Source organism: Niabella agricola, assembly GCF_021538615.1.
Lineage (GTDB): Bacteria > Bacteroidota > Bacteroidia > Chitinophagales > Chitinophagaceae > Niabella > Niabella agricola.
In genome coordinates this window covers 4,267,016-4,382,358 of sequence record NZ_JAJHIZ010000003.1, presented here as the reverse complement: position 1 = coordinate 4,382,358, position 115,343 = coordinate 4,267,016, and the positions used below count along the sequence as shown (strand labels likewise).

The following is a 115,343-nucleotide window of genomic DNA, read 5'->3' as shown; positions in this document are numbered from 1 at the left end:
CTGCCATACCAGCAGAGGGCTATTTAAAAGGCCGTTAAACTATCGGCTGCCAGGGTTTTAAAGGTATCAATGGCTGTTGCCATGGGCAGGTAATAGGATTGGAGGGCAGGTTTCGAACCAGGCAGATAGGAGGATATGGTTACTGAATCCTGTTTGAACCGAACACTATCTAAAACTCCATCCTTTCTTGTATACCGGATTTGGGAAAAAATCTTTGTGGTATCTGTTTTAAGAAAATACAACCGTACAGAATCTGTTCCAAAAAATTTCCGGCTACTGAGCCTTTGATTGGTCAGCGATGAACGATAATAGGGACCAAATACCCTTACACCATTAATAGCCTGCCCAATGGACCGGTCACCCCTGTCATTCGTTGTTACCATTTTAAAACTTTGGACGTATTCCGGAAGCCCCGATACAATATACCGGTATACGCCGTCTGCATGAATGGCTGTTGCAGGTATGGTTGCCGAATCCCGGTTATTGTTCCAGTAAACTGTGTAAGACACTACTGTGGGATCAATACTTTTTTTCCATTCCATCTGAATACGCAAATTACCGCTTCGGGTACCAATTTCCTGCGCCAAACCGGCATAAACGATTTCACTATTCCCTATAAATTTCTTGTACGCATACTGATCTTTTTCGCAACCGGTAACCAGTATAAGGCTGAGAATAAAAACGCTGATAAAGAATTTCATTTTAAATAATTTATTTTTTGCGGCCGGCTTGCTCAAATTACCGGGCGCTCATTAAAATTGACAAACATGGGTCGTTGATTCATTAGCCGTTGCAACCTATCGGTCATCGCCAAAAAGATCTATTTCAGCCGCATGCGTAAAGTTTCCCGGCGTCCAGGTTTCGCTTACAACCAGCCGCAATACTTTAACCTTGGGGGCTGCAAACGGAACTTCAAATTCCGAACCTGCATTGAAAAAGGCCTTGTCCTGCGCTGTGGGCGCTGTAGGCGGTGCCCCTGAAGGTGGATCAGGCCAGGCATAGTTGCCAAGATTCACCCATCCGTTGATATTGGTTCCCTCTTCGGCAAACATGGGAACTATAAAATCGCCGGGATTATCCGATTCCGAACCCCAGAGACTGAAGATCCGCGGACAGCCATGCCGGAATTCATAGCCAGAATTTCTGGGAGTGAGTTTAAACCGGCTTAGTTTTACATAAGAACCCAGTTTAAATGTTCCGTACACCGGTAACTGCTGACTGGTGGCCTGTGTTGTATGCCAGAAATTGGAATAGTTTCCATCGAACAAATTTTTAAGCGGATAGGAACTGCTATAAATAGGCGTTTCGCTGGGCAGCGCGTATGCCGAAAATTTGGTTTTATCGAGCGTTTTTTCATACAACGGTTTAACCGTACTGAAGATGGTATCGGACCGGTTCCCCCATTTATCCGTAACATAGGAGGCATATACCCTTGGAAGCGTATCATACCCCCGTATTGCATAGGAAATATTTGGGAATGCTGTAAAGTTTTGCTGACGAATACTTAGCTTGCCAATGGCGTTATCGAGAAAAACGATTCCCACCGTTTTGCTATCCGCGTTCTGCGCCTGAACCCGCACGCCTTGAAAATCGGGTGTCATGGTTAGAGATTTTGCTACCAGCTGGTACACTGGTGTTTGGGGATGCACTTTAACAGTTATAGGATCCGATGCTACATTAGCCCTGCTTACCACAGTAAGTGTTACGTTGTATTCCTTAGCGGCCTCAAATCCTTCAACGATAAGGGTATCTGAAAAATAACTCGATCTTGTTTCCTGAGGCCTTGCAGTACCGCCGCTAAGATCATAGTTTGCTTTCACATACAGAATATTGTCCGCCTTGGGAAGATCATAAATGATATAAGATCCGCCATTAAAATCTACCACGGAGTATTGCTGTATGGGCGCAGGTTTAGTTTTATCCGTCGAAATCATTTCTACAAATTCATTCTTATGACTACAGGAAATCCAAGTTGCGGATAACAACATAACGGAAATCATAAACCCAATGTGTATATATTTAGTTCGCTTTATCTGTAACATGTTATACTTTTTTATTGCCGGCTTCAAATTAATTGGATTGCTCATTGTTATAAAACATCATCGCTCTACCAGTAAGGGTTTTGAACCAGGTTCTGATTCACCAATAATTCACTTGAAGAGATGGGCCATAGATAATCTTTTATTGAAAGCGATGGCACGTAAAATGTAGTCAGCTGGTAGTAACCGGCTGTGGTCGTCTGGCTTACCGTCCATCCCTGTATGGGGCGGGTAGCCACTTCCAGGTATTCCTTCCATCTTCTCAGATCCCAGCCCGCTTTGCCTTCCATACAAAGCTCTATACGGCGCTCCCGGTGAATGATCTGCCTTAAACCATCACGGGTTAAAGGCTTGCCGGGGTTGTTGGAATACCTGGCCCAGGATTCCACAATTCCTTTCAGGCCGGTACGGGCCCGTACCATGTCCAGGTAATGATACACTTCTTCTGAAGGACCGTTTGCTTCATTCAAACATTCTGCATACAGCAGGTACAGATCAGCCATACGGATCAGGGGCAACCGGTAATTAGATGCCGTGTACGAAGTGGCGTTATTCACCGTAAGATAATTGCATAATTTTTTGGGCCAGATTCCAAACACATTTCCCGATTCAGCATTTGAAACTCCCGAAATACTGCTGGCCCCTTTTCCCTGGATGCTTAACAGGCTCCCTGCCGGCGTATAAACGGCGTTACCGAACCAGATACCGCCATCGAACCCGAAGCTGGCATAATAACGCACCTCCCGGTCAAAATTATTTTTGATCGTTTCATACCCCTGCTTTATATAGAACTGCCGGCTTGCATCGCCGGTTGCTGCCGAAAACCGGTTGGCGTAATCCCAGGTATTGTCCTCCTCGATCGGGACGCCATTCCTGGTATAAAACAGATCGGTAACAGAAAACGGACAGGCAATGGTATTCTGTCCCCGGGCAACCACGGCTCCGGACACCAGCTTAGGAAACATCTGCTGCTGCCAGCCAAAACTGCCGTTCAGCGCCCACACAAGTTCTTTATTCTTATCCCAGGTTTCGGTGATCGCCGCCCTGAAATTCATTTCTTTTACTAAAGAATCCGAAAGATTGGCGGGGATATTGGGTGGCATGATATAAGTATACAAACCCAAGCCTACTGATTCTGCCAGATCGATGGCGTCTTTGCATGCCTGTGCTGCTTTTGCCCATAGGGCATTATTCGGTGTGGAAGAAAAAAGCGGCGAGCCATCTTTATTTTTAAAACCGGCATAGTCCGGGTTTCCGTTAAATAAAGGACTGGCCTGGGCAACCAGCACCTCCGCTTTTAACGACAGCGCAATTACCCTCGTAATACGGCCCAGTTCCTGGTCCGGGTTATCAATTTGTATGGGCAATCCATCCGCAGCCTCATCCAACAGTTGCACCACATAGCTAAGCACTGAATCTACGGGATCGCGTTTGGGGCGCGTTTCTTCCGTTGGCGCGGTTACCGGTGTATTGTTTTTCACCATGGGAATAGGGCCATACATTTTAGCCAGGAAAAAATGATAATAGGCTTTCAAAAATTTGGCTTCCGCGATCCAGCGTTCTTTCTCAAAAGACTGCAGATCAATCGGCTTATCTACATTCTCAAGAAAGGTATTGCAGCGTCTTATGGCATCGTAGTAACCCGGGGCCGACCCGCTTCCATCCCAATAATTCAACACCGGGTTGTCTTTGTTCTGCACACCTCCTTTTACAAGCTGGAGCCCGGGCGCCGTAAGATTGGTCTGCCCCAGGTATTCCTGTGGCAATACCAGCTCGCCTCCCGTTGCAAACCAGGGGTCGTTCACCATATTTGACCGCTGTTGCAAGGTGCTGTAACAGGTAAAAAGATATTTTTCGGCTTCGCTCCGGTTCCGGAATGCGTAGTCAAGCGTTCCAACATTCTGCGGAACAATATCCAGGTATTTTTTGCAGCCGGTCATGCCTACAAAAAGTATAAAGGCTCCTAAAATAATAGTGCTGTTCTTTTTCATGATTTCATCCTGGTTTTATAATTGAATGTTGATACCTAAATTATATTGCTTCAATATCGGGTAGTTGAAGGCACTGTTGGGATTATTAGTATTGGTATTAAAAGACAGCTCCGGCTCCCACAAATCAAAGCTGCTGAATCGTAACAGATTGATGCCGCTTAAATAAATCCGCGCATTTTTTAACGGAAGTCTTTTAAACAGTTTTTGCGGAAGCGTGTATCCTATTTCTGCAGATTTTAACCGCAGCAGACTGCCGCTTCTTAACCACCAGGTACTTACCTGTGTATTATTGGCAATCTGGTCGGCCGTTGTTCCCAGCCGGGGGTATAAGGCATAAAGATTTTGATTGCCCTCAGACCAGTGGTCTTCCGCAAAGGCCTGCAGTATTTGTGTGGGTGCACTACCGGTAGCGCTAACAAACGGGCTGATCACATTGGGATACATGTAAAGCGTGGCCCGCGCCTGGCCGGTAAACCGAAAGTTCAGGTCAACGTGTTTGTAGTTTAAACTGGTCCCAAAACCATAGGTAATCTGTGGACTGTTCGGTAATCCTATCGGCACCATATCGGCGTTGTTAATCACTCCATCCCCGTTTATATCACGGTATTTAATATCACCGCCCTGTGCTCCTCTTCCGGAAGTTCCAAATATCTGACGGGGAGAGGCCGCAGCTTCCTGGTCATCTACAAACAACCGCTCAGCTATATAGCCCATGCGTTGTCCTACATACTGACCGGTTTTGCGCCTCCAGTACTCCGCTCCGTAATCAGCTTCTTCATAATAATCATACTTCGCCTTTGAAAAGGTACTGTTCGACATTACAATCAGGCTCAGTCCGTTGGAAAACGCTTTTTTGTAATTCAATGTAAGATCCAACCCCTGGGAGCTGGCCTTACCCAGGTTACCACTCAAACCGGCTTCCAGCCCCATGCTATTGGGTATGAGCCTTGCCTGTAAAATATCTGTTGTTTTCCGGGTCCAGTATTCGCCGATAAAATCGAGCGCATTAAATAAGGTAAATTCCACTGCATAGTTACTGATTCTGCTGATTTCCCAGGAAATCTCAGGGTTGGGATAATTGATTATGGTTACCCCTGGCCTGCTATATCCATTATTGGTTCCAAAAACGGCCCCAGCACCGGCATTCTCAAGATTTACATTCGACAGATAGAAAAAGCGTTGGGAGCCGATATCGTCATTCCCGGCCTTACCATAACTGGCCCTTAATTTAAACATGGTTACAATGTCGGCCAGCTTACTATTTTTCCAGAAATTTTCCTTGCTTATATTCCATGCCCCCGATACGCTGGGGAAAAAACCGAAGCGATGGCCCGGATCGAAACGTTCCGATCCGTTGTATCCAAAATCAAATTGCAGGTTGTACTTATTCTGGTACCCGTAACGTGCACTCCCTGCATAAGTAAGATTCCGGGTAGGCAGGATCTTTGTATAATCGGTTGCATTTTCCGGATCCAGCTTTTGCTGGCGGTTGATTACCAGCGATCCGTTCAGACTGTGGTCACCAAAGCTTCTATCATAATTTAAAATACCCTGCATCTGGATGAAAGAACTGGAACCGCGATCTCCTGCTGATATGGCAAGATATTCAGTTGCCACTCCGTTGGACCCCGAACCGGCGTTTCCGTTGAAAGGCAGATCAGCCCTGTTATTGAGCCAAAACAACGTATATTGATTAGCCGCCCGGTCATACGTATTTACCGTATAATAAAAAGGATTATAGGTCATGGTATACTGTACCTGGGCGAACCGGTTCGTAGTAAAGAACCCGCTGAAGCTTAATCCCTTGGTGATCATATCCAGGTTCTGGCTTAAACGGGCAGTAGCAGTGATCCGCGAATTATTGCGCGTTCTGTAGCCCCGCATCATTTGCGCGTAAGGGTTGGCATATCCCACACCCTGGGTGGGCAAAAAGTTGCCCCCGCTGCGGTCGGGTGAATTACCATTGAAATTACCAAATAATATATGTTGTGTATACCGGTTGGCGCTATCCGGAGCGAAATAGGCGGGAAACAACACCGGGCTGCTGTGCGTGGCCCAATAATACAGGTCGGTAGCAAATCCGCTGGCGTCATTGGTAATGGGCCCGCTATAATCATTGAAAATACCCCATAGATCCACACTGAGTTTGGTGGTACGGGTAAGCTTCACATCTACATTTGACCGCAGCTGGTAATTCCGGAATTTAATACCGCCATCAAATATACGCTGGTCGCCTTCCCTTAAAAGTCCTTTATCCTCACTGTATGAACCAGATACCATATACTGCGTAGACTCACTTCCTCCGGAAATTGAAGCATTGAGTTTTTTTGTGGAAGAATACTTTTTGAACATCAGGTTCATCCAGTCAACCGCCGGGTACACATACGGATTACCATCCGGTGCGCCATCAAGCGTTCTTTGGGTAAAATATATTTTATCGGCATCAAACTGCGGAATCTGGTAAGGGTTCCTGGTTAACTGTGCTTCATTGTACAGATTCATATACGTAATCGGATCTGCAAATTTCAGCGTTTGTGTAGGTGTTGAAATAGAATTGTCGTAACGTACATTATAATTGGGCTTGCCAACTTTTCCCCGCTTTGTGGTTACCAGTATTACCCCGTTTGCCCCGCGCGAACCATATAGCGCCGTGGCACTGGCGTCTTTTAAAATAGAGAATTCAGCAATATCATCTACCTGCAGGCGCGCCAGATCGTCCGACGTCAATTCGATATTGTCAATTAATATCAGCGGACTTTGCCGGTATCCGAATGTAGTAACGCCCCGAACAAAGAAATCAGCATTATCAAACCCGGGCTGACCGCTGCTTTGAAAACCGATGACACCCGCAACCTGCCCGGCCAGTGCAGCGGTAAGGTTGGAAGCCGGCGTTCTTAACTGATCGGGTTTAATTGTGGCGACAGAGCCGGTTACAGATTCGCGGCGGACTTTTTTCCCATAGGCCGTTACGATCACTTCTTCATCGGCAGCGGCTTCCCTGGCCGTTAGCGTAATCCTGAGAGCCTGTTCCGGTATGGCCGGCACCTTGTAAGTAGCATTATTGTGCGTCACCGCGGTAAAAACCAATGTACTTTCAGGCACCACATCCAGCACGAACCTACCATTTACATCGGTTGCTGTTCCCACTTTCTCATTGCCTTGTACCGTAATGCTGATATTCGGTAATGGAAGATCTGCGGTATCTACCACCGTACCAACAACCGTTATTTTCCCTTGCGAAAACCCGGCCAGAGACAGGAATAGGAATCCCATTATTGCAACGAACGATCGAAGCCTTTCGGGCATACCCAGGTACGTAAACGTCATTTTCATCATGGAGTATTGCTTTTATTTTATTACTAAAGAAAGTTGTATGTTGGACACTTCCGTTGCACGCTTTTTTTGACTTATCAGGCAATAAAAACACAGTGGAAAGCATGACCTTTCAACAGCAGCCGGTGACCTTTACCAAACCTACCGCCTTGTGCGGGGCATCGCTTCTCCGAAAAGTAGCATACCACCTCCTGAACTACATCAGCCTCAGGGAGCGATGTGGTAGCTTTATGATATTTTGATGAATCTGTAACATAAGGAAAATGGCAAATAACACTGGTATGCTACTTTTATGCAGTATGGCATTCCCTTACGAAGACAATCAATAGATATACCTCCTTTCTAATCTCAAATCAGTTCATAAACATTTAATCGGCAAACACACATCAAACGTTGCATTCAAAAACGGACAATCTGCAATCGGCAATGCAATGTTAAACCGCAAATATGCCCGCATGATTCGTTAAATTAACCAACCATTAAACAATTTTGGCAATAACCCCGGAAGGAGCATTCAACGCGCTATTGAATCACCTCTTTCCTTGATTTGACATAGGAAAAACACTTGCCGTTTCTTTATATCTCCTTGTTTTATACGCCTTCAGCATGTTCATACATTGCTTCCTGAATGCCCTGATCAATTCTGTTTTCAATAAGCTATTTTGTCATCAGGTCTTCGTATTCTGCCGGTGAAAACACCTGTAGCATATTTAGACACAGGATCGGGCCATTTAAAAACCGCAAATACCTGACGGAAATATTGCAGGCAAATGACCGGTCACAACGTGCAGCCGGCGATTAAACGAGAACGCTGCCGTCATTTTCCCGGCGGGCCCTCCGGATCGTGCCTTTTTTCCACATCCAAACCTCCCACAACAAAACCATCCCCAATTATGTTACATTTGTTGGATAATACCAGGAGTTTTAATGGATAAGTTTATTGTTTCAGCGCGGAAATACAGACCCCAGACCTTTGATACGGTAGTGGGGCAGGCTCATATTACTACTACCTTAAAAAACGCGATCCGGCAGAACCAGCTGGCACATGCGTTTTTATTTTGCGGTCCCCGTGGTGTAGGAAAAACTACCTGTGCCCGGATCCTGGCCAAAACCATCAACTGTGAGCATCCTACCGCAGACGGAGAGGCCTGTAACACCTGTAACTCCTGTGTATCATTTAACCAGGGCACTTCGCTAAACATTCATGAACTGGATGCCGCCAGCAATAACTCGGTGGATGATATCCGCACCCTGGTAGACCAGGTACGTTTTGCGCCGCAGGCCGGCCGTTATAAGGTGTATATTATCGATGAGGTGCATATGCTGAGTTCTTCGGCATTTAATGCCTTTCTGAAAACACTGGAAGAACCCCCTTCCTATGCTATTTTTATCCTGGCCACCACAGAAAAGCATAAAATCCTGCCGACCATCCTGAGCCGTTGCCAGATCTTCGACTTCAAGCGCATTACCACCAACGATACCGTGGAGCATCTGGAGGCCATCTGCGAAAAAGAAGGAGTAAAGGCGGAACAGGCTGCCCTGCAGACCATTGCTCAAAAAAGTGAAGGTTGTATGCGGGATGCGCTCAGTATTATGGATAAGATCGTCAGCTTTACCAACGGCGAACTGAACTATACCAATACCCTGGAACACCTGAATATTCTCGATGAAGATTATTATTTTAAACTGCTGGATGATATGTTGCAGCAAAATCTTTCCGGGGCGATGCTTTTGTACGATGATATCAACCGGAAGGGCTTTGAAGGCGACCTGGTGCTGAATGGCTTTGCGGCTTTTATCCGCAACCTGCTCGTAAGTAAAGATGAAAAGGTAGCGGCACTGCTGGATACCGTGGAAAGTTTTAAACAGAAATACCTGGAAACGGCAAAGAAAACGCCGGTAGCATTTCTTATCAGCGCCTTGAATGTACTGAACGAATCAGAGATTAATTACCGCTCGGCCCGGAACAAACGGCTGCACGTAGAGCTCACCCTGATCAAGCTTTGTTACCTGCAACAGGCCATGGAACTGACAGCCGGCGATACAGGGCTGAATAAAAAAAGAATAACTGAAAAAGCAACCGCCCTCCCGTTCCGGAGCATCCAACCGGTTTTGGTAAAACCGGCAACCGCTTCACCAGCAGCCATTCCCGCTGAAAAGAGCACCCCTACCGGCGGCAGACTTATTATTGAAGAACCGCCTCTCAGGCCGGTACCGCCTCCGCCGCCGCCCAGAGAAACGGTAACCGCCACCCGGAAAATCAGCAGCCTGGAAAAACTCCGGCAACAATTTAAAGATACCCATGTAGAACAGGAAGACCGGCCCCTGTCGCAGGAAGCCCTGGAAGAAGCATGGGCCGCTTTCATTGAGGTTTTAAAAGAAAACAAAAACTCCGCCGCACAGAGTTTCGACCTGGCACAATTAAAAGTGCTGGATGACAATTCTTTTTATGTGTACACCGCTAATGCGATCGAATACCGGTTTATTGAATCCTGTAAAACCCAGGCTTCAGAATTTCTTCAGAAACGTTTATCTAATTCGCAGCTCCAGTTCTACATCACCAAGCGGGAAAACGTAGAAACACCCGAAAGCAATGAGCCCCGGCCACTGACCGCCGTACAGCAATACCAGAAAATGATTGAAAAATATCCGCTGGTAAAGGAACTGAAGGAGAAATTAAAGATGGAGCTGGACCGGTAAGACTGCGTTTAATTTGGAAATTTGAGAATGTGGGAATGAAGATGCCGTTCCTGCTCCATGAGCTTCCTACCCTCCATGTTTTACGGGGGAATGGCAAGTAACAAGCAGGAAGGGGCGAAACACATCATGCATAAAAAACAATTTGACGTTGCCGTTTAATCGTGAAGTTTTAAACCTCCCCCTGGAAGAGGTCACAAAATCCAAAAGACAAATCTCAAATCCCCGCATCATCAACTGAGAACTGATCACTGATAACTGATTTCAAATGGAAAATGTGGAAACGAAAATGCCGTTCCTGCTCAATAATCTTACTCCAGGATATAAGGAATAGCGAGTAGTGAACAGGAAAAAGCGAAGCCCACTAAGCAGAAACAATACACAACGTGAAACTTTAAATCTTAAACTTTGAACAAATACAGTGAATCGTAAATAGTCCATGGATCATCGAGTGTAAAACGGACCCACCCCTCAAACCTGTCCCTTATAAACGTTAATAGTCAACGATCCGCTGACCATTGACTATTAACTATTGACTATTGATTATTGATTACTTCTTCTTCCGCTGCTCCTGCATTTGCTTTTGTTGCTCCTGCATCTGCTCCAGCCGCTCCTGCCATTTGGATTTGGTCTTGGGCTTTTTGCGGTTTTCCTGTATCCGTGCCAGGATCTTATCGTGATCGATGATGTAGTTCTGAATCACGAACTGCAATGCCAAGGTGATCAGGTTCGATACCGTATAATACCAGGTCAGCGCCGATGGCAGCCGGTTAAAGATGAATAACAGGAATACCGGGAAGATGTACGGCATGTACTTCATCATCGGGTTGCTTTGATCCGGCGACATGCTCATGCTGTAGATCGAGATCAATAAACTGGTAACGGTTGCCGTGATGGTAAACAGGCTCAGGTGACTGCCCAGCAGGGGGATATGGATACCAAATTTGATCGGATCATCAAAGGCCGAAAGGTCGCTGGCCCAAAGGAAGTCGGCCCCTCTCAGGTCTACACTTGAATTAAAAAAGCTATACAGGGCAAAGAAAATCGGGATCTGGAACAGGGCCGGAATACATCCCCCCAGCGGGTTTACGCCAGCCTCCCGGAACAGTTTCATCTGTTCCATGCTCATAGCCTGCTGATCGGTACCGAATTTTTCTTTCAGGGTAGCAATTTCCGGGCGCAGGGCCTTCATTTTTGCTCCGCTCAGATAGCTTTTATAGGTCAGCGGCGAAATCAGCAGCCGGATCACCAGGGTTAGCAATGCGATTACGATCCCGTAGCTGCTTACAAATCCTTTCATGAAATTAAATACCGGTATGATCACATACTGGTTCAGCGGCCGTACAAAGGCATACATGCCCTGCCCCAGGTTCACCATCTTGCTGAAGCCGTTATCGTAGCTTTTTAAAATATTGTAATCAGCCGGACCATAGTAAATGCTCATAGGAACGGTTGCGGCATTACCTGCGGGCACTTTCAGCTGCATATTGGCCGTGCTCTTTACAACTTCCTTATTGGCATCCGGTGGAATGGTCCAGGAGATCTTTCCCCCGCTGAAATGATCCTTGGCCACCAGGAATGTATTGAAAAACCGCTGACGTACACCGATCCAGTTAACCTCCTTTTCAAAGTTCACATGATCTTTACGGCCGATGGTGTGATAGTCGAAATTACCATCTTCCATATAGCCGATCTGCGTATTTTGTTTTTCAAATTCAATATCGGACTCCTGCTGAGCCGCATCGTACTGCCAGGTCATATTCATTACCCCCTGCGATAAAAGGCTGCCGGGTTGTGACAGGCTGATGTTAAAATCAATTTTATACTGGTTCGGATGAATAATAAACTGGTGTACGATGGCACTGGAAGCAGCCGTACTGTCGCCACTCTTCAATTCAAAGGTTACCACCTGGCTACCGTCAGGGCCTGGAGTAACCTTTCCGTTACTAAAATACAAATCACCGGTTTGCGCACTCTGGTTGGCCGCGGTGTTGATGGCGTAGCTGATTTTATTAAAATCCGTTGCCGCCAGTTTTACCTGCTGACTGTCCAATGCATTTTTAAACTTCTTCAGCTCTACAAACTTGGGTTGTCCGCCCTTATTGGTAAAGGCAATTTTGAACACTTCATTTTCAGCTGTCACCAGTTGTTCGGCACCCTGTGCTGCATTCAAAAACACACCGGCACTGGTAACATGACGCTGGGAATCTGCCCGGAGCGAATCCTGGCGCAGTGCGGCGGTGTCCAGCTTCGGCCTCAGCGCATTGGCGATGGAATCCTTCCTCGCCTGCTCTTTCTGATGTGCTCCCTGCTGCAGGTTATTGTAGTAAAAATAGAAGAAAAAGAGTACGGCTAAGAGTCCGAACCCGATGATCGTATTCCGGTCAAAATTCATTACTTACGTATATTTTTGAGCCGGCAAAGATAGGACAAAGCGCGGGATTTGTCTTTGAGGATTTCATCTGTTTGTTTTTTATTCTTTTTGTCCCGGGGCTCACTGTTACAGGTTGGAGTTTGTCAAAATGGCTTCCCCAAGGATCCGGGGTAGTCAAAAAAAAATCGCCCGGGAATTCCAGGCGATCAAACGCATAAACCTATGCTAAGTAATTATAAATCAACATTTACGATTTCTCCTTTTTTTGAAGCAACGCTGTTGGCCGCAGCGTGTTCCACCGCAGCTTCCACAAACTTTACAAAAATGGGATGCGGGTTTTCCACGGTACTTTTCAATTCGGGGTGAAACTGCACACCAACGAAGAACGGATGTGAAGGCAGCTCGATCACTTCCACCAGTCCGCTTTCCGGGTTTTTACCGCTGGCCACCATTCCGGCCTTTTCAAACGCTTCCAGGTATTTATTGTTAAACTCCCAGCGATGACGGTGACGCTCCGTAATGTGCTGGGTTCCGTAGATAGAGGCCGCCAGACTACCTTCTTTCAGCTCGCAGGCGTAAGAGCCCAGGCGCATTGTTCCCCCCTTTTCGGTAATATTTTTCTGGCTCTCCATCAGGTCGATTACCGGGTCTGCTGCATTTTCATCCATTTCGGTAGAATTGGCTCCCTTTAGTCCGATTACATTCCTTGCAAACTCAATAGCAGACATTTGCATACCCAAACAAATTCCAAAGAAAGGTAATCCATGCTCCCGGGCATATTGCACCGCTGTAATTTTTCCTTCCACGCCCCTCAATCCAAAGCCCGGAGCCACCAGCAGCCCGTCGAGCCCGCTGAGCTTTTCTGCCACATTTTCCGGTGTAATATATTCGCTGTGTACATTTATGATCTGCACCTGGCATTCGTTTACCGCACCGGCATGCACAAAGGCCTCCAGGATTGATTTATAGGCATCCTGCAGCTCCAGGTATTTACCAATAAGCCCAATGCGCACCACCGATTTGGGGTACTTTAATTTATCCAGGAATGCGCGCCAGCGGGTCAGTTCCGGCTCTTTAAATTCGGATATGCCCATGATCTTTAAAACGGTAAGATCCAGTTTTTCACGCAGCATGGCCATCGGCACTTCATAGATGGTTGACTGATCTGCTGATTCGATCACTGCATCCTGACGCACATTACAGAACTGGGCAATTTTTCGGCGCAGCTCGGGTGTAAGCGGTTTTTCCGTTCTGCACACAATGATATCGGGGCGTACGCCCTCCTGGCTCAGCATCCGTACACTGTGCTGGGTAGGCTTGGTTTTTAATTCTTTTGCGGCCTTCAGGTAAGGAATCAATGTCAGATGGATCACCACCGTGTCTTCATCAGGGAGTTCCCACTGCAACTGGCGGATAGCTTCCACAAACGGCAGGCTTTCGATGTCGCCGATGGTACCACCAATTTCGGTAATCACGATATCGTATTCGCCGGTGGTGCCCAGCTCCATCATCCTGCGCTTGATTTCGTTGGTAATATGGGGTACCACCTGCACCGTTTTGCCCAGGTACGCACCTTCCCGCTCCTTATTGATTACTGTTTGATAGATCCGCCCGGTGGTTACATTGTTGGCCTGGGAGGTAAAGATGTTCAGAAAACGTTCATAGTGGCCCAGGTCCAGGTCAGTTTCGGCACCATCCTCCGTTACGTAACATTCCCCGTGCTCGTAAGGATTCAGCGTACCGGGATCGATATTGATGTATGGGTCGAACTTTTGTATCGTAACCCTCAGCCCCCTCGCCTGTAACAGTTTTGCCAGCGACGCGGCAATAATTCCTTTTCCTAATGAGGAGGACACGCCTCCGGTTACAAATACGTACTTAGCCATAATGGTATATTAAAATCAATAAATCATTCCTTAACAAGAATCATTTCACGAATAAAACTCAACCTGTTTCAACAATATCCAGCCTGCATGATCTCCTAGAAAAACAAAATCAGCCCGCTATGACCCATAAAATCCTGTGGAAAATTTGAAAGGTCATGCAAAGATAAATAATCTCCCCGGATATAAAATTTTTGTTTTGGCCCGCGCTGCGTTTTGCAGCGCTATTTATTGACGGTAATTAATCTTTTGCAATCTTTTTATAGCTGGCAATGACCCCACGGATCAGCGAGGAGCTGAAGCCGCGGTGCTCCATTTCATTCAGACCCACAATAGTACAGCCCTTGGGCGTGGTTACTTTGTCAATTTCCTGTTCGGGGTGGCTACCGTGCTTCAACAACAATTCGGCAGCTCCTTTGGCCGTTTGTGCGGCTATAAGGTTGGCGGTTTTCGCATCAAACCCGATTTCGATGCCGGCCTGTATATTGGCGCGTATATAACGCAGGGCAAAAGCCGTTCCGCAGGCGCCCAGCACTGTAGCCGCGTCCATCAGTTTTTCATCGATCAGCGCTACCTTGCCCAGTGTATTGAACATATCTACCACGTAGGAAGCTTCTTTTTCGGTGGCATTGGCATAACTGATACAGGTAATGCTTTCCTGGATGGCAATGGCTGTATTGGGCATGGCGCGGAACACAGGCAGGTCCTTTTTTACCATCTCCTGCAGGTCGGATAAGGATACCCCGGTAATAACCGAAACGATCGTATGCTTTGTCGTTAGCTGTTTTTTAAATCCTTCAATTACAGCAGCCACCTGGAAGGGTTTCACCGCCAGGATCACCAGCTCGCTTCGCTTTACGGCAGCAGTATTGTCAGCGCTTACGTTTACACCTCTTTTCTCCAGTTCCTTCAGGGTGGCCGGGTTTCTTTTTGTAATGGTTATGGCTTCGGGCTTACAGAATTTACTTTTGATTAATCCTTCGGCGATAGCTGTGCCAAGATTACCGCCGCCGATAATTGCAATGGATCCCATTGTATATAATTGTTGTTTATTCGTAGTCATAAAAATAGTTAGAAAAATAAGTTGCCGCTCTTCAAATCCACAACGGATGCTTCCGGCTGGTTTTTTTCCATCCCGGCTATGCGGGTATACAGTACTGCTCCTTCCTGGCGCGGATAATACGGCACATAGAAGAAGACGGTTTGTCCTGCCGAAATACTCGTTGTAATAACGCCTCCTACAATTCCTCCGGCAATACCACCGATCAATGCATTGGTAAACTGTTGCTTATTGCGCTTTACCCTTCCCTCAAAAGATCCGGACACCACAATACTATTGCCTTCTTTTTCAATCGGAACCAACACACCATCATCACATTTGTACCATTCCCCCTCCTTGCAAAGTCCCCAGGGTTTTAATGCCTCCAGGGTACCGTCCGTCCTCTTTTCAAAAAAACTGACCTCTTTCTTTTTGTTTACATTCACCTCATAGCTGGTAACGGACGGTTTGTTTTGCAGGAATTCTTCGTACGACATCCACAGCCCGTTATCGGAAGTGATTGACGTAAGTATAGGTTGATTAAAGCGGTCAACCGCCTGCGCCGTAATATCAGCTGCAGCCAATAGCGCCATCGTGTCCTTTGGCATTTGCTGCACGCGGGAAACCAGATCAGCCAGCAGGAGATGAAAGGCTTTGGCGATACTTTTTCCATGCGATGCAGTTACATCCATACCTCCGCGCATCAGCACTGTATCAAAATCAGTGGCCTTATAAAACAACGATCCGTCGTTTGATAACCAGGTTTCTGCCTGAAGCCGGGTATAGGCTTTTTCTTTCATTGCGAAAGTGCGCTCATTGATCCGCAACTCCTTCACTACCAGCAATAATGTTTTACCTTGCGCAGTATAGGCGGATCGATAACGGCCATCAAAAAAGGTTTGAAGACAAGCAGTCATCGACGCCTCAGGCACTGCTTTTACCACTCTGTTGGCCATTCCTTTTTGCGCGAAGCCCAGGTAAGTACTATCGGGAAGCACCTGTACGACGCGAATTCCTGAAACCGGAAATGCAGCAAAGGGATGCTCCCCGTTACTGTCTTCCGGCAGTTTGATCACTGTTACATCCCGCTGTGAAAATGCAGGAATATGCAGGGCCAAAAATACCAGCACAAACACAGCTGTCAGTCTTGAAAAATCCGCCAACATTGCCTTATGTTTTATTGCAAAACGTTAAACCTGACACCAGGCACCCAATCATAAGCCGCCCATTGCTTCTACGGCTGTTTCCTTTGCCAGGTAGCCTTCAATAGCGGTATCATATTTTTCCTTCCATTCAACGATGGTGCCCCAGTCTTCATCGTTAATGGTTACGGCTCCGGAAGTTACCACGCCTATTTTTTCAAACGGCAGGCCGATCTGCTGCTCGAATGCCGCTGTTTTACCGGCTGCAACCGTTACTACCACGCGGCTCTGTGCTTCTCCAAACAGGGCTGCATCTTTACGGAGCGCCGCACTGGTTTGAATGTTGAAGCCCAGCTCACGGTTGAAGCCGCTTTCCAGCAAGGTAACAAATAAACCGCCCTCGCTGATATCATGCGCCGATTCAATGGCTTTGTTGCTGATGGCTTTTGCCAGCGACTGTTGCAGCGCAAATTCCTCTTCCAGCTCAAAGTACGGTGCGGCCGAGTGGGTAACCCCATGTATATGATAAAGGTATTCGGAACTTCCCAGATCCTCCGGCTGTTTTCCTACCACATAGATCGCATCGCCTTCCTTTTTAAAATCGAGCGTCATTTTATTGTCAATATCCTCCAGCAACCCTACCATGCCGATGGTGGGTGTTGGGTTTACGGGACCATCCGGGTTCTGGTTGTAAAAGCTTACATTGCCTCCTGTCACAGGCGTATCAAATTTGCGGCAGGCATCACCCATACCCTTAATGGCATTTACAAACTGGTAATACACTTCCGGATCATAGGGATTTCCGAAATTCAGACAGTTGGTCACACCCAGCGGCAGCGCTCCGCTGCATACCAGGTTGCGGGCCGCTTCGCTTACCGCAATCATGGCGCCTTTATAAGGATCCGCATACACATAGCGGCTGTTACAGTCGGTAGTAACCCCCAGGCCTTTCTTGGTACCTTTTATCGTAACCACCGCAGCATCCGAAGGCGCATTGGTAGAGGTATTGACCGTTCCCACCATACTGTCGTACTGGTTATAGATCCAGCGTTTGGATGCAATCGAAGGCAGGGTTACGATCTGCTCCGCCACGGCCTTCAGATCGGCGGGCTCTTTTACGGTAGCCGCGTCAAATGCCCGGATCTTTTGCAGATAGGCCGGTTCTTTATACTCCCGGTCGTACTGCGGGGCACCGCCGCCCAGCACCAACTCTTCTGCCGGCACGGAAGCTTCCAGCTGGCCATGCATATAAAAATTCAGCAAGCCGTCATCAGTTACTTCGCCGATCACGGCAGCAGGCAGGTCCCATTTTTCAAACACCGCTTTTACGTCAGCTTCTCTTCCTTTTTCAGCCACCAGCAGCATGCGCTCCTGGCTTTCGCTCAGCAATAGTTCCCAGGCCTTCATATCTTTTTGCCGGGTAGGTACTTTATCCAGGTCAATGCGCATGCCCACGCCACCTTTTGCGCTCATCTCAGCTGTGGAACAAATAATTCCCGCTGCGCCCATATCCTGCATGCCCACAACTGCGCCGGTCTGGATCACTTCTAAGCAGGCTTCCAGCAGCTTTTTCTCCTGGAACGGATCACCTACCTGCACGGCCGGCAGCTCCTGCACACTTTCGGAAGTAATGTCCGCAGAAGCAAAAGACGCCCCGCCGATACCGTCCTTTCCGGTAGCACTGCCCACAAAGATCACCGGGTTACCGGTTCCTTCTGCCGTGGCCGATACCGTTTCACCCGCTTTTACGATCCCTACGCTCATGGCGTTTACCAGCGGGTTAGTATGATAACAGGGGTCAAAATAAATTTCTCCACCCACCGTTGGCACACCAAAACAGTTGCCGTAGTGCCCGATCCCGTGTACCACGCCTGCCAGGAGATGCTGTGTTTTTGCCTCGTTGAGTTTTCCAAAACGCAGGGAGTTCAATGCGGCAATAGGACGTGCGCCCATGGTAAAAATATCGCGATGAATACCCCCCACGCCGGTAGCAGCTCCCTGGAAGGGTTCCAGCGCCGAAGGGTGGTTATGTGATTCGATCTTAAATACAACACCCAAACCGTCGCCGATATCCATCAGCCCGGCATTTTCTTCCCCCGCAGCCACCAGCATGCGGCCCCCGTCGCGCGGCAGGGTTTTCAGCCATTTAATGGAATTTTTATAACTGCAATGCTCGCTCCACATGGCGGAAAAAGCACAGAGCTCATTAAAATTAGGAGTACGCCCCAGTTTTTCCTTGATCAGTTCAAACTCTTCTTTTGTTAAACGCAGCTGTTCTGCGGTTTTTACAGTAATTTCCATTATATATAATCGCTGATTTTATGTAGTATTAAAAAATCGCAGCGAATTTACAAAACTACGGTCATTCTTAAGGAGAAACCTTCTGTGGAAGGCTTAACATTTTTCATCTGGTGGTCACACCGGGTTTATAGCCACAGAAGCGCTGAATCACTGAAAAGCATTACGGTGTTTCCGTACTTAGTGGCCATCTTTGCAATTATTGAATTATCATTGTATCCTTAAAACGCACAGTTGTGGAAATTTTTCTGTTTGCCGCATACCTCCTGCTTTTTACCTGGTGTATTCCCAAAATCCGCTTTTTCAGCAACAGCGGGCTCTCCGGGTTTCAGCTGGCCGTTCTTTTTCTTTTAAAAGTGGTCGCGGGAGTAATTTATGGCTGGATCAACTGGCGTGCGGGTGGTATCTCGGGCAGTACCGACACCTGGATGCTTCATATCGAAAGCCTGAAAGAAACCAAGACCCTGCTTACTTACCCCAGGCAATATCTTGTCAGTTTTTTCTACGATGGATCCGGCACCGGTTTTGAAAATTTTTTTACTTCCAGTGCTTCTTACTGGAACAATTTGAAAAACAACACCTATATCCGGATCGAGTCGGTATTTAACTGCTTTAGTTTTGGCAGCTACTTTGTGAATGTCATTTTTTACAGTTTCTGCGTATTTTTTGGTGTAGTGGCGCTTTACCGGGTCATGCGGCATCACCTGAGCGGCAGCCAGCTGTTGCTGATCACCGGCTGCTTCCTGGCGCCCTCTTTCTTGTACTGGACCAGCGGACTTCATAAGGATGGGCTTACCTTCCTGGCCCTCAGCACCATTATTTATATTTTTTATTTCCGTATCACTTCAAAAAAACCCGCACAGGGATTCCTGTTGTTGCTGGGCGCATTGCTGTTATTATTTGCACTCCGGAATCATGTATTGCTGGTTCTGTTGCCGGCCCTTTTATGCTGGGTACTGGCCCGGCGGTTACCGGCCCGGCGGGTGCTGATCTTTGCAGGGGTTTATAGTTTGGGGCTTATCTTCTTTTTTTCGGCCAAATACCTGCATCCTGCGCTCGATTTCCCCGCCATTGTTGCCGGTAAACAAGGGGCTTTCCGGGCGCTGACCGGCGGCCAATCCAGTTTAACAGTAGATCCCCTGCAGCCGGATGTTACAGGCTTTATACGCCAGCTACCGCAGGCGGCGGGCATTGTGCTTTTCCGTCCATTGATAACGGATATTAAAAAAGTGCTCGTATTTCCAGCTTTCCTGGAAGTACTGCTCACCTGGAGCTGCATCCTGCTTTTTCTGATTATTCCCCGGCAAAAAAGAAGTTTTAGTCCCTTTAGCCTGTTCCTGCTGGCATTTACAGTTAGTGCATTATTGATGATTGGTTATACTGTTAACAACCTGGGCGCCGTAGTTCGTTACCGGTCGATTCTTTTTCCCCTTTTCCTGCCTGTTATTTTAACCGGTATTCGCTGGGAGCATTTCATTAAAAAATAAATTTAAAAATAAAATAATATATTTTTTTAGAGGTAAAAACCGGGTTTCATTGATCATAGAATAACAAAAAGACAAAAATTTATCTAAAAAATAGAAAATTTTCATCACATAAATGCCGGTTTCCTTTTATTTTTGCAAAAATTATTTTTCAATGTCATTAAGATTCAACGCAATTTCCGAGCTGCATACCTACAATACAGATGTAGGTAAGATCACCCCCAAGATTACGGAGGTTTTTGGTTCTCATGTATTTGATTTGAAAACCGCGAGAAAGTTTTTAAGTGATGAAGCGTATAAAAGCCTGAAGGCTTCTATCAATGCCAGTCAGAAAATTGATCGCAATGTGGCCAACCAGATCGCTACGGGCATGCGTGCCTGGGCAGAAACCAAGGGTGTAACGCATTATACACACTGGTTTCAGCCATTGACAGGAACCACGGCTGAAAAACATGATTCCTTTTTTACATTAAAAGGAGATGGTACGCCGATTGAAGAATTTGACAGTGCTGCGCTGATCCAGCAGGAGCCGGATGCTTCTTCCTTTCCGAACGGTGGCTTAAGAGCTACTTTTGAAGCAAGAGGTTATACCGCCTGGGATCCGTCATCCCCTCCCTTTATCGTAGAGATCGGTTATGGCAGAACCCTGTGCATCCCCACGATCTTTATTTCCTACACCGGGGAGTCGCTGGATTACAAAGCTCCTTTATTAAAATCGATCGAGGCGTTGAATAAAGCAGCAGTAGATGTATGTAACTATTTTGATCGCAATATTCAAAAAGTAACCGGTACCCTTGGATGGGAGCAGGAATACTTTGTGGTAGATGAAGGACTGTTTAATGCGCGCCCCGACCTGGTTATGTGCGGCAGAACTGTTTACGGGCATAATTCCGCAAAAAACCAGCAGCTGGAAGACCATTATTTCGGTGCCATTCCCGAGCGTGTTTATGCGTTTATGCGCGATTTTGAAAACGAGTGTTACAAGCTGGGCATTCCGCTGCGTACCCGTCACAACGAGGTGGCCCCCTCCCAGTTCGAATGTGCTCCTATCTATGAAGAGATCAACCTGGCGGTAGACCACAATACCTTATTGATGGATACTATGAGCCGGATCGCTCCCCGCCATGGTCTGAAAGTACTGTTCCACGAAAAACCGTTTGCCGGCATTAACGGAAGTGGTAAACACAATAACTGGAGCCTTGCAACCGATACCGGCGTAAACCTGCTGGCTCCGGGCAAAACCCCCAAGACCAACTTAATGTTCCTTACCTTCTTTGTAAATACAATCAAGGCGGTACACGATTATGCAGATATCTTAAGAGCTTCTATTGCTTCAGCTCCCAACGATCACCGTTTGGGCGCCAACGAAGCACCTCCAGCCATCATTTCCGTATTTATCGGAAAATATCTGTCGCAGGTACTGGAAGAAGTAAAAGAGCGTGTTTCTGACAAAATGGATGAGCAGGATGAAAGCATGCTGAAGCTGGATATCCACAAAACGATCCCGGAATTGTTTATGGACAATACCGATCGTAACCGGACCTCTCCTTTTGCCTTTACCGGAAACAAATTTGAGTTCCGTGCGGTTGGCTCTACTGCAAACTGTGCAAACCCCATGACCGTATTAAATACCATCATGGCGCAAACACTGAAGCAGTTTAAAAAAGAAGTAGACGCGCTGATTGAAAAAGGTGAGAAAAAAGAAATCGCCATCATGCAGGTAATCCGCGAATACATTGTTGCCAGCGAAAAAGTACATTTCGAAGGCGATGGTTACAGCGAAGCGTGGGAAAAAGAAGCGGAAAAAAGAGGGTTACCCAACCTGAAAACAACGCCGCTGGCCCTGGATGCAATGGTTACCGAAAAAAATAAAAAGCTGTTTGTTGAAAACGGCATCTACTCCCTATCTGAACTGGAAGCAAGACATGAGATCGAACTCGAAAAATACATTAAGAAAGTACAGATCGAAGGTCGTATCATGGGCGAAATGGCAACCAGCATCATCCTGCCGCCGGCGATCCGTTATCAAACACTTCTGGCCAATAATATCCGTGGCCTGAAAGATGCAGGTGTTCCGGAAGAAGCTTACGCCAATCAAAAACAGATCCTGGATAAGATTTCCGAGCACATCAACAAAGCCAGCGACCTGGTAGAGCAAATGATCGAAGCACGTAAGATCTGTAATGCTATTGAAGATACGCGTACCAAGGCCATTGCATACGAAAGCCAGGTAAAGGCAAAATTCTTCGACCAGATCCGTTATCATGTAGATAAGCTGGAATTACTGGTTGACGATAAAGAGTGGTACCTGCCGAAATACCGGGAGCTGCTGTTCATGCGATAAGAAAGCCACCCGCAATAAAATAATCAAAAGCCGTCTCTTAAATATGAGGCGGCTTTTTAAGGTTTAATGAATATGTTGTAAGGATCAACTGTATAAATGATTTACCGGCGCCCGTTTTCCTGGTATCAAACCTGCTGCAATTTGTTACATCGGCCCGAACGGTAAATTTTTTGGTTGGCCCACTGTTCCGAAGAAGTTATGCACCGCTTTAAACAGGGAGCAGGGGCTGATTCCACCACCGCGCTTATTATTTAATTTCGGCCGAGAAGTTGCTAAGCCATGAGTTCGAAATCCCAACGGTCATCGTCTTTAAGTTCATCCAATATTTCAGGTGCGCAGCGATATCCGTTACTGCAGCATTGATGGAAACAGTGGCATCCGGCGGGGCCGGCGTTCTGCCCGGAGGCACATTGGGATCCAGTTTCACCCAGCGGAACGACCCGTTCAAGACCATATCGGATCCGGTAGGCGCATAATTGTATGCCACATTACCACTGGCTTCATCCAGCGGCCACCAGCCAGTCAGGTTCTTATAATAAGGATGCCGGCTATAATCAACCAGGTTTACATAATTCTTAATAATGCTGTCCGGCAGGGCCGTATTAAAATAAACCAGGTCCGCCGCATAAAACTGCATGGGGATCGATGCATCTACTTTTCTGAATCCCAGTTTAAAGGGTTCAGCCGGGTTGCTGAAATCAATCAGGCTGAGATCAAAAGCACCTCCCCTGTTATTGCCGTCTACAAACATAGTAACCCTTCTGTTGGTGCTGCTGGTATACCGAACCTGCATGGTATAAGTATGCCATTGATTCACTGATTCGCTGCCACTCACCGCAGTTTGGGGAGCTTTTTGACTGCCACTGCCAAAATTGGCCTCATATTGTACGGCCCCATTGCTTACATTTAGCCACATCCATCCCTTAATACTGTTTTGAATATTTCCGATTTTAGGCGACGACTTGGATATAATCCCAGGATAGGTCCTTCCATCCAGGTTGTACGTGCGTACCTGCACCGTAAACTCGTCCGGTAACTTGGGGTCGTAGAGTTCGGGGTTGGGTACATAGGCATAGGTACTGGTATCGTCATTAAACAATACCGTAGAATAGCCTACTTTTTTCACTTCCTGCCCGCTAAAAGAGGGATACGCACAAATTAAAAAACCGGGCAAGGGGTTGGCAACGGCCCCCGGGTTGGAAGTAACGATCACCAGCCATTGTTCCTTGCTTTTGCCAGGCCGGGCATTCATGGCTTGCAAAATATTACCAATATACCCGTCGGCTTTTTCAAGGGCGGTTTTATATGCGGGGTTGGTGAGCGAATAATTGCCGGCGGCCTTGCCCGCTAGTGCCACCTCATTAAAATTGACCACCATCAGCGAAAGACTTGTATCGCGGTTCAACAAACGGACTGCCGAGTCCTTTACCACGGCATCATTTAGTACGCCATAGCTGTAAGTGGCCGTTCGTTCGGCATACCGGGCCAGGTTAGCCCAGGGGGTAACCAGGGCCGAAGTATAACTGGGTTTGTTGATGTTTAAGATTCTGAAAATATCCATGGCATAGGGCACCCTGCCGCCGCTGGACGCGGGGTCTGTATTCTTATACTCAAAACTGCTATCAGTAATACCATGGGTAACCGGTGTTACGCCAGTTAACAGCGAAGCCCAGCTGGAGCCGTCCGTAGCGGGTCTGGGAAGTCTGGCCTCGGCATAACTAAACTTGGCCGTTTTGAGAAGCGCCGCAATATTCGTAAGCCCGGTTGCTGCTTTTAACTCACTACCCGGCAAACCATCAATACTAATGACCAGTACCTTGCGTTTAACGCTGTCGGCATTCAACTCCTGTTTTTCAAAAACAGGAGCTACATTGGGGTATTTCTTACAGCCGGCCGCCAGTGCAACAGCGATCCCCATTGCCAGGCAATAGTTCCCTATAATCAATTGTCGTTTCATCCGCAATATTTTTTCGATGGCTTGGTGTAGTTGACCAATCCCTGTTTACTGATTTTATTAAAACGCCTGTATCTCCGCCATAACAGCATAAGTATTACTATAGCCGCTCGCAAACACCAGTTTTATAAACCGCCCGGTTACCGGGGTCGTAAAATTAACCCGTTGGGTACTGTTATTATTCTGGAATACACCTTGCGCGGCCAGGGTCATACCAGCCTCGTCTGTAGTATTTCCAATATAAATCTTATAGTCTTTTGGTATATTCCTGCAACAATCACTCTGCCTTGGGGTGAATATCATTCCGGAAACCGGAAGTGCCTCGTGCATATCGATCAGGAACCAGTGTGGAAATGCGGGACCGCCGCCCTGCCATTGGGTGTGCCAGAAAGTACCCACATTGCCATCAATTGCCGATATCGGCCAGCCGTTGGGAGGTCCTTCACCATTGGGCTCATATGAGTCTGCCGAAACCGTCCACAGCGCCCTTGAAAAAGGCAGACCGGGCAAATTGAGTACGGTGGAATCGCCTCCCGTTTTGGTAAGGGGGTTATACTGCCATATATTTTTGGTGAGCATCACCGGGTACTTAGCAGCCATCTCCGATTGCTTTGTGGGGCTAATATTAATCCCCCAGGCCCGGAAGAAGAAAATACAGTTCAGGCCGGTATACTCGCAAAGCGATTCATACAAGAAATCCTTGCGGGCATCGTCATTAATGAATATGCGGAGCGGTGTATCACGGGTCTTTTTAAAAATATACGTCATAAAACCATAACCATCTTTTGTATTGTCTGCACTCTTAAGCTTTTCAAAGATTTGCAGGAAGGGTATGGTCTTCCGGATAGCACTGTTCAGCCGGGAATCATTATCAAAGCTTTTGGCAAGGTTGGTAGCAGGGTTAATGGTGGGGTCATTCGAAAAGCGCAACGCTTCAGTTACTACTTGCGCATTAAAGAGTTGCGGGTTAAACCCGGTCATATCGGTAATGTTAAGCCTTTTGGCGCGCTCAAACAAAAACAGGTTACCCACGGAAGCCTGGAATAATCCGCTCCAGATCCATTTGGGCTGGGCATACAGTAAACCCAGCGCTGTAACCATATCCCACGACTGGCTGACGCCGGTTATTGTTTCGTCATTTACCGCAAGCAGTTTGTGCATCCATTCGTCGGTGTTTAAAGCAAACAACGGGTAGGCTCCTGTGAGGTAAGAGGGCTGGGCATCCAAGGCTGTACGCCAGGGAAATTGTGGCGACCGATGTGCCGGATCGACCGACCCTGCAGTGAGCCCCGCCCAGCCATTAAAGTCGGTTTGTATCATATTATCCCACTGCTGCATCACCTGTACAGGGTCAAAATCCGGATGCAGGGCCAGGTAAGCTTTCATTTTGTCTACGGGCAATGTAAGCACCATGGTAGACGAAGCCAGCTCAAACCAGGGCACTCCCGAGTTTTGAATAGCCTGCTTCCAGGCTGCAGCGGCAGTAGTGCCCAATACAAAATCAGGACTTTTGCAGGTGCCCGAAAAACTGAGTGCAACCGGGTTCTCGACCGGATATGACGGCAGTATATACACATGTCCCCCAAACAGGTTTTTGATTTTATTGACACCAGGGAAGAGCTCCTGCCTGGTAATGATACGAGAATAACGCATGTTGCCGCTAACCGTATTGGACCAGATTCCCACCTGGCAGCTAAGCCCGGTAACCCCGGCCGGAACAGTAATGGTAATTTCCCCGCCTGGCGGCGCATACATACCTGTACTGTAAATGCGGCTGGTGCTGTAACCCGGCTCCACATACATCATCAGGTAGCTTCGTTGCGCCTTGAGGTAATTGAGGTTCAGCACCACCTGGGCATTCTGCAGCCTTGCCTCACCCGGTTCCACCAGGCCCGGAAACATCCGCACGTGCTGCAAAAAACTGTTATCCTCATTTTTACCGGAGGTATCTATCGTTACATTTGTTTTTAACGAGTCTACATTATACCCATCCGGTATATTAAACCCATATTTCTTACAGCCCGATACAAGGATGACAGATACAGATAGGATAGCCACTAATAAGCCATGTACCCTTTTCATTCTATTATTTTTAAATTAAATAATTCGTTTTTGACCGATTACTGAGGTGGAACAACATCCGTATACCCGGTGCTCCATATCCTGCCACCCAGCCCCCAGGAGTCCGGCGTACCAAAGCCCATCCATTGGTAAATGAGCATCGGAACATCCAGACCCGTAATGGTAGCTTTATAAAAATTGCTGTTCGGATCGGGGCATACGCCTTTTGCCGTTTCATTGAACTTTGTAAAGTTGGCTCTTTTTGAAGGGTCAACCACGATGGCATCCTGCCCGGTGGGTGATAAATCTTTTACCACATTACCGGAGAGGTTGTTAAGCTTGTAGTAGGCAACCAGTTTGTTCAGGTAAGGGTGGTCGTCCGGGATGTAGGACTTACAGGAATATTTGGCCACGTCCGCATCCGTAAACGCTACATTCCAGTACCGCAGGTCCGTAATGTAACAGTTATCGGAATAAATATTCATTTGAGGAAGCGCATCTGTGGGCGGGCCGATATAAAACTTTCCCTTCGAAACAATGCTGGTTGCGTTTCCCGCATCATATTCCCCTTCCGTGGTGGCCCGGGAGCCCTGCCGGTCGTTGATGGTACGCAATGTGCCATCCATGTAAAATTTAAACTTGATCAGGTTGCTGTTTGCCGGCCAGTTAATGACCAGTGCAATATTGTGCCATTGGCCATCGTCTCCCGGCCTTTCTGCATCATATTGGCCGTTATTGCCTTCATCGTGCCGGTCGGCAGTTGCAAAGTTGATGAATAGCTTGGTATTGTTGCACCAGCCGGCGCAGGTCATAATATGCCAGCCTGCCGCCTGGTTATCGGTATTGGTTTGTGCCCGCAGCGTACCAAAAAGGTTGTAAAAGCCCTGACCATTGATTTCCGTTTTATAATTGGTTGCCGGCACTTTTAATTTAAATTCAAGGGTGCGCTGGGTTCCTTTTATCAGGTCAAAAATATGTTTGTCGTCATTGCCATACACCCGTACCTGATTGGCGCCCGTTCCCTGCAGCTGCAGCACCGAGTCGATATAATTGACATAGCCTGCTGTAGAAGCCGGTGCCCCATTTGGATTTACCTGGAGTTCTTTAAACCGGGGGCTGCTGAAAATAACAAAATTGTTGCGCCGCGAGTCTCCGAAATAAGTTGCCGCTGCCGCCGTGCCGGCATATTTATTTACAGTTCCGTTTAAATTGGAGGCCACTACTACCAGCCAGTTTTCCTGCTTATAGCCAGTTCGTTTTTTCAACGTAGCCATAATAGCTCCGATATAGCCATCCACCCTATTTACAGCATTGGAGTATTCCGCCGTAGCAGCCAGGTATCCGTATTGATCGCCTGCGGCAGCAATGCTATGAAACTGGCCTACCACAATGGTTGCCTCCGGTTTGCCCAGTTCGCTCATTACATTTTGTGTTACCTGCTCATCGTTATTCTCGGTAAGCGTATTTACGGTGGCATCTTTTAATAAATACTGGCTAAACAAGGCAGATGCAGCAAACCCGGCAATACGGGTGCCTGCGGCCATCGTTTTTATTCTTGAAATAAAAGTGGGATACTGACTAAAGTTGGCCGATTGAAAATTCACACCCACATTGGTTTTATCGGTAGGAATTCCCGTCATCATATTCGTCCAGGTAGCGGGCAAAGTAGAATCCGGAGGAAGCCCACCGCTCACGCCTACCCAGCTATATACGCCGTTGGCCAGCAGGGAACGGATATTCGGAGGGTTTAATGCCTGGATTTGTTTCCCTTCTGCCCCATCCAGGATCAGGTACAGTACTTTCCTGTTTAGAGCAGCGCCCTGTGCCGAATCGGGATAACCGGTCCTTAACTGGTTTTGCTGATCAGGAAATGTCCGGTTGCAGGACATGATCGCATACAATGAAAGAAAAGCAGCCATAACAGCAAAGGCTACACCCGTACTTATCTTTTTATTTCTTTGATTCTTCTGCATAGCATACCGCTTATAAAATGAATAAAAATGCCCTATGGCGCTATTTTCAGCTGCACAATGTTGCCCACCCGCGTGTTGTCGAACAGGCTGATCGACCCAAAGATCATCAGTTTATCCGCCGCCACTTCATAGATGCCATAAATCGTTCCTGAGAAGGCTCCGGAGTTGTTGTAACCACTGGCCAGGGATCCATCGGCATTTAGGATGGCAAATCCCTGCCGTACCACACCATCATACTTGTTAAAGCTTCCGGCAATAATAACCTTGCCGTTGCTGAGCTGGCCGGCATACGTAACAAGGCCGCCATCATAAGATTTCAGCGTAAAAGAAGGATCTGCCGTACCATCCTCGTTAAGCATCACGACCCCTTTGGCCGGCCGGTTATTAAACTGGGTAAAGTTACCCGTCAGCAATATCTTTTTTGTGGTGGCATTGTAAGTAATCTTAAAAATGGTACCGTTGGCACCAGAACCTATGGCCGATGCAAAATCGGTATTGATACCGCCGGTACTGGTCAACGCCATAACGCCGGGAACCGCTGTAACCGGGGCTGCCGGGTTGGACGGTGTATTGAGTGCGGTAAATGAACCGGCCACTACAATCGTTTTATTGCTCAGCTGAACGGCATCATTGATATCCCCGTTCAGGTTGGGATCATACTTCCCGGTTGCTGGAATATAGCTGTAATTATAAGTCGTATCAAGACGGCCCGTTTCAATCTCGCTCAGGCTCATCCGCACAAAGTTCCGGATAGGTCTGAAATAGGGATAGTAATTTCCCTTAATGGAGTTGGCATAATCCACACGGTAGTAGGAATCAAAATTGCCCACTGCGATTATTTTATTGGGATCCACATCCTGGAATATACGCACCACGTTGCCGTTAAACAGGCGCGCATTAAAATTGGCTACGGTATCTGTATTGTTCTGCGGTGCATTTTCCGGATCAGGGTTTTGCACAGCTACGGTAACACTGTCGATCGAAAGGTTGGTATTGATTTGAGTGATATTGGAAACAGAAAAACGCGATGAGTAATACCCACCAAAATTACCACCGATCACATAACGCGTTTGGCCCAGGATGGTTACCGGAAGCAAAGTAGCTATACCGCCCGATGCCCCCAAACCAGCATTACTGGTCATAAAATTACCACCCGGGTTTATTTGGGCGATACGGCCTAAAGGAGTACTTTGGTTATTATAATTGGTAAAACCGCCCATCAACAGGTAGTTGTTATCTGCTTTTTTAAACACACTGCTTACATAACCATTGGCGCCCACAGTAGAGGAGGCGTTATTAAAATCGCGATCGATGGAAACCTTACCCGTAATCGTGATCGTGGGTCCGTAATAAAACTGTCCGTCGGCCGTGGCAATGCTTCCCGGTCCGGAGGATGCGCTCGGAGGAATTTTTATAGACAAGAGGCTGTCGGTAGCGCTTACAATGGTGGCCGAAATGCCATTCAATAAAAAACGGTAACCGGCCGCAAGCTGTTTTATGCCTGCTACCTGCAGCGTGATGGTATCTCCTTCGCTTCCCTGGATAACAGTGCCCGGCTTGCCATAAAAGCTGATTACAGGCTGGGGATGCGGCGGGTAAGGCTCGCCGGCTAATTCAGCTTTCTTAACACAGGCCGTTACCGATAACAGCAATACTCCTGCGGCTATTAACGGTACTAGATATATTCGACGAAGCATATTCATTTTAAAATTATTTTTTTGAGTAGTCGAATCCATAGTTCTGTGCGCTTACAACAAAATCATTCGGTGAAAATCCAAAAAAGAAGGCATCCGAATAATTGAGCGCATGTACAATTCCATTGGTAGGATTAATATCGGTGGTAGCAACGCGAAAAATATCCGGCAACCGGCCAGCTGGCGGGGTATCCCCTTCCGGATACCCTATGTATAACTGCCGGTACCCGGCGTATTGCACTCCCCCGGCATCATAGAACACAGCGCCGATCAACATATTTTTGCCCATGTAGGAGGTGTAGTACTGCCCGCCGTAAACGCGGAAATTATTCGGATCGAGCTGCGGGTAATCGCTTAAGCGTCGCATCCCCTTAAAAAGATATTTGGAAAGCTGTTGCTTCAAAAAGTCCGGATGCAGCTGCGCCAGGTTGGAAATAGTATCTCTCCCCTGCGACAGCAAATAACTGTTTAACGTTTGCAGGGAGTTGATGATCGACGGATCGGCGGGTGCAAAAAAAGTAATCTGCTCATTCTGAAAAACATTTTCCATACCCGAAAGCTTTATGATCCTTACCAGGGAATCGAACAGATGGTAACGATTGCTTTGCAGATACTGGATTACGGTACCATTGAATTTCGGATCAATGATGCCCTTGTCTTCATAGTAACTATCCTTTTTGCAGCCGGTCATACAGACCATCGCTGCAATCCCCAGTATATACATCGAAAGCAACTGAATTCTTTTCATGGTTCTCATTTTAACGTCCCGATTAAAAATTTCTTTTCCTGTTATTGCCAATAATTGTTCAACTGCATACCCGGGTTTTGCGTGAGTGCCGATGAACTGATGGGCCAGGTCCATGCGCCCAATGCAAAATCATTTTCAGAAATCGGATGGTAACAAAATTTCGGATCGAGAATACGACCGGTTCTTACAAGGTCAAAATAATAATATCCTTCGCCAAACAGCTCTTTACAACGCTCGTAATAAATTGCATCCGACAGGTCCAGTCCCGGCGTTTCGCCCTCTACATATAAATCGGCACCCGATCTTTTTCGCACCATATCGAGGAGGGTGATCGCCTTTTGCGTTTTAGCACCACCCAAACTCGCACAGGCCTCTGCCTGTAATAATATGGCATCCGGCAACCGGAAAATCATCTGGCAGTCATCGGGGTTTACATCCTCGCCTGGCACTGCATAAATGTTCAGGAACTTAATGCACTGCAGCCGGTGCGGATCGGTATTCCCTTGCGGCTGGTAGAAAAACAAAGTCCACCGGAGGTCATTCTTATTTGTCGGAAACAATTGTTGCATAAACGCCGGGTTGTAGCCTGCGTATGTGCGGGTGGTCCCATTAGGCTTGTAGGGAGCGGTGAGCACATTATCGGCAAAAGAAGCAAACAGGCCAAAACGTTCGCCGGTATTCAGGTTTTGCCTGATTTCAAAAAGGCTTTCCGGTGTACCGCCTTTAAATACTTCATGCATTTGGGTAATGGGCATTAACTGGTAGGCCCCGTTGTTTTGTGTGAGCAATACCTCGCCCAGTGAATCGGTTTGCTGCCAGTACTTTTCTTTGTTTTCCTTGTCAAAACCGGCACACCACATATTGATATTCATCATAAGATCCAACGCACTTCCACGCATAGCCCGGGCTCCTTTATCTACCGGGTCGACATAGGTCCAGGGCATATTGTTTACAACAGTACCCAGGTCTGCCAAACATTTTTGCAGCACCGGAACCATTGCCTGGCGCGGTTCCGGATTCCGGTTAAATGCGTTGGTATAATAAGGAATATCGCCATACAAGCGGGCCATCATAAAGTAAATAAGGTTGCGTAAAAAAACGGCTTCTCCAAGAAACTGATCTTTCTTATCCTTCCGTAACACGTCTTTGTCTTTATTTACCGCATCTACCATGATATTGCAACCGGCTATAATATCGAAAAAAGGGCCCCATTCGGTAATTTTCGCAAAAGTGCCCACCCAGTAATTATTGTTGTAACTACCCGTAAGCGTTTTAAGGTCATTGTTGGCGGCCAGCGTAATATAATGCCTGCCTGTAGCGTCTACCCCTGCAACCGGCGCACAACGGAAGTCGCCCACCGCCGGGAAAAACTGAACGTCACAACAATCCAGGCCCGGGCCTGATTGCCCCATTGTTTTCCGGCGAAACTTGGCATAAAGGCCTGCCATATATTGGTCAAAATCATCCGTAGTTTTCCAGAAATTGTTACCCGAGAGGGCAAGAGGCGGGTTCACATTTAAAAATCGTTTGCAACCGCCAAAGCCGCATACCATTACAAGGACCAGGCATGTCATGGTGATTGTACCTATTAATTTATTCATCTTACCGGTTTTTGAATACATAGTTTGATCACTGATTTTATAAAGCATTTCATTGCTTAAAACGAAATATTAACCCCGATCGAATATCGTTTAGGGTTGGGATAGGCCCCCTGGTTATCAAAGCCCAATGTGGAAACGTTTTCAGGATTCGCTCCTGAATATTTTGAAATAATAAACACATTCTGAAGTACCCCATAAATACGCGCAGAGCTAACCCTGATCCTGCGTAGCAGTTCGTTCTTGACGAGATAGTTTAACGCGATCCGGTTCCATTTCCAGTACGATCCGTCTTCCAGGAACAGGGATTGATTGTACCGGTAAGGGTCAATGGTTCCGTTGGTACGGTAATCAAAGGGGTTCGGATAGCGGGCCACATCTCCCGGCGATTTCCAGTAATCGTACTGGTCAATAGGTATTGCTGCACCGCTTTTATACAGGTCAAATCCAATGGGGTTGTAAAACGTACGGAATTTGTCAGCAAGAGCCGTATTGAGTACATCCCTGAACAAGGTATACGTTACATCGGCATTAATACTCCACTGTTTGTATCTCAGGTTTAGAAAAATACCCCCGTTTACTTTAGGCAACGGATCATACAGGGCCGTCAGGTCATTTACGTCAATTATATAATCTCCATTGAGATCTGTCCACCGGGGGCTCCCACCCCTCAAAAATACATTGCCTACTCTTACGGGTTTGCCGGTAACGGGATCTACCGCTACATCTTTGTCGGTGGGGTACACGCCTACCGTATTATAAGCAAGCGTGGTAATAGGTTTACCACCAACCGTTACCAGGATGGGGAAGTTAATGCCTTTCTCACTTAAAACCGTGGTAAACTGGCTAAGGCCACCTTCCAGCTTGGCTACATAGTTTTTATTATAGGCGCCGTTTACGGTGATATCCCAGCTAAAATCGCCCTGGTTGCCCGACCGATAAGTCACTGCAAGCTCATGACCATATTTCACCAGCGACCGGTCGTTTACTTTTATGGAGCCAAACCCGGTGGTATTGGCCAGTCCGATTGCAGCAATATCATTATCAATAGATGTATAATAAAAATCATACACCAGCGATAACCGGCTTCTAAAAAACTCGCCATCATAGCCCAGGTTAAACGTAGTATTGGTAATGGGTTTAAAGTCTACATTGGGGAGCGCATCCCTGTTATACACAATGGTAGGCTTGCCCACATAGGTAAATGCATAGGGTTCCAGCTTACCGTATACATCAAAGATGCTGCCGGTGGGTATCAGTGTGTTTCCATAGCTTACCCTAAAACGGCTTTCGTTGGCCCACTTAAAGTTTTTAAACCAGTTTTCCCGGTGCAGGTTCCAGGTAAAACCAATATTCGGCGTTTTAACAAACCCGGTATTCGGCCCGTTGTTGGAAGAGCCTTCCGAACGGTATTGGAAGTTCAATACATAGCGTCGCCGATAATCGTAGGTGAATACACCTCCATATCCCACCGACCTGCGGTCAAATAAATTGTTCACCACCCCATCTCTTGTATTTACAAAATCATAGGTAACGGGGCCATATAAATTGTCATTACCCGCGCTGTTGATGAGGTAATAATTCCCGCGGCTCACCGATCTGGTAATTTCATTAAACAGGTAAAGGTTAAACGTATGTATTTCTTCTTCATTTTTAACCAGCGATTTCACATAGTTGACATCGCTTAACAGGTTCAGCATATTGTCTTTCTGGTTGCTGGTAATATACGACGGCCGCCCGGAGTTAATAAGGGATGGTTTGAAATTATCATACACATTTGAATTCAGAGAATAGTTAAAACGGGTGTGCAGCACAAGGCCCTTAAGCGCAGTAAGCCTGATATCCAGATTTGGTGCCACTACCAGTCCTTTATTGTCATTTTTTGCAGCGATCCCGGCTACCGCACTGGCATTTTCGGAAAATGCAGAGGGGGGCGGCAGTAATGAAGACGCCGCTTCTGCTGCGGCTATGCCCCGCTGGGAATAGGCAGAACCGGAGCCTACCTGCTGCCGGGTAATCCCGGAGCTGATGTTAAAATTTACATTTAAAACTTTGTTATCATAACCCAGGCCGGAACTGATACTATACCTGGTGAGGCCCGTATTTTGCAGGATCCCGTATTCCTGGTAATAGCCAAGATTGATCTTATAGTTAAATTCCTTCATACCACCGGACACATTCAGGTTCGTGGTAAAATTGGTGGTGGGTCGTTTAAAGATCGACTGCCAGTTTACGCTGTTATTGTAAAACCGGTTTAAACTATCGGAGTAATAAGGATACCGGTTAATATCCGCCAGTCCCAACCGGTTGGCAAAAGAAGTATCATATGCCAAAATTTGCTGCAACCGGATGTCTCTTTCACCCCTGCCACCGATCACTTCTCTGAGCCGGGGCACTGAATTATAGAACACGTTCGTGGAAAAATTAAAAACGGGCCGGGGTCCCTTTCCTCTTTTTGTAGTGATCAGGATTACGCCATATGCACCTCTTGAACCCCATAAAGCCGTAGATGCCGCATCTTTCAATACCTCTATTTCCTCTATATCATCCGGGGGAATAATGGACAAAGGACTGGCCCCCTGACCACCGGCAGCATTGGCATATTCAAAGTTCGAGTTCATATCAAAGGGCACCCCGTCAATTACAAACAAGGGTGACGTAGGCGTTAAAATAGCATCCGTTCCCGATCCCATAATACCGGTTGATGACAGGCCCCGGAGCTGTACCACACTGCGCACACCCGGGCTACCAGAGATATTTTGCACGTTAAGACCAGGCACCCTGCCTTGCAGAAGCGACTCCACGCTGGCTGCAGGCTGGTATTTGATCTGCTCACCGCTGATTTTCACCGTGGATCCTACGTTACGATCCTTGGAAACCTTTCTATAGCCCTGTACCACTATTTCATCCACATTTTTAGCGTCCGGCTCCTCCATTTCTATTGTTTGAGGCGATCCTAATACCGCTTTCACCGTTTTATTCTGATACGATATATGCGTAATAGTAAGAGAAGCACCTTCCGGTGTAGCAACCGAAAAATGCCCGCTCGAATCGGTAATACCCAGCACTTTTGATTCACCGCCGGCAAGAGCGATAGAAGCACCCTGAACCGGTTGGCCGGTTGCTTTATCTATAACCATTCCTTCATACTTGCCTTTGTTTTGAGCAACCGTAGTAGCGGAAAAAACGAAACAGCAAAGCATTGCTAACAAAATGTATCGCATAAGCAAAAATTCTCTTATAAATCTCTCAACAATAAAGTTTACAAATATTTAAGCCTTTTCTCCTTTCCAAATTAACCATCTGTAAAACGCGGGTTATCCCGTTTAAACCAAAAGATAATCTGCCAGTCTCCTTTTTCGTAGATCGCAAAATCAAACAGAATCTGCGCTACCAGGCGCTGGTTTCCGAATCCCATCCGGTCCCAGCTGATTTCGGTGTGCGCCATCGTACCGGCAGAATTGGTATACTTTGTGGGGTACTGTGTTAACAGGGGTATCGGATAGGCTACGCTGTATTTAACAGCAGTGTCGGAAAGCTGCATATCAAAACCATGCACCAGCGTAGACCATTTGGTAAGATCAAATTTGCGGGGATCGATCGGCTTTTGGATGGTATCTAAAAATTTAAACGTAAGGGAATTGCCGTTTCCAGTTTTCAAAAAGATAATGTTCACGTCCCCTTCACTTAACCGTCCTCCCCTGCTTTCACCAAATACATTGCTCACCAGCCCCGGATTGATCGATCCCGAAGTCACCTGGCCGGTGAGCCGGTCGAACCTGTTGGGCTCGTAAGGAAGCTGCCGGAAGGGCTTCAGCCGCATCCCTGAGATAAACTTAGAACCGCCGGCATTGCTCACCTCCACATCAAAAACATATCCTGAATCGGGCTGGCATTTTATTAAATTGGAATTGGCTTCAGACCGCATCACAAATTGCCCGGAATGCGATCGTATTTCAAACAACCGGTTAGATGTAGTTACCCGTTTATTTTCTATCTCCTGGAGGGAGGTTTCATTACCGGTATAAAGTTCTTTCCAGCTTTTTACCTCAAAAACATTTTCCAGTTCCGGCGCTGGTTTATTATCATAGGTTCGCAGGTTCAACACTTTAAACGTAAGCGGCTGCGTGGATCCTTCAAAATTAAAATCGGAAGTAAGCGTAACAAAGGATCTCCCAAGCGTAGGCTCCAGCACTGTTTGTTTAAACATTGCTTTCGCGTTGCTGAATTGAACACGATCTTCCGGCACAAACTTTTTAACGCATGCTATAAAACAACTGGAACAGACCAGCAGTAAAAAAGTCAACGTCGAAAACTTTATTCTCATTTCAAATATTTTAATCGATGTATTAAAAGGTCTCTGGTCGGCGTTGCGATCAGGTGTTTAACAATCTTGACAAAAATTCGCCAAATCCAAATACATGCCCGGGCGAAAGATCGAATACAATACCATTGGTGGCATTAGTACCAGACACTACCGTAAATGTGGTAACCCAGAACCTGCTGAAAATTGAATTTTTGATATCCACAAACGAAAGCTCCAACGGCCCGCCCTGCACATATCCGCCGGCACTTTTCTTATTATAGATCACTTTCATGGTATACCCGTAATGCAGCGAAGGAAAATTCAATCCTTCAAAATACTGCGTCAGTGAATCGATGTTCACCGCCTTGGTAAGCACATATCTGCTCAACAGAGTGTCCAGGTGTTTCTGATCGATGGTAGACAGGGAGAGGGACGGCTTATTCTGAAGCGCCCGCACCTGGTTGAGTCCCTTAAGTGCTGTGGCAAAACTGGAATTGTCGATCGCAAAAAAAGAAATGTCGTTTTGATGTTGTAGTGAATCTTTGATGGAAGGCACCCTGTCGAGCACCAGCAGGAGCGAGTCAAAATGTCCTGCGGGCTGCTGTTGTAAATATGCATAAATATTGCCATTGAATGTAGTACTATGCGTAGCTGTATAATACGGCCCGTCTGCGTTCTTGCTGCAACCGGCGCCCGCAAGGAGGATGATCAGTAGCATTAATAAGCTGAAAGTTGTTATTTGATATCGCTTCAGATTTTTCATAACCATTTTTCGTTTACAGATTAACGCAACTATTTATTGGCCCAATAAGGATACTGTTGAATGGAAGGGTTGCTGGCAAGCACCGCTTTTGAAACCGGGCAATAGATTCCTCCTTCATCAATAAGCTTATTAAACCCTGCATTATTACGTCTTAACTTATAATACCGTACCTGATCATACCATCGCCAGGCCTCACCGATGAGCTCTCTTCTGCGTTCCTTAAAAATGGCCTCCAGAATATCGCCGTCTTTCGTAGCCGAATAGGTATTGGCACCCCTGCTGATCAACTGCTCGTTCAGCGAGGCTATTGCCCCGTTGGTATTGCCGATGGCGGCGCTGGCTTCCGCTTTTAAAAGCCGGATTTCATCCAGTCGTGAAAAGGTGATATTGGAGCTGTATACGGCAAAGGAAACAGATCCGTCTGCGTTACTTCTTCCATTATTGAACACTTTTATCTTGCTGAAAATGGGCGTGGATGAAAAGAAATTTTTAAAGTACTCTCCGGCAGTAACGATTCTGAGAGTGCTGTCCACTACAGAGGTCCGCACCGTGTCGAACCGGAACCGCTGATCCAGGGGACTGGTAAATACCGCCGTAATGACATCCGCCGGAACATAAAGATCCGGAATGGACTTGGAGGTAAAGGGAGCTGCCATTGTCCAGCTCTCGATATGCCCGTCTCCACTGGTTCCGGACTCCCCGAACTGCCAGGATAAGGGAAAACCCATCAATACCCGCGGACCGCCGTTTTCAGCTCCTCGGTCATAAAAAACCCCGTTGGATGCCGTAAGTTGTCCGGTTGTAGCATAATCCAACTGGCCGCTGCTTCTGCGGTCGATCACAAACTGTGCATATACTTCTGCATCGGCATAGTGACCCTGCCATGCTGCAATATGAGCCAGCAGCCCATAGGCCGCTAATCTGCCAAAAAGCATAGTCCGAAACTGATCGGAATTCTGCAAATGAAAACTGCCCGTTTGCAGGGGATCTGATCCGCCATATATATAAGGTAAGAAATCTACGGCTTTTAATACTTCTGCCTCACAAAATTCAAGGATCTTCCGTTGATCTGTTCGTGGAATTTGAGGAAATGCTCCGTCAAATGAACTGGTAATAAAGGGGATGTCACCCCAGATACGCACCATCATAAAATACGCCCATGCACGCAGGCAGCGCATATGCGCAATATCAAGGTTGTTCATAACCCTTGTGTAACGGGTATCAACCATTGCCTCACCCGAACGCTCTATGTATAAATTAATGGCGTTAATCACAGCATAAAACCTGCGCCAGTCTTTCATTTCCTCTAATAGCGGAAACTGTGTATTCAACTGCCCGTCTATAACTGCTTTCAGATCTGCGCGGGCGCTTGATACGAAATCGCCGCTGCGAAGCTCACCCCACAACAAATAATTATTGTTGGTTGCCAATGCAGTTCGGAACAGGCTATACACACCAAAGAAATTACTGTTAATATCATCGTAAGAATCCCAGGCAACTGTTTCACCGTATAAATGTTGCGACTCGATATTGAGCTTTTTATTACACGATAAAGTGAGCGCCAGAAAAAAACCTATAAATGCAATTTTCGTAAAACGGTTTGTTGAAAACTTTTTATACATAAGATTGCTATTTGATGGATCTACCATTTTAATGTTTAAAAGACACTCTTGCACCGAGTGTAATTGTACGCGGCAGCCGTTGCGCATACCCGGTATAATAGCCCTGGTAGTTCACAAGCTCGGGATCGCCGTTTTTAAAGGGTGAAACCGTAAACAGGTTGGTACCCGAGAGATATACTTCTAAATTCTCAAACACCTTCCGGTGACCGTTTCCGTTGCCAAAACGATAACTTAATGTTACCGCCCGAAGCTTCAGGAAAGAGGCATTTTGAAGAAATAAATCCTGCCCGGACTGAAACGGATCCACATTGCTCCAGGGATTGTATAAGGGATAATCGGAAGGGTTAAAGTTTTTTTGCCAATAGGTAATTTCCTTTACGGTTGACAGGTCATTACTGTTGTCGTTATTTGCAAAATTCAACCGGTTTGAAATTTCCTGGTTCAGCAGCTTTTGACCCGCAGCAAAAAACAGGTTGATGCTTAGCGAAAATTGCTTATAGGAAAAATCGTTGATAAAGCCTCCGGATACCACCGGTAATGAATGCCCCGTTAACATCTTATCCTGCTCATCAATTATGTTATCGCCGTTATCTTTCCACTTAGGATCTCCGGGGCTGAGCGCGATCCCATTGTACGTTTGAACGCTACCATCTTTTACCGGTATTTCGGATTGGTTATTATAGATCCCCTGGTTCTGAAGTAACCAGTAAGCGTCGATGGGCTGCCCCACCTTGAGTAACCGGTTACCGATAACCACTGATTGCCTTCCATCGGGAAGAGCCGTGAGTTTATTCTTGTTAAAATTGACGTTAACTGCAGATACCCAGTTTAGCGATCGTGGATTTGTTAAAAGAGCGGCTTCTATCGTTGCATCAATACCTCGGTTATTAACGGCCATACCGTTTTTATAAACGCCCGAGTATCCGGTTTCTCTCGGAGCCGGCATTAACAGCAACAGGTCCTTATTATCGTTATTATAAACCTCCAATCCAAGGTTTATCCGGTTGTTCAGAACACCAATGTTCATGCCGAGGCTTGCCTTATGTGCCTTTTGCCATTCAACCCCATAGCTCACCCATCCCCGGGAATAAGGCCTGCTCGCTACACCAGAGCCCATATAGGACGGAATTACGGGATCTCTCGGCCAGCTTATACCGGTAGATACGTAAATGGGGCCCTGGCTGTAAAAATCGGTTGAATAGGGCATACCAATAACGCCGTAAGATGCTTTTACAATAAAATTGCTGATGGTTGCCTGCTCTTGTAGCAAGGCCTCCTTAAGGTTCCAGGATGCGCTCAACGTGGGTGATGTAATCCATCGCTTATCGGGTTGAATGAATGATCCTCCATCCCGGCGAACGATAGCGGTAACATCGAGCGTCTTTTTGTATGAAAAATTCAGGCTTCCATACAGGGCGCTCAGTCCAATCCGCTGCTTGTCGCTGGCAACAAGAAAATATTGAAATGGCTGCTCGTTGATTTTGTTGGGATCGATGTCGATGGGGCGCACCTTAATGTTATCATTCGGTGTATTATACCCGTATCCATAATCATATTTTTGAACATCCGACTGATAAGACTGGCCGGCCTCAATTATAAAACGGCTGTCTTCATTGAGCTGGTAGGTATAACGAAGCGCATTGCTGATAAGTATCCGCTGGTTATACCCGAAGTAGTTGGATGTAAAGTTGTTTTTTTCCAATAAAATCCGCGGCCAAAAAGCATCCCGGCTATTTTCATTATAATCGATATTGAAGGTTGAAATAAACCTCAGGCTGCGGGCGATAGTGGCGTTGATTTCCGCCATTGCCTGTAATGCATTCACCTGGTTGTCATCAAGCGGCTCTTTGCTTGCGGCAGAGAAGATATCCAGGTATTGCTGGTACGCCTGCTTATTAGGCGCCAAAGGGCTGCTTAACGAAGGCGTATAGCGTACTTCGGAAAGACGGTCCCTGAAGCTTCTGTTGCGACGGCGATCTAAATGCGTTCCATTAAACAGCGCTGTAAACGTCATCCAGTTAAATGGTTTTAAGCTCGTGCGGGCCGAGAAACCGGATCTTTTCAGTTGTGCATCATCCTGCCCAGATCCGTCTGAAGTATGATTAACAGAGAGGGCAACATTCGCCCGCGGGTGCTTACCCAATAACATACCGGCGCTTGCCGAATAGACGGGCACCGGCCGGTAATACAAATCCGTCCAGTTGGCGGGACCGTAATAGTTTCCATCGGCCACATCTCTCAGGTAGGTGGGGATTACGCGCAAATTTTCGGAAGAGGCATACTTGTCATAGAAGGGCTTTCTCCAGGCCGTTTCATATGCTGCGTTCACCGGTGTTACGCGCTCATTAGATGCAAATCCGAAATAAGTGCTTGCAAACGATTCGTTACTTCCTTTTTTAGTATCCTTTGTTGTAATCCAAATAGCGCCATTTGCCGCAATGGGGCCCAGTTTGGCCAGATCTGCGGGATCTTTTAATACTTTAATGCTTTCTATGTTCCTGCTATCTAAGGTGGACAGGAAATTGGTAGCCGGTCCAATACGGGTAAAATCGGTAACCTGTATATCAAATACCAGGTTGTTATCCGGTATCATAGGAATACCGTTTACAAATACGGTGGGTTGCTGTGCATACAGGTCTTTTTTGGATAAAAGGGGTGCCTGTAGTCCACGGACAAACATATACTGCTCGGTGCCCGGCTCCCCGGATGGCTCCTGCACATATACGCCTGCAACGTTCCCTTTCACCAATTGCTGTACCGAAACATAGGGCTGGTTTTTAAAATACTTTAATGGCAGCATGCCGGTTTTATAGGCAGCGCTCCAGTTTGCAGAATCGGATGGGCCTGTTGCCAAACTGCTATCAGCTACCGACAAAGAATCTTCCGGATGCTCCTGGCCATAGCTATACCCTGCGGTACATGCCAAACACAAAGAGGATAGCGCAATAATGAGATAATAACCTTTTTTGCTCACAGTTAAATTAGCTTAAAGATGAAGTACAAATTAGAGTTGCCTAAAAACGCCGCGATCAGCTCAGCGCAGCATATGTTTCCCAGCCATGAATCGTTTTAATTTATGGTTTAAGTTTTTGTTTGTGGTTTAATTACAGGTCTCTCTATAGGAGCATACGATACCCAGGCAAGACTTCCCGTCATTTTTCAGACATGGCAGTATCACCATTTTCGGATGCTTTCAACCATCTACGTTGCCTTTTCTGTTTATTCGTTTAAATAAACAGGAGCAACACATCCAAACAAAAGCAGAGTTATATTTACCGCTTCTGCTTCGTTTCATCTAATCAAAAAAACAGCCGGCTTAACGGGCAGCACATCGTTGTTTTATATTTTCAATTTTAGTTTATGCAATCGAAAACAAATGTTCAAGGTCGAATCATGCACAAAATAGAAAAAATTTTTAAGAAAAAAATATATTTTTCTTTCCTGTCTATTATTTTTTTTCCGGAAGCCGGTATCCGGATTTAGCGTATGTGTTTTTGCAATACGATCCACTATTATTACTAATGGCACTGTAGCAGAAAACCTGTTCATCTGCAAAACGCTACTGCATAAAAAATGCGACAACTTGCATACCAATGTATACAAGATGCCGCAATGAGTCATTGTATTCCGTTACAACCAGATACTCCTTAGAAACCTAAAATATTCGTGTGTCTAATGCCTGCCGGCACAACTAAGATCATCATATTCTCACTGTCTATTCAGAAATAATCTTCCTTACAGCATTATTGGTTTTGTCCAATACATATACAGCACCATTCTTATCTACTGCCACACCGATGGGACCAGAGAACGTGGCCGCCCCACCTACTCCGTTAGTAAAACCGGGCGTACCGCTTCCGGCAAAAGTACTTACCTCCCGGGTACCGGCTTTTATAAACCGGATCGACTGGTCGGCGTTTGCGCCGCCATCGCCCGTTCCATTTCCGGCTACGTATAAATTGCCCGCATCATCAGCGGCTAACCCCCAGGGATTAACAAAGCGCGCAGCGGTACCAATACCGTTCACGTACCCCGCTTCATTGTTCGTTGCCCCGGCGATGATGGATGTCTTCCATGTATTTGCCTCAATTCTCCATACCGCCTGGTTTCCCATTCCTACCGTATAAATGTTTCCGTCAGGGTCGCAGGCAAGACCCGTGGCCCATGTAAAGCCCCCCGCGATCACATCATGAAAGGACTGGTCTTTTTTTAACCGGTATATCTGGGATGCCCATATATTTGAATAATAAATATCTCCTGTTGCTTTATTTACGGTCATATTCCAGGGCTCGTTCTTTGTCCAGGCAATGGTGGTAGCGGTTCCATCCGGTGTAATTTTACGGATATCCCAGTTAATCGCATCCACACAGTATACATTATCGTCTGCGTCGAGCCCTAAAGAAAAAGGCCAGTAAAACTTTGCACCGGTGCCTTTGCCGTCGGCGTGCCCCGGGTTACCCGGTGATCCTGCAAATACGGATACATTACCGGCGGAATCGATCTTGCGGATACAATTATTTCCCGCATCCGTCACATATACGTTTAAAGACCGGTCTACCACAATACCCGAAGCACGGATCCAGTTGTTCACCGGGTCCGAGAAATGAAATTCGGCATTGGTTCCATTTCCGTTTGCAAAGCCCGGTGTTCCGCTTCCTGCCAGCGTAGAAACAACATGCACATATTGATAAGTGAAAACACCTGTACTGGTTGCGGTTTGCCCGTCCACTGTTACCGTAACCGGGCCTGAGCCTGTTTTTTTGGGAACAATCGCCATGATCTGGTGATCATTGGCCGCAATGATCTTCAGGCGCCGTCCATTGATGGATACGGCGAGTCTGGAAGTATCTGCACTGAAGTTCTTCCCGCTAATCAGCATTTCCGTTGTGCTGCCTCCCTGCGTGGGTGTAAAGCTTTCAATACTTACAGAGCCGCCGCCCGCGTCTGTACTATTTTTTTTACAGGCGGTAAAAAGAACCGATACTATTATATACCCGGCTATTGCTATAGAAGTAATATATTTTTTTTGCATATCGTTTTTATTAAAGACCACAGTTTAACTGCATTAAAAAGTCGGGGTTACCACCCGGGGTTCTGCACCAACCCCTTGGCATTATCCATTTCCGTTTGTGAAATAGGGAACAAATACATTTTATTGACCCAATACCGGGTTTCAAATAAATTACGGTTATAAAAATCCGTAAACCCAAAACCCTGGTTGTTGTCATTGGCATTTACATTCATCCGGTAAATGGCCAGTTGTTTGGGATCGTTCATCATCAGCCGGCGCACCAACGTAAAATAACGGTCGCCTTCAAAACATAATTCGATTTGCCGTTCGCGCAGTATCACTTTCCGCATGGCTTCCTGGTTGCCCACAGAACCGGGATAAACCGTTTCAAACGCCGGCAAACCAGCTCTCGACCAAATGGCGTTCAGGTATTTTAAGATATCCGGGTTGGCCGGATCGTATTCGTTCAGTGCTTCAATATAATCCAGCAGTATTTCGGCATACCGCATATGAATATACGGGCGGTACGAAACCTGGCTGTTACGGATATTGCTGGCAGGACTCACATATTTCTGCACCAGGTAGCCGGTCATATCCGGGCGGTTGGTAACCGGGGCACCCGATTTTCCCGAGTAGTAAAACTCTGTTCTTCCACGCCCGTCTATATTTTGTGTTGAAGAAAAATAGTTCCGGTCGTCCGTTGTGGGCGCAGCCACGGCCGGCTTGCCGTTGTACATAACCGATGCATAAAACCGGGCTTCGCGACCTGCATACATGTTGCTGTTGCCTTTCACATAACCACGGTTCACCCCGTCTTTTGCGGTGCCCCATTGAGCGGGGTCGTCCTGCTGAACAAGTCCCTGTTCCGTATAACCGGAGCCGGGATCATCGATGGTGCGGCCATTGCGCATATAAAAAGCATCTACTACATTTTGGGTGGCGCATTGCATATTAAAGCCCGCAGGCCCCGGGGCGCACCGCACTTCCATTCCCCATATCCACTCATGCCCGGCCAGGTTGGATGAAAAAATAATCTCCTTGTTCCAGTTGGAAACAAATACATTGCGGTAAGAAACCAGCGGATCAAAATTGCCATCCCCGTCATCTGTATTCCGGTATAGTTTATAGGTATCCAGATCAATTACCGCTTTTGCCGCGTCTGCGGCCACTTTCCATTTGGCGGCATCATATGCCAGCGGAGCAAGAGCCGTGCCGTCATGGTTCTTAAAGCCGGCAAACATCGGGTTGCCATTCCATAGCGGGCTTGCTGCCAGTAAGGCCAGCTGTGCCTTTACAGTCCAACAGGCACCCTTGGTGGCTCTTCCATAATTGGAAGTACTGGCCCAAGCTGCAGGAAGTCCTGCTGCTGCCCGGTCCATTAAACGGTTGATCTCCGCCACACAGGAATCAAAAGGCGCACGGGTATACTGGCTGTAATTTTCATCCAGGCCCAATGTACCTCTCAGCAATACAAAGGGGCCGTACTGACGCAGGAGCCGCCAGTAAAACCATCCTCGTAAAAACAGCGCTTCGCTTTTATACTGTTGTTTTAAAGCATCGCTCAGCTCCGCCGAAGGTACTTTATCAATGTTCTGATCAAACACAATGGATTGGCGGATGCCTGCATAATAAGTGGGCCAGTAATTCCAGTAATTACTCTGCACGCTCCAGTTGCCCGTTACCATTTTCCGGATATCAACATTGGGGAGGCTGCAGGAAGTTTCATCGCTGCCTCCCAGCGTGGTGTAGTCATCCGGCTGAAGGATCACACGGCTGTATACCTGGTTCAGGTAAGATTCTGTTGTGGATCTTTTTTGCCAGATCAGATCAGAGGTCAGCAGGTTGTCCGGCTTTTCATCTAAGTATTTTGCACAGCCTCCCAGCAGGAGCGCCGTGCAGCAAATAAAGAAGGGATATAAAAACTTATTCATGATAGATTCAAATTAAGCGTGATTTAAAACAAGGCCCTGATCCCAAAAGTGCCCATTTTGGTGATCGGGTATTTGGCGCCATTGGATCCCAGCTCCGGGTCCCATATTTTAAACTTGGAGAAGGTAAACAGGTTTTGTCCGCCCACATATACATAAAGGGAGCTGAGACCGATCTGTTTCATTTTATTGGAGGAAAAATTATACCCTATTGAAGCCTGCTTCAAACGCAGGTAGGAACCGTCCTTCAGCCACCAGGAGCTGTTGAGATAATTATTATCCCCGGTGCCGGCAATGGTCAGACGCGGATAGGCCGCATCCTGTCGGGGATTATCCGGCGTCCAGCGGTCTTTGATCACACTTAAAGAGTTGTTCGGGTACTGCCCCATGCCCGAAAAAGGGACCGGGCCCACACCCGGGGCACCAAGCCCATTGATGCCATATCCGTTGGCCAACACGCCCACATCTGCAATGCCCTGGAATAAGGCAGACAGATCAAAATTGTGATAGCTTACGGTAAAACCGGCACCATACAACCATTTGGGAAACCAGGATTTACCCAGGTAGGTCCAGTCATTGGCATCAATCACATTATCTCCGTTCAGATCTTTATAACGGATATCACCCGGCGCCACTACGCCAAATTGCTGCACGGGACGGCTCTTGATATCATTTTGGTCTATGAATAAACCATCGGCAACATAACCTGTAAATTCTTCAAACATGTGGCCGGCTCTTACCTGGTAAGTATTCTGCCGGAGCGGTTCATCGGCATAAATTACTTTATTTACAGCATAGGTTACGTTGCCATACAGGCGCAGGCCCAGTTTACCAAGCCGGTCGTTATACTCAATATTACCATCGATCCCTCTATTCCGGGCTTCTCCTAAGTTTGCAAATACCCGGGATCCATAATACCCGGCTATATGAGCCAGCGTGTTCCGCTCTACCAGTATATTTTTCCGGTGGTCTATAAAATAATCGGCGGTTATATTGATCTTTTTAAATAGTCCCAGTTCAATACCCAGGTTGGTTTTGTAAGAACGTTCCCAGGTAAGGTTCTGGATACCGATCACACTTTCCGAAATACCGCCAGCTGCTCCACCGTTCAATCCAAAACCGGTACCACGGCTGCCGTCCATTTGTGTAAAGTACGGGAACCGGTCACCCGTGCCGATATTATCATTCCCTACCACACCATAGGAAGCCCTGAACTTCAAAAGCGATAGGATCTCCGATGCGCCTTCAAAGAATTTTTCTTTGGATACTACCCAGCCGCCGGATACGGAAGGAAAGAACCCGAACCGTTTACCGGGTTCAAAATTCTCTGAACCGGTATACCCGGCATTCACTTCAAGCAGGTATTTGTCCAGATAACCATAATTGATGCGGCCGGCGATACTCAGGTTCTTATAAGGAATGGAACCGATTGCCGTACCGGCAGTGCTTACCAGGTGGTTGCGCATATTATAGAGTACCATGCCGCCGAAACGGTGTGGGCCAAATGACCGGTCGTAGTTGATATTCGCTTCCAGGTACATGGTACGGTCACCTTTTGCCTCCTGGGAATAGTTTAGAAACTGCTGCCCTACCCGGTTCTGGCTATAAACCAGGTTACCCTCTTCATCCCGTCCCAGGGCCTGGTACAGATCGTTGGTTCCCCTGCGGCGGTTGTCAAACTCGCCGTAACTGTCAAAGGAAAAACGGCCGTAGGCTGCTAATCCCCGGGTAATGGCATCTAACTTTTGCGTAATGGTAAATACAGATTGCACCGTGGGATGAAACTCCTTCGAATAGCCATTGTTCTGTACTTCATTCAGGGGGTTATTTCCATCTCTCGGGCCCGCCCATTTCCCATCCGGGTACTGGATGGGAAACCCTACCGGTGTGGTGGCAAACGTAAGGTACCAGAGATTGCCCGCTGAAATACCGGGGAACCGCTGATTCACGAGCATGGCTCCCAGGTTTAGCTGCATTAAAGTAGTACGGGTGATATTGATATCCAGGTTGGTTCTGAAGTCGTACCGTTTAAAGGAAAGATTCGGGTTGTAATTGTTAACGGTGTGCACTTTATAAGGACCTTCCTGGTCGTAAAACGAACCGGATACAAAGTAACGGACATTCTCCCCGCCCCCGGTTACATTTAAGTTCACATTGGTCAGCGAGGAATATTTTCTATACACTTCATCTATCCAGTTCACATTGGGATACATGTACGGATCGAGCCCGCTGGCGGTTTTTTGGATCTGGTCCGGGGTATACACTTCGGTAAGCCCCATATTCCTCCGTGCTTCATTGTAAAGTTCCATATAACTGATTCCATCCAGCATCTCCGGCCGGAAGGCAAAGCCCGTTAACCCCGTTTCTGCTTTTAAGGAGATTTTGGGCTTACCCGCAACCCCTCTTTTAGTAGTAATAATCAGCACCCCGTTCGCGCCTTTTGCCCCATACATAGCGGTAGCAGATGCATCCTTTAGCAAGCTGATGCTGGCCACATCTTCGGGGTCTATGTTATTGAATGCCCCGCCGTATGAACCGTTTACATCATCGCGCTGTACCCCGTCCACAATGATCAGTGGGGACACGCTCCCCGTAAAGCTGCCGATACCGCGAATGGTAAAAGTAGCATTATCATACCCCGGCTCCCCACTGGATTGCACGGAGATGACGCCGGCCACTTTTCCTGCCAGGGCATTGGTTAAATTGGGTACCGGCGTGCGCATGTCGTTCATATTTACAGAAGAAACCGCACCCGTAACCGTTATTTTTGATTGTTTTCCGTAGCCCGTTACCACTACGTCCTTCATAGCATCGGTCTTTACCGTTAACGTTACCTTTACGATGCCTTTATTGGGGATCACAATTTCCTGCGGATTCATGCCTACCATCGATACTTCCAGCAAATCACCAGGCCGGGCATCTACCAGGAATACCCCCATATCATCGGTTGCTGTGCCCATTGCTTCATTACCTTTCCGGGCAACGGTGGCCCCTGCAATGGGTATACCGTCCACATCAATAACGATTCCTTTTACCAGGTCGGTATCTTTTTGATGGAAGACCTTTTGCTCCGGCACCACCGTTTTTTTCTCCGGAGCCGGTTCCGGCTTCCGGCTTAATAATATTTTCTTTCCGCGTACCTGGTAAGCAATATCGCGGCTGCGAAACAAATCGTCCAGTACCGTTTCCAAACGCGCACCCTGAAAATTAACGCTTACTTTTTCTTTATCATTCAGCACCTGATTGCTGTAGAAGAAAACGTAGCCGGTTTGTTTTTTAATCGATTGAAATACCTGATAGAAGGAGGCACTTTGCAATCGTACTGTAATGAAGGGCTGCGCTGAACCGGTCTGTGCGAAGCTGTTGAAAACAGCCGGCAAAGAAAGACAGCAATAACAAAGCAATCGCAACGCTATGCTGCGCAACACCCTGGTTTTGATGTGTGGTTTACCCATAAAACATTTTAACTCGATGAATGAAACAGGAGGATGACAAGCACTCCCTTTTATGTAAATACAATAAACAATAAAAACGGGTGAATACAGGAACCGGAATTTTAAAAATGATTTTCTAATTCCGATACGGACACCATATCTACGCCCAATCTGTGAGGCATGCACCTGACGAACCTTACGCAGACCGGAAGGCTAAAAGCTGAACGTTAAAGGCTGGAGGTTGAATGTCCGAAGCCGGGGAGCTAATAAATATGCAGCGTTTGCCCGGAGTAGTAATATTTGATCCCCAGCGTGGTTTTCAGATCCTCCAGTAACTCCGGAAGATTGTTCTTATCCATCATACCGGAAACTGATTTTCCGGAGAGCGCAGCATTATCCATAGATATGGTTACCCCATAAGACCTCGATATCATGGTAACAAGCTCATGAAAAGGAAGGTCGTGAAAATAATACACGCCTGTCACCCAGGCCGTCACATCATTAACATCGACTTCTTCAATCCTAAACCCCTGGGATGTGTTATAAACCGCGGCATGGCCGGGCTGCAAAGGCTGTGCGACTCCGCCGGGCGTTCCGGTAAGGACTTTTCCTTCGATCAATGCTGTAGAAACAGTTCCGGTCTTATAGGTATTTACATTGAATTCCGTACCTATTACTTCTATGTTTGTAAGCGGTGTATGCACCATAAAGGGATGTTTACGGTCTTTGGCCACTTTAAAATAGGCTTCGCCTTCCAGGTACACTTCCCGGGTTTGCCCCCAAAAACGGAAGGGGAACCGGAGTTTCGAATCAGCATTGAGCGTCACCACGGTTCCGTCGGATAAATGAAGTTTATAATTGCCCCCCCTGGGTATGGATAACAGGTTTGCCGCTGTATCTGCAGAGCGGAAGTCCAGGCTGTTGGAATCCAGATTTAGTACCGTTTGCCCCAGCTTTAATTCCTGCTGTGTCCGGTTCAAATCGATCGATTCTCCTGATGCCAGCCGGAGGTTGGCCGCATTCCGGTTTTCCCGGATCAGGGAAGCAATGGTGCCCGTGTTCGTGATCCTTTTTTCTTTAAACAGGAAATAGGCAGCTACAACCGCCAGCAGCAGCGTAGCGGCCACTGAGAGGATCCTGCGCACCCGGCGGCCATGGCCAATCGCTGCCGTTGAAACGGGACGCATCCGTGCTTTTAAACTCCGGAGCTCCGCCTGCGGATCCAGATCCCTCAGGAACCGCTGCATTTCCGGAGTTTGCCCCTCCTGCTCCAACCGTTCCCAGATCTTTTTTACCGCCTCCTCCGAATGCAGTTGCTGACGCAGCAGCAGCGCATCTTCCGGGCTGATTGTTCCCGTCAGATGCTCCAGGTAGAGCGTAATTATTTTATCGTAATCATTGGTCATCCTTAATAAATACAATAAAAACCCAAACCGGGTTAATTATTTTTTTCCGTTCATTCCTAATCTTAATGTTTTCAACGCACTTTTTAAATGTGTTTTCAGAGAATTTACACCGATTCCCATCGCCTCCGCAGCTTCGCTGTATTTCTTCTCCTTAAAATACACCATAGTAAGCGCAGCCTTTTTCTGTCCTTTCATATCAGACAACAGCGCTTCCAGCCGGTCCTGGTGGTCGGCTCCATCATCGGGCTCTTCCGGCTTTTGGAGCTGCACATCCTGAAACCGGTTAAATAATTCCACCCGGGCATCTTTTACCTTTCTGCTTTTTATAGAGTTCAGGCAACGGTTTTTTACTGCAAGAAAAAGGTAGCCCTTTACATCTTTATGAAAATGCTCATATAATTTTTTCTCCCAGATGTCCAGGAATAAGGTCTGCACCAGGTCCTTGGCCTCGCTTTCGTTTTTTAAAAACAAAAAGGCATTTGCACAAAGCACCTTAAAATATTTCAGATATAGTTCATCGAACGCAGCACTGTCGTTATCTTTTAAACGGGAGATCAACAAAATGTCCTGCTGCTGCGACATAAAAGCATATTGGTTTAAATCGAACGAACCGGACCTGTTGAAGATCCCTTTTTTACACGCGTCCCTTCATTCCATTACAGTTGTGCTGTTTTCAGGATGGCCGGATTCCGTTTTAGATTCTGTTCCCGTCAAATATAACATAAGATTTTATCATAACCCCCAGCCCGGTCAATGCAATCGTTTTCACACTACACGGGAGGCTTGCCGCCGGCGCTGCAGTGTAAGAAGGAATATTCTGAACCTTAAGGTATGAAGCCGACGGTATCCCTGGGGATACCGGGGTTTTGGTATTTTATTTACAATGTATATTATACTGAGGATGTCGGATGGCCGTTATAAAAAACTACCGGAAAATGGTCCGGATTTTCCGGGTAGGATTTACCAGGAATCCGCTTTTTGATGGAGCAAAGTTAATTGTACTCCACCCGTTCAAAAAATACCCTAAAATGGGTATTTTTTGAACAAAACGATTAGAGCAAACAGGACTCCGGAACTGAACAAGATTTTTACCCGGTAGTTATCAGGGGAAAGACATTTTTCCCGGCGTTCAGCGCTGCAATTCCGATTTAAGCTGTATGAGTGTTCCCAGCAACCGCGTTGCAGGTACCCGGCCGCTTCCCGGCAACCGGTCTGCAGCGCGTACGATTGCCAGGTTCAAAGCATCGATCTCCGTAGGCTGTTGTCTCCTGAGATCCTGGTAGGTGGATATCAGCATCCCTTCAGAACACCTGCTGATCTGCAAAAGGCCGTCCATTACGTCTTCCGCATCCAGCCGTATCCCGTCAAACGCAGCCACCTTAATGCATTCGTCCACCACTTCCCGCGCCATCTCTACCACTTTTTTATTTCGATAAAAGATCCCATTATCAGTTTCCAGAAGCGGACAAACTGTATTAAAAACGCTGTTAATAATCGTTTTTTTCCAGACCAGGGGCCGGATGTCCTGCTCGGGACGGAATTCAAAATACCGGTTGTTTAGTTGCTGTATGATACAGGAAAGGTTTGCTACAACGCCCCTGACCACCCCCACCGGGGAAGCAGTAACGGCCCGGAACTGCAACCGCTCCCGCGATATAGACTGGCTTGTAGCGAAGAGCACGCATCGGAAGATCAGCGGGAAATGCCTGTTGATAAAAGGCTGCTCGATACCCAGGCCGTTTTGCATCAGCACAACCGGCACATCCCGGATCTTTGGCTCCAGCAACGCAGCGAGGCGTTCATTTCCGAAGGATTTATTCGCCAGAACAACCAGGCCATCAAAAGACGTCACACGCTCCGGAGTAGTCACATCTACCATTGTTTGAGCGGCAGTTCCATCAGGCAGGATTACTTCAATTAATTCCCGGTAATCCATCGTTCCGTCAACGCTTCCACGCAACAGGGTTACGTTCCTGCCTTCAAGTTTCAGGAACACCGCCAATGCCTTTCCGATAGCACCGGCACCAATAATATAAATGCGATCCGTCATTGCTCAATTTTCCTGTGTAAGATCTGCGTTATAATAATCCGCTGCCTGTATCTTATTTCCATGAAGACCATTCAGTAAGGCAATCTGCCCGATATGCGTGGTGATATCCAGAAGTGGTCCCTGAATGATCTTTTTCCATGTTGTTTCATCCAATATGGCAGTATGCGTAGCACGCTGTAAAATTTCCAGCGCTGCCAACAGCCGGTCGCGCTCCCCGTTAAAATCCAGCAATTCAGACGGAGCTGCATGTAAATATCCTCCCCGGACCAGGCTGGTTGTTTTAACCGCAAGGTCAAACATATGATGGATAATTTCTGCAGGCGTACGTGTATGCGCGCTGATGCCGAAGCTCCCAAAACCGGCACCTGACCCCTTGTTTACTTTTATAAACCGGTACCGGATCGCCCTGACCATATGTGCCGGCAGTTCATTTTGCTGGTTCATAATTATGTTTTACAAAAGCGTTTTTTCCGGAGTGTCTGGCAAAAAGGACGCTTTCAGTTTCACCCATTCGTCCTTTAAAATGCTGTAACAACAGGTATTCCTCCGGTGCCCGTCATACATCACGGTATGCTCACGAAGTAATCCTTCAAATATTCCGCCGATCTTTTCTATCGCCTTCCGCGACCGGAGGTTCCGCTCATCCGTTTTAAATTCTACCCGGTGCGCCTGTACTGTATCGAACGCATATTGCAGCAGCAGGTACTTGCAATGGCGGTTTAAACCGGTTCCATGGAACCGGTTCCCAATCCAGGTGGCACCGATCTCCAGCCGGTCGTCTTCATTTGAAATATTCAGGAATGAAGTGCTGCCGGCGTAACATTGTGCCAACTTACTATAGATGCTAAAGGAATACCGGGCCTGATTGTTTCTAAGAGTAAGAGCCTGCTCTATATAGGCCGTTAACAGTTCGCTGGTGTAAACCTGCCTGGGTGAAAACTGAAGCAACGCAGGATCCTCCGTAGCGATATCCAGTAAATGGCCCGCATCGGCTGCAACAAGCGGCTGCAGGATTACTGCTTCGTTTTCCAGGAAGATGGTTTCTGAAAATCTAAAATTCATAAAAAAAGTTTTTAACCCGGTCATAAATTACACCTTCGGCATTAATCCGCTGGAGATCCGGCGCCAGGCCCATCAGGTTTCCGAAAGCGCCTCGCCGGCCATCAGCCCGGCAACGCGGCTTCATTTTGAAAAAAGCCGGTTTTTACCAAATCTCCAATAAAAACACTTCTATTCAAAGCCATTTACAAATGCATCATCATCCCATTCCTCGCCTACAAAACAGAAACTTTTGCTTTCAGATCCTTCACGCGTGTTTCAAAATCCATCTCCGGCTTAAGCGGGCTTACAACCTGCTTAAATAGCCGCATCAATGCCTCCGAATGCGTATGGCTCTTTTGCATTTGCAGCTGGTAATGCACCAGCCGGATCCACACAAGGGCTTTCAATACGGTTTTATCCTCATTCCACATCAATGCCTCCACACTCAAACTACGTCCGGAAAAAGCCGTCAGCTGCGTTTGGATAACCACTTCTTCCATAAGATAGGCCGGAACCATATAAGCGATCTGCGTTTGAGCCGATACCCAGCCCAGGCCTTCTTCCTTAGCCATTTTATAAATATCCAGGCCGTAATCTTCCTGAACCTGGTCGCCCCGGGCGGTCATAATATAATCCATATACCTTGAATTATTCAGATGACTGAACGGGTCACAATCATGGAAGCGGATCTTCATCCTGCTTTCCAACACCTTCTTTAACATTGTTATTAAACAAATTTAAAAATATACCGATCAGTATATTTAAGGTCAAAAAATTATATTTTCAAACTCCTGATCATGGCCTCCAGGTAGTTCATAGCCATCTTCAGCTCGGCAGTGCGCCCGGTGACCTTGGCCTGCATAAAGGCGCCCTCGATCAACGATATCAGGATCACGGCTACCTCGGCAGGATTAGTATCAGGCTTTATTTCACCACGGGCGATGCCGCGTTTTACCTGGTTTTCTATTGATTTCTTCCAGAACTCCAGCGCTTCCGAAGCCCTCTTTCGCAACAAGGGATGCGTATCATCCGCTTCTGCCGCAGTGTTCAGGATCGGGCACCCCGATCGCAAAAACGGCACTTTTAAATAATTACGGTATACATCCGGATAAACCAGCAAACGTTCGATTGCATGATCGGCAGCCTGAATTTTCTCTTTTAAATACGCTGAAACCCGGTTGTAGTTATAATCAAAAACGGCCAAAGCAACCGCATCCTTGTTTTCAAAATTCCCGTAAATACTTCCCTTCGTGAGCCCGGTTGCCGCCGTAAGGTCCGCCATAGAGGTGCCCGCATAGCCTCTTGTATTGAAAACGGAAGCCGTTTTTTCAATAATTAACTGCCGGGTTCTTGCTGATTTTGATAACATCTCCATATACAGAATGCATCAAATATACAAAATATACCAATTGGTATATTTTTATTGCTTTATATTTTCATTCCCGCCGGGTTTTCAATAGCAGTGCAACACCCGCTTTGTAACTGCGCTTGTGCTAACCTCCGGTTTGAATAAGGCCCCAAACGAACAGAGGAACCGGCAGCAGGACCTGCCTCCCGGAAAAAAGGTGTTTTCATAGGTGCAACGGCATTCAAACAAACCAGGAATGAGTATCGCCTAGTAACAGATCGCCCACTTCATATCATGAAGACCGAACAAAATGAAATAAGGGGCCTCAAAGCAGATCCGGCAATTATTTTTCATCAGGAATGATAAAACTAATATGAAATCTTGTTTCCCGGTTTAAAACCTGATTTATTTTTCAAAAAACTACACAGAAGTGGTGGCGATTCGTCCAAAACTGCCGCTTCCGGTGTGTCGATCAATAGCCGCCTCTTTAAACCTACTCAAATGTGTAGGATTTTATTAAGGCCCCTTTTTTAAAAAAAACGAGCTGCGGCTTTGCAGCTTTCCTTTTCGGCATTTTTGACTATCTTACATGATAAAAAAACCTAACCACAAAGAGCCGGCATGCCCCGTTTTTGCCAGGCTAAAGACTATGCCCATGAGTATAAATGTGCAAGACTTTTTCAGGCCAATCCATTTTGACGATCATCTCGCGGATGAGGATTATGAAAAAGTACTTCCCCTGATCGACTTTGCAAAATCGATCAGCCAGGTAACCTATCAAAGCGTTTACCTGGTAGATTACTACAAAAAGGGGTTTATCTATGTTTCTGATAACCCGATTTTTCTTTGCGGGAACACTCCCCGGCAGGTGCTGGAAGATGGGTTTCTTTATTATCTGAAACATGTACCGCAGGAAGACCTGGAATTGCTTTTAAGAATCAATGAAGCGGGTTTTGCCTTTTTCAGGAATCTTTCGAAAGAAGATCGTCTTAAGTTCTCCATTGCATACGACTTTCATTTAAAACAGCCTACCGGAAACCTGCTGCTGATTAACCATAAATTAAAGCCGCTGCTTTTAGACCGGCATTCCAACCCATGGGTTGCGCTTTGCCTGGTATCTCTTTCTTCTCACACAGAGTCCGGCCATATCCGGTTTAAAAGTAAAGAATTAAAACAGGCCTTTGAGTTCAATCTTGAAACCAATGAATGGGAAGCAATGCCCATCATTCAATTAAGTAAACGGGAACGGGAGATTCTTGTTTATTCTGTTCAGGGATTTACGATGGAGCAGATTGCATCTAAAATCTTTGTAAGCATTGATACCATCAAGTTTCATAAAAAGAACTTATTTGCCAAACTTGGCGTAAAGAACATTACCGAAGCTACTGCAGCAGCCATTGATCAGGCATTGATCTAGCCGCAGCTCTTGAATGTCTCACTTAAACCCTGATGGTATATGACATTGTTCCGGATCACAGGTGTGGGGGATATCTACATTTTCTTCTTGCCAGATTCCGGCTATAATCGCTGTATTCACAAGATTTCGTACCGCCAGCGCGTTTTCGCTTTTTTGCAGGTTGAAATGCATGTAGTTTTATCGTATGAAAAAGCTGTTACTGATCGTTCTCTTATTTGTTGCATGCGGAAGCTACGCGCAATTAAACGGGTCTGGCTATTCAACCTCGTTTGGGCAACCAACGGACACCCCATCGCTGGGCGTGGCCATTCCTTATAATGGCATTTACGATAATTTTGAAAAAAAGATCGCGGGCACCTCTCATTGGGATCCGCCAATTTTTTATTCTAAAATAATATCGCCACTTTTATTGCCGGACCTGTTGTTATCTTGTCCCTGGAAGCCTGTCCCCGGCGCAACCGGCGGTTCTTCGTCTTTGTTATAATCAGCACTGCAGGATACCGGGAATAGAAATTCATCAACACGGCCTTATGCATTACTTTGCAGATGCTACATTTTTACCAATGAAAGGTTCCTGATTACCAGATAACTTCCGGGGTTTCCGTTGCCAACAATATTGCCCAAAAATCCAACTGATACCACTTGCGGCGTGGTTAGTGTAAACTGAACACTTCTTGTTTCATCGATACTGGGTGCGGTGGCCCCTACGGGCACCCCATTGTACAGGGCTACAGACCCCAATGCTGTTGAAAGATCCGGTAATGATGGAATACCGCTACCCCCTGCTGCAACAATGCAATGCACGGTAGAATTGGATTGTACCTCAGAGTAATATTGAAAACTAAGGATATAGGTTCCGGCCGGCAGCGGTGCCGAAGTAGGCTGATAGATCTTTCCTTCAACAACCGGTGTATTCCCCCAGGTTTCCCAACAAATCAGCCCGGAGTAGCCCCAGCGCGAATCGGAAGTATAACCACCATTGACACCGCCCTTATTTTTTGCAGCGGCGTTGGTAATCCAGGGCGCAGCGAGTGTACCCCATCTGCCGTCGAATGTATTGCGCGCAAACCCGGGACCCGTGTTCGACAAATACAAACGCGTTACATCTGCTATAACATTATGAGGCTGCATCGCTGTTGCAAACGTATCAATACAGGTTGTATCCGGCCGGAAAACGGTCCGGTAATAAAGCGGCGGCACCAGTTTTACTCCCGGCAACAATGTGGTGGCATCGGTAATAGGAGCCTTCACGGTTTTAATGGCTCCGTTGTCTTCATACTGAACCTCCGCATACTGCGGACCAGTGCTCAGATCGATTACATCCCAGTTAATGGTTGTTCCACCATCGCTATAAGTCAGGGAAGTAACAGGGCGGTCTGATATCCGTTTGCGAAAGCTTTCCCCATAGGAAGTGCCGATGCCAAAAACGTCTACGGATTTATTTCCTTCCGCGTCGTAGGTTAATATTCTGAAGCTTTTAACCCCTTCATTTACAGGGAAGGTTCGTACAAATGTATCAATACCGGCGTACTGTTTGGCATAATCGTATACCACGGAATCAGCACCATTATTCCAGGATATGGCTATCTTACTGAGCTTCGGGTCCGATTTCAGCAGGCCGTAAAGCCTTACCCGGTTCTTGCCTGAATAAATTTTTACCGAATCCATCTTACCCGTATAAAGAAGTTCTCCATCCTTGATGTACTTTTTAAAATCATCCCATTTTGTACAGGAGCAAACCAGGCTGGTTGCAAGTAACAGGAGTAGTATTGATTGAACAGTTCTCATTTTTGTATTTTTTCAGATGAATTATCGATTGTCACCAAATACGCTCAGTTCATTAATGCTTTGAGCTGTACCTCCCGCAAAATTCTCAAGACACCGGATTCTTATATAGCGCACTTTAGGCGCATTGAGATCAATATCCCAGTTAAACCCGGCCGCCGCCGTTTCCTGATCCAGCGAATTGTCGGTTCCATAAGCCAAACCGGAAGGTTTCTCCACTTCATAAGAACCCAGTAAGGTCCAGGTATTATCAAAGGCACCGGTAAGGCTGGGATTGGCGGAGCCCCAGATCTCAAACCGCTTCATTGTGGAAAGGAAATAATACCGCGCGCCTTCCGGATAAGGCCTGATCCAGATGCGGCTTAACTTGGCGGTAACGCCCATATCAAAGCTGATGGTATGGGGTCCTGTTCCCCCGGTTGTCTGAAGCGTAAAGCTGGTGTATGGCCATCCCAGCCGGTTATCCCAGGCATACTCCAACCGGGCGCCATTGGTTACCTGCGGTGCATCGCCCGGCAATACGAAGGCGCGGAATAAATTTTTGGAAAACTCCGCTTCAAACATCGGTTTTACTTTATTGAAGACGGTGTCCGTAGTATTCCCCCAGCGGTCCCTTACAACAATAGGAAACATATGCTCGGTAGTATCCAGCGCCCGTACCTTGGATAAAACGGAATCGATATTCGTGTAAATACTTTTATTGTTATCAATAGCCCATTCATTGAACTCATTTTTTTTCAAAACCAGGATGGAAACATCCGATCTTGTTGCATTTACTGCTGTAAGATTGTATCCGCCAAAAGCATTCACCATTTTAACACTCCGCAACACCTGCCATATGGGAGCTTCTAACGGCGTTACCGTTACGGATACCGGATCGGACTTTATGCCCGCCCTGCTAACGGTATAAAGCGCTACCGGATAGTCTTTGGTATCTGCAAATCCTGCAACAGTAAGCGTATTTGAATAGTAGGCTGACTTTACTTCCGCCTGCTGTCCGTTCGTCATTGTATATTTCGCTGCCACATACAGCACGTTGGGATCCTTTGGAAGCGTATAAGATATTTCCGCTTTCCCGTTGAGATTCTTTACCCGTACATCTGACAAAGGCTGTGGCACGGCGGTGCTTTCACCAACGGGTTGCCGCCAACCCAGGTCTTGTTTACAGGAGAACAGGCTTACCACCGCTGCACTCCAGAAAAATATGTTGAATACTGTTTTCATCCGTTTGTTTTTTGTTTTTTTTGATCCGGAAAAGTGTTTGTCACATTCACCAATCACCGATGCCGGAACGTTTGATCCGCTACTGTTTAAAGACCGGCATTGTTACCACCCGGGGTTTTCCACCAACTGAGGGTTCCGGCGGGTATCGTAATTTCCAATAGGCCAGAAATAATCACGGGGCGTGATAAACCGTTGATCAAACACAAAACGCTCCTGGTAAAATGAGGCCGTTGTTTTGCCAAATATATTCCATCCCGTAATTGCCTGATTGAGCACTTCCGCTGCCAACTTCCAACGCTTCAGATCCCACAGGCGTTCGCCTTCAAAAAGCATTTCAATAGACCGCTCTCTTTGGATGATCTGTCTTAGTCCATCTTTTGTTGTATACTTCGACGGATTACTGGAATACTTGGTCCAGGACTCTACCACGCCTTTTAAACCCGCCCGTTGTCTTACTTTATCCAGGTATTGAATCGCCGTTGGCGACCCACCCTCGGTTTCGTTCAATGCCTCTGCATAAAGCAGGTACAGGTCGGCCAGGCGTATCATAGGCCACGGATATCCCAGCCAGGTAGGATTGGTTTGGCCCCGGGTCGTACTTTTCCAGTTTGCGAGCTTTTTTAAAAAATAGCCGGTTTCACTATAATTCTGAAAATGTCCATAGCCGGCATTTTCCACATTCTTCGCCTTTAAGTAGTAGGTATTCTCATCACTGCCGCTGGGGCTGTCCTGCATATAAAAGATACCGCCATCAAAACCGATATCCGCATAAAAGCGGGGCTCCCTGTCAAAGTGCAACCGGGCGGTTACAAAATTCGGTTCAATATAATATTTATCGGCGGCGGTGGCAGTTCTTAATTCGGTGTAGTTGGTAAAATTGAATACCTTGTCTTCCTCAATAGGCACCCCGTTGCTGGTATAGAACAGCTTTACAATTTTCATGGGTGGCGCCCAAAGCCCTCTTAAGCTAAAACGGTCGAAATTTGTTCCTCTTTCCAGCGGAGGCACGCACATAAATTCATTATTAAAATAGCTGTTGGAATTACCCCAGATAATTTCAGGATTCCACCAGGTGGTAACCGCGTTGCGAATATTCATCTGTATTTTCATCGTATCGCTCAGGCTGTACACATCATTTTTATAGGTATACAAAGCATGACCGTTGGTTTCTGCTAGTTCAATAGCCGCTTTGCATGCCTCCCGCGCCCGCACCCATTTCTGGGGGTCGTAGGTTGCATTAAACAAATGGGTGCCCTCTCTATCGGTAAACGAAGCAAAATCCGGGTTGCCATTAAACAGAGGACTGGCCGCCATTACCAAGAGCTTGGCTTTTACCGCCAATGCAATGGTTTGAGTAATCCTGCCCAGCTCGTTGTTTTCATCGGTGATCTTCATGGGAAGTTTCTGGTAAGCACTATCGAGCAACGCGGCGATATAATCCACACAGGCGTCCACCGGTTGTCTTTTCGTGAAGATATTCTCTGCATCCACATCAATGCTTTTATCCATGATAGGTATGGGCCCGTACATCCGCAGCATATAATAATGATAGTAGGCTTTCAGGAATTCCGCTTCTCCGATCCACCGTTCCCGCTCGAAGGGATCGATATCCCTTACCTTGCTGAGATCCCTGACATTCTCCAAAAAAATATTGCACTGGTTAATCCCCCGCCAGATTTTCAACGGAACAGCCCTTGTGTCGCCCGAACCACCTTTGCGCTCGCCGGCCCATTCATCAAAATAAGGCGTACTTTTATTCTGCTGCCCTTGTGCAATGCGGAAGGCGGCATGCCAGGTAGACTGATCGTTTTGCGGGTACCAGATCTCGTCCGCTGTTGTCAGTGCAGCATTAAACCATCCGTCTCCATTTTTTGGCAGGTAGGCATAACAGGTAAACAAGTACTTCTCTGCCTCCTTTCGTAACTTGAAAGCGCTTTCTACGGTTGCTACATTGTCCGGAACAATATCCAGGAATTTCTTGCAGGAGTTTCCCAATACCAACACCAGTATTAAAAACATACCGGCGACTGCGATACGGGCTTTTCTATGTGATTGCATTATTTTCATAATTGGCATTTTTGTAATAATTATTGTTCATTTCGCCAGGATTAAAAGGTTACCTGCACACCTAAACTGTATACCGACTGAATGGGATACCCCAGGCCGTTGCCTCCCATTTCCACGTCCCACATTTTGAAATTGCTCCAGAGTGCCAGGTTGGTTGCCGCAAAATAAATACGGGCGCTGTTCAGTTTGACCCGTTTCAGTTTATTGAATGTATAACCGGCATCGATGCTTTTTAACCTCAGGAAGTTTCCTTTGCGCATCCACCAGGTGGAGCTCTTGTTGTTCGATTCTACATTCCAGGTGCTTAACCTCGGCCAGAAGGCATACAGATCCGGGTTATCTTCCGACCAATGGCTTTCTGAAATGGCGCTCAGCAACCCATTTTCAAAACCTCCGTTCCGGAAGAAGGGTTGTATATTCTGGGGATCGATAAAGAACGACGACCGGGCAGCTCCCTGGAAATAAAAACTAAAATCGATATTCTTATACCGGAGAGAAGACCCAAAGCCATAGATAATTTCAGGAACGGTGGGGTTACCGATGGGCACCATATCATCATCATTGATCACCCCGTCGCCGTTTACATCCCGGTACTTGATATCTCCCGCAAGCAACCCGGCATCGCCGTATTGCAGCGGTGCATTGGCCACTTCGTTGTTATCCACGAACAGGCGCTCTGCAATAAGTCCCCACCGCTGCGAAAGCGACTGCCCAACCAGGGACTTATAAGCCATCGTTTGATCATATTGCAGTTCATCCACAACCGTTCTTTTTCCGGTCGCATAAGTGAATGTGCCTCTTGTATTGATGTTAAAATCACTGGTAAGATTCTTATTGAACGAAAGCGAAATATCCATACCCTGGCTTTCCGCTTTCCCATAGTTGGATATCGGTGTTGCCATAAAACCTGCTGCATTTTCTACATAGGTACGGGGCATCAGGATATTGGTACGATACTGTTTGAATACATCTACCGTAAGCTCCAGTGCGTGGAACATACTCAGATCCATTCCCAGGTTTATTTGCTTGGACCGTTCCCAGCTTATTTTGTTATTGGCATAACGATAGACGGCCACACCAGGCCTGGAATAAACACCTCCTCCTTCATTCCGCCCGAAGCTGGCACCAAAGACGGGGTCGTTTAAATTGAGATTCGAAAGATAGAAAAAACGATCATTTTTATTTCCGATCTGATCATTACCTACCAACCCATAAGTAAACCGGAACTTGAGCGCATTAACAGTTTCCAGCAATGGCTTAAAAAACTTTTCGCTGGAGACGCGATAAGCCACTCCTGCGGATGGGAAAAATCCCCACCGGCTGTTCGCCGCAAACCGTTCGGAAGCGTTGTAACCAAAATTAAACTCTGCCATATACCGGTCGTCATAACCATAGGTGAACCTGCCGGAGATACCGGTATTCCTTTGGGGTAATGAAGCCGTAACATCGCCCCCATTGCCGGTTTCGTAGCTAGACACATAGCTGATAAGCATCCCGCCCACATCGTGTTTCGCAAAGCGCTGACTGTAATCAAAAGCGCCCTGTGCCCAGATCATTGAATTGACATTCTTTCCGGCTTCTGCATACCCGAGGGTTTCTGAGCCCACCGTACCAACGGATCCTGTAGTTCCATCATTCAAAACTTTTAACCGGTAAGTCTGATCCTGAGGGTTCACTATGGGCTCATAGTAGAAGGGATTATAGCTCCGGTTCACAAAAAAATCAGAAGTGCGCCGTACATAGGCCATCCCCCTGAAAGCCAGCCCCGGGGTGATGAATTTCAGATTCTGTTTTAATTCCAACTGAGGCATCAGGTTCGATGTTTTGGCAACCGAGTAGCCCTTTACCATTTCCGCGTAAGGATTTACATATAGCGTATTGGTAAGATTGCCATCCGATGAATAGGTTCTGGAAGAGCCGAATAACGGATGTTCGATATACGGCAGCATACTTGCCGGATAAACCGCGGGGAACATAACCGGGTTACTCCATATAGCATTTTTATAGGTTGCGGCACCACCGCCAATTGGACCTTTATAGTCATCAAACTGCCCGTACAACCGCACGATCAATTCGGTTGTGGCAGTCAGATTCAGATTGATATTCGAACGCAGCGAATAGCTCTGTAGCTTGATATTATTGTTAAAATCATTTACCGGATCTACTTTCAGATTACCGTTATTGATCTGGTACCAGCCGGCCACATAATAACGTGCTTTGGGTGTACCGCCAGAAAGGCCCAGGTTATAGCTTTGATTGATCGTATGTTTTTTTATGAGCATGTCGATCCAGTTGTTATTGGGATACAGGTAGGGATCGTCTCCATCGATGGTGTGATTAATTTTGTTAACCGAATAGGGTTCCCTTGCATTGGGAGATCGTGTTAACGTAGCCTCATTAGCCAGCCTCATATAGGTAATATTATCGGCAAAATTGAAGTTCCGGGTATTCGTGGAAAGCCGCGTTTCAGAACGCAGATCAAACTTTGTGGCTCCTGACTTGCCGGACTTTGTATTAATCAATACCACCCCATTTGCACCCCGCGCCCCATAAACCGCAGAAGCCGCCGCATCCTTTAATACAGAAAAGTCTGATATATCGTCCGGTTGTATCCGGGCCATATCAGTGGGGGTTGATTCCACACCGTCAATCAATATCAGCGGGTCCTGTTTGCCGGTACCAAAAGTTGAAAGCCCCCTGATAAAAAACTGTGAGTTATCCGTACCCAGGCCGGGTTCCCCACTCGTTTGAAATGAGATCATACCGGCCACGCGACCGGCCAACGCATTGGTAATATTGCCGGTTGGCACCCGCAGCTCTTCTACGTTTACCGAAGTAACGGAGCTCACCATACTCTTCCTGCGCTGGGTACCAAAGCCCACCACCACCACTTCGTCCATCGCCGCATTCTCGCGCGTCAAAACAGCCCTCAGTTGCACAACACCTCCGGCATCCGGCTGATAGTCTGCCATATGCAGCTGGATGATCTTAAATCCCACGGATGAAAATTCCAGTATTTCTTTACCCGGAACCGATAATTGAAAATGGCCGGAGCTATCGGCATTTACCTGCTGCCCTGTTCCGATGGCCCGGATGGTTGCATTGGCCAGCCCAATGCCCAGGCTATCGGCAACCGTTCCTTTTACCACAACTTTTGTTTGGGCAAATAAAACTGCAGCCGGAAAGATTGCAAGCAGTGTGAGGACCACTTTCAGTCCTGTTTTAAGGAATTGATTTCTCATAATCTATGGCAATTACTATTTATGATTTAACAACATATCCAATCAACCGTCGGGATAAGCTTTTATCGTACATCAATTCAATTAATTGTAATTTTGACAATTATTTGAATTGTAAAAAGCCAAGTGCTTCCAGTAAAACTGAAAAAACATATCCTACTTTTTAAAAACACTTCCCCGCTCCCCTATACACAAAGGAAGCCACTCAACTGATTACACCATATGTATACTTCAAGAGGCGGAAACAACCTCGGTACTCTTTCCAGCGGTTTATTTGCTAATTTGGTTTAATTAAGCAATCATCCAGTTTATTGAATATCTCTTTATAACTTTTCAGCAAGAACAATACTTTTTTGCAAACGTTTGCACAAAAATAAAAAATAAATCATTAATTGTCAAATTAACATTTATTTTTTAAAAAAATATTTTCCTGAAAGAAACATACTGTTATTCAACCCGTTGACAATACGATAAGCCGCCGCAACCATTTAAATCAGGCTATAAAAGCCTGGGGCCAAATACCGGTGCCTGAAATACGGCCTAAAGCACCGCAAAAAAGCTGATCACAAAACATGCTGCTTCCCATTCCTTCAATTTGGTGCCCTATAGGCATTTTCCAAACGATACGCATTGATCCGGGTTGCCAGTAATACTCCAACAAAAAGCACCTGTTGATTACATTCTTTGGTTTAAAAGAGATCTTATAATACAATAACAGCTTCTTTCAGATGCGGAGCACTAAATACTAACCTGACCGTACCTCTTCCGTTTCTTCTTATATACGCCATCAGGCGGCCACGGAAGGTTCTCTGTTTATTATCCGTATAGTCGCCCATATCGCTGTTATTACCCGCTTCCAGTCCCAGTAAGGTTGCACCTCCAGTTATGCTGCAGGAGATCTCCGTATCTGAATGCATGACCGGCCGCCCGTTTTTATCTGTTATTTGCACGGCCACCTGGGCAACCTGCGCTTTATTGTTATTGGATAAAGGAATCACTTCAATTGCATAAGGATCGTCCGATGTTTTTATACTGCTAACCGATATGACATTACCTGCTGCATCTATCCCTTCCGCCTTTAATTCGCCTGGCTGGTATGGCACGTCCCAGTAAATGATGCCGGTTTTATTATCATAGTCTTTTATAGCTCCTAGTTGTCGGTTGTTCAGCATCAGCTGAACTTTAGCAGCATTGGTATAGCATACCACCCGGATGGTTTGCCCATCTTTATAATTCCATTCGGGCCAGGCATCCATCGAAAGCGTTTCTTCTTTTTTACCCACTGTGCTGGATAAAACATCTTCGGAGCGGTTGCCTCCGCGCACAGGATACGTGCCTAAATATATCGCCGGTTTCCCGCTCCAAAGCGATTGCCGGAAATACCCCCTAGGCTTGATGAAGCCTGCAAAGTCCAGTAAGCCGGAATAAAAACCGCGGGATGACCATTTGCCGGATTCTCCCAGATAGTCAATCCCTGTCCACAGGATACTTACAGCTACAATTAAGTTCTTTAATACCTCTGAAAACTTTTGTGTGCAAATAAAAAAGACCCGCATTGCGAGTCTTTTATAACTGATTGATAATCAAGTGCCCAGAACAGGAATCGAACCTGCACTCCCTTGCGGAAACCAGATTTTGAGTCTAGCGCGTCTACCAATTCCGCCATCTGGGCAATTACTTCAACAATGTCAAAAATACATTCGCACGACGATTCAGGCGAATGGGGTGCAATATTACAACCTTTCAGTGGAAAACACTACATTTCCGACAACATATTTTTTACCGCTGCCTCCTGTTATTTGCAGCAGCTTTTTTTCGGGAGCAGGCTATTGCGGAGTATGGATAATATTTTATTCAGTATTTTCATTATCTGATCCAATAAAGTTACAATTAAATTGCTGTATTGTTTAACCGGAAAACGGAACGGCCATGGAACAGATAAAAATAGGGTTGATACGGGAGGGTAAAATTCCTGCAGACAGCCGGGTGGCGCTCACCCCGGCCCAATGCAAGTGGCTGCAGGCGCACCGCCCCAACCTTTTGTTTGTAGTGCAGCCGGCGCCCCTGCGTTGTTACAAAGATGAAGAGTATGAACGGGCTGGAGTCCGTATCAGCGAAGACCTGGCCGATTGCGACATTCTGCTGGGCATCAAAGAGGTTCCGGTAAATGACCTGATCCCCGGCAAAACCTATCTTTTTTTTTCGCATACAAAAAAGAAACAGCCCCACAACCAAAAACTGCTGCAGGCCATACTCAACAAAAAGATTACGCTGATCGATTATGAATGCCTGGAACACGAAGACGGCAAACGGATCATTGGCTTTGGTTTTTTTGCAGGCATCGTAGGCGCACATAACGGGCTAATGGCCTATGGTAACCGGACGGGGCTTTTCAGCCTGGAGCGGGTATACAAACAAAAAAACTTCAAAGAACTGATCCACACCTACTTTGGTCTGCGGCTTCCCAATCTGAAGATAGCAATCACCGGCAGCGGCCGGGTTGCTCACGGCTTGCTGGAAATCATGAATCTTATGGGCGTGCATGAGGTTGAGCCGGATGAATACCTTGAACGACGCTTTAACTATCCTGTATATACGCAGTTAAAAGGTTACGATCTTTATGAGCAACCGATAAACAAAACCTATAACCGCCAGGATTTTCATGAGCACCCTCAAAAATATATCAGCCGGTTTGCGCCCTATACCCGACAAACCGATATTTTACTAAATGGAGTGTACTGGTACGACGGTGTACCCCGCTTATTTGAAGCGGCGGATATCAAAAAAAAAGACTTTATTATTGAAACCATCGCCGATGTTTCGGACGACGAAAACGGCTCTGTTCCGATCAATAAAAGAACACAGACCATCGACGACCCTGTTTACGGCATCGACCGGGAAACCGGCGCCATCACAGCACCCTATTTGAAAAGTTCGATCGATATCATGGCGGTAGGCAACCTGCCCAATGAATTACCCCGCGACGCCAGCCGCTATTTTGGCGAACAGCTGATTAAATTTGTACTCGATGACCTGCTGCACAAAGGAAGCGAAATATTAAGAAGGGCAACGATTGCACAGAACGGCATGTTGACGGCTCATTATGCCTACCTGCAGGATTATGCTGAAGGCACCAATGCTACCGGAGAGACCTTCTACCAGTAATCCCTGATGGCACGGATCATATAGTCCTCTTCTATTGATTTGAAATAACGCTCGGCAATAAGCAGACCATTATCTTCATCCCGCCAGGTCAGCTCCAACACTTCCTCCAGCGCCTCAACATCATCTTCCTGGTCGCCGCGGTAGTACCCGTAAAGTTCAACCGATAAGTAACCGTTCCGTTCCCGGAGTTCAAACTTATATTTACCATACAGGCCCTCCAGTTCACAATGCGCTTTTGCCCGTTCGCAAATTGCCCGCACTTGCTGAATATCCTTGTCTGCAAGCGATCCGTTCCTGGGAATCAGCCGGATTTCAAAACCGATATCAGTAGCCATATTGTTTCCTTATTTACTTTCATTTTCATAGCAAAATAACCATAACTGAAATTAAAAAAACAAACGGGAGCCCATTGCAGCATTTCCTTTAATGTAGGTCGAGACACAGAACGATACCCGTTATCGCAGAGGCTTTAACCACCCTGAGGTTTGCATCCAGTATATGCAGCTCCCGAACCATTGCCCGAAAGCCGGCAGGTTATTTAAAAAACCGTGGTCGCCGAACGCATAAATATGCATTTCCGCGGCAACCTTATTGCGTTTCAATTCGTTAAAAAAATCGATACTGTTTGCCAGCGGCACCACTTTATCATCCGCCGCATGCGCCAGAAAAGCGGGGGGCGTATCCGGACGTACATTGCTTTCGGGAGAAAAAAAGCGGATCTGGTCTTCTGAAACCCGTGGCCCCAGCAGATTTGCGCGGGAGCCAAGATGACCTGTACGATCCGAAAAGCTGATCACGGGATTGATCAATATCATAAAATCCGGACGCAGGCTAATGCCGGCAGGATGCCGTATCACTGCCGTGTCGAAATGCGTACCGGCCATAGCAGCCACATGTCCTCCCGCCGAAAAGCCCATGATCCCCACAGCGCCGGGATCAATCCCCCAGGCTGCCGCATGTTTCCGTACCTGTAAAACCGCCTGCTGCGCATCCTGTAAAGGCACGATCGATTTATTCACCAAATGGGCATCATCCGGCAGGCGGTATTTCAGTACAACAGCTGCAACACCCCGCTGGTTAAAAGCTGCGGCCACCTTCCGGCCTTCCCGTTCGATCAGTAACGTATGATATCCCCCACCCGGACAAATAATAACTACCGGGGCCCGGGGTGGCAAATGGGCCGGTCTGAAAACAGTGAGCGTAGGCGCCGATACCTTACTGATTAAACTATCTACAACCGGGTCAAAGCGATGGACTTCTTTTACATTTGTTGATTTTGCATTGGGAATGGTGCCTTCATACAACGGAATTTCCTGGGCACTACATGGCACCAGCGAATACAAAAAAAACAGGGCACCAACGATTCCTTTCATTATGTAGTTGCAATGCCTGCTACCGCCGGTTCTGGCAAGAAGCCGTTTCAGCCGAATTATTTTCATACCGCCGTCTCTCATATCGCCACAATTTAGGAAACATCTTCCAATGCGGCATCCTGCTCTGTACCGGATACCGGTTGTTATCCGGATGTCGCATCAGCATCTATTCACGCTTACCGTCAACCGCTTCATCAGCTCAGGTGACGGTAAGCGCTCATGTTACACGCCTTTTGTTGCACCGCCATCAATATCCTTCGTTTTGCCGGAAGACGGCATCGGTATTTGAGTTGATGATCGCCTGCGGGATCGGGTATACCCATTGATGCGGCTGTATGTTGGGCCGGGTTTCTTTAGGAAGATCCGGGAAGTCCCATCCATATTTGAGTACACGCTGCACCAGTACCGGGTTCTCCTTTGAAGAAAGCCGGCTCAGCGTAACCAGGCGATACTCTTCCCCAAACAATTCCCGCGCCCGCTCATCCAGAATATAATCCATGTTTACACTGGCGGTGGTAATAAGCGGGGCATTCGCCCTTGTCCGTACTTCATTGATATCATCTTTGGCCTGCGACAGCTGATCATTTTTCATATACGCTTCGGCCCTTAATAAATAGGTTTCCGGTAGCCGCATCACGTAAATATCCGCATCATAAAATTCAGGATTTCCGTTAATGTGTTTATCCGTCGAAAACTTCCAGATCCGTGGATAGATACTGCGTATGGTGTCATTAGGAATGATCTTATTCCAGTCTCCTTTGCTTTTTATTTCGTCAAATACTTCCCTCCAGGGCCGGCCACCAGCCTGTTTAATATTCCGCTCGATATTGGCTTCCGAATTCCGGATGTCATTTCCGGCACCTTCCCAGACGGTATAGAGGAAATAATTGGTGGGCCGATTCTGCGCCGTTCCTACACCGCGTTCATCACTTCCCGCCTGGCTCGACTTGCCGTTCGGAAATTTTACCGCCCCATCTCCAAAGAAGTAATACGACTTTCCATTGGCATCCTTCAACTGCCGGTCTACAAAATAGGATGTGGACTGAAAAGCAAATTCCAGCAACAGTTTATTGGTGGTGGCAGAGCCCGGCATCCCCCCTGTTCCACCAATCGCATTGTTGTAATCATACTGAACCGTCCAGATCGACTCTTTGTTACCATCCTGGTAATTGAAGTTGCCTGCACGGAACAGATCCCAGTACACATCTTTGCCCGCTTCACCTGCTCTCTTTCCAAACCGGTTCTTCATCAGCTGGTAATCCCCATCGGCACCGCCGATCACATTGGTTGCGGCGTTGATGGCTTCTGCATAATAGCGCTTATCCTTTGTGTGATCTCCCAGGCTGATGCAGATCTCGGCCAGCAGGTGATCAGCCGCCGCACGTACGATCCGTCCGGGACGGGTGGTGGTTTTGGGCAGCGTGGCTGCAGCTATGACCAGATCCTCCCGGCATTGTTTCCACACCTCCACCCTGGGCGCCCTGGTGTAATCCAGTTTGGGTGTCTTCTCCACCCTGGTGATCACGGGCCAGTCGCCAAACATGCCCACCAGGCAGCGATGCCCCCAGGCCCGGAAAAACAATGCCTCGCCCATTAATTCTTTTTGCTGTTGCTCGCTTACAAACTTTACCGCGGGATTGTTGCAGGCTTCAATGATTGTGTTTGCATAGGTGATGATCTGGCTCATGCCGGTAGCCCAGTAGGCGTTATAGCCCGGTTCCGAAGGTGTCATCAGCTTCCAGTTGCTGGTGGTAAACTCAGTATTGGTGCTAAAGAATTCATCCAAACCAAGCCCGGTCATCATATAATTGTGATACTGGTAAGATGAAATGTTCAGATACTGCATGCGGTTATGCAGGTAGTTAATGGCGAGATCGATTTGCGCCGGCGTTTTGTAGGCCGTCTGTGTGGTTAGCTGGAACACGGGCTCATCGAGGAAGGCATCATTCCGGCAGCCGGTTACGGCTAAAAACAGGCAAACAGGTACCATCTTTCTGATGCTATTTAAACTAAACTTCATAACAATCATTTTTGAGATTTAAAAAGAAAATATCAGCCCGAAGGAATAGGTACGCAGCACCGGAAAACTGCCATAGAAGATGCTCCCGGGGTTCGCGGCAATCGTGCCTCCGTCTTCAGGATCCAATCCCGTCCATTTGGTCAGCGTGAACAGGTTGTTGGCACTGGCATACAACTTCAGGTTCTGATACCGGATCTTTGCGTCCGGCCGGCCATCCAATGTGTAGGAAAGTGTCAGGTCTTTTAATTTCATAAACGACCGCGTATTCCAGAACCAGTAATTTAAACTGTTTACCCAATCCACTCTCGGATATATATTGGTAGGATGATCCGGTGTCCAGGGATCAACCCGCTTGAGCTGCGCTCCGTTGGCAATGGCCATCGAAGCCATCGTACCATAACGATCCTTCCCCAGATAATGTGCATCATCACCCGCTACCCATTTAAGACTGAAATAAAGAGAAAGTTTTTTATAAGAGAAGGTATTATTAAAATTCAGGATAAACAGGGGATCACGGGTTCCCTGGTAATGATAATCGTCTGTATTGATCTTGCCATCATTATTATAATCGAGGAATTTTACATCTCCGGGTTTTGCTTTATACCGGTTGATGTACTCCAGGTCATCCTTTTGCACGATGCCGATCATCTTATAATCCCAAACACTATGGATGGATTTGCCTACAATATAGGCATCACCCGCCGGTGCCCCAGAAATATCGTTCTTGGGACGCCCCTGTTCATCATAAGTACCATACAGTTCCACGATCTTGTTCCGGTTCCGCGAAAACACGATCCCGCTTTCCCAACCCAGTCCTTTGGTACCTGATGCATCCACCGGCACCGTATTCAATACCAGTTCGATACCCTGGTTGTCTACCCGTCCTACATTGGTGCGTACGGTTAAAAAGCCATTCATATACGGCAGGCTCCGCGTCAGCAGCTGGTCCTTTGTCTGCGACCGGTATACATCAATGTTGCCGGATATTCTTCCTTTAAGCAGGGTAACATCTACCCCTAAGTTTTGAGTAGTAGTGGTAGACCAGCTCAGTTTTGCATTGCTCATCCGGTTCGGATACAGGGCTAACCCCGAATTGTCTCCAAAAACGGTATAATCCAGTCCTACGGTAGACAGGGTTTCATAAGGAGCAATGCTTTGATTGCCGGTGGCACCCCAGGAAGCTCTTAACTTCAGGTATTCGATCCAGGTATTTTTCTGAAAAAAGTCCATTTCCGACAGGGCCCATCCCACCGAGATACCGGGAAAATTGCCATATTTATTTCCGGGAGCGAATCCTGAAAATCCATCGCGACGGAACGTTGCCGTGAGGTAATATTTGCTATCGTAGTTATAGTTGGCCCGTACCATCATCGCCAGGTTCTGATAACGCGATTCTGTTTTGTTTATCTTCTGGGTAATGGCCATATTGATGCCATTCCACTTCAGCGGATTGGGCATGCGATACCCGTTGCCCTCGGTGCTCAATGCATTATAACGCATGGCATCCCGGGTATACCCAGCCATAACGTCTAGGCTATGTTTATTAAAGGTATTGGTATAGGTCAGGATCTGGTCGATGAGCCAGGTGCGGGTATTGGCGGTACGTGCCGTGGAATAGGCCATGGACCAGAAATTTTCCACATTATCCATATTGGCGGTATTGCGCGTATCTACAAAGAGCCGGGGGCCTACATCCAGGTTATATACCGAATGCGTCTGCGTACCATTCACTGTTAGCTTATATTTCAGTCCCTTGATCCAGGGTGCCTGTATCACCAGCCATCCGGCCCCGTCGATGTTCTGCGATTTGTTTTCATCTGATCCGTATGCCGGCCCTACCTGCCGTTCAAAGCCCACGAAAGGATTGCGGGCACTGGATCCTGAGGGGTTTGAAGGAATCCACTGTTCATAACCCGGCGTGAATGTTTGATTAGCGCTCAGGGGCGACATCCAGGTAGCCAGCTGCATACTCGGCGTTAAACCGGAATTATCGGCACTGTAATAGTTGGCTTTTGCGCCAAATGTAATATACCGGTTGATCTTTGTTTCGATCTTTCCTAAAAATGTGGCTTTCTTATAATGATCATTATAGATTACGCCTTTCTGATCCAGTATCCCGGCCGATAAATAATAGTTTACATTTTGTGCATTTCCCGAAACACCCAGGTTGTGATTATGCACGGGCGCGTATTGCGTAATTTCATTCAGCCAGTTGGTTTTAATGCCCTTATTATACGCGTCCAGCTCCTGCGGTGTTAAGATCAGCGACGCATTAAACTCTGTATTGGCAGGGACTCTTCCGGCATTCACAAAATAATCCCAGCGGTTCTTCAGCAACTGATCAATGTTCATTTGCATCGCCGGTTTGCGCGACCAGTTCTGGAACGCGTACGATGAATTAAGGGTAAGTACCGGTTTGGGAGACCTTCCCTTTTTGGTGGTAATGATAATAACCCCATTGGCCGAACGGGAACCGTAGATCGCGGCAGAGCTGGCGTCCTTTAACACATTAATGGATGCTACATCCTGCATATTGATCTGATTCATGCTCCCGTTAAAGATAATATCATCCACCACAATCAGCGGACGGTTTAAACCGGAACCCGAGGGATCAATGGAATGATCGCCACGGATATTGATGGAAGCCAGCGGATCCTGCCCGGCCTTGGACTGCGGTGGTACCACTAGCCCGGAAACCGTTCCCGACAAGGCCTGCAGCGCATTGGTATTAGGCAAGGTAGCCAGCGGCGAGTGCTCCAGGTTTACGGTTTGCACCGCGCCGGTCAGGTCTTTTTTCCGGGCAGATCCATAACCGATCACCACCACTTCTGTAAGTGCATCTTTTTTTTGCGCAAGTACAACGGCGTATTCCTGTTGAGCACTGATCCGCACTTCCTGGTTGTGGTACCCCATAGCGCTGATGAGCAGCACGCCATTGCCGGGTACATCTATGGCAAACCGGCCCAGGCTGTCAGTAGCCTGTCCACCGGATGTGCCCTTTACGATAACCGATGCCCTGGTTACCGGTTGGCCGGTATCATCCGTTACAACACCGGTTACCGGTTTTAAACGCTGCTGAGCGAGTGCTTGAAAACTGATGAAAAGTAAGGACAAAAAAAGGGCTGCCCTTACGGGATATGCATTCAATGACATAAAAACCGTTTTATAAAATGGAAAAATAAAAGCAATCAGGAGCGGACGCCTTTAAGCTCCTGCATAGATCAGCGCAGCAAGTCCGAGTATAAACAAAATAAACATTCCCAGGTTGAGCCGGTCTGCAGCAGGCGGTGCCTGTTTAAATTCTTTCCAGATCAGGATACCCCAAAGTGCGGATACCAGGGTGGCACCCTGGCCCAAACCGTAGGAAATGGCCGCGCCGGCCTTGCCTGAGGCAATAAGACTGAAAGACTGGCCTACGCACCAGATCATTCCGCCCAGCACTCCTACCAGGTGCGTTTTAAAGTTTCCTTTAAAATAGCCTGAAATAGACAGTGGTGCTCCCTGCACCGGTTTCTTCATGGCGATGGTATTGAAAAGAAAATTACTGATAAAGATTCCCGCAGCGAAGATTACTACAGCGGTATAAGAGGTCATCTTTCCGGCGGCCGGGTTCTTAAAATCGGAGAGATCCATGGATGCGGCTACAAAACGGTAGAAGAATGCCATGATCAGGCCGGCAACAATGGACAGCACGATGCCCCTTGCCGAAGCTTTTTGTGCACCCACCTGCGCTTTCCGGTACGCCAGCGCGTTACATACAATGGCTACCATAATTAACCCGATTCCCAGCCAGATAAACATGGGATTACCCTTGGCTGCGCCAAAATAGTTCACTACTACGCCAAGCACCAGGGCAATGCCGATCCCGACCGGGAAAGCCACCGACATACCACATAAAGCGATCGCTGCGGACAGCAGGATATTGGCTGCATTAAAAATCACTCCGCCCAGGAAGGCACTCAGCATATTTTTTATATCGGCCTGCGCCAGGTCCTCCAGGAAACCCCGCCCCTCTGTTCCATGACTTCCAAGCGTAAAGGCAGACAACAATGAAAACAGCAGCACTCCAACTACATAATCCCAATAAAAAAATTCATACCGCCAGGTTTTGGCCGCCAGTTTTTGCGTGTTGGCCCAGGAGCCCCAGCAAAACATGGTGATTACGCAAAAGAACACGGCCAGTAAATAATCATCTACAATGTACATAAAGCAATTTTTGATCGTTAGAAGAAACCTGTTATTTCGCGGCCGGAATCCAAACGCTGGCATCCCCACCGGTTTGACTAGCCTCGGCATAAGGCACCAATACCACCGGTTGTGTTTTATTCGATGCGGTCTTCAATCGGGCGATATATGCCTGCCTTCCGATCCACTGCGCGGGAAGCTTTGCAGCAGCGTCAGTAAGCTGTAAAGCCGAAGGCGCCTGAAATGCAGCTTTTCTGATGTCAAAGGAAGGGTTCAGCGACTGATCAACCGACAGCACCTGCGGCCCTCTTTTGATGGCTATAAAATCGGGATAGCTCTGGCCACCCGGTAAAATAGTTACCGGTATTTCAAACGAAACAGCGATCGTATTTTCCCGGCTCCAGTTACGATCGATAGTGATCAGTTCATCCGCCTTACCGGTATAGGTTTTTCCGCCAACGGTAGCTTTAAATTTCGTGGCCCAAACGGGTACCCGCAGCTGTAACGCAAAGCGGGCAGCGGCTTGTAGCTGCACCTGGATGGATGCTTTTCCGTTTGCCGGGAAGCCTGACCGGATCTGGATTGCCAGCGGAATTGTGTTCCCATTGGTCGTTTGAACCTGGTCCTTAATATCTGCAGCTTCATACATCAGCACCGTGGGTTGATTATTAAGTTTTCCATAGTTCAGATAAGGGATCAGAGCGATGCCCCGTGGAACGCTGGACAAACAGCAGGTAATATTGCAACGGTAAGGCTTTACACCAATCAGCGGAGTATAATAACTCACGCAGCCGGTTTCCGGATTTTCAGCACCCAGCAAATGATTGTATACCGCCTTTTCCATTTCATTATAATATTTCAGATCACCGCTGATAGCAAACAATTGCATATTCAGCTGGATCCAGGTGGTGGTTACACAACCTTCGCCCATATGCGCCGCAGTGTCTGCCTGCAGCAGATAATCCGGTATAAAGTGTTCATGATCGCTGGTGGTTCCGGTAACAAAGAGGCGTTTGGAGGTTACATCCGCAACGGCGTATTGAGCAGCTTTCAGGTATTCGTCATCTCCCGTAAGACGGTATAATTTCACAACACCCACCAGGTTCGACATCATTTCATAGGCTTTGGCGTTTGCAACTTTGTCTACCCGCTTTTCTTTCAACAAGGTTTTAATAATGGAAGGGCCGCCCTCATGTTCATACGACTTTATGATATACCGGCAAAAATCGAGATAGCGCCGGTCGCCGGTCCACATATACAGGTCCGCCATCGGGTCAATCACCGAAGTGGCAGCCATACCCACATGCGAACCCGCTTTGATGATGTCTTTTTGACCAGGAGCATCACCGAAATTCTTCAGCAGCAGGTTGCCCACTTTTATGGCGGCATCCAGTGCACGCTGATTACCTGTTACCCGGTAATAGGCCAAAAGCCCGAACAGGTCATACTTGTGCACCCATACATCCCAGGAGGTCCAGTAGCTATCCGGCAGGTAGGTACCCAGATAACCATCCGCCAGCTGGGTTTTGATCAGCTCATTAAAGATGCGATCCATCTGAGTTTTCAGTGCTGCATTCCGGGTAATCATCCAAGTATTGGCAGCCGTTTCCAGGTATTTCCCAACATGTTCCCCGATCCAGCGTTGTTTGCCGGGTCGTGCCTGGAACCCTTCCAGGATGCCCTTTTCGTCGATTTTTAACAGCCGGTTATTGAGATTGTAATCATAACGCATTCCCAGGTAGCCGGTCAGCCGGTCATTTTCCGGCAATTGAACCGCATAGGCAGCCGGTACGGTATAATCGGCTTTATATGCCGGTAAAGAAGCCTGCTGCGCCTGAACCGATGAAAGCACCGTTCCGGTAATGAAGAATGCAGAAAGGAGTTTTTGAATCAGCATGATCGTTACGTTTTAATAGTCTTGAATAATGTATTCTATAAGTTCGGCGAAATGGTTATTCTTTCCCGATAAAATGTGCGATAACTTCGTTATAGTATGGAATGGAAGACTGCGCACCTTCGCGGGTTACAGAAATGGCGGCGGCCCGGCAGGCAAAGCGTGTGGCCTCCGGCAATTCCATGCCATTAGACAGCCCTACCACCAATGCCCCGTTAAACACATCACCGGCAGCGGTGGTATCTACTGCCTGAACTGTTTCTGTGGGAACCAGCGTCATCTTTCCGTCTTCGCAAACCAGGGCACCCTGCGCGCCCAATGTTATTATAACAATTGATGCGCCCATTTCCTGTATAGCCTTCGCTGCTTGTTTGGCCGTGTCCAGGTTTTTGACCTTTATCCCCGTAAGCAATCCGGCTTCGGTTTCGTTGGGTGTGATGATATGCGTATATTCCAGTAACTGCGGAGGAATGGCCTGTACAGGCGCAGGATTGATGACTACTTTTATACTCCTGGATACGGCATACCGGGCTACATGAAGGATGGTTTCCATGGGTATTTCAAATTGCATCAACACCATCTTACATTTTTCCAGTTCCAGTAACACTTCTCCCGTAAAATCTTCCGGAAGCAGCGCATTGTTAGCGCCCTGACTTACCACAATACTATTCTCTCCTTTTTGATCTACGGTGATCAACGCCACGCCGGAAGGCAGGATATCATCCGACAACATAAAACGGGTGTCAATACCTTCCTCGTGAAACAACTGCGAAGATTGCCGGCCAAAGACATCATTTCCGACCTTGGAAATAAACAAGGTTGCCCCACCCAACCGGGCTACGGTTACCGCCTGGTTCGCACCTTTGCCTCCAGGGTTCATAAAAAAATTGTGCGCCAGGATCGTTTCGCCGGGTACGGGAATGCGTTCCGCATTTACTACCATATCCATATTGGTACTGCCAACCACAGCTATTTTGGGAATATTGGAATGTTGTTTTTTCTGCATGGGATACAATCGTATTCAGCTTCGAAAATAATACGGCGCCCCTGCATTTTTAAAACCTTGTTTTTATAAAACAAATATTTACAATCAGGAAAAAATAAAAAAACAGATCTTAATATACTGATTTTTATTAATTTACAAAATTAAAAATATAGAACAAGCATATTTATGACAGATATATTGGTGCGATTAATCCGGTCTCTTTCACCTGCAGAAAAACGGCAGTTTAAATTGAGAGCTAAAAAACAGCAGCAAGAAAAGGCATATGTGATTCTTTTTGACCTGATTGACCAATCGGATAAAACAGACTGGAAGCATATAAAGCAGCAGTTCCAAAAACGCTACCCTGCTTCATCTGCAGAAAGTGCAGCAAGCTATCTTTTTCAATCCGTGACGGAGGTACTGGTCCAGAATAAAATAAAGACGGATGACGGATTTAAACTTATGTATGGAATAATGAAAGCGGATCTGTTCCGGCAACGGAACCTGTTAGATCAGTCATTTACCGAAATCAGGTCATTACTACCGATAGCCGAAAAGACCCAAAGGCTGGCGTTGCGGTATCTCTTAAAAAGAGCGCAGCTAAACTATTTCTCTGAAAACAATTTCGAAGGCATCAACGAGAAAACGCTTATTGCAGAACAACAAAATGCCCGTGACCTGTTAAAGGACCTGAGGAATGAACAGGAACATTATTCGCTCTATGAAATATTGAAACACCGGCTGGGCAACCAGTTGCAAAAAGGAGCAACTGGAAAAAAAAGGGCGCTGGATGACCTGGTCCTGAGCGAGCTGGCCATCGTAAACAATAAAACCAAACACCATCTGGAATCCCGTAAACTACATCTGCTCTTCCAGTCATTCTACTTTACACGTATCGGAGACTACCAGTCTGCGTTGAAAACATTCTATGTACTGAACACGCTTTTTGAAAAGAACGCGCAGTTGCGGCCCAATCCGCCGATCGATTATTACAGCACGCTGGACGGTATACTCGACAGTTTGAAAATGATCTGCCACTACGACGAAATGCCCTATTTTATCGAAAAACTACATCAGCTGGACCAGGATCATTACCCCGATTACTTCCGGTTCCTTGTAAAAAAAACGGTACTACTGTATGAGCTCAGTCAGTACGCTTATAGCGAACAATGGGAAAACGCTGTCGATCTGATCCGCATCACTCCGGTTTCCTGTTTCAGAGACTTTGCACTGGTTCATGAACAGAAACAAGCCGTGTTAATCTTTTATGCCTCACGGGCTTTTTTTCACACACGCCATCTCAAAAAGGCTGTGAAATTTTTAAACGAGGTACTTTTAAAGAAAACACTGGACTATACACTGCCTTATTACCGGGTCTGCAGGCTTTTTAATATTGTGCTACATTACGAAATGAACGATCTTGAATACCTGGAGTACGAGATCCGATCATACAAACGTTTTTTTAAGGGGAAAAACGCCCTATATCCGCTCGAAAAATACATCTTCAGGGTTGTAAGCCTTTCGCCCTCACGCAATCTCCGGTATAAAAACCAACAGCTTTGGAAACAACTACAGCCGCTCCGGAATACAGCCGGCAAAGGCGCCGACGAAATATTGCTGATGCACTACTTTGACTTTATGGAATGGGCGGCGGAAAAGTTCCGCTAATAAATAACACCGGATGCCTAGGCATGAAACAACGCTTCTTTTTTATTAAATTTGATAACGCTTTGGTTATTGTATATGGAAACGTACGGAAAGATATTGCTGGTTGCGATTCCTGTATTTCTGATACTGGTGCTACTGGAGATGACTTATGCCCATCGCAACAAAGGCAAGCAGATGCGTACCAATGATATCATCAGCAGCCTGCTGAGTGGTGTTACCAATATCACCAAGGATGTGCTCGGCCTGAGCTTCGTCATCTATTCCTATTCCTGGCTGGTACGTCATTTCGCGCTGATGCATATCGAAGCAACCTGGCTAACGTATGTGATTGCTTTTATAGTACTTGATTTTTCCGGTTATTGTGTACACCGCATACAGCACGAATATAATTTTTTCTGGAACGGTCACCTGATACACCATAGCAGTGAAGAATTTAACCTGGCCTGCGCCCTGCGGCAAAGCATTTCCGGATTCGCAAATATTTTTGTCATTTTCCTGCTGCCCGCCGCATTATTGGGCGTTCCGGAAAAGGTGATCGCCGTTGTAGCACCGCTCCATCTTTTTGCACAGTTCTGGTACCATACCACGTTTATTAAAAAGATGGGCTTCCTGGAGAAAGTGATTGTAACGCCTTCCCTCCACCGGGTGCATCACGCCATCAACCCTGAATACCTGGATAAAAACTATTCGCAGATCTTTATCTTCTGGGACAAATTATTTGGCACGTACCAGGAAGAGCGGCCTGATATTCCACCGGTATACGGTATCACGCGGCCGGTGCGAACCTGGAACCCGGTAAAAATAAATTTTCAGCACGTAGGGCTTTTAATAAAGGATGCCTGGCGTACCCATAGCTGGCGCGACCGGTTCCGGATTTGGCTGATGCCCACCGGATGGCGCCCTGCAGATGTTGAGAAAAAATATCCCGTTTATAAAATAGAAGACGTTTACCATTTTGAAAAATATAATCCTTCCCTGCCTGGGCGCGTCAATCCCTGGCTTTGGGTACAACTGATCGCCCTGCTGTTTTTTATCTGTTTCCTGTTTGGTAATATTGCCGCCATCGGGTCTCCCGGCATCTTTTACTACGGTCTGTTCATCTTTTTATTTGTGTATGCATTGGCTGAGTTGATGGATGGAAGTTCCGGTGCATGGATCTGGGAAACTTTGAAAGTGAGCTGCGGCATGGGCGTTCTTTATCACTATGGAGATTGGTTCATGCTCAAAACTTATTTTGCCTCCGGCTGGATCCTTGTGACCGGGTACTTGTTGCTTTCCTTTATAATGACCCTCCTTTTTACCAGGCGAGATTGAACTTTTGGTAGTTTTTTTGTGATTATTCAAGGGTATTTCCAGGGCCTGGCAATCATGGTGTGTTACGGTTCTCTATAAAGATTTACAAGCCTGAAGGAACTTAAAGTGCAGTAAACCTGCGTCCGTGTTTTCTAAAACGTCAGCACCAGCACCCGCCCCGCTTTTCTACTAAATTAATTAGTATTATCTTTGAACGCTTTTAATCAGATCGATTATGACCCCACTGGCAGAACGGCTACGGCCGCATCGTTTGGAAGACCTGGTAGGACAGGAACATCTCACCGGCAATGGTAGTATTCTCCAAAAGTCCATTGCTACCGGAAATATTCCCAGTATGATTCTTTGGGGACCGCCCGGCGTGGGTAAAACCACCATCGCCACCATTATTGCAAATACGGTAAACCGGCCGTTTTTATCCTTAAGCGCCATTTCAGCCGGCGTAAAAGATATCCGCGATGCCATCGCAACTGCCACGGCAGCGCGTGGCGCCATTTTGTTTATCGATGAGATCCACCGATTTAATAAAAGCCAGCAGGACGCCTTGCTGGGTGCTGTAGAAAAAGGCATCATCACTCTGATCGGCGCTACCACCGAAAACCCCTCGTTTGAGGTAAACAGCGCCTTACTAAGCCGGTGCCAGGTTTATGTTTTAAAAGCACTCGAAGAAAAAGACCTGGTAAAACTGTTGCACCTGGCCATGGAACAGGATGCACAGATCCACAATAAGCAGGTGCAACTGAAGGAAACCGGCGCACTGATCCGTATTTCGGGAGGCGATGCCCGGAAGCTTTTAAATCTTTTTGAAATTGTATGCGATGCGCTGGATACGCCGGCAGTGATCACCGATGAAGCAGTGATGCGTATCGCTCAAAAGAAAGTGGCCATATACGATAAAACGGGCGACCAGCATTATGACATTATATCCGCATTTATCAAATCCATCCGTGGCAGCGATCCTAATGGTGCGGTCTACTGGCTGGCCCGGATGATTGAGGGAGGCGAAGATATTAAATTCATTGCCCGCCGCATGGTCATCTCCGCCAGTGAAGACATCGGCATGGCGAATGCCAACGCCTTATTGCTGGCCAATGCCACATTTGAAGCAGTGAACAAGGTCGGGAATCCCGAGGCGCGGATCATTTTATCGCAATGTGCTATCTACCTGGCCGCTTCCCCAAAAAGCAACAGTGCCTACCTGGCTATTGACAATGCCCTGGCCGCCGTTCGAAAAACGGGTGATCTTCCGGTGCCGCTGCATATACGCAATGCTCCTACCAAGCTGATGAAGAACCTCAACTATGGAAAAGATTATCAATATTCCCATAGCTTTGAAAACAATTTCAGCGAGCAGGAATACCTCCCGGACGGCGTTGCAGGTGCCGCTTTTTATGAACCGGGGAATAACCCACGGGAAAATGAACTAAGAGGGCACTTAAAAAAATTATGGAAAGATAAATACAAGTATTGATGCAGCAACAACCGGTTATTGAATGGGCATGCCGGCCCTTTGAACAGCTTTCTACAACAGAACTGTATGCCATCCTGCAACTGCGGGCCGCTGTTTTTGTAGTAGAACAAGCCAGTATTTACCAGGACCTGGATGGTAAAGATTTTAAAGCACTTCATCTTACCGGCACCGACAACGAACAACTGATCGCCTATACCCGGCTCCTTCCCCCGGGCATTTCCTATAAAGAACCATCCATCGGGCGGGTAGTGATCGCGCCATCGCACCGGGCTTATGGGCTGGGAAGAGAACTGATGAAGCGTAGTATAAACCGCTGCCAGGAGCAGTTTGAACAAAAAAGTATTCGTATCAGCGCCCAATTATATCTAAAAAATTTTTATACATCGCTGGGGTTTGAACCGGTTGGCGTTCCCTATGATGAGGATGGAATTCCGCATATTGAAATGGTCAGCATCCATTAACCATACCTGAACCCGGTAAAAGCTGAATGTATCAACCTCCCGAAAAACCCCAATATTCAGATGCATGCTCAATTCACTGAAAAACCGGTAAGCGCTTTTATTTTGTTTTTTAAACTTCCTTTATCATATCCTGTCCAGCTATCTTTTATGATACCATTGGGGGCCACCAGGACATAATTCGGAATTCCCTCAACGCCGTATTTGGCATAAATACCCCTGTTCTCCCTGCCGTCGCTAAAGTTGTTCCAGGTCATTTTAAAATATTCAGACGCCTGCTTCCACATTTTTTTATTATCGCTGCTCAGGCTAACAATAACCAGGCGATCTTTAAGCTGCTCGAAAATTTCCTTCATCTCAGGAACAGATGCATGGCAGGGTCCGCATCCAAAGCTCCAAAAGTCAAGCAGGATATATTGGCCTTTAAATTCGGTTAAACGATGCAATTTACCGTCTAGGTCCGTTAATACGGTATCATACATCGGCTCCCCAACCTTCACGACTCTCGGAGGGTAAAGCACATTAGCAATATGTTCACCATAAGCGCTGTTTTTTAAGTGGGCATCAAGACTATTGTATAGTTTCGCAACAGGCGTTCTGAATGCGTCAATATGATTCCATTTAATCATGTTTGCAGCCGCATCCAGTATTTTAAGCCGGACAGAAGTCATTCTCCCCTTCTGAAGAAGATCTAAGTTCCTCTTATGAATTTTATAAAGACAGGCATCGGAAAGCCGGTCCAGGGAATCAATCGTTATTTGTGCGTTCTTTTTTTCCAGGCCGGTGCTACGATCTGCTGATCTTACAATGTTTCTGATCGCAGACAGCTCTTGATAATTATTCCACAGTAATTTATTCGCCTGTACAAAATACGCCCACTCTTTTTGCTCAGGGATATCACTGATAACGTTCCATGTATAAATAAGCTTATTTTGTCCTTCAATAGTCATATGATGTCCCGGCTTTGCCCAAAGCTCTAGCCCCATTGAAGGGAAACCTTTGTCAAATGATCTTAAGGAATACCGTCCGATCTCTTCATTATCCGGACCGTACTCTATATGAAAGCGGCCATTAACAACACTGTCTTTGGCAACCTCCGTTCCAACCGATCCTTCTTCTTTCATTAATGAAATAGGTGTTCCATCTTCAACACCCTTTAACCAGCCATCAATGACAACCTTTTTTTGGGCACCTACACTACCGACAAGCGCAAGTAAGATAAGAACAAGTATGACGCTATCCTTCATAACTTTTCGATATAGAAATTTATTTTCTGTTAAACAAACGGACCAAACACGTTCCGGAACCCTTTATTTTTTTCTGATAGAAACACTGTCTGCCACAAACACCAGTGAATGTTCTTTCGCATTGAGCATACCGTTTTGAGCCTTGAAGGCAATTACCTTGTCCGGCTGTTCTTGTTTAATCTCCCCCGTATAACGTAATTGTATTTTATGGACGGCTGCGGGCTTTTCTGTGTAAGCATAAGTCACATCGCCTTTCAATACTTGGCCATCTTTTGCCGGTTTTTCGGAAGACGCTGATGAGCGTAGGGTCACCGCCTGAACGGCTTCTGTTTCCTGCTTTAACAGCCTTCCCTTTACCATTACAGTACTTAAAGAAGAAGCCTTAGCAGGAATGGTCCCAGCCTGCTGTACACCATAGCCCACTACTACCACTTCCTTCAGATCCGTTGCAGGTTTAGAGGCCCCCTTGTTTCCGGCTTCTTTCGTATGGATCTCAATCACCCCGTTCCGTGCTTTTTCTCCATATGTGGTTTCTTTTATTTTATCGCCCTTCAATACATTAATCGTTTGAATTTGTTCCGCGGGAAGATCCCTCATCGCTCTCAACTCCTGTACTTTTCCATCTACTACATACACCCCTTCAAATTTTTCACCCACGGCAACAGTTGCCGTTTTTGAACTTACTACACCTGTTCCATCGGCTGTATGAATGCCATTCACATTGCCTCCTGCAATGATTTGCACACCGCTTGTTTTACCTTTCAAACGAATATTTGACGAAGGCGGTGCGTCGCCGGTATAATGCAGTTGCAGGCGGTACCCGGAAGAATCACTGGTAAAGGTCCCACCCTTTTTTGTAGTAATGATCACTACTCCATTTTTGCCTTTCGGACCATATATTGCCCGGGCAGATGCATCTTTCAAAACAGAAACCGATGCTATGTCTTCCGGCTCTACCGGGATTTTTTCAAAACCGGGTTTCACCATACCGTCAATCACCAGTAAAGGAAGCAAGCCTGTTTTGGGGTCCCTGAGCTGGCCAAGAAAATCTTCTTTTTTATTCAGCTCAGAATCTTCCGCGGATTTTACCACGATACGTTTTTGAGGAAGGGTATCCTTCATCTTTCCCCACATTTTCAACTGCATCAGGTCTACCATTTTTTTATTGGTTGCCACCAGCAGCAAATTAGAGCTTACCCCGAAGCTCTCGAACGAGGTCCTCCTTGGTGAAGCGCCCACGGACAGGATCTGAAACCGGTCGATCTTCTTATTGGCTTCATCCATGGTCAGGATCTTATTATCCACCCATATTTTAAAATCATTCGCGCTGCTTACATCATCCTGATCGAGAGCGGCACCACCTCCGGCTCCAAGCACTATGGCTTCTCCATCTATGAACCATATCGGTTTGTGAGAACTACCGGCCACCCGCTTGGCTTTTTCAAAAATATCTTCCGGGGGATTCTGGTCAACAGGTGCCTCAGCGGGATGGGGCTCTTTCTCATGCTGTATCACTTCCTTCCGGAACGCCAGCAGCAATACCGCTACCACCGGCAGCAAAAACAAAAATTTGGTCAGATGTACTTTCGCAGATTTGATGCTATTCATCATCGCGATCCTGTTCTTCAACGAAGAGAAATTAAAATGGTTGGCAAAGGCAAACTGTTTATTCCCCATCACTTTTAATAACAGGTATTGATATTCCTTTTTATCCATACCACTTTGCAACACCTGCTTATCGGCAAGAAACTCCAGGTTCTGCTTCATGCTTTTGCGCAGCAGCCATACAAAGGGATTAAACCAAAGCAGGATACATAACAACTCGCTCCAGATGATGTCAATGGTATGCTTTTGCCGTACATGCACAAATTCATGCCGAATGATCTCTTCCAGCTCCTCACCGCTGTGCAGTTCCGTATTTACAAAAATGGCATTCCCGAATGAGAAAGGACGCACGTCCTCATCCAGCTGGTAGATCCGTGTACGGGCGTCCGATATCAGCTGTGCCCGTCTTTTAATACGCAAGAAAGAAAGATACATGATCCCGAAACGGAACAGCAAGACCAGCGACCCGATTCCGCCTGCAACCAGAACCCAATCCCAGGTGGAAAGTGACTCCAGCAACGAGTTTGCCTGGGCTTCCGGAGAAAAGCCAAACACCGGTATCATCTGCACCAGTGTATTGCGGTCCAGTTCCTTTTTCTGCAATTCCGGCATGACATCGATCAGCGGGATCACAAAACTCAATACACCGTACCCCAGCAGGTACCAGCGGTTCCAGTTATAAAAAGTAAGCCTTCTTAAAAACAGTTGATAAAACAGGTATACAACGGCCAGGCAGATACTCAACTTAAGAATATAGTCAATAATGACAGGCATATGCAAATGTTTAAAGTTCCAGGTTTAACGTTTAAAAGTTCCAGGTTTCATATTCAATATTTACAGCTCCGGTTTTTGTTGGCATGCCCGGAGTATATGCGGTGCACCAACCTGAAACAGTGAACGTTAAACATGAAACGGCAGACAAAATCCGGCATCCGGGCATCTGCATTCAGAACAGAACCTACTATTCTGTATGCAGATAGCGCATCGCTATTTCTTCTTCCCGCTTTCTATCATTTTTACAATATCCTTCAACTCCTGCGCGGATAATTTCTTCTGGTCTACAAAAAAGCTTACCAGTTCTTTATAGGAATTGCTGAAATAATCCTTTACCACGCTTCCCATAAAACGCTTTTTATAATCATCTTCAGAAAGCGCAGGTTTGTAAACATACACGTTGCCAAATAGCCGGCTGCTTACATATCCTTTTTTTTCCAGGTTTTTAATAGTAGACGCAACCGTGGTATAAGGCGGCTGTTCCTCCAGCTGTTCCATAAATGCCTTAACATTGCCTTCTCCCACCTGCCAAACAGCAATCATCAACTGCTCTTCCTGTGCGGTTAATTTTTTCATCTCTTATACGATTTTAGAGTAAACTTACGAAAAACTCGTAACACTGTAAACTTTTTTTCTTTTTTAAGACAACCCTTACAACCGAATCCGCATCCTATTGTTATCTTTGGTAGCATTTAGTTTTATAAAATCAACAAGATGAAGTATTTACTTGCGTTACTGGTGACCATCCTGAGTTTTAGCGACGCCCAAAGCCAGGCCCTCCTTCCTTATAAACAATACAAAACCCTTCCGGCCGTACGGCTGCTTTCTGCCGACAGTACCGGGTGGGAGTTAAAGGCAAAATTGCAAAAAAACAAACCGGTAATGCTCATGGTATTCAGCCCCGAATGCGACCACTGCAAACATGAAACGGAGGAGCTGATAAAAAACATGAATAAGTTTAAAGATATCCAGATTATCATGGCTACCCCCCTGCCCCTGAAAGAAATGGCAGCCTTTGCAGCTCATTACAAACTTCAGCAATATCCCAATATTCTTGTAGGTAAAGATTATGCCTTTGCGTTACCCGCTTATTATGGCATCAAAAACCTTCCGTTTCATGCCTTTTACACCAGCAACAAACAATTGATCAGTGGTTTTGAAGGAAGCATGTCGGTTGCAACGATTTTAAAAATTTTCGGCAAATAGTTTTTTAATTGTTTTTAAGAATGCCGGTGAAGCATCCGCTTCTGCCGGCATTTCTGTTTTAGGCATCCGGTATGATAATCGGGACGATGCCTGAAACCAGCAGCATTTTTAGTACAAACAGTACAAATGCACACAATCTTTATATAAACGGTATTTATTATCGCCTTGCTTTTGCTATTTTTGAACAAATTGATTATTACGATGAAAAAATTTCACCTTTCGCTGATTGCGTTGATCATTGCTATTGCCGGTTTTGCACAAAATGCCATAAAACGCCCAAAACTGGTGGTAGGCATTGTAGTAGATCAGATGCGCTGGGATTACCTGTACCGCTACGCCGACCGTTATGGCAACGGAGGGTTTAACCGGATGCTAAAAGAAGGGTATACCTGTGAAAATACGTTTATCAGTCACCTGCCTTCGTTTACTGCCGTTGGACACACCACCGTATTTACAGGATCTGTTCCGGCCATACATGGTATCACCGGCAACGATTGGGTTGACCAGCTGACGGGAAAATCGGTTTATTGTACCGATGATTCCACCGTACAGGGGGTAGGCAGTCATTCAAAAGCAGGAAAAATGTCGCCCCGTAATAACCTGGCTACAACCATTACCGATGAACTGCGACTCGCTACCAATTTCCGTTCAAAGGTAGTGGGGGTTTCATTAAAAGATCGTGCCTCCATTCTTCCCGCAGGGCATAATCCCACAGCGGCCTTCTGGTTTGATGATGAAAGCCGGCAGTTCATTTCCAGTACCTGGTATATGAAGGAACTCCCTAGCTGGGTAACAACGTTTAATGGAAAAAAAGAGCCTGAAACGCTGGTGTCAACACCCTGGACTACCATGTACCCTATTTCGACATACACGCAAAGCACGGCAGACGATGTAAAATGGGAAGGAAAATTTAAAGGTGAAAAAACGACCAGCTTTCCGCACGACCTTAAGGATATTTTTAAGCAAGATCCGGATGTGATCCGCAGTTCTCCTTATGGCAATACACTCACGCTCAATTTTGCAAAAGCCGCAGTGGATGGCTACCAGCTGGGAACCGGTGCATTTACTGATTTTCTGACCATCAACTGTGCTTCCACTGACTATGTGGGGCATAAATACGGCCCCAATTCCATAGAAGTTGAAGACGTGTACCTCCGCCTGGATAAAGACCTGGATACCTTTTTCAAATACCTTGATCAAAAAGTTGGAAAAGGCAATTACCTGGTATTCTTAACAGCAGATCATGGTGCAGCTCATGCGATCGGGTTTATGCAGGAGCACCAGATGCCAGCCGATTTCTTCCAGAACGGCAAAGTCATTACTGCGCTTAACAACCTGCTGAAAACGCAATTTGGTGAAGACAAACTGGTGCGCTCCGGTGCTAATTACCAGGTACATTTCAACTATGCTGTAATCGAAGACAAAAAGCTGGATTATACCGCTATCAAAAAAGCAACCATGACATTCCTGCAAAAGCAGGACGGTGTTCAGTTTGTAGCAGATGTTGAAAACATTGGCAATGCCGCTATACCAGAGCCCATAAAAATGATGATCATTAACGGGTATAACCCCAAACGCTCCGGTGCTATACAAATCGTTTTAGATCCGGCATGGTTCAGCGGCTCACCGGGAGGTACCGGAACCACCCACGGAACCTGGAATCCACACGATACGCATATTCCCCTGGTTTGGTTTGGCTGGGGCATTAAACCCGGAAAATTAACACGGGAAGTACATATGACCGACATTGCACCCACCCTTGCCGCATTGCTGCATATTCAGCGTCCGAACGGATGTATTGGTAGTGTCATTCCGGAAGTTGGGCAATAGCAGGGTTGTATGAATAAACAGTTTACGCTCTTACTTTGCTGCTGCATCGTTTTTATTACAGTGCACGCACAAACAGACAGCCTGGAAACGCCCGCCGGCGCACCGCTCCGGACGGATTCGGTTACGCCTGTAACAACAGATACCCTGCCGGCGCAGGTGAACTCCGGTATACAGGTAAAAGATGAACAGGTATATCATCTCCGGAACGGACTAACCCTGGTATATCCCCGTCCCAAGCCATTTGGTTTTATCACCGATCTTCCAAGGGACGGATGGCAATATGTAAAGAACAGCTTTGCAAAAGAAAGCATTAAACCCTGGATTATGATCGCCGGCGCAACAGGCGTCCTGCTGGCACTGGACCAGCCCATCGCAGACGAATTGCATCGTTTTTCAGACCGGATCCATTATCACCGGGATAATTCCTACAAGACGGTTTGGGAGGTAAAAATCGGCAGTTCCAAGACCAGCCTCTTGCGCATTCCAAATAACCTGAACAGTGCTTTTTACCAGCTGGGACAGGGCTATGTCAGCCTGCTGGTAGGTGCGGGATTGTTTACCTATGGCAAAATTGCCAATGATTACCGCTCCCGCAGTACCGCCAGTCAGCTGCTCGAATCCTTTTTTCTGATGGGCGCCAGCACCCAACTGGTGAAACGGATTTCCGGCCGTCAGTCGCCCTTTATGGCCAGCAACCCGGGAGGCAACTGGCACCCGTTCCCATCCTTCGGAGAATATCAAAAGAACACGCCAAACTACGACGCCTTCCCTTCGGGCCACCTGGCTACACTGATGAGCAGTGTTACCATCCTGGCACAGAACTACCCTGAAAGCCGGTTCATAAAACCCATAGGATATAGCCTGGTAGCGCTTTTGGGCTTGTCGATGATCAATAATGACGTACATTGGGCCAGTGATTATCCACTGGCACTGGGCATGGGCTACCTGAGCGCCAAAACCGTTGCCAACAGAAGCCGGAAACTGTTAAAGTCCATTGGCATGAATAAAAACGACCGGGCCAGTCTTTCGTTTTCCCTGGTACGCCTTCACAATCAGCTGATCCCCGGTTTTATTTACTCGTTTTAAAATAGCTATGTAAGACCTCTCGTCGCACATAACTACACTTGACACCAAACAAGAAATGTTATCAGTTGAACAGGATCCTACCACAAGCTGTATTTTAGCAATATTAAAAAAATATCGTATGGACCTGATGCAACAATTTGAAGCGGCTGTTGCCGACAGCAAAACCTTATCTGAGAAGCCCTCCAACGAGATACTGCTGCAATTGTATGCGCTTTACAAACAGGCTACAGAAGGCGATATCCATACGGAAACCCCTTCCAACCCGTTCGACTTCGTGGCCAAGGCGAAATACAATGCCTGGGAGGAGCAAAAAGGAATGCAAAAGGAAGCGGCGATGGAAGCATATATTGAACTCGTTCGTAAATTGAAAGGATAATCATTCAAACAGGTCCTGCATGGTGACTTCCGATGTAATGCGGCCGGTGTAATAGATATTTTGCCGGGTGCCATAGGTTGTGATCATTGTAGGAAAAATCGTTTTCCGGGTGCCCGTCAGTTCCTTAAAAATGGCTGTTTTCCGGTCAAGTTCGGAAGCATACTTTTTATCAATGACGAACGCTTTATCGGAGAACTTCATTTCGCAGACATTGATGCAATGGTCCTGCCGGTCCAGCAGCAGATCAATCTGAGCACCAGTTGCTCCCTGTTTTGAATTATAGCGCCAGCCTGAGGCTTCCGTGTGCACTCCGCTAATACCAAGAGCTCTTTTAATTTGTGCCACATGCTTTTGGCAGATGGCTTCGAATGCATAACCGCTCCAGCTATTATAAGAGGATCCTGCTGCAATCTTATGCCAGGTGCCTGTTCCCATTGCACGGGCCCGATCTGCAAATTTCAGGTAAAACAGGGAATACTCATCAGATAACTTGTACACCGCATCACGTGCTGTTTTTTCAAATGGGATATATTGAGCGATAAATCCCGACTGTTCAAGTTCTTCAAATAACCGGGTGGTGGTTCCCCCAGTGGTCAATCCGCACGCAGTAATCACTTCGGTCCGACTCATTCCGCCCGCCTTTTTCGCCAGCTGCCGAACAATCGATTCATGATGACTGGCATTATTAAATAACGACCGGTACAACACGTCGAACTCCGTTTTCAACATGCCGTTCTTTTCAAAGAAAAGCTTATCGATCACCTGGTTGGCACTTTCTCCCTTATCCACCTGTTTCAGATATTGAGGAACACCTCCCATTGCCATATATAGCTGCAATACCTGGTATCGGTCTAACCGGATACCACGACTTATGAGATATGCCTCGGTTTCTTTTAAACTAAAGGGCAATAGCCTGATGGTCCGGCTTACCCGGTTATGAAGGCCGCCCCGGTTGTGCAGCACATTTTCTATCATCCAGGAAGCTGCAGAGCCGCAGATCACCACTTTCAGTTGCGGCTGGCGCGATGCCCAGGTATTCCACCAGTGCCCGAAGGCCGTTAGAAGCCCCGATTTAGGCGTATGGATCCATGGAAATTCATCAAACAGCACAACCACCGGTTGCTTTTTAATTTTAGTCTGCAGAAAATTACTGAGAAAAGGAGAACGCCTGCATCCAGTTATCCGGAGTAGCCGGCGGTATCACCGATTGCAAGGCTTGCTGAAGAGACTTACTGAAATTCAATAATTGATCCGTAAGGCCGGCTTCATGAAGTCCGGTACACTCAAATACAAGCTGAGGCTCGTAATAACCCCGTACAAGAAAACGTTTTGCCAACGCGGCGGCGGCCCAGAACGGCGATCAACTCCGCTTCCCGGGAATCCAGCATTTCCTGGAGGATCTTCTTCTCTGCATCCCGGCCGATAATGGTGGTAGTTGACATAGTTGTGGACAAGTTTATTATTTTATACTTATCCATAAATTACTTTTAAATACAGATATGGACAAATATAAATTTATATACCCGCCCATATCTTTTACAATCACAGGTCCGGATAATCCTGAACCGGCACATACAGATCAATTCAATCACATTCTACTGCAGTTCATACCTGGAAAACGGATTTCTGTCTTTTTCGGTATCTCTGCCTCCTACTAATCATTAGCTTCGTGCCATTTAAAAGCGAAATGTTTAACTGTTTTAGAAAGAATGTACTGCCGGCGTTGATCGCATACCTTGCATTTTCAATAACCGCCTGCAGTAAAAAAGATCCGCACAAGCCGCCTGTTCCGGACACGTCCTCTACAACTGTATATGTAGCCGGCGCTGCTTACAATGGCTCAAAAGATGTGGCCGTCCTCTGGAAAAACGGAGCAGCCACCTATCTTACAAACGGATCAACAGATGCCTATGCCACCGGGGTATTCGTATCCGGAAACGATATATACGTTACAGGCAATGAATATACCGGTACCAGACAAATAGCCCGGCTCTGGAAGAATGGCTCGGTTTCCAACCTCACGGATGCTCCCGGCAATACCGGAGCACATGCGGTGTTTGTAAACAGAGGCGATGTATATGTATGCGGATACGAAACCGGCAATAACGGCTATATTGCCAAATACTGGAAAAACGGGAGTGCCGTCCATCTTACCAACGGCGCTTTTGACGCTGAAGCAAAAGACATATTTGTATCCGGTAACGATGTATACATTGTGGGATATATGCACAACGGATTGCATCCAATTGCTACTCTATGGAAAAACGGCGTGGCTACCTATCTTACAGACGGCACTAAAGAATCTGTAGCCTCCGGCATATTTATAAGCAACCAGATGGTTTATGTAACCGGCTACGAGCACAACGGCACCAAACAAATTGCCACTCTATGGAAAAACGGCGTATCTATCCATCTTACAGATGGTACATTTAACGCCGAAGCCAATGCCCTTTTTGTAAAGGGTGTGGATGTATATATAGCCGGGCAAGAGCAAACCGGATCAAAAAGGGTCGCACGGATGTGGAAAAACGGGGTTTCCTCAAGTCTTACAGACGGAGTTGCAAACGCAGGGGCATCTGCTGTTGTTGCAAATGGCGCGGATGTATATGTAACCGGGTATGAATACAATGGGATGGTAAAAACAGCCCGGTTCTGGAAAAATGGCACCACTGTTCCGCTTGCACAGGCAGACCAGTGGGCTGCTGCTAACCGTATTTTTATCACCAACTAGTGGCTACATACCATTATGTAACACGGCCACCGTTACCAGGAGCTGGCCCGTATGCCGCATCGTATGCTCTGCTGCATGAAAACACAGTCCGATCACGGTCGAAGGCAATCCTGCCCTCCCCACTTTCCGGAGCGCTCTTAGCGATGCCGGATCCAATTGCCGGTACCGGCGGATCGTTTGCTGAATGCCCGTATGTACCTGCTGTAATAGCTGCCGGGTGGTATGACCCTGGTCAATCGCTTCGTTTTTCAGATACTCCAGTTGCCCGGGTGTAAGCATTTGCCCTTCGGCATAGCTCAGCAGCCGGTCCAGCACACCCACAATATGCTTCAGGTGAAAACCTACAGCCGCCACACCCGCCGGCCGCTCCCACAGCACCTCATCCGGGAAATCCATTAACAGGGTGTCCAGTTCCTCACCAGCCTGTAACAAGGCATCTGCTGCCGGCTGCAATTCCGGCACCAGGAAGGGATCTTTTTCCCCGCGGAGCCATACTTCTTTTTTTGCTTCCAATGCTTATGACCTTTGCTTAAATTGCCGTTATCCGTCCGGCCGTTTATAAAAGTACCATATTATTACATTCAACCAACAAAAAAGCCCGCTCCTTTCGGAACGGGCCTTTGTTTAAAGCATCGTAAATATGGTTATACCCGGAAGTGTGCAAACGCCTTGTTGGCTTCTGCCATACGGTGGGTATCTTCTTTCTTTTTGAAAGCAGCACCTTCGCCCTTGCTGGCTGCAACGATTTCATTCGCCAGTTTATCTGCCATGCTACGGCCATTCCGGTCGCGGCTGTAACGGATCAACCATTTAATGCTCAATGAAATCTTACGGTCGGGGCGTACTTCAGAAGGAATCTGGAAGGTGGCACCACCAATACGACGGCTGCGTACTTCTACTGCAGGCGTTACATTGGCCAAAGCTTTTTTCCAAACCTCGTATCCATCTTCATTGGTTTGTTTTGCAACCTTGTCCAGCGCATCGTAAAAAATAGTGAAGGCTCCACTTTTTTTACCCTCCCACATCAGGTTGTTCACAAAACGGGTAACCAGTTTATCGTTGAATTTAGGATCCGGTGCTAACGGAAGTTTCTTGGCTTGTGCTTTACGCATTGTATTCTAGTTTTTCTGAAATCTGATAATTGTTACAGCTAAATTACTTTTTAGCTTTTTTAGTTCCGTACTTAGAGCGGCTCTGCTTACGGTCTTTTACACCGGCAGTATCCAGGCTTCCGCGTACGATGTGATAACGTACACCTGGCAGATCCTTCACACGACCACCTCTGATCAGTACGATCGAGTGCTCCTGCAGGTTATGGCCTTCACCCGGTATATAAGCGATCACCTCTACCTTATTGGTCAAACGCACTTTAGCTACTTTACGCAGCGCAGAGTTTGGTTTTTTAGGAGTGGTTGTATAAACACGGGTACACACACCACGACGCTGTGGACACTGATCCAGCGCTCTGGATTTGCTCTTTGCCCTTATAATTTCTCTTCCTTTACGAACTAATTGATTAATAGTAGGCATTCTTTAATGCTTTAAATTTAGGACGGCAAAGGTAGCATTTGTTGATGAACTTACAAAAATAATTCTCATTTTTTCTGCCTTGCCCTTATTTTTTGAGCCGGCTATGGTAATCCTGCTCAGCTGCCTTGTGTCACTCCCTTGTGCTGCAGAAACTCTAATCATCTGTTTATCAAAAAGCTATGAACCTCCGCACCAAAATTAACACCATATCCGTTTGTTTGCTCCCGCTATCCATTTCGCCGACTGCTCCCGGTCCGTATTTCACTAACAACAACACCCGATAAAACTGCAAACGACACAGGTCCGGGGCATAACCGGACCTGTATTCATAAATCTGTCAAATCTGCCTTTATACTTTCTCCAGCCATCCGTAAGGATCCCCGTGTTTGTTTTCCTTATAATCCAGCAGGTACTTTTTCATCTCCGCAGAAATCGTCATGCTGTCAACATCAAACTCCATCACAAAATCCTTATATTTTAATTCCCGTACATGAGAAATAGTAGCGGCCGTGCCGCATCCGAACACTTCTTTTAAATTGCCGGCTTTATACGCGTCGATCAACTCATCGATCGATACCCTGCGCTCCTCCACTTTAAAACCCAGGTCGCGAAACCGTTCCAGCAGGCTCAGGCGGGTGATACCGCTTAAAATAGTACCATCTGTAAGATCAGGGGTTACTACCGTATCACCAATGATAAACATAATATTCATAGCGCCTACCTCCTGTACATATTTGTGCTCCAGGGCGTCCATCCACAATACCTGGTCGTAACCCTGCTTTTTGGCCTCCGCAGATGATAACAGGGAAGCGGCATAGTTGCCACCGGTTTTTGCAAATCCCGTTCCGCCGGGTGCCGCCCTCGTATATTTTTCCTCTACATAAATCCGCGCAGGGGCCGAAAAATAAGACCCCGCAGGGCCTGTGATGATCAGGAACTTATAAGAAGAAGATTCCTTTACCCCCAGTGTTTCTTCTGTGGCAAAAAGAAAAGGGCGGATATAGAGCGATTCATCATAACCCGAGGGAATAAAATCCTTATCCAGCTCCACCAGTTGTTTCATCCCGTCAATAAAGATTTCTTCGGGTATCTGTGGCATCGCCAGCCGCTCTGCCGAACGGTTCATACGTTTCCAGTTCTCATGTGGTCGGAAAATGTGAATGTTCCCGTTTTCGTCTTTATGCGCTTTTTGTCCTTCAAATATCGTTTGGGCATAATGGAGTACAGATAGGGCTGGTAGGAAGCCGAGCGACTGATATGGGCGGATATTGACATTTGTCCACTGACCATTCACATAATCCGCTTCCAGCATGTGGTCAGAAAAATACTTTCCAAAACCCAGGTGGTTAAAATCCACCTTTTCCAGATTGCTTTTACCGGTTTTCGTTACCGGTATACTCATTGCTTCCACCATAAAATATTATTTTTGATCCCGATACCTTTTCGGGAGTATAGCGAAGGTACGAACAGCGCTGTTAGGAAAAAAGTAAAACGTATGAGTCTGAATAAAATTGATCTGTCGCCGCAGTTGGTCGCGCGGTTGTATCCGAGATCCCTGTCGATCGATTCCACAACCCCGGCCCCTCCTGCTGCACCGCAGGAACCTGCTGCAGATGCTTTCGATGAACAAGTACCGGCGGCGGCAGCTCCTCCCGACTGGAAATCGCTGGGCGGAAATAAGAAAAACATTCTGGTAGTGGTGCATTACCCGGAAGACCTGCACCTGCCCGACACCTCCTTTCAATTCCTTTCGCAATTGCTCAATGCCTGCAAATTTACGCCGAATGACGTGGCCATTGTAAACCGCCATAACTATCCGGAACTGGATTATAAGGAAATGACCAGCCATTTTCAGAGCACCCAGGTTTTACTATTCGGCATCACAACCGCCGCCTTCGGGCTCCCTTTTGAAATTCCGCCATACCAGGTACAATCATTTGCCGGCTTAACCGTGGTTCATGCTCCCGCGCTGCATGAGCTTAAAGATGACAAACCTGCAAAGACCCAGCTTTGGGCCAGTCTTAAAAAAATGTTCAATATATGATCGAACTCATTTTCGCCACCAATAATGATAATAAAGTGCGGGAGATCCGGCAGGCATTACCGGAAGGTTTTTCCATTATCAGTTTGCAGGAAGCCGGCATCTTTAAAGATATTCCTGAACCCCACGCCACCCTGGAGGCCAATGCCACCGAAAAATCGACCGTTATTTACGAACTGACCCGGAAAAATTGTTTTAGTGAAGACAGCGGCCTGGAAACCGTGGTCCTTGATGGAGCACCCGGAGTACGCAGCGCCCGTTTTGCTGATGGAGAACCGCAGTATGCTTCCAATACCAACAAATTACTTACGCTGTTAAATGGCAAAGAGAACCGGAAAGCCCGGTTCAGAACAGTTATTTCATTAATAATCAAGGGAAAAGAAGAACTCTTTGAAGGTATTTGCGAGGGCACTATCGCACCGGAGCCAATGGGCACGGGTGGATTTGGTTACGATCCGGTATTCATTCCCGATGGAAGTAATAAAACATTCGGCCAAATGACCCTGGAGGAAAAACAGGAATTTAGCCACCGGAAGAAAGCAGTTAAAAAACTGGTGGTATATTTGAAAAGTCTTGCAGATCGTTGACCGGTTTAAAAGTTGATAAGGATTTCCCCTTTTAACCTATAAACCGATCCATTTGTCAGCGCAATTCAAGGCACTTTTTAAAAAATTTAAAAATTTGAATACAGAAAGCAACCATATTATACCGGACAACGACTTAATTAAAGGATGTATTGACGGGGATCGGAGGATGCAGGAAGAACTATACCGGCGCTTTTCTCCCAAAATGTACGCTGTTTGCCTGCGTTATGCTTCCAATGCTGAAGAAGCACAGGATATATTACAGGACGCGTTCATTAAGGTTTATAAAAAGCTGGATAGTTTTCGCGGTGACGGATCGTTTGAAGGTTGGGTGCGCCGTATTTTTGTAAACACGGCCATTGAGCATTTCCGCAGAAAAAAATACCTGCAACCGGTAACAGAAAAGGAAGAAAATACCATCGAAGGGAAATACGTTTCCGTATTGGACGAACTAGCTGAAAAGGATATTTTACAACTGATCACGCAATTATCTCCCGGTTACCGGACGGTATTTAACATGTATGTGGTGGAAGGATACTCGCATAAAGAGATTGGAGACATGTTGGGTATTAGTGAAGGAACCAGTAAGTCGCAGCTTTCGCGTGCAAAAGCGATCCTGCAGGACCTGGTAAAAAAATACATTGAGAATAAAGATAAAATAGATACAGTAAGCAATGAACAGCCAACATAAATTATATGACTATCAGGTAACGCCGCCGGCTGAGGCTTGGAAAAACATTTCCGAAGAACTGGAAACCTTGCAGGCGTTAAAACCACTGGGGCTGAAATTACAGGCACTGGAAACGGCTCCGCCTGCAGCTGCCTGGGGTAATATCCTGGATCACCTGGAAGAAGAGCATTCCTTCAGCAATATGGCAGAAAGGCTCCGGAGCCTGGAAATGATACCACCTGCTGCAATCTGGGACAAAATAGATGAGGAGCTGGATGCAACGCGGAGCATCCCCAAGCTGACTCCTGTGCGGAAAAGCCAGTTTAACTGGTCGAAATACGCTGTAGCCGCCTGCATTGTGGGACTGCTGGGTTTTGGGATTTTTCACCTGGTTGAAAAATCCAATAAAGATACAGCGGGTATTGTAGAGCGGCTGTTCCCGGAAAAAGATTCCGGTACGCCCACCATGGCCTTAGAAGATCCCAAAGACAAGCCCGTTATCAAACCGCATACGGAAACAGGAAATAATATTGCTCTGAACGAAACGCCTGTTAAATCATCACAGATAAAAACCGCCTCCGGCAATACTTATAAAACCACCGTGGAGCGGAACAAAGCCATCCAGGGCCGTTATATCATGCTGATGACAGAGGATGGGAATGTGGTGCGTATGTCTAAAAAACTGGGTAGTATGGCCGACTGTGTGGCTGGTGAAAACAACAGTGAAGACTGCAACTACCAGATTGAACAATGGCAGAAGGAAATGGCCAAGGCGCCGGTTGCCGCTACCCCAGACAATGTTTTTGATCTGCTGGAACTGGCTAAAACAGAAAATGCGGGTTTATAGGCAGGTCAGGAATTCCTTAACAGCATCAACAAAACGACGCAGCCCCTTTTATCCCGCTATAAAAATGACATTTTAAATCTTATCTTCGGATAAGATTTTTTTTATCCGGGAACCAGTTCCTTTGTCATATTGTCCAATGATCAATTATCATAACAAAATATTCAAACCGGTTCAAAACTCAAGCAACAGGGAAACTTTTCCCGCTACCACCTTCCATTATACGCAGGAAGGCACTATGGTATCAGCGGCATATGCAGGAGAACCGATTGTAAAAGGCCATTTATTGGGCCTTGTTGATGAAGCAGGCGGCATCCGGATGCATTATCACCAGATAAATAATAAAGGGATGCTGATGACCGGGCGTTGCACTTCAACTCCTGAAATGTTGCCGGGTGGCAAAATAAGATTACATGAAGCATGGCGGCGGGCCAACGGCGACTACTCAGCAGGCAGTTCCGTCCTTGAAGAACCATAACCGTTTACATCTGCAGCATTAATATATCTCATGACAAGAATAAAGGTCCCATTACCGGCAGCATTCCCTTTCACCTGCACTATTGCAGTAAGGGTTACAGATATTAACTATGGAGGACATGTGGGCAACGACGCGCTGCTGGGAATGATCCATGAAGCCCGGGTTCAGTTCCTGCGCCGGATGGGGTACACCGAGCTTTCCATGGAAGGAGTAGGACTAATTATGGCCGATGCCGCCATTGAATTTAAAAATGAGGTATTTATGGAAGACAGCCTCCAGGTATCGGTAGCAGCCGGCGACTTTCAGCGGGTGGGTTTCGATTTGTATTACCGGATTGAAAAAGTAATCGATGGCAAAAAAATCCCTGTTGTATTTGCCAAAACGGGTATGATCTGTTTTGACTACTCCCAACGCAAAATTACCCAAACGCCCGAGGCGGCATTGCAGAAACTGAAGCAGTTTGCCTCTAACACCCCGTAATCCGGGTTGGGGTTGGTCGTATTGTTCCGTTTTTTACAATTTCAGAACCCTGGTTCTTGTTAATTTTACTTTAAATGGATCAAACAAAAGCGATGTACCAGGAATTTTTACCGGCACCACTGTTAAGACCGTTTATTGAAAACTATTATGTGATTCAAACAGACGGTAGTGCGTATTTTGAAAAAAAGGCCTATGCCAGCGGCTGTATCGAAATCATGATCCGGCTTGGCGGAGGCAACTGGTATGTACGCAACGAAAAAGGAATCCAGTTAAACCCGCCTATTGAGTTATGGGGGCAGATCATTGAACCGCTTACTTATTTTTGCGATGGTCCGGGATGCATGATGGGCGTGCGTTTTTACCCCCATACAGCAGCGTTGTTTCTAAGGGAATCAGCTAATTTGTTTAACGACCAGGTAAGCGATCTTTATCAGGTAATGGGCAACCCGATCCAATATCTGTACGAAGAATTGCTGAATAAGGCAACGCTCAAAGAGCGCCTGGAAGCGTTCGATGCCTTTTTTTATAAAAAGAGCGTCGGGCCATGCTAAACAAAAACATCAGATCCTATTGCTGGACGGGATAATCCGGGAATTCAAGCGCGAGGACTTTTGGAACAATATCCAAAATATTGCAGAAAAATTTGGGATTTCCTCGCGTTACCTTCAAAAACTATTTGTGCAGCATACCGGCCTTTCTCCCAAGCTCTACATACAGATCAACCGGTTTCAAAACAGCCTGAAACTCCTAACCCAACGCAACCTGCCGCTTACTGCTATTGCTTATGAATGCGGCTATTTCGACCAGGCTCATTTTATCAAAGCCTTCAAATCCTTTACCGGAACCACCCCATCCGGCTTCCAGGCCGAAAACAGCCCAATCATCCTGTCGCCTGCCGCTATCTGACTGTTCCGATCTTTACAATTTTATGGCGCTGTCTCCATAGCATCTTTGTAAAAACAAATAACAAAAATGCTATATCACTATCCACACCGCACGCTGATATGTGGCCCAGTCCAGAACACCTGGAGAGCCGCCCTGCAGTTAATCCCATTATCTAAAATATTAAAATCACCTGTTATGAAATCCTGTACTATTATCACAGCCCTGTTCCTGATATCCTTTACAACACCGGCTGCAAACCTCCACCCTCCGGTGAATGAAAAAGTCTGGAAGACCTTTACCCTGTTGTTTAAGACCGCAGCAGATGCTCAATGGACCTATTCCGTCGATTTCTGTGAGGCTCACTTCCACACAGAAACGGCCCGGTTCCGGGCAATGTTCGACTATAACGGCAACCTTATCCAGACAATCCGCTATTATAAAAACGGCCTTCCCGCAACTATTCTTCACAAAATTCATAAAAGATACGAAAATGCAGCAATACACGGCGTCACCGAAACATCCGATGCCAATGGCATTGTTTATGATATCGTTTTATATGAAGACATACGAATGTTGCGCCTGACGGTAGCCGCTGACGGCACGGTCTTAAACACCCGCCGGTTTAAACGGGCGGGTAATTAAAAGCCGGAGCGCATTGAACGCAAGCCGCTATAGCAAGAGCAGTCATTTCAAAAAAGCGTGGGCGTATCCTCTATCGAATCATGCGCTCACGCTTTATATCATTAAACAACCACGACCGTTTTTAGGCCGCAGCCTCTTCTTCTGCCTGATCGATTTCTACCACCAGGTTATCGATGATAAACTCTTGCCGGTCCATGGTATTTTTGCCCATATAATATTCAAGCAATTGCTGAATATGATCGCCTTGCTCCAGGCGCATTAGTTGTTTGCGCATATCACCGGAAATGAACTGGGCAAACTCTTCGGGGCTGATCTCCCCGAGCCCTTTAAAACGGGTTACTTCCGGCTTACCGGTCAATTTCCGGATGGCTGCCTTTTTTTCCGCTTCATTGTAACAATAAATCGTTTCCTTTTTGTCACGGACGCGAAACAGCGGGGTTTCCAGCACATACACTTTTTCCTGTTTTACCAGTTCGGGAAAGAACTGCAGGAAGAAGGTCATGATCAGCAGCCGGATGTGCATTCCGTCCACATCCGCATCGGTAGCAATGACGATATTATTAAACCGCAACCCTTCCATCCCCTCTTCAATATTGAGCGCATGCTGCAAAAGGTTAAACTCTTCATTTTCATATACCACTTTCTTTGTAAGTCCGAAACTGTTCAGCGGCTTTCCCCGCAGGCTGAATACCGCCTGTGTTTCTACATTCCGGGCCTTGGTAATGGAACCACTGGCACTGTCTCCTTCCGTAATAAAAATGGTGGTTTCGTTTTGTTTGGCAATGTACTCTTCCTTGTTCTTTGCCGGCGGCTCCTCGTTTAAATGCACCCGGCAATCCCGCAGTTTGCGGTTATGCAGGTTGGCCTTTTTGGCACGTTCATTGGCTAATTTTTTAATCCCTGCAAGGTCTTTGCGTTCCCGCTCGCTTTGCTCGATGCGCTTCTTCAGCGCTTCTGCTGTTGAAGGATTTTTGTGGAGAAAATTATCCAGTTCCCGGGAAAGAAAATCCCCTACAAACTGTTTCATGCTGGGACCATTGATATCCACGTTCTGCGATCCGAGTTTGGTCTTGGTCTGGCTTTCAAATACCGGCTCTACCACTCTTACGGCGATAGCCCCAACAATGGCGCCACGGATATCTGAGGCCTCATAGTCTTTTTTATAAAACTCGCGGATCGTTTTTACAAAGGCCTCCCGGAAAGCCTGCTGGTGCGTTCCTCCCTGCGTGGTGTGCTGACCATTTACAAAGCTGTACAATTCTTCCCCATAATCGTTTCCGTGTGTAACCGCAACTTCGATATCTTCACCTTTCAGGTGGATGATCGGATAGCGGATCTCATCTTCATTGGTCTTTCGCTGCAACAGGTCCAGCAAGCCATTACGGCTGACATAGGTTTTGCCGTTAAAAACGATCTTCAACCCGGCATTCAAAAAACAATAGTTCCAGATCAGGTTTTCAAGGAACTCCGGATGGAATTTGAAATTTTTAAAGATGGTATCGTCCGGGATAAACGTAACCAGGGTACCGTTGTCTTCCGTGGTTTTCCCCTCTTTGCTTTCTTTTACTAAAACCCCACGCTCAAATTCAGCCGTTTTATCCTTGCCATCACGTACTGCAATCACTTTAAAATAATTGCTCAGTGCGTTCACTGCCTTGGTACCCACCCCATTCAACCCAACGGATTTCTGGAAGGCCCTGCTGTCATATTTTGCCCCCGTATTGATCTTACTTACTACATCCACCACTTTCCCCAGCGGAATACCACGCCCGTAGTCCCGAACGGTTACGGTATTGTCTTTGATCGTTAGCTCGATGGTTTTGCCATAGCCCATCATGTATTCATCGATACAGTTATCCATTACCTCCTTTACCAACACATAGATACCGTCATCCGGGCTACTGCCATCTCCTAATTTTCCGATATACATCCCCGGGCGAAGGCGGATATGCTCTTTCCAATCCAGACTTTTAATACTATCCTCATCATATGTTACTCCTGCCTTTGGTGCTGCCATTTCTTTTGCCATGAATCAAATCCTTTTTAAAATGCTGTGTTTCAGTTCCGTTTTTTTATCCGTCCGGAATGAAACGCTCAAATGTAAAAAGATTTTGGGAGATTGGTCACTGATTTTCTCAACACAGCCCCACCGACCGGTTTAAACTTTGGGGAGATCCGCAAACCGGCGGGAATAACAACTAGCCGCCAGGGATTGGTTGCTGTATATCTTCGCGGAAAGTGGCAGCGATTATGAAATTTTCGTGTTAAAAAACGGGAATCACTTATTTAGCCCACCTGGCTAAGGTTTATGCAAGCTATAAAAGAGCATTTGGTAGGACGGTTTGGTTCGTTTGAGCGCCTGGCTACACCCTGCTCAGTAAACGCGCATGCCCGGAATCTAGGATGTAATCTTATTTTTCTCGGTATAAGAGTCGATCACGGCTCCGATGGCTCTTACCTCTTCCTCACTTAAATCGCCCCAGATTTGTTTCCACATACCTTCATCATTCCGGATCTGGGTAATTTCATCACCCTCTGCCATACATTTATAATACGTAACGCCATCTGTTGTTTCCGCAGGCGTTACCTGTATCTGTGTCCGCTTGCCATCGATGGTCACTTCAATTGCAAACTGTTTTGATCCCGTTTCCATAACATTCTTTTTAATGATGAAAAAGCCGGGCTGTGCCGACAGATATCCCTGAAAAACCACCAAGATCAGGCCAAATAAACGGCACCGCTGTTAAGATTTCTCGTCAGCCGCTTATTTCGAAAGCTGCACCGTGTCATAAAACACCTCCGCCGCTTTATTCCGGAAGTAATATACAAAGGTTTGGTATCCGGCGGCTTTAAAAAACAATCCTCTTCGTAATACCCGCCGGTTTGCCCAAATGTAAAAATAGCCCTGCGCATCAGTTTTACCAGCAAGCTTGCCGGATGGCTCATAGAGCCGGACACCCGAAAGCCCACGCCCTTGCTGATTACTGACCAACCCGTAAAAAACAATCTTACCGGCTAGCGAATCACAGGCCGGATCGGACCAGGAAATCTCATAACGCTTGAGTACCTCTTTTATCGGCGGTAATCCTATGGTTTTCCTGCGTATATCCAGGCGAAGCATGTCTTTCACCGGCCATAATCTGGTATTCCCGGCATAATCGCCGCCCATCTGTGTTCCATAAAGCTGAAAACATCCGCGAAACATCTGCACGCGGTCGTACAGGTAAGCCGCATATACTTTGGAAGCCTTCCCTTGTGAAACCGCCTGCTCCAGCACAGGAAGGTATTTTTCGCGGGTAAGAGCGTCTGCATGCTGAATAACAAGCCATAACGCTTTTGAGGCGCCCGGCGAAACCAGCCGCTGATCCGGCCAGCCGTATTGGTCAATGATCCGGGATACCTGCAAGGTATTTGCCGAATCTTTTTTACCAATATACCTCCAGTAATGGGTTACCGTATCTGCGCCGGCACCATATTTTGCTGCTAAAGCGTTCAATGTATCGCGGGGTCCCTGGTCTTTACCTAAAATTGCTTCCAGCTCCGCGGAAATACGGTCGTAAGGAATTCCGGTCTGACCCGGTGTTTCTTTACAAAACAGAAAGAATAAAAGGAGGCACAGCAATCGCATTGTAGGAATGCCTGGTTTTCTTTTTTAACAACCCAGCCGTTCAAAGGTTCAGATCCTGGCTAAAACCGAAGTTAAACCCATGTGCCTCAGAATCAGCGTCCGTTTGCGTTCGTAAAGCTGCTTCCCGGATATCCTTGCCGGATCGCGATGCTTTTTGATGTCCTATGTTGCGTCTTATCAGGGTTCTCCGTCTTGAATAAGAAACTGTTTGTATGAGTAAAATACATTTTTGGGTCGCTTTGAGTGTGGTTCTTTTCGCGGGCTGCAAAAAAGACAAGCCGGAGCCACAGCCCTGTAAAAACTGCCCTGTAGTTTACAAACCCAATATATACATCTACCCGTTAAAAGAAACAGATCTCCGGGTCCGTTTGAGTTTTCCTCAGGGCGGATCGGTGATCGCGTCCATACCCGCCTACCATACCGGCTGGAATGTAAGCGTGGCGCCGTCCGGTAAAATCAACGGGCAATACGATTATCTTTTTTATGAAAGCCGGCAACCCGATCAATGGCAAAAGCACGCCGGCCGGGTGGTATCACGCGATAGTCTGCAGCATTTTTTTGAAGCGGATATGGCGGCATGTCAGTTTAAGCCCAATGAGATCAGCGATTTTATCGATTACTGGATTCCCCGGTTAAAGGACGCACCTTACTATGCCGTTTATCCCCAGGAAAAACCGGTGATTGAAAAGCTGATTCAATTGCATTTTTCGGAGCAGCCGGATGCCATGTTAAGATTGTTTTATCTGGTAAAGGCCCTTGATAGGCCGGTACAACTGCTCCCTTATACAAAAAAGGAAACCGTTCGCCGGAAGGGCTTCCATGTGGCAGAATGGGGCGTGATACTGGAATAATAGATCCGTTATCGCTTGACTATGCATCCGCTCAAACCGTTATTGAATTGTTCATGGAAGACGCAATCTCCCGCTGATCTACGCAGCGCCGGTTTCTCGCGGATCCTTTTCTACCTTTACCAACAAACAACCGGCGCCCATTTGCGAAACAATGGCATCAAACCCGAACATTTTACACTTGCGTAATAAAATCAGGATCGCCATGAAAAAATGGATACTGCTTGCCGGAATAATCATCGTTCTCATGGGCTGTAAAAAAGAACGTCTTGATGTCGGTAATCCTGATGTCGAAAGGTTTGTACAACAGCTAAAAAACGGAACCTTTAACCTATACGAGCGCAACGAAAAAGGAGAACGCCTATGGCTGCAGACGCCGAGGTTCGGGCCGGAACATATTGCCGCGCTCATTGCATTATCCAAAGACACCACGCATATACAAAAATTTCCGACCAACCCCATGTCTTCGCGCAGCCCGTTTCCGGAAGGCAGAAATTATTTTATTTTAGGTGAATGTTTGTTATGGTTGGTGAATGGCGTGCGGGGCGCTTCCTCGCTTGCCCCCTACCTGATCGATACATCCAAAGGAGTGAACGAAAGATATAAAGGTATTACCTCTACAGAGATATTGATGCTCAGCAACAGATACCGGCAGTGGTGGAGTGAATATAAAAACGGCGATTGGAAAACAAATAGCGCTTTAAGCGGCACTTCGTATATATGGATGTAACGCTACCCGTAGATTATTGGACGGATATCGTATCCTGATTCTAAAATGGGCTGTCAGCACGTTATTTTTGAATGGGTAAAGCGTTCGGGGAGGATCGCAGCTCCGCAACTGTTTGCCTTTTACGCTGATTTTTCGGAAAACTGATCAACGGTGTACTCAACCGGTCTGGTATCCCGGGGACGCAAGGCTACTGCATTATTCCTGTAATAGTTTTTGATAAAAAGGGTGTAAGTCATCCTTACACCCTTTCGTATTCCTTCAATGATTCATCCTTCCGTTATCGTTACATGATCTTTATCGCTATTTTCTTTCCAACGCACCAGCACTTTCTGTGTTTCAAAAGAGTCAATGTACTTGCCCACATAATCGGCCTGAATAGGAAACTCCCGGGTAAACCGGCGGTCGATCAGCACGCAGAGTTCCACTTTCTTTGGTCTCCCGTAATCCAGCAGGGCATCAAAAGCGGCACGGGTTGTACGGCCGGTGTACAATACGTCATCGATCAGGATTACATCTTTCCCTTCTATTGAAAACGGGATATCCGTTTCATTGGCAGCATGCAGTTCATTCCGCACATCATCCCTGTAAAAGGTAATGTCCAGTTTCCCGTAATCGATCGCCTGCCCTTTCGATATTTTTTGTACCTCTGCATAAATGCGGTTCGACAAAAAAATACCCCTCGGCTGCAAACCAATAATGGCAATTTTCGAAAAATCTTCATGATTCTCCACGATCTGGTGCGCCAGGCGCTTGATCGTAATCGCGATTTCTTCCTGTTTTAAAATCAGTTTCAAGATAAAAAGGTTTAAAGCTTAAAGCTCAAGGTTCAAAATGTTCCACAACCTTAAACGTTAAACAAAAAAATTATTCTGCTGCCATAAACGGGTACCGGTAATCAACCGGGGGATTAAAGGTTTCTTTAACCGTGCGTACGCTCAGCCAGCGATAAAGGTTCAGAATGGAACCTGCCTTATCATTGGTGCCGGAAGCGCGCGCACCGCCAAAGGGCTGCTGGCCCACTACTGCACCGGTAGGCTTGTCGTTGATATAAAAATTACCAGCCGCATTGGATAAACGTCTGGTTGCCGTTTCGATGGCGGCACGGTCGGTTGCAATGATCGACCCTGTTAATGCGTAGGGCGATGTACTATCTACCAGGTCCAGCGTTTTTTCAAAACTTCCGGCGGGGTATACATATACCGTCAGCACGGGACCAAAGATCTCTTCACACATGGTCACATACTTCGGGTCCTTGGTTTCAATCACAGTTGGCTGAATAAAGTAGCCCTCTTTTTTATCGCAGGTACCTCCCACCACAATACTTGCTTTGGGATCCTTCTTTGCTTTATCAATATATCCTTTTATTTTATCAAAGCTGCGCTCATCAATCACCGCATTGATAAAATTGCTAAAGTCTTCCACCGACCCCATTTTAAAGGAATGAACGCCTTCGATCAGTAATTTTTTCACATCCTTCCAAAGATTAGAAGGAATATAGGCGCGCGATGCCGCAGAACATTTTTGTCCCTGGAATTCAAAGGCACCTCTCAAAAGGGCCGTTGCCACTACACCGGGATCGGCACTTCGATGCACCATCACAAAGTCCTTACCCCCCGTTTCGCCTACAATACGCGGATAGCTCCGGTATTTGGGGATATTCTTTCCGATGGTTTCCCACATATGGTTAAACACACCGGTAGACCCGGTAAAATGCACGCCTGCAAATTCCCGGTGATTGAAACAAACATCACCAACCACAGGGCCATCTACGTAAATCAGATTGATCACCCCATCCGGAAGCCCGGCTTCTTTCAGGATGCGCATAAAAAGCTGCGCGGAATAAATTTGCGTATGCGCCGGTTTCCAAACCACCACATTGCCACACATGGCAGCAGAGGTAGGCAGGTTACCGCCAATTGCAGTAAAATTAAACGGGGTAATGGCCAGTACAAAGCCTTCCAGGGGCCGGTACTCCAGTCGGTTGTGCATACCCGCACCACTGATGGGTTGTTGCTTATAGATCTCGCTCAGAAAGTGCACATTGAACCGCAGGAAATCGATCAGTTCGCAGGCGCTGTCGATTTCTGCCTGGTAGGCATTTTTACTTTGTCCAAGCATGGTAGCAGCATTCATCTGTCCCCGGTATTTGGTGGCGATCAGGTCGGCCGCTTTTAAAAAGATACCCGCACGGTTTTCCCAGCTCATGATTTCCCAGGATCGTTTTGCCGCCAGTGCCGCGTCCACGGCCAGCTGCACATGTTTTCTTTCGCCAATGGAAAACTGCCCCAGCACAAACCGGTGCTCATGCGGAGGGCGGATGACCTCTTTTTTGGATGTACGTACTTCTTCGGCCCCGATATACATCGGCACATCCACCTTTTCGCCTTTCAGCAACGCGATCGCTGCCTTCAGGGCTTCCCGTTCTTTACTTCCGGGAGCGTAATTCAGCACCGGCTCATTGGCCGGCAAAGGATAAGAAAATGATCCCTGGTGCATATTTATTTCAATTTGAAAATTTGAAGATTTTGAAAATATAAAAACAACATTCGTGGTTGTTTACAACCTCGAACAAGCCGTACTCCGATGAGCTGTTTTCTGATACGGGTGTTGTTTTTCCCTGTTTAAACCGTTTCCTTCCGCTGCATCAGGTAGGCCTTGATAAAACCATCCAGTTCGCCATCCATCACCGGCTGCACATTTCCCACTTCATATTCGGTTCGGTGATCCTTGATCATTTTATAGGGATGGAACACATAACTTCGGATCTGGCTGCCCCACTCAATCTTTTTCTTGTTGGCGTTCGCCGCATTTTTCAGTTCCTCACGCTTGCGCAGTTCTTCTTCATATAACCGGCTTTTCAGCATCTGCATAGCTTTTTCCCGGTTGCCCATCTGGGTACGTTCGGTTTGGCAAACCACCACGATGCCGGTGGGTATATGCGTCAGGAATACTTTCGTTTCCACTTTGTTTACATTCTGTCCGCCGGCTCCGCCACTGCGCGCGGTTTCCATTTTCACATCAGCATCCTTGATCTCAATGTCGATGGTATCATCCACCAGCGGGTACACGAATACGGATGCAAAAGATGTATGCCTGCGGGCATTACTGTCGAACGGAGAAATCCGCACCAGGCGGTGCACACCGCTTTCTGCTTTTAAGAACCCGTAGGCAAACGGACCTTCAAACTGCAGGGTAGCCGTTTTTATACCGGCGCCATCGCCCCATTGCCAGTCCAGTTCGGTAATTTTCCAGCCCTGTTTTTCGCCGTACATCCGGTACATCCGGGCAATCATCTCGGCCCAGTCCTGGCTTTCTGTGCCACCGGCCCCTGAATTGATCTGCATAACTGCCGGCAATTCGTCCTCCGGTTCATTCAGTGTGCTTTTAAACTCCACATCCTCCAGGATGCTCAGGGCCTGGTCATACGCCTCCTGGGTTTCTGCTTCAGTCGCATCCCCTGCTTTCCAAAAATCAAACAACACCGCAAAATCCTCTACTGACGTTTCGGCCTCCCGAAACAGGTTCATCCAGTATTCATTAGTCTTTAGGTTCTTTAAAATTTCCGTAGCACGCTGATTATCGTCCCAGAAACCGGGACTTAACGAAAGCTGCTTATCTTCATTGATTTTCTGTTGACGGTTCTCGACGTCAAAGAAACCTCCTTATCCCGAGAACGCGGGACCGCATATCCTGTAATTTTTCCTGTGTCATAGGCTGCAAAGATACAGTCTATTTCCGATTTGTGGCTGCTTGCACAAACGATTGTTCAAGAATAGGGCGCTGCAACCCGTGTTCTATTTAATAAAACACAGTTTTTGACTTATGGGCCAGGCGCCGGCACTACTATCAAGCTTTACTTGCGTCGCTCCGTTCAGCGGCGGTGCTGCTATTCTTTTCTGGCGGGACCGAAGAAGTGAAACCAGCAGATGCGCTTGTATGCGTTTGTTCAATTGGTTTCATCACACCGTTAAGCTATCTTTGCATATACCGCGGATAAGCGGTCTTTTTTAAACCAATCCATGCATTATGGATGACTTTATTGCGGCGCGGTCGCAGATGGCGCTTTCTTTAGGATTTCACATTATCTTTTCCTGCATCGGCATGATCATGCCGTTCTTCATGGCGGTTTCGCATTTTAAATGGCTTAAAACAGGCAACATTGTGTATCGCAATGTAACCCGGGCATGGAGCCGAGGCGTGGCGATCTTCTTTGCTACAGGCGCGGTTTCCGGCACTGTATTATCCTTTGAACTGGGGTTGCTTTGGCCGGAATTTATGAAACATGCCGGACCCATTTTTGGCATGCCGTTTTCACTGGAGGGCACGGCCTTTTTTATTGAAGCCATTGCACTGGGCTTTTATTTATACGGGTGGAATAAGTTTAATAAATGGTTTCACTGGTTTACCGGTGTCATTGTTGGCGTAAGCGGACTGGCCTCCGGAATCCTGGTGGTGGCTGCGAACGCATGGATGAACAGCCCGGCAGGTTTTGATTATGTAAACGGACAATACCTTAACATAGATCCCATAGCAGCCATGTTTAATGACGCCTGGTTTTCGCAGGCGCTGCATATGATGCTGGCAGCGCTTACGGCTACGGGCTTTGCCGTTGCCGGTGTACATGCGCTGATGATCCTGAGACGGAAGAATGTACTGTTCCATACAAAAGCCTTTCGCATTGCCGCCGTATTTGCCTGTGCGGGCGCCATCCTGCAGCCGTTAAGCGGCGATATTTCTGCAAAAGATGTGGCCAAACGCCAGCCGGTAAAACTCGCCGCCATGGAAGCACATTTTAAAACAGAAGAAAGGGCGGCGCTCATTCTTGGCGGCATTCCCGATGAACGAAACGATACCGTTCATTATGCGTTGAAGATCCCCGGAGCCTTGAGTTTCCTGGCACATGGCAATTTTAAAACGCCCGTAACCGGCCTGGATGCCTTTCCAAAAGAAGTGCATCCGCCCGTTGCCATTACACATTATGCATTCCAGGTAATGGTAGGACTGGGCATGCTGATGTTGCTGATCGCCCTCTTTTATTTTTTTACCCTTTGGAGGAAAAGGAACTGGCTGGAAAAGCGATGGTTATTAAAACTTTTTACTATTGCCATTCCCGTGGGCTTTATCGCCGTAGAAGCAGGCTGGACGGTAACGGAAGTGGGCCGCCAGCCCTGGATCATTTATGGCATCATGCGCACCCGCGATGCGGTTACGCCCATGCCTGGCATTGTTTATTCCTTTTATATTTTTACCGCCGTTTATGTTTCACTGAGCATTATTGTAATGCTGCTTTTATACCGGCAGGTGAAGATGGTGGGGAAATTGTATGATGTTGCGTAGAATCTGACGTTGGAGGTTTATCGTCTGAGGTCCGAAATGAACGACAAACCAAAAACAATAAACAATAAATAAAACATGCTTTACGTAGTAATGGCTTATTTGTGGGCATCGATCCTGCTGTATGTACTCATGGGAGGCGCCGATTTTGGTGCAGGCATCCTCGAATTCCTTTCTACACGTAAAAGCAAGGATCAAACACGGAAGGTCATGTACCGTGCTATTGGGCCCATCTGGGAAGCCAACCATATGTGGCTGATCATTGCCATTGTGATCCTCTTTGTAGGATTCCCGGCAATCTATGCTACCGTATCGGTTTACCTGCATATTCCCCTTACGGTAATGTTACTGGGCATTGTAGCCCGGGGTACGGCGTTCAGTTTCCGGAACTATGATGCAGTTCAGGATAAAATGCAGGTGGTCTATTCCAAAACCTTTATGTATTCCAGCGTCATTACGCCGCTGTTCCTGGGCATCATCGCGGGTAGCGCCGTATCGGGCAAAATTGATCCACATGCCACCCATTTTCTGGACGCCTATATTTTTAGCTGGCTGGGGTTCTTTCCGGTTTCAGTAGGCATTTTTACGGCTACGATCTGCGGATTCCTGGCGGCTGTTTTTATTATCGGCGAAACAAAAACGGAAACCGAACGCCAGCGGTTTATTCAGAAAGCCCAGCATATGAGCCTGGCTGCCATTGCGGCTGCAGCATTGGTTCTCGTAGCCGCCCATCAGGATGGTATTCCGCTGGCACACTGGCTTTTTGGAAATCCGGTCAGTATTGCCTGTGTGGCGCTGGCGGCGCTTTCATTAACCTGGATGTGGATTTCACTATTCCGCAAATCGACCCGGTGGCTGCGGATTATTGCCGGAGCGCAGATCACCTTGCTGCTCGTGGCCATTACCTATGAGCATTACCCCGTATTGATCAACCTGAGAAATACGGAAGGGCTATCATTGCTTAGCCACCGGGGTTCCGACAAAACCATCCATGCCCTGGCTGTTGCCTTACTGGCGGGAAGCGTTTTTATTTTACCGGCCCTGTTCTATCTGCTTTACAGCTTTAACCGGCAGGAAGAAACTGTCGATTAACGTTTACATCCGGTCAGTGCGGACGCTGACCCGGGCAGAATGTGGACATTGAGCGGGGTACTGCACTACAAAGGCCTGGCTCTTCTCCGCCATCTATCTTCCCAGGGAATAAAAGCGCCCAATGTACCGCAAAACCGGCGGAAAAATCCTTCCCGCTCCAGGATCGATTGAAAGGGCTGTACATAGGCCGGTGCCGGATCAATGCGCACATCTACCTGATTGAGTTTTTTCAACGTGTCTACCATAAAGGGAATATGCATGATCCGGGTGCCAAACTTACGCTTGGTGAATCCCTTCATCATCGACGACTGAAAGGGATCTGTAACCAATGCCAGGGATTTAAACCCCTGCTGTCTTGCGATCTGGTAAGAATAAAAAAGATTTTCCGTGCTGTGCTCCGCCTTTGTTTCATAAAAAATATGTTTTTCCGGCACCCCGAGTTGCTGTGCATAAAGCCCCATGATCCGGGCTTCATAATAGGGCGAATAAATAGCCCCTCCGGAAAAGATGATGTTCCGGATAATGCCCCGTTCATACAGGTAGGTGGCCCAGAGTACCCTACCCTTCATTACGGTATCCCATTTTCCATCTTTAAACGGGTAACCGGGCACAATGCCTGCATCAAAGGTCATTTCGTTTGAAAGGACTTTTTCGTATAAACGTGTTGGGCGCTTCCGGTATGAGACCATACATCCGTTTATAGAAACGAGCATCAATAAAACTCCCAACGCAGCGATTATTTTTTGCAACATCGGGAATAAAAATACGGTAAAGAAAGCAGTAAATTCTAAAGTATGCATTCCAAATTAACGCATGAAACATTTTTTTTGAACGTCACCTCGACCGTGGGGAGAGGCCTCATATATGTCGGGCAGACGC

General features: G+C 46.8%; 86 protein-coding genes and 1 tRNA gene. 28 read left to right on the top strand and 59 right to left on the bottom strand.

Annotated features, from left to right (window positions below):
- Nucleotides 1–23 precede the first annotated feature (23 nt).
- The 4 genes from LL912_RS23605 to LL912_RS23590 form a co-directional block, all read right to left on the bottom strand.
- Nucleotides 24–701 (bottom strand): DUF4998 domain-containing protein, encoded by a 678-nt coding sequence (locus LL912_RS23605; RefSeq protein WP_235556090.1) that lies wholly within the window; start codon nucleotides 699–701, stop codon nucleotides 24–26.
- A gap of 96 nt (nucleotides 702–797) precedes the next feature.
- Nucleotides 798–1,988 (bottom strand): DUF5000 domain-containing lipoprotein, encoded by a 1,191-nt coding sequence (locus LL912_RS23600; RefSeq protein WP_255786043.1) that lies wholly within the window; start codon nucleotides 1,986–1,988, stop codon nucleotides 798–800.
- A 119-nt stretch (nucleotides 1,989–2,107) separates the two neighbouring features.
- Nucleotides 2,108–4,030 (bottom strand): RagB/SusD family nutrient uptake outer membrane protein, encoded by a 1,923-nt coding sequence (locus tag LL912_RS23595; protein ID WP_235556088.1) that lies wholly within the window; start codon nucleotides 4,028–4,030, stop codon nucleotides 2,108–2,110.
- A 15-nt stretch (nucleotides 4,031–4,045) separates the two neighbouring features.
- On the bottom strand, nucleotides 4,046–7,366 hold the full coding sequence (locus tag LL912_RS23590; RefSeq protein ID WP_235556087.1) for a SusC/RagA family TonB-linked outer membrane protein: 3,321 nt from the start codon (nucleotides 7,364–7,366) through the stop codon (nucleotides 4,046–4,048).
- Nucleotides 7,367–8,290: 924 nt separating this feature from the next.
- Between LL912_RS23590 and dnaX the strand changes: the two genes are divergently transcribed.
- A complete protein-coding gene (dnaX, locus tag LL912_RS23585; RefSeq protein WP_235556085.1) occupies nucleotides 8,291–10,063 on the top strand; it encodes a DNA polymerase III subunit gamma/tau in 1,773 nt (590 codons plus the stop codon).
- Between the two features lie 547 nt (nucleotides 10,064–10,610).
- Here the strand turns inward: dnaX and yidC are convergent.
- The 5 genes from yidC to purL form a co-directional block, all read right to left on the bottom strand.
- Complete coding sequence (yidC, locus tag LL912_RS23580; protein ID WP_235556084.1) at nucleotides 10,611–12,455, bottom strand: membrane protein insertase YidC; 1,845 nt, start codon at nucleotides 12,453–12,455, stop codon at nucleotides 10,611–10,613.
- A gap of 212 nt (nucleotides 12,456–12,667) precedes the next feature.
- Complete coding sequence (locus tag LL912_RS23575) at nucleotides 12,668–14,320, bottom strand: CTP synthase (RefSeq protein ID WP_255785840.1); 1,653 nt, start codon at nucleotides 14,318–14,320, stop codon at nucleotides 12,668–12,670.
- A gap of 238 nt (nucleotides 14,321–14,558) precedes the next feature.
- Nucleotides 14,559–15,380: a pyrroline-5-carboxylate reductase gene (proC, locus tag LL912_RS23570; protein ID WP_235556083.1), complete on the bottom strand. Its 822-nt coding sequence runs from the start codon at nucleotides 15,378–15,380 to the stop codon at nucleotides 14,559–14,561.
- A gap of 8 nt (nucleotides 15,381–15,388) precedes the next feature.
- A complete protein-coding gene (locus tag LL912_RS23565; protein ID WP_235556082.1) occupies nucleotides 15,389–16,522 on the bottom strand; it encodes a hypothetical protein in 1,134 nt (377 codons plus the stop codon).
- A 48-nt stretch (nucleotides 16,523–16,570) separates the two neighbouring features.
- Entirely contained in the window at nucleotides 16,571–18,799 is a 2,229-nt protein-coding gene (gene purL, locus LL912_RS23560) for a phosphoribosylformylglycinamidine synthase subunit PurL (protein ID WP_235556081.1), read from the bottom strand.
- Between the two features lie 233 nt (nucleotides 18,800–19,032).
- On the opposite strand from purL, the gene LL912_RS23555 reads away from it, so the two are divergent.
- Both LL912_RS23555 and LL912_RS23550 read left to right on the top strand, forming a co-directional pair.
- Nucleotides 19,033–20,283, top strand: coding sequence for a hypothetical protein (locus tag LL912_RS23555; RefSeq protein WP_235556080.1), 1,251 nt, complete (start codon nucleotides 19,033–19,035; stop codon nucleotides 20,281–20,283).
- A gap of 151 nt (nucleotides 20,284–20,434) precedes the next feature.
- Entirely contained in the window at nucleotides 20,435–22,624 is a 2,190-nt protein-coding gene (locus LL912_RS23550) for a glutamine synthetase III family protein (RefSeq protein WP_235556079.1), read from the top strand.
- Nucleotides 22,625–22,871: 247 nt separating this feature from the next.
- On the opposite strand, the gene LL912_RS23545 is transcribed toward LL912_RS23550, so the two are convergent.
- From LL912_RS23545 to LL912_RS23445, 21 genes are all read right to left on the bottom strand, one after another.
- Nucleotides 22,872–24,581, bottom strand: coding sequence for an alkaline phosphatase family protein (locus tag LL912_RS23545; RefSeq protein ID WP_235556078.1), 1,710 nt, complete (start codon nucleotides 24,579–24,581; stop codon nucleotides 22,872–22,874).
- A 57-nt stretch (nucleotides 24,582–24,638) separates the two neighbouring features.
- Nucleotides 24,639–26,660: a discoidin domain-containing protein gene (locus LL912_RS23540; RefSeq protein ID WP_235556077.1), complete on the bottom strand. Its 2,022-nt coding sequence runs from the start codon at nucleotides 26,658–26,660 to the stop codon at nucleotides 24,639–24,641.
- Nucleotides 26,661–26,698: 38 nt separating this feature from the next.
- Nucleotides 26,699–28,612, bottom strand: coding sequence for a DUF4983 domain-containing protein (locus LL912_RS23535; protein ID WP_235556076.1), 1,914 nt, complete (start codon nucleotides 28,610–28,612; stop codon nucleotides 26,699–26,701).
- Nucleotides 28,613–28,644: 32 nt separating this feature from the next.
- Nucleotides 28,645–30,309 carry a hypothetical protein gene (locus LL912_RS23530; protein ID WP_235556075.1) on the bottom strand — a complete coding sequence of 555 codons (1,665 nt, stop codon included), beginning with the start codon at nucleotides 30,307–30,309 and terminating at the stop codon, nucleotides 28,645–28,647.
- A 13-nt stretch (nucleotides 30,310–30,322) separates the two neighbouring features.
- Entirely contained in the window at nucleotides 30,323–31,054 is a 732-nt protein-coding gene (locus tag LL912_RS23525; RefSeq protein WP_235556074.1) for a hypothetical protein, read from the bottom strand.
- 41 nt (nucleotides 31,055–31,095) lie between these two features.
- Nucleotides 31,096–32,655: a RagB/SusD family nutrient uptake outer membrane protein gene (locus tag LL912_RS23520; protein ID WP_235556073.1), complete on the bottom strand. Its 1,560-nt coding sequence runs from the start codon at nucleotides 32,653–32,655 to the stop codon at nucleotides 31,096–31,098.
- Nucleotides 32,656–32,711: 56 nt separating this feature from the next.
- On the bottom strand, nucleotides 32,712–35,876 hold the full coding sequence (locus tag LL912_RS23515; protein WP_235556072.1) for a SusC/RagA family TonB-linked outer membrane protein: 3,165 nt from the start codon (nucleotides 35,874–35,876) through the stop codon (nucleotides 32,712–32,714).
- A gap of 71 nt (nucleotides 35,877–35,947) precedes the next feature.
- Nucleotides 35,948–36,979, bottom strand: coding sequence for a DUF5007 domain-containing protein (locus tag LL912_RS23510; RefSeq protein WP_235556071.1), 1,032 nt, complete (start codon nucleotides 36,977–36,979; stop codon nucleotides 35,948–35,950).
- 49 nt (nucleotides 36,980–37,028) lie between these two features.
- Nucleotides 37,029–37,676 (bottom strand): hypothetical protein, encoded by a 648-nt coding sequence (locus LL912_RS23505; RefSeq protein WP_235556070.1) that lies wholly within the window; start codon nucleotides 37,674–37,676, stop codon nucleotides 37,029–37,031.
- Between the two features lie 74 nt (nucleotides 37,677–37,750).
- Nucleotides 37,751–39,343, bottom strand: coding sequence for a RagB/SusD family nutrient uptake outer membrane protein (locus LL912_RS23500; protein ID WP_235556069.1), 1,593 nt, complete (start codon nucleotides 39,341–39,343; stop codon nucleotides 37,751–37,753).
- A gap of 28 nt (nucleotides 39,344–39,371) precedes the next feature.
- Entirely contained in the window at nucleotides 39,372–42,317 is a 2,946-nt protein-coding gene (locus LL912_RS23495) for a SusC/RagA family TonB-linked outer membrane protein (protein WP_235556068.1), read from the bottom strand.
- Nucleotides 42,318–43,058: 741 nt separating this feature from the next.
- Complete coding sequence (locus LL912_RS23490) at nucleotides 43,059–44,375, bottom strand: NHL domain-containing protein (RefSeq protein ID WP_235556067.1); 1,317 nt, start codon at nucleotides 44,373–44,375, stop codon at nucleotides 43,059–43,061.
- A gap of 47 nt (nucleotides 44,376–44,422) precedes the next feature.
- Nucleotides 44,423–46,285, bottom strand: a complete 1,863-nt coding sequence (locus LL912_RS23485) for a RagB/SusD family nutrient uptake outer membrane protein (RefSeq protein ID WP_235556066.1) — start codon at nucleotides 46,283–46,285, stop codon at nucleotides 44,423–44,425.
- Nucleotides 46,286–46,308: 23 nt separating this feature from the next.
- The gene (locus LL912_RS23480) at nucleotides 46,309–49,737 is read right to left on the bottom strand and encodes a TonB-dependent receptor (protein WP_235556065.1); all 3,429 of its coding nucleotides are present in this window, start codon (nucleotides 49,735–49,737) and stop codon (nucleotides 46,309–46,311) included.
- Between the two features lie 242 nt (nucleotides 49,738–49,979).
- The gene (locus tag LL912_RS23475) at nucleotides 49,980–51,122 is read right to left on the bottom strand and encodes a FecR family protein (RefSeq protein WP_235556064.1); all 1,143 of its coding nucleotides are present in this window, start codon (nucleotides 51,120–51,122) and stop codon (nucleotides 49,980–49,982) included.
- A gap of 36 nt (nucleotides 51,123–51,158) precedes the next feature.
- Nucleotides 51,159–51,704, bottom strand: coding sequence for an RNA polymerase sigma factor (locus tag LL912_RS23470; protein WP_235556063.1), 546 nt, complete (start codon nucleotides 51,702–51,704; stop codon nucleotides 51,159–51,161).
- A 547-nt stretch (nucleotides 51,705–52,251) separates the two neighbouring features.
- The gene (locus LL912_RS23465; protein ID WP_235556062.1) at nucleotides 52,252–53,172 is read right to left on the bottom strand and encodes a ketopantoate reductase family protein; all 921 of its coding nucleotides are present in this window, start codon (nucleotides 53,170–53,172) and stop codon (nucleotides 52,252–52,254) included.
- Between the two features lie 3 nt (nucleotides 53,173–53,175).
- Nucleotides 53,176–53,616, bottom strand: coding sequence for a hypothetical protein (locus LL912_RS23460; RefSeq protein ID WP_235556061.1), 441 nt, complete (start codon nucleotides 53,614–53,616; stop codon nucleotides 53,176–53,178).
- Nucleotides 53,617–53,625: 9 nt separating this feature from the next.
- The gene (locus LL912_RS23455; RefSeq protein WP_235556060.1) at nucleotides 53,626–54,234 is read right to left on the bottom strand and encodes a GNAT family N-acetyltransferase; all 609 of its coding nucleotides are present in this window, start codon (nucleotides 54,232–54,234) and stop codon (nucleotides 53,626–53,628) included.
- A 212-nt stretch (nucleotides 54,235–54,446) separates the two neighbouring features.
- Complete coding sequence (locus LL912_RS23450) at nucleotides 54,447–54,935, bottom strand: acyl-CoA thioesterase (RefSeq protein ID WP_235556058.1); 489 nt, start codon at nucleotides 54,933–54,935, stop codon at nucleotides 54,447–54,449.
- Nucleotides 54,936–54,988: 53 nt separating this feature from the next.
- Nucleotides 54,989–55,588, bottom strand: coding sequence for a TetR/AcrR family transcriptional regulator (locus tag LL912_RS23445; RefSeq protein ID WP_235556057.1), 600 nt, complete (start codon nucleotides 55,586–55,588; stop codon nucleotides 54,989–54,991).
- Between the two features lie 628 nt (nucleotides 55,589–56,216).
- Here LL912_RS23445 and LL912_RS23440 point away from each other — a divergent pair.
- Together LL912_RS23440 and LL912_RS23435 are read left to right on the top strand one after the other, a co-directional pair.
- Nucleotides 56,217–56,978: a helix-turn-helix transcriptional regulator gene (locus tag LL912_RS23440; protein ID WP_235556056.1), complete on the top strand. Its 762-nt coding sequence runs from the start codon at nucleotides 56,217–56,219 to the stop codon at nucleotides 56,976–56,978.
- A 184-nt stretch (nucleotides 56,979–57,162) separates the two neighbouring features.
- On the top strand, nucleotides 57,163–57,462 hold the full coding sequence (locus tag LL912_RS23435; protein WP_235556055.1) for a hypothetical protein: 300 nt from the start codon (nucleotides 57,163–57,165) through the stop codon (nucleotides 57,460–57,462).
- Nucleotides 57,463–57,527: 65 nt separating this feature from the next.
- Here the strand turns inward: LL912_RS23435 and LL912_RS23430 are convergent, their stop codons facing one another.
- From LL912_RS23430 to LL912_RS23405, 6 genes are all read right to left on the bottom strand, one after another.
- Nucleotides 57,528–58,766: a DUF4998 domain-containing protein gene (locus LL912_RS23430; protein WP_235556054.1), complete on the bottom strand. Its 1,239-nt coding sequence runs from the start codon at nucleotides 58,764–58,766 to the stop codon at nucleotides 57,528–57,530.
- Nucleotides 58,767–58,787: 21 nt separating this feature from the next.
- Nucleotides 58,788–59,987: a DUF5000 domain-containing lipoprotein gene (locus LL912_RS23425; RefSeq protein WP_235556053.1), complete on the bottom strand. Its 1,200-nt coding sequence runs from the start codon at nucleotides 59,985–59,987 to the stop codon at nucleotides 58,788–58,790.
- A 102-nt stretch (nucleotides 59,988–60,089) separates the two neighbouring features.
- Nucleotides 60,090–62,054, bottom strand: a complete 1,965-nt coding sequence (locus LL912_RS23420) for a RagB/SusD family nutrient uptake outer membrane protein (protein WP_235556052.1) — start codon at nucleotides 62,052–62,054, stop codon at nucleotides 60,090–60,092.
- A 41-nt stretch (nucleotides 62,055–62,095) separates the two neighbouring features.
- On the bottom strand, nucleotides 62,096–65,296 hold the full coding sequence (locus LL912_RS23415) for a SusC/RagA family TonB-linked outer membrane protein (RefSeq protein WP_235556051.1): 3,201 nt from the start codon (nucleotides 65,294–65,296) through the stop codon (nucleotides 62,096–62,098).
- Nucleotides 65,297–65,994: 698 nt separating this feature from the next.
- Nucleotides 65,995–66,849, bottom strand: a complete 855-nt coding sequence (locus tag LL912_RS23410) for a DUF4982 domain-containing protein (RefSeq protein ID WP_235556050.1) — start codon at nucleotides 66,847–66,849, stop codon at nucleotides 65,995–65,997.
- A 32-nt stretch (nucleotides 66,850–66,881) separates the two neighbouring features.
- Nucleotides 66,882–66,965: transfer RNA gene (locus LL912_RS23405), tRNA-Leu, on the bottom strand.
- A 257-nt stretch (nucleotides 66,966–67,222) separates the two neighbouring features.
- Here LL912_RS23405 and LL912_RS23400 point away from each other — a divergent pair.
- The gene (locus LL912_RS23400; protein WP_235556048.1) at nucleotides 67,223–68,458 is read left to right on the top strand and encodes an NAD(P)-dependent oxidoreductase; all 1,236 of its coding nucleotides are present in this window, start codon (nucleotides 67,223–67,225) and stop codon (nucleotides 68,456–68,458) included.
- On the opposite strand, the gene LL912_RS23395 is transcribed toward LL912_RS23400, so the two are convergent.
- The 7 genes from LL912_RS23395 to rbsK all read right to left on the bottom strand — a co-directional run bounded on the left by LL912_RS23395 (nucleotide 68,449) and on the right by rbsK (nucleotide 78,936).
- The gene (locus tag LL912_RS23395; RefSeq protein WP_235556047.1) at nucleotides 68,449–68,793 is read right to left on the bottom strand and encodes a hypothetical protein; all 345 of its coding nucleotides are present in this window, start codon (nucleotides 68,791–68,793) and stop codon (nucleotides 68,449–68,451) included. The genes LL912_RS23400 and LL912_RS23395 overlap by 10 nt on opposite strands.
- 120 nt (nucleotides 68,794–68,913) lie before the next feature.
- A complete protein-coding gene (locus tag LL912_RS23390) occupies nucleotides 68,914–69,831 on the bottom strand; it encodes an alpha/beta hydrolase (RefSeq protein WP_235556046.1) in 918 nt (305 codons plus the stop codon).
- Between the two features lie 247 nt (nucleotides 69,832–70,078).
- A complete protein-coding gene (locus LL912_RS23385) occupies nucleotides 70,079–71,851 on the bottom strand; it encodes a RagB/SusD family nutrient uptake outer membrane protein (RefSeq protein WP_235556045.1) in 1,773 nt (590 codons plus the stop codon).
- Nucleotides 71,852–71,869: 18 nt separating this feature from the next.
- A complete protein-coding gene (locus tag LL912_RS23380; RefSeq protein WP_235556044.1) occupies nucleotides 71,870–75,004 on the bottom strand; it encodes a SusC/RagA family TonB-linked outer membrane protein in 3,135 nt (1,044 codons plus the stop codon).
- A gap of 51 nt (nucleotides 75,005–75,055) precedes the next feature.
- Nucleotides 75,056–76,057 carry a GRP family sugar transporter gene (locus LL912_RS23375; protein ID WP_235556042.1) on the bottom strand — a complete coding sequence of 334 codons (1,002 nt, stop codon included), beginning with the start codon at nucleotides 76,055–76,057 and terminating at the stop codon, nucleotides 75,056–75,058.
- Between the two features lie 31 nt (nucleotides 76,058–76,088).
- On the bottom strand, nucleotides 76,089–77,933 hold the full coding sequence (locus LL912_RS23370) for a beta-L-arabinofuranosidase domain-containing protein (RefSeq protein ID WP_235556041.1): 1,845 nt from the start codon (nucleotides 77,931–77,933) through the stop codon (nucleotides 76,089–76,091).
- A 55-nt stretch (nucleotides 77,934–77,988) separates the two neighbouring features.
- Nucleotides 77,989–78,936: a ribokinase gene (rbsK, locus tag LL912_RS23365; protein ID WP_235556040.1), complete on the bottom strand. Its 948-nt coding sequence runs from the start codon at nucleotides 78,934–78,936 to the stop codon at nucleotides 77,989–77,991.
- Between the two features lie 165 nt (nucleotides 78,937–79,101).
- On the opposite strand from rbsK, the gene LL912_RS23360 reads away from it, so the two are divergent.
- From LL912_RS23360 to LL912_RS23345, 4 genes are all read left to right on the top strand, one after another.
- Complete coding sequence (locus tag LL912_RS23360; RefSeq protein ID WP_235556038.1) at nucleotides 79,102–80,583, top strand: hypothetical protein; 1,482 nt, start codon at nucleotides 79,102–79,104, stop codon at nucleotides 80,581–80,583.
- Between the two features lie 75 nt (nucleotides 80,584–80,658).
- Nucleotides 80,659–81,897 carry a sterol desaturase family protein gene (locus LL912_RS23355; RefSeq protein ID WP_235556037.1) on the top strand — a complete coding sequence of 413 codons (1,239 nt, stop codon included), beginning with the start codon at nucleotides 80,659–80,661 and terminating at the stop codon, nucleotides 81,895–81,897.
- A gap of 214 nt (nucleotides 81,898–82,111) precedes the next feature.
- On the top strand, nucleotides 82,112–83,365 hold the full coding sequence (locus LL912_RS23350; protein WP_235556036.1) for a replication-associated recombination protein A: 1,254 nt from the start codon (nucleotides 82,112–82,114) through the stop codon (nucleotides 83,363–83,365).
- A complete protein-coding gene (locus LL912_RS23345) occupies nucleotides 83,365–83,826 on the top strand; it encodes a GNAT family N-acetyltransferase (RefSeq protein ID WP_235556035.1) in 462 nt (153 codons plus the stop codon). The genes LL912_RS23350 and LL912_RS23345 overlap by 1 nt, the downstream gene beginning before the upstream one ends.
- A 68-nt stretch (nucleotides 83,827–83,894) precedes the next feature.
- Here LL912_RS23345 and LL912_RS23340 read toward each other — a convergent pair whose 3' ends face one another.
- From LL912_RS23340 to LL912_RS23330, 3 genes are all read right to left on the bottom strand, one after another.
- Complete coding sequence (locus LL912_RS23340) at nucleotides 83,895–85,070, bottom strand: TlpA family protein disulfide reductase (protein ID WP_235556034.1); 1,176 nt, start codon at nucleotides 85,068–85,070, stop codon at nucleotides 83,895–83,897.
- Between the two features lie 63 nt (nucleotides 85,071–85,133).
- Nucleotides 85,134–87,449: a M56 family metallopeptidase gene (locus LL912_RS23335; RefSeq protein WP_235556033.1), complete on the bottom strand. Its 2,316-nt coding sequence runs from the start codon at nucleotides 87,447–87,449 to the stop codon at nucleotides 85,134–85,136.
- A 213-nt stretch (nucleotides 87,450–87,662) separates the two neighbouring features.
- Entirely contained in the window at nucleotides 87,663–88,025 is a 363-nt protein-coding gene (locus LL912_RS23330; protein ID WP_235556032.1) for a BlaI/MecI/CopY family transcriptional regulator, read from the bottom strand.
- Nucleotides 88,026–88,163: 138 nt separating this feature from the next.
- Between LL912_RS23330 and LL912_RS23325 the strand changes: the two genes are divergently transcribed.
- The 4 genes from LL912_RS23325 (at nucleotide 88,164) to LL912_RS23310 (ending at nucleotide 91,947) form a co-directional block, all read left to right on the top strand.
- Complete coding sequence (locus LL912_RS23325) at nucleotides 88,164–88,655, top strand: TlpA family protein disulfide reductase (RefSeq protein WP_235556031.1); 492 nt, start codon at nucleotides 88,164–88,166, stop codon at nucleotides 88,653–88,655.
- A 201-nt stretch (nucleotides 88,656–88,856) separates the two neighbouring features.
- Entirely contained in the window at nucleotides 88,857–90,485 is a 1,629-nt protein-coding gene (gene pafA, locus LL912_RS23320; RefSeq protein WP_235556030.1) for an alkaline phosphatase PafA, read from the top strand.
- 9 nt (nucleotides 90,486–90,494) lie between these two features.
- The gene (locus LL912_RS23315) at nucleotides 90,495–91,571 is read left to right on the top strand and encodes a phosphatase PAP2 family protein (RefSeq protein WP_235556029.1); all 1,077 of its coding nucleotides are present in this window, start codon (nucleotides 90,495–90,497) and stop codon (nucleotides 91,569–91,571) included.
- 118 nt (nucleotides 91,572–91,689) lie between these two features.
- Nucleotides 91,690–91,947, top strand: coding sequence for an acyl-CoA-binding protein (locus LL912_RS23310; protein ID WP_235556027.1), 258 nt, complete (start codon nucleotides 91,690–91,692; stop codon nucleotides 91,945–91,947).
- On the opposite strand, the gene LL912_RS23305 is transcribed toward LL912_RS23310, so the two are convergent.
- Nucleotides 91,948–93,063: an AAA family ATPase gene (locus LL912_RS23305; RefSeq protein ID WP_235556026.1), complete on the bottom strand. Its 1,116-nt coding sequence runs from the start codon at nucleotides 93,061–93,063 to the stop codon at nucleotides 91,948–91,950.
- A 167-nt stretch (nucleotides 93,064–93,230) separates the two neighbouring features.
- Nucleotides 93,231–93,425, bottom strand: a complete 195-nt coding sequence (locus tag LL912_RS23300; protein WP_235556024.1) for a hypothetical protein — start codon at nucleotides 93,423–93,425, stop codon at nucleotides 93,231–93,233.
- A gap of 209 nt (nucleotides 93,426–93,634) precedes the next feature.
- On the opposite strand from LL912_RS23300, the gene LL912_RS23295 reads away from it, so the two are divergent.
- Nucleotides 93,635–94,678 carry a hypothetical protein gene (locus LL912_RS23295; protein WP_235556023.1) on the top strand — a complete coding sequence of 348 codons (1,044 nt, stop codon included), beginning with the start codon at nucleotides 93,635–93,637 and terminating at the stop codon, nucleotides 94,676–94,678.
- Between the two features lie 3 nt (nucleotides 94,679–94,681).
- On the opposite strand, the gene LL912_RS23290 is transcribed toward LL912_RS23295, so the two are convergent.
- The 4 genes from LL912_RS23290 to LL912_RS23275 form a co-directional block, all read right to left on the bottom strand.
- The gene (locus tag LL912_RS23290; RefSeq protein WP_235556022.1) at nucleotides 94,682–95,191 is read right to left on the bottom strand and encodes a DinB family protein; all 510 of its coding nucleotides are present in this window, start codon (nucleotides 95,189–95,191) and stop codon (nucleotides 94,682–94,684) included.
- Nucleotides 95,192–95,322: 131 nt separating this feature from the next.
- The gene (gene rpsG, locus LL912_RS23285) at nucleotides 95,323–95,790 is read right to left on the bottom strand and encodes a 30S ribosomal protein S7 (RefSeq protein WP_235556021.1); all 468 of its coding nucleotides are present in this window, start codon (nucleotides 95,788–95,790) and stop codon (nucleotides 95,323–95,325) included.
- Between the two features lie 43 nt (nucleotides 95,791–95,833).
- Nucleotides 95,834–96,208 (bottom strand): 30S ribosomal protein S12, encoded by a 375-nt coding sequence (rpsL, locus tag LL912_RS23280; RefSeq protein ID WP_026310044.1) that lies wholly within the window; start codon nucleotides 96,206–96,208, stop codon nucleotides 95,834–95,836.
- A gap of 349 nt (nucleotides 96,209–96,557) precedes the next feature.
- Entirely contained in the window at nucleotides 96,558–97,622 is a 1,065-nt protein-coding gene (locus LL912_RS23275; RefSeq protein ID WP_235556020.1) for a branched-chain amino acid aminotransferase, read from the bottom strand.
- Nucleotides 97,623–97,703: 81 nt separating this feature from the next.
- Here LL912_RS23275 and LL912_RS23270 point away from each other — a divergent pair, with 81 nt between their 5' ends.
- The 9 genes from LL912_RS23270 (at nucleotide 97,704) to LL912_RS23230 (ending at nucleotide 102,832) form a co-directional block, all read left to right on the top strand.
- Entirely contained in the window at nucleotides 97,704–98,252 is a 549-nt protein-coding gene (locus tag LL912_RS23270; protein ID WP_235556019.1) for a hypothetical protein, read from the top strand.
- A complete protein-coding gene (rdgB, locus tag LL912_RS23265; RefSeq protein WP_235556018.1) occupies nucleotides 98,249–98,836 on the top strand; it encodes an RdgB/HAM1 family non-canonical purine NTP pyrophosphatase in 588 nt (195 codons plus the stop codon). Before LL912_RS23270 ends, rdgB begins: the two co-directional genes overlap by 4 nt.
- 94 nt (nucleotides 98,837–98,930) lie before the next feature.
- Nucleotides 98,931–99,524, top strand: a complete 594-nt coding sequence (locus tag LL912_RS23260) for an RNA polymerase sigma factor (RefSeq protein WP_235556017.1) — start codon at nucleotides 98,931–98,933, stop codon at nucleotides 99,522–99,524.
- Nucleotides 99,508–100,350 carry a hypothetical protein gene (locus LL912_RS23255; RefSeq protein WP_235556016.1) on the top strand — a complete coding sequence of 281 codons (843 nt, stop codon included), beginning with the start codon at nucleotides 99,508–99,510 and terminating at the stop codon, nucleotides 100,348–100,350. Before LL912_RS23260 ends, LL912_RS23255 begins: the two co-directional genes overlap by 17 nt.
- Nucleotides 100,351–100,486: 136 nt before the next feature.
- Nucleotides 100,487–100,825 (top strand): hypothetical protein, encoded by a 339-nt coding sequence (locus tag LL912_RS23250; RefSeq protein WP_235556015.1) that lies wholly within the window; start codon nucleotides 100,487–100,489, stop codon nucleotides 100,823–100,825.
- A 30-nt stretch (nucleotides 100,826–100,855) separates the two neighbouring features.
- On the top strand, nucleotides 100,856–101,305 hold the full coding sequence (locus LL912_RS23245) for an acyl-CoA thioesterase (RefSeq protein ID WP_235556014.1): 450 nt from the start codon (nucleotides 100,856–100,858) through the stop codon (nucleotides 101,303–101,305).
- A gap of 74 nt (nucleotides 101,306–101,379) precedes the next feature.
- Nucleotides 101,380–101,856 (top strand): DUF6597 domain-containing transcriptional factor, encoded by a 477-nt coding sequence (locus tag LL912_RS23240; protein WP_235556013.1) that lies wholly within the window; start codon nucleotides 101,380–101,382, stop codon nucleotides 101,854–101,856.
- A complete protein-coding gene (locus LL912_RS26020; RefSeq protein WP_255785832.1) occupies nucleotides 101,819–102,211 on the top strand; it encodes a helix-turn-helix domain-containing protein in 393 nt (130 codons plus the stop codon). Before LL912_RS23240 ends, LL912_RS26020 begins: the two co-directional genes overlap by 38 nt.
- Before the next feature lie 174 nt (nucleotides 102,212–102,385).
- Entirely contained in the window at nucleotides 102,386–102,832 is a 447-nt protein-coding gene (locus LL912_RS23230; RefSeq protein WP_235556011.1) for a hypothetical protein, read from the top strand.
- A 121-nt stretch (nucleotides 102,833–102,953) separates the two neighbouring features.
- On the opposite strand, the gene LL912_RS23225 is transcribed toward LL912_RS23230, so the two are convergent.
- The 3 genes from LL912_RS23225 to LL912_RS23215 all read right to left on the bottom strand — a co-directional run bounded on the left by LL912_RS23225 (nucleotide 102,954) and on the right by LL912_RS23215 (nucleotide 106,460).
- On the bottom strand, nucleotides 102,954–104,861 hold the full coding sequence (locus LL912_RS23225) for a DNA topoisomerase IV subunit B (RefSeq protein WP_235556010.1): 1,908 nt from the start codon (nucleotides 104,859–104,861) through the stop codon (nucleotides 102,954–102,956).
- Between the two features lie 369 nt (nucleotides 104,862–105,230).
- Nucleotides 105,231–105,485: a hypothetical protein gene (locus tag LL912_RS23220; protein ID WP_235556009.1), complete on the bottom strand. Its 255-nt coding sequence runs from the start codon at nucleotides 105,483–105,485 to the stop codon at nucleotides 105,231–105,233.
- 111 nt (nucleotides 105,486–105,596) lie between these two features.
- Nucleotides 105,597–106,460 (bottom strand): DUF6624 domain-containing protein, encoded by an 864-nt coding sequence (locus tag LL912_RS23215; protein ID WP_235556008.1) that lies wholly within the window; start codon nucleotides 106,458–106,460, stop codon nucleotides 105,597–105,599.
- Between the two features lie 212 nt (nucleotides 106,461–106,672).
- On the opposite strand from LL912_RS23215, the gene LL912_RS23210 reads away from it, so the two are divergent.
- Both LL912_RS23210 and LL912_RS23205 read left to right on the top strand, forming a co-directional pair.
- The gene (locus LL912_RS23210) at nucleotides 106,673–107,311 is read left to right on the top strand and encodes a hypothetical protein (RefSeq protein WP_235556007.1); all 639 of its coding nucleotides are present in this window, start codon (nucleotides 106,673–106,675) and stop codon (nucleotides 107,309–107,311) included.
- 202 nt (nucleotides 107,312–107,513) lie between these two features.
- Complete coding sequence (locus LL912_RS23205) at nucleotides 107,514–108,038, top strand: DUF4943 family protein (RefSeq protein WP_235556006.1); 525 nt, start codon at nucleotides 107,514–107,516, stop codon at nucleotides 108,036–108,038.
- Nucleotides 108,039–108,304: 266 nt separating this feature from the next.
- Here LL912_RS23205 and pyrR read toward each other — a convergent pair whose 3' ends face one another.
- The 3 genes from pyrR to prfB form a co-directional block, all read right to left on the bottom strand.
- Complete coding sequence (gene pyrR, locus LL912_RS23200; RefSeq protein WP_235556005.1) at nucleotides 108,305–108,832, bottom strand: bifunctional pyr operon transcriptional regulator/uracil phosphoribosyltransferase PyrR; 528 nt, start codon at nucleotides 108,830–108,832, stop codon at nucleotides 108,305–108,307.
- Between the two features lie 70 nt (nucleotides 108,833–108,902).
- Nucleotides 108,903–110,534 (bottom strand): L-glutamate gamma-semialdehyde dehydrogenase, encoded by a 1,632-nt coding sequence (gene pruA, locus LL912_RS23195; RefSeq protein ID WP_235556004.1) that lies wholly within the window; start codon nucleotides 110,532–110,534, stop codon nucleotides 108,903–108,905.
- Between the two features lie 125 nt (nucleotides 110,535–110,659).
- Nucleotides 110,660–111,749 (bottom strand): peptide chain release factor 2 gene (gene prfB / locus LL912_RS23190; RefSeq protein ID WP_235556003.1). Its coding sequence is split into 2 segments (ribosomal slippage): nucleotides 110,660–111,688 and nucleotides 111,690–111,749, totalling 1,089 coding nucleotides; the frame shifts between segments, so codons are not numbered across the junction.
- 315 nt (nucleotides 111,750–112,064) lie between these two features.
- On the opposite strand from prfB, the gene LL912_RS23185 reads away from it, so the two are divergent.
- Both LL912_RS23185 and LL912_RS23180 read left to right on the top strand, forming a co-directional pair.
- Nucleotides 112,065–113,375, top strand: a complete 1,311-nt coding sequence (locus LL912_RS23185) for a cytochrome ubiquinol oxidase subunit I (protein ID WP_235556002.1) — start codon at nucleotides 112,065–112,067, stop codon at nucleotides 113,373–113,375.
- Nucleotides 113,376–113,450: 75 nt separating this feature from the next.
- Nucleotides 113,451–114,464: a cytochrome d ubiquinol oxidase subunit II gene (locus LL912_RS23180; protein WP_235556001.1), complete on the top strand. Its 1,014-nt coding sequence runs from the start codon at nucleotides 113,451–113,453 to the stop codon at nucleotides 114,462–114,464.
- Nucleotides 114,465–114,529: 65 nt separating this feature from the next.
- Here the strand turns inward: LL912_RS23180 and LL912_RS23175 are convergent, their stop codons facing one another.
- Complete coding sequence (locus LL912_RS23175) at nucleotides 114,530–115,096, bottom strand: YdcF family protein (protein ID WP_235556000.1); 567 nt, start codon at nucleotides 115,094–115,096, stop codon at nucleotides 114,530–114,532.
- Nucleotides 115,097–115,343 lie beyond the last annotated feature (247 nt).

Excerpts from the sequence above, each read along its gene's own strand:
- LL912_RS23605 (WP_235556090.1), bottom strand. The coding sequence starts at position 701 with ATGAAATTCTTTATCAGCGTTTTTATTCTCAGCCTTATACTGGTTACC.
- LL912_RS23600 (WP_255786043.1), bottom strand. The coding sequence starts at position 1,988 with ATGTTGTTATCCGCAACTTGGATTTCCTGTAGTCATAAGAATGAATTT.
- LL912_RS23595 (WP_235556088.1), bottom strand. The coding sequence starts at position 4,030 with ATGAAAAAGAACAGCACTATTATTTTAGGAGCCTTTATACTTTTTGTA.
- LL912_RS23590 (WP_235556087.1), bottom strand. The coding sequence starts at position 7,366 with ATGATGAAAATGACGTTTACGTACCTGGGTATGCCCGAAAGGCTTCGA.
- dnaX (WP_235556085.1), top strand. The coding sequence starts at position 8,291 with ATGGATAAGTTTATTGTTTCAGCGCGGAAATACAGACCCCAGACCTTT.
- yidC (WP_235556084.1), bottom strand. The coding sequence starts at position 12,455 with ATGAATTTTGACCGGAATACGATCATCGGGTTCGGACTCTTAGCCGTA.
- LL912_RS23575 (WP_255785840.1), bottom strand. The coding sequence starts at position 14,320 with ATGGCTAAGTACGTATTTGTAACCGGAGGCGTGTCCTCCTCATTAGGA.
- proC (WP_235556083.1), bottom strand. The coding sequence starts at position 15,380 with ATGACTACGAATAAACAACAATTATATACAATGGGATCCATTGCAATT.
- LL912_RS23565 (WP_235556082.1), bottom strand. The coding sequence starts at position 16,522 with ATGTTGGCGGATTTTTCAAGACTGACAGCTGTGTTTGTGCTGGTATTT.
- purL (WP_235556081.1), bottom strand. The coding sequence starts at position 18,799 with ATGGAAATTACTGTAAAAACCGCAGAACAGCTGCGTTTAACAAAAGAA.
- LL912_RS23550 (WP_235556079.1), top strand. The coding sequence starts at position 20,435 with ATGTCATTAAGATTCAACGCAATTTCCGAGCTGCATACCTACAATACA.
- LL912_RS23545 (WP_235556078.1), bottom strand. The coding sequence starts at position 24,581 with ATGAAACGACAATTGATTATAGGGAACTATTGCCTGGCAATGGGGATC.
- LL912_RS23540 (WP_235556077.1), bottom strand. The coding sequence starts at position 26,660 with ATGAAAAGGGTACATGGCTTATTAGTGGCTATCCTATCTGTATCTGTC.
- LL912_RS23535 (WP_235556076.1), bottom strand. The coding sequence starts at position 28,612 with ATGCAGAAGAATCAAAGAAATAAAAAGATAAGTACGGGTGTAGCCTTT.
- LL912_RS23530 (WP_235556075.1), bottom strand. The coding sequence starts at position 30,309 with ATGCTTCGTCGAATATATCTAGTACCGTTAATAGCCGCAGGAGTATTG.
- LL912_RS23525 (WP_235556074.1), bottom strand. The coding sequence starts at position 31,054 with ATGAAAAGAATTCAGTTGCTTTCGATGTATATACTGGGGATTGCAGCG.
- LL912_RS23520 (WP_235556073.1), bottom strand. The coding sequence starts at position 32,655 with ATGAATAAATTAATAGGTACAATCACCATGACATGCCTGGTCCTTGTA.
- LL912_RS23515 (WP_235556072.1), bottom strand. The coding sequence starts at position 35,876 with ATGCGATACATTTTGTTAGCAATGCTTTGCTGTTTCGTTTTTTCCGCT.
- LL912_RS23510 (WP_235556071.1), bottom strand. The coding sequence starts at position 36,979 with ATGAGAATAAAGTTTTCGACGTTGACTTTTTTACTGCTGGTCTGTTCC.
- LL912_RS23505 (WP_235556070.1), bottom strand. The coding sequence starts at position 37,676 with ATGCTACTGATCATCCTCCTTGCGGGCGCCGGTTGCAGCAAGAACGCA.
- LL912_RS23500 (WP_235556069.1), bottom strand. The coding sequence starts at position 39,343 with ATGTATAAAAAGTTTTCAACAAACCGTTTTACGAAAATTGCATTTATA.
- LL912_RS23490 (WP_235556067.1), bottom strand. The coding sequence starts at position 44,375 with ATGCAAAAAAAATATATTACTTCTATAGCAATAGCCGGGTATATAATA.
- LL912_RS23485 (WP_235556066.1), bottom strand. The coding sequence starts at position 46,285 with ATGAATAAGTTTTTATATCCCTTCTTTATTTGCTGCACGGCGCTCCTG.
- LL912_RS23480 (WP_235556065.1), bottom strand. The coding sequence starts at position 49,737 with ATGGGTAAACCACACATCAAAACCAGGGTGTTGCGCAGCATAGCGTTG.
- LL912_RS23475 (WP_235556064.1), bottom strand. The coding sequence starts at position 51,122 with ATGACCAATGATTACGATAAAATAATTACGCTCTACCTGGAGCATCTG.
- LL912_RS23470 (WP_235556063.1), bottom strand. The coding sequence starts at position 51,704 with ATGTCGCAGCAGCAGGACATTTTGTTGATCTCCCGTTTAAAAGATAAC.
- LL912_RS23465 (WP_235556062.1), bottom strand. The coding sequence starts at position 53,172 with ATGACGGATCGCATTTATATTATTGGTGCCGGTGCTATCGGAAAGGCA.
- LL912_RS23460 (WP_235556061.1), bottom strand. The coding sequence starts at position 53,616 with ATGAACCAGCAAAATGAACTGCCGGCACATATGGTCAGGGCGATCCGG.
- LL912_RS23455 (WP_235556060.1), bottom strand. The coding sequence starts at position 54,234 with ATGAATTTTAGATTTTCAGAAACCATCTTCCTGGAAAACGAAGCAGTA.
- LL912_RS23450 (WP_235556058.1), bottom strand. The coding sequence starts at position 54,935 with ATGTTAAAGAAGGTGTTGGAAAGCAGGATGAAGATCCGCTTCCATGAT.
- LL912_RS23445 (WP_235556057.1), bottom strand. The coding sequence starts at position 55,588 with ATGGAGATGTTATCAAAATCAGCAAGAACCCGGCAGTTAATTATTGAA.
- LL912_RS23440 (WP_235556056.1), top strand. The coding sequence starts at position 56,217 with ATGAGTATAAATGTGCAAGACTTTTTCAGGCCAATCCATTTTGACGAT.
- LL912_RS23435 (WP_235556055.1), top strand. The coding sequence starts at position 57,163 with ATGAAAAAGCTGTTACTGATCGTTCTCTTATTTGTTGCATGCGGAAGC.
- LL912_RS23430 (WP_235556054.1), bottom strand. The coding sequence starts at position 58,766 with ATGAGAACTGTTCAATCAATACTACTCCTGTTACTTGCAACCAGCCTG.
- LL912_RS23425 (WP_235556053.1), bottom strand. The coding sequence starts at position 59,987 with ATGAAAACAGTATTCAACATATTTTTCTGGAGTGCAGCGGTGGTAAGC.
- LL912_RS23420 (WP_235556052.1), bottom strand. The coding sequence starts at position 62,054 with ATGAAAATAATGCAATCACATAGAAAAGCCCGTATCGCAGTCGCCGGT.
- LL912_RS23415 (WP_235556051.1), bottom strand. The coding sequence starts at position 65,296 with ATGAGAAATCAATTCCTTAAAACAGGACTGAAAGTGGTCCTCACACTG.
- LL912_RS23410 (WP_235556050.1), bottom strand. The coding sequence starts at position 66,849 with ATGCGGGTCTTTTTTATTTGCACACAAAAGTTTTCAGAGGTATTAAAG.
- LL912_RS23400 (WP_235556048.1), top strand. The coding sequence starts at position 67,223 with ATGGAACAGATAAAAATAGGGTTGATACGGGAGGGTAAAATTCCTGCA.
- LL912_RS23395 (WP_235556047.1), bottom strand. The coding sequence starts at position 68,793 with ATGGCTACTGATATCGGTTTTGAAATCCGGCTGATTCCCAGGAACGGA.
- LL912_RS23390 (WP_235556046.1), bottom strand. The coding sequence starts at position 69,831 with ATGAAAGGAATCGTTGGTGCCCTGTTTTTTTTGTATTCGCTGGTGCCA.
- LL912_RS23385 (WP_235556045.1), bottom strand. The coding sequence starts at position 71,851 with ATGAAGTTTAGTTTAAATAGCATCAGAAAGATGGTACCTGTTTGCCTG.
- LL912_RS23380 (WP_235556044.1), bottom strand. The coding sequence starts at position 75,004 with ATGTCATTGAATGCATATCCCGTAAGGGCAGCCCTTTTTTTGTCCTTA.
- LL912_RS23375 (WP_235556042.1), bottom strand. The coding sequence starts at position 76,057 with ATGTACATTGTAGATGATTATTTACTGGCCGTGTTCTTTTGCGTAATC.
- LL912_RS23370 (WP_235556041.1), bottom strand. The coding sequence starts at position 77,933 with ATGCTGATTCAAAAACTCCTTTCTGCATTCTTCATTACCGGAACGGTG.
- rbsK (WP_235556040.1), bottom strand. The coding sequence starts at position 78,936 with ATGCAGAAAAAACAACATTCCAATATTCCCAAAATAGCTGTGGTTGGC.
- LL912_RS23360 (WP_235556038.1), top strand. The coding sequence starts at position 79,102 with ATGACAGATATATTGGTGCGATTAATCCGGTCTCTTTCACCTGCAGAA.
- LL912_RS23355 (WP_235556037.1), top strand. The coding sequence starts at position 80,659 with ATGGAAACGTACGGAAAGATATTGCTGGTTGCGATTCCTGTATTTCTG.
- LL912_RS23350 (WP_235556036.1), top strand. The coding sequence starts at position 82,112 with ATGACCCCACTGGCAGAACGGCTACGGCCGCATCGTTTGGAAGACCTG.
- LL912_RS23345 (WP_235556035.1), top strand. The coding sequence starts at position 83,365 with ATGCAGCAACAACCGGTTATTGAATGGGCATGCCGGCCCTTTGAACAG.
- LL912_RS23340 (WP_235556034.1), bottom strand. The coding sequence starts at position 85,070 with ATGAAGGATAGCGTCATACTTGTTCTTATCTTACTTGCGCTTGTCGGT.
- LL912_RS23335 (WP_235556033.1), bottom strand. The coding sequence starts at position 87,449 with ATGCCTGTCATTATTGACTATATTCTTAAGTTGAGTATCTGCCTGGCC.
- LL912_RS23330 (WP_235556032.1), bottom strand. The coding sequence starts at position 88,025 with ATGAAAAAATTAACCGCACAGGAAGAGCAGTTGATGATTGCTGTTTGG.
- LL912_RS23325 (WP_235556031.1), top strand. The coding sequence starts at position 88,164 with ATGAAGTATTTACTTGCGTTACTGGTGACCATCCTGAGTTTTAGCGAC.
- pafA (WP_235556030.1), top strand. The coding sequence starts at position 88,857 with ATGAAAAAATTTCACCTTTCGCTGATTGCGTTGATCATTGCTATTGCC.
- LL912_RS23315 (WP_235556029.1), top strand. The coding sequence starts at position 90,495 with ATGAATAAACAGTTTACGCTCTTACTTTGCTGCTGCATCGTTTTTATT.
- LL912_RS23310 (WP_235556027.1), top strand. The coding sequence starts at position 91,690 with ATGGACCTGATGCAACAATTTGAAGCGGCTGTTGCCGACAGCAAAACC.
- LL912_RS23300 (WP_235556024.1), bottom strand. The coding sequence starts at position 93,425 with ATGGATAAGTATAAAATAATAAACTTGTCCACAACTATGTCAACTACC.
- LL912_RS23295 (WP_235556023.1), top strand. The coding sequence starts at position 93,635 with ATGTTTAACTGTTTTAGAAAGAATGTACTGCCGGCGTTGATCGCATAC.
- rpsG (WP_235556021.1), bottom strand. The coding sequence starts at position 95,790 with ATGCGTAAAGCACAAGCCAAGAAACTTCCGTTAGCACCGGATCCTAAA.
- rpsL (WP_026310044.1), bottom strand. The coding sequence starts at position 96,208 with ATGCCTACTATTAATCAATTAGTTCGTAAAGGAAGAGAAATTATAAGG.
- LL912_RS23275 (WP_235556020.1), bottom strand. The coding sequence starts at position 97,622 with ATGGTGGAAGCAATGAGTATACCGGTAACGAAAACCGGTAAAAGCAAT.
- LL912_RS23270 (WP_235556019.1), top strand. The coding sequence starts at position 97,704 with ATGAGTCTGAATAAAATTGATCTGTCGCCGCAGTTGGTCGCGCGGTTG.
- rdgB (WP_235556018.1), top strand. The coding sequence starts at position 98,249 with ATGATCGAACTCATTTTCGCCACCAATAATGATAATAAAGTGCGGGAG.
- LL912_RS23255 (WP_235556016.1), top strand. The coding sequence starts at position 99,508 with ATGAACAGCCAACATAAATTATATGACTATCAGGTAACGCCGCCGGCT.
- LL912_RS23250 (WP_235556015.1), top strand. The coding sequence starts at position 100,487 with ATGATCAATTATCATAACAAAATATTCAAACCGGTTCAAAACTCAAGC.
- LL912_RS23245 (WP_235556014.1), top strand. The coding sequence starts at position 100,856 with ATGACAAGAATAAAGGTCCCATTACCGGCAGCATTCCCTTTCACCTGC.
- LL912_RS23240 (WP_235556013.1), top strand. The coding sequence starts at position 101,380 with ATGGATCAAACAAAAGCGATGTACCAGGAATTTTTACCGGCACCACTG.
- LL912_RS26020 (WP_255785832.1), top strand. The coding sequence starts at position 101,819 with ATGCCTTTTTTTATAAAAAGAGCGTCGGGCCATGCTAAACAAAAACAT.
- LL912_RS23230 (WP_235556011.1), top strand. The coding sequence starts at position 102,386 with ATGAAATCCTGTACTATTATCACAGCCCTGTTCCTGATATCCTTTACA.
- LL912_RS23225 (WP_235556010.1), bottom strand. The coding sequence starts at position 104,861 with ATGGCAAAAGAAATGGCAGCACCAAAGGCAGGAGTAACATATGATGAG.
- LL912_RS23220 (WP_235556009.1), bottom strand. The coding sequence starts at position 105,485 with ATGGAAACGGGATCAAAACAGTTTGCAATTGAAGTGACCATCGATGGC.
- LL912_RS23215 (WP_235556008.1), bottom strand. The coding sequence starts at position 106,460 with ATGCGATTGCTGTGCCTCCTTTTATTCTTTCTGTTTTGTAAAGAAACA.
- LL912_RS23210 (WP_235556007.1), top strand. The coding sequence starts at position 106,673 with ATGAGTAAAATACATTTTTGGGTCGCTTTGAGTGTGGTTCTTTTCGCG.
- LL912_RS23205 (WP_235556006.1), top strand. The coding sequence starts at position 107,514 with ATGAAAAAATGGATACTGCTTGCCGGAATAATCATCGTTCTCATGGGC.
- pruA (WP_235556004.1), bottom strand. The coding sequence starts at position 110,534 with ATGCACCAGGGATCATTTTCTTATCCTTTGCCGGCCAATGAGCCGGTG.
- LL912_RS23185 (WP_235556002.1), top strand. The coding sequence starts at position 112,065 with ATGGATGACTTTATTGCGGCGCGGTCGCAGATGGCGCTTTCTTTAGGA.
- LL912_RS23180 (WP_235556001.1), top strand. The coding sequence starts at position 113,451 with ATGCTTTACGTAGTAATGGCTTATTTGTGGGCATCGATCCTGCTGTAT.
- LL912_RS23175 (WP_235556000.1), bottom strand. The coding sequence starts at position 115,096 with ATGACCTTTGATGCAGGCATTGTGCCCGGTTACCCGTTTAAAGATGGA.